Genomic DNA, 114435 nt, shown 5'->3' on the forward strand with positions numbered 1-114435 from the left:
ATGACATTTGCGTTGATCCTTCTTATCGGGTGGGCTCTCATCTTAAATTCAAGGTCTTCTAAAACTAAATGGTTCTATGTGTTCGTTTTTATAGTTATTTTGTTTATACTTGGCATCTATTCTTATAATGCTGAAGATTGGACTGGGTATTAAGACAATGACACACTATCACCATCTACGTTACCGAAATTCAAATGTTTCCGTTGACTGCGATGGCAATTTGCTCGACAATACCGAATTTTCCCAGCCCGATCGGCGCCTCGGTTCGTAGTGTAAGCTCATGAAAACAAAAAAAGAGACGGATAATCACCGCCTCTTTTCCCCAATCAATCCCAAGCAAACCTCTGCTCTTTCCAGGGATCACCATTCATATGCAAAAGTAGCCATTAATTTATGATAGACTTTTAACAATTTCTGAGATACTTCTTTTGTGTAAGTTTTCCCACGTATCTTTTTTATTCGCCCAAATACTGTTTATAAACCCTTTATCTTTTAAATCTTCAACTGTAATAATTACGTCTACACTGGATAGTGTTACATTCTCAAAACGACTAGTTATCATATCTATCCCTTTAATTAGTCCTCTATCAAAAATATCTGCCCGCATAGGAAATGTCGCAAAACACCCTTTTCTCTTGCCGAAAACCCCTAAAAGTTCCGGCAAACAAGAGTCTTTATACGAAACAAAATTACCGATATCAAATATTAATCTATCTGGCTCTAGTATTAATCCCTTTTGTATTTGCTTTAGCATTACGTCTCTGTTATTTGAATTTGCTGTGAAATTTTTGGATTCTATCCCTTTTACACTTATTCTTCTACGATCCTCAACTAAAGCAACCTCCTCATTATGACCAAAGAAGCTAGTTAATGCAGAGATAATACACTCTTTTTCTGAATGATTACCCCCTACAAACAAAACATTCTTTTTTTCTTTAATTATGGTACTCAAAAGATCATTTATTTCAATTGGTATTTGATTGCTTTCATTTAATTTATGTAAAGGTTCCGGTTCCGTTGGAATAAAGATGTTTATACTCTCTTTAGAAAATACCGGTCGTTTATTTATCAATATTTCTATATTTTTTTTCAGTGCAATTTGGCCAGCTCTGTTTTCTTCAACGATATATCTTTCAAAGTATCTAATACATTCGTCAAAATCAAACTTATTTGTATTTAACATTTTCTTTTCTCCGTTTTTTTCTTCAACAAAGAATCTGCCTTGTTCAATAAAGATATTGGAAACTAAATGATCTCCAAGGAGTGCTCCTATAACGCCCATACCATGATAGTAATAATAAATATGATTAATCATCTTCTCTGTAATATTTTGATTCAATACTGAGATAGTCTTCTCTTTTAACCATTTTGCAATCTCACTTTTATGTAGTTCCAATTCATTTTGATAGTTATTTTCATTTTTGTATTTTTTAGATATCTCAAGGAACAAGTCGTACTCGTATTCAGCTTTTTTCACAGTGCAAGTCAGTTGATTCGCTCGTGCTTTTGCATAGTTCACAATATAAAGAGCACTTTCTTTCGTTAATTCTGCCCCTTCTTTACTAAAATCAAAAGAATAACCCTCATTATTTTTTTGAGGATTGGACATTATATATTTTTGAATATCAATCCAAAACACTTTATCCTCTTCAGGATCAAAAACAAATAAAAAAACAGGTAAGTAAAAATTTAACCAGTGTTCCACGTGCTTTTTCGAAGGATCATAAACATAACATCTGTTCCCAGTCTTTTTTATAAATGACTTGCCGCCTTTAACTTGTCCAGCGAAAAATATTCCACTCTGATTTTTCTCTAATGTCACTTCGAGATAGACATCTATACCATTATCATTAGATCCTCTTGTCTCAAAAAAATTAACGCCAACTTTGGAAAAAAATTTGGCTACAGCAAAAATAGCTTCGTCAGAATAGCTCAAAGAAATTCCCCTTCTTTCTAAAAACGTTTATTTTACTAATTTCGTATACTCCAAGAAATAAACTGAGAATGTTTTGATAAAGTTTATCTAACAAGAATTTGATAAAACATAAATTATATCAAAAATAATTATTACACAAAAAAGGTATAAATCACAAAAATTCATGTTTTGGTTGAAAGAGTAAATTAGCACCTTTCCAATGATACTCCTTTAGTACATAGAAGATGGACAAAAAAAGGAGAAATTATCAGAAAAGCATTCAATACTTCTAAAACTTTTAATGCTTACTTTTGAAATAAACATAATCTCTCCGCCCCATCTTTATTAGGTGTTTCCAGATATTTCCATGATAACAAACAAGCTTTATCATACAAAAGTAAAAACGACTATCCAGATGATGGAAGAATCCAGCATCATGATAATCGTTTTTATAATTACTATTAAATTAATCAATCCCAAGCAAACCTCTGTTCTTTCCAGGGATCTCCATACATATTATATCCATTCTTCTCCCAAAACCCTTGCTTGTCTTTCTCCATAAACTCAATCCCACGCACCCACTTGGCGCTTTTCCAGAAGTAAAGATGCGGGATGACAAAGCGCAGCGGCCAGCCGTGCTCAGGGGTCAAATCCTCGCCGTTATGCTTCGTAGCGAACAGGTTGCCGTTTTTCATGAAGTCGACAAGCGGAATGTTCACAGTCCATCCGTGCTCAGCGTGCAGCATGACGTACTTTGCTTCCGGCTTCACCTTGACCAGCTTCAGAACTTCCTCCACCGGAATGCCTTCCCATTCATTGTCCAGCTTGCTCCAGCCTGTCACGCAGTGAATATCGTTGGTGGTGCCACCTTTTGGCAGGGCCATCATTTGTTCGTAGGTTAGTGTTACTTCTTCTTCGACGAGACCGAAAAGGCGAAAGCTCCACTCTGTAGAGAGATCTGTATATTCAGGAACCTCTCCGTAGTGCAGGACAGGAAAGCCTGTCGTCTGTTTTTGATTCGGTGGAATGCGATCGCGCTTGGTATCAGCCGCTGGGTTGATAAACATGTTGTTTCCACTCCCCGATTGTTCAGTCTCTTATTTTCCAACCCGCAAAAGGGCGTGGTCTACCTTGATGCACATGTCCTGCACAACCTCGATGCCTTGATCTGCAACCAGTTTCGCCGCGTCTTCGTTGGCAATGCCTTGTTGCATCCAGAACACTTTTGGCTTGTGCTGCATTTTCACTGCATCCTCCGCAACAGGCATCATGTCTTCGCTGCGGCGGAACACATCGACGATGTCGACTGGCTGATCGATCTCAGACAGGCTGGCAACCACTTTTTCACCCAAAACCGTTTCACCAGCGATGACAGGATTGACCGGGATGATCTTGTAGCCCACGTTCTGCATAGCTTGCGATACCATATAGCTGGTGCGATCCGGCTTGTTGGACAGCCCCACTACTGCGATCGTTTTTGCATCCTCCAGCAGTTGACGACGTACTTCGTTGCTTGGATTTTGTGCCATGTGAAAACACTCCTTTTTATATGGAAATGGGAAATTGAACTACCTCTTATTCACTACGGCTGGAAACAAACTCAACAATGGTGCGCGTCATCGCTCCGGTACCGCCAGCTGGTTGCATGTCGCCAGCACTTGCTGTGTACGCGGTACCCGCGATGTCCAGATGTACCCACGGTGTATCGCCTACGAATTCTTGCAGGAAAACACCGCCGATGATGCCGTGGCCATAACGTCCACCAGAGTTTTTCAAATCGGCAAAACGGCTCTTGTTCAGGCTGCGGTACTCATCGAAGGTAGGCAGCTGCCACAAGCGCTCACCCGCCACGTCTGCTGCGTTCATCAACTCATCCAACAGTGCTTTGTCGTTGGTCATAGCACCTGAGCAAAAATGACCGAGTGCGACCACGATACCACCTGTCAGGGTAGCGGCATCCACCAGGCAAGACACTCCTTGCTCTTTTGCATAGGTGATACAATCAGCCAGTACGAGACGACCTTCTGCGTCTGTCGTAATGATCTCCACCGTTTTGCCGCTCATGGTCGTGATGACATCCCCTGGACGGAATGCCGTTCCGGATGGCATGTTTTCCACGGTACCGACAACAGCCAGTACGTTTACTTTTGGTTTAATCTGTCCCAGCGCCTCCAGTGCGCCGATCATCGTAGCCGCTCCGCCCATGTCCGACTTCATGTCTTCCATGCCTGCTACTGGCTTGATGGAGATCCCACCTGTGTCAAATGTCACGCCTTTACCGATCAAGCCAATGACATCGTCCCATGTATCTCTTCCTTGATATTTGACTGCGACGACATAAGGCTCGAGCTCGCTACCTTGTGCAACAGAGAGAACTCCGCCCATTCCCATCTCTTCCAGCTTCGCTTTTTCCATGACTTCTACAGTCATGCCATAGCGCTCTGCTACCTCGACCATTGCATTCTTCAAAGCGCGTGGAGTCAAGTAGTTAGCTGGTTCATTGACGAGCGTACGCGCCAGATTCGTCCCGGATACGAGCGCCGAACCACGAGCAACACCCGCCTGTACCAATGAAGCATCGGCATCTGCTGCCAAAATCTGCACCGTCGCAATTGGGTCAAACTCACGCTTTGCCTTTTGACGATAGCCCTCGTAATTGTATTCGGCAAGTCCAAAGGCTTCCGTAACTGCCTGCGCCAGACGGTCTGCACTCATATGCTCTGTTGTTGGCAAATCAATCACGACTGTTTTCCCGTTGCCTTTTCCTACAACCGTTTTGGCTGCACGTCCCCATGCATTTCGGGCTGCGACGAAATCAAATTTCCCCGGTTCACCCATCCCGACGATCAACAGTTTTTTTGCAGCCACATTGTTCATTCCGTGAACAACCGTAATTTCTTTTGCCTCACCCGTAATTTCCTTGTCCTGCTGCAAGCCACTCAGACTGCCCCCAAAAGCTTCATCCAATTCCGGGTATACTTGCGAAAGCTCCTCACCCTTCCATAGCGGGACAATCAGTTCATCACACGCGATATTTACAAGCTGTATGCGATTTTCTACTGCTACTTTCATATACTCTTCCCTCTTTCTGTGTGGTAGGATACTATATGGGCACATTTGTTTTAACAGGATGTGTCGACATATAAGCGCAAGGGTGGAAACGTCATGGCTTTTGCCTCTGTGTAAGAAATGACATCCTTTTCCGGCAACAATTTCTCGCATTCATCTATGTAACGAAGAACTTTTGTTACGTCCAGTCCCCAATGAACTGGCTGGTAACGAGTCAAATACTTTCGTGCATTGCCTAACATCCAGCGAGCACCTTTGATATTGCCGTACTCTTGGTGGTACAGTCCGACTGACAATTGCAGCAATCCTTGCAAAAACTTGTCTGACTTGTCTTCCATCCAGATGTCTTCCAACAGATCGTGGCATTCATAGTATTCTCCATCATTGAATTTTTCAATGAACTGCAAATACTGCTCGGGATATCCCATGGATGCATGCCTCCGTTTCGAACCTTCCATCTTCATGGTAACACAGATTGGCAGTCACTTTACATCCAAACAAAAACTTCACGGATTAAGACAACGCCCTTCTGTTACAATAATCCTAGAGATAAGCGCACAGTAGAAAGGAATGGATTTTCCGTGGCGGATTTTTTTGAAAACTTCCCCTTATGGGCAGCACTGCTAGCCATAGGGATCGCCCAATTTATTAAAATTCCCCTTCATTTTTTTGCAACGAAAACGTGGCAATGGTCACTGCTCATGAGTACAGGCGGTATGCCCAGCTCTCACTCTTCTGCCGTGACGGCACTATCCACAGCCGTGGGACTGCGTGAGGGCTTTGGCAGCAACATGTTCGCTATTTCAGCGATTCTCGGTGTGATCGTGATGTTTGATGCCGCAGGTGTCCGCCGCCATGCCGGTATGCAAGCCGTTGTCTTAAATAAGCTGGTCGATGAATTTAACCACCTGCTAGAAGGAATGAAATCGTTAAAAGTACGCCCTAGCCAGGAAAAAGCGAAAAAACTGAAAGAACTACTCGGCCATCAACCGATCGAGGTATTGATCGGCGGCTGGTTAGGCGTCATGATTGCGTTATTGCTCCATCCGTTTTTTTAAAGGAGGGCTCCCATGCGCATTGTTTCCATCTGTCCCAGCAATACCGAAATCCTGTATTATTTAGGCCTGCATGAGCATGTCGTCGGTTTGGATGATCACTCTGACTGGCCGCTGGAGTGGCAGCATCTCCCTCGGGTTGGACCCGATTTGACAATCGATATGGACCGGGTCGCTGCTCTCCAACCGGATCTGGTCGTAGCGTCCCTCTCTGTTCCTGGCATGGAGAAGAATATAGAAGCTCTGGGCAACAGAGACATTCCTCATATCGTCCTGAACCCTTCCCGCATCGGGGATATCGCTCATGATATAAGACTCGTCGGTGAGGCGACAGGAACACAGAGGCAAGCCGAGCAGCTTGCGATCCAATTTGACGAAACCATTAAAAGTATCCGGCAAAAGGCAGCGACGTACGAGCAACGCCCGAAGCTATACTGGGAATGGTGGCCAAATCCCATCTACACACCGGGTCAGGAAAACTGGTTGACCGATGTAAGTGACATTGCGGGTGCCATCAATATTTTTGCAGATTATCCTGTCGCGAACGTCAAGGCTACGCGGGAAATGGTCATGGAACGTAATCCGGATCATATTTGCGTCGTCTGGTGCGGAATTGAACTGAAGCGAATCAAGCCTAATCTGATCACCAATCGCCCAGAGTGGGTGAATATGACCGCGATTCGAAACAATCAGGTTCACTTGTTAGAAGAGGGCCTCTATTGCCGCCCTTCTCCTCGCATTTTGGAAGGATTGGAGAAGCTGGTTGATTTGATTCATACAAAATGACACAAAAAACGTTCAAAGCTAGTGCCTTGAACGTTTTTTCTTTTTTCTTTCATGCCACCGATGCGGCATCCATTTGTTTTCATTCGTTGCTATTCAGTTTGTTGTTGGCCGCTGACGGGCTCCGCCATGGCCGCGATTCCTTTTTCATTCAAGCTATTCAGAAAAGCTTCCGTTACTTTGCCTTCGCCTTTTTTTACGATATACACGTCCACCGACTTTTTCCCCCATTGCGAGAATACGTCCTGCTTGGTCTCGAAATACAGGTCAATCTTATGGCCGCGAATCGCTCCACCCTTGTCAGCTACCACACCATATCCATAACCGGGAATGTACAAAATGGTCCCCAGCGGGAAAACACGCAAATCAGCTGCAATCGTGGAATAATCGTCTCTACGTACTTTTACACCTGAATAGGTAATGCCATAGGACGGGTGAGATGGATTTTTGCCCGTCGATTCGTATCCGGCATAGTAGCCTGTCGCCACTACACGTACTTTTGGATATTGATCGTGAAATACATCCGCTTTATCAATCACTTGAGTAAGAGAACTGGCAGATACCGTCCGTTTTTTGACGACACGTTGCCCCTCTTTCGTTTCCTTGATTCCAAAAGTGGACGAGACACCGTAGTCTCCCACAACATTATAGCTGTATCCATCGCTTGCGAAGGCCGTCAAGACCAGGATGAACAGCGCGACGATACTTACGAACTGCTTTCCATTCATTTCTTGGTAAACCTCCTCTCGTTTCTAGTCATGTCCCGACGAGGAGGAAAGTATACACAAATTTTGGTTGATTATAGAAATATTCAGTCTGTTGCCCATTTTGCCAATCAACTGCCAAAAGAAAAACAGGCCCGAAACGACGGCCTGCTTGTGCGTGTTTTAAAACATCCGATATCCTTTTTTGCGAAGCGTGTGAATGGTCCAGCCACTCGCCACTGTACCTGCCATGCCGCAGCCCAGAATGAGCGAGTCCCAAATTCCCGGAACGATTTGTTGATAGACAAGTGCACCTACGACTACACCAACGCCGATTACAACTGGAAACCATGTCGTTTTCAAAATCATGTTTAAAATAAACCCAATGCCAAACCCTAGCACGGAGAACAGAACAATGGATACCATAAATTGCATCAAGTTCATCGCCGAAAAAGACCTCCTGCCACCTTCTCCACCTTTTGCCACTTTTTATGCAAATACAGGAAAGGCGGGCTATTTTCGGTATTAAGTGTAGCAAAAAGGCGAGGGATCGGTCAATAAGAGAAGCCAAGCGTATGTGTTGCACGCCTGACAGAAAAAACCGCCGATGCATTCGCTTCGACGGTTTTCTATGCGAGGTTCCTTACTCATTATGGATGAGAAGAAACAGCTTCCTTCTGAGCTTCCTGTGTACCGGCTCCGTCACAGTTAGGGCAATTCTCCGAGCCCCCCAGGAGCAGTTGGAAATACCCTTGGCCATGGCAGTATGGGCACTGTTCTTGTTTTTGTCTCATGTTGAGCTCCCCTTTCGGCATACATGCGCGGGAATTAATCGCGTGTATTTTCAGATTATTTTGATGTATCTAACTATATCAGAATCTCCCCTTGGTTTACAATGCAGTTCATCGCGAAAAACCATAAAAAAACCGCAATGTAAACGGAAACATTGCAGTTTATCTAGCTTATTCGCAGGATTACTTAAAGATTTTATAGGAAGTGTATTGAAAAACGGGATCGATTGCAAACGATTGACCTGTCATTCCCTGTTCCCGTTTGATATAGTCTGGCAAAATGATTTTCAAATAAGTCGAAGACAACGGATCATGAAGCAGCTCTTGTATGGGCATAAATTTCGCCTCCGCGATCTCACCCTCCTGTGGACGGGGTTCTCCCCCTATGTAATCCATCCAAAAAACGACCATATTGTCACTAATGGACTCTCGAATGACGCCTGAACGGATTCCCGCTACTTGTCGCACGACTGCCTCGACACCCGTTTCTTCCAGCACCTCACGCACTGCTGCTTCATCTACTGTCTCACCCTCCTGCACGAATCCCGCTGGAAATGACCATTGCCCTTTTAGTCCGCTGTACGTTTTTTTGACAACCAATGCTTCTTGCCCACGAATGACAATTCCGCAGGCGCCTAGCCAAACCTTCCCTTCGCGCATCCGGCTCGCTCCTTTCATGTCCTAGCTAAACGAAACCCCCGGCTCTTCTTCGCCGGGGGTACCTATCAATCATCCTCGTCATCTAGGAGCCCATTATCGATCATGTATCGCAGATTTTCCCGATCCCTTTCGCGGCCCTTTTCCTTGAGCCGTTCGATGGCAGGCAGGATGAGAATATCTACTTCACGCTGTACATGCCATGCCAAATCGTGTCGCCCCTGCTCCTCCAGATAAAGGCCCACTTCCATCATGGCGTTGTACCGATCCATCTCTTCGCGGACCATGAGCCCCCGGACTTGAATGCTCGCGTGACGCATCGTTTTACAGCTTTACTTTCTTCAGTGCGAGACCGACGCCGCCAATTTTGTACAAGTAGCGCAGGTCGCTCGCTTTTTTCATCATGGCTGCTGTGCTGCCGAACAGCTTTTTCGAACCAACTTGCCCGATACCCTCACCTTTTCCAAGAGAAGCCAGTGTCCCTTGCAGATGCGGGATGAATTTTTGCGGAAGATCGCCACGGATCAAGGCAGCGAGATTCTCACCCAGCGTCTCGCCTTCCTGCACCGCGATTTGCGCAGTTGGCGGGTACGGACGTCCTTCTTCGTTGAAGATCAAGGCACAATCTCCTACGACAAAAACATTTTCATGACCAGGCGCACGCAAGTATTCGTCTACCTTGACGCGACCGCGCATGACTTCGAAGCCTGCTTTTTCCACGATGCTGTTGCCGCGAACACCTGCTGCCCAGATAACGGTCTTTGATTTGATTTCTTCTCCGGTATTCAACAGTACGCCATCCGGAGTGCACTGCTTGATGGGTGTTCCAATTTTGAACACGATGCCTTTTCTCTCCAATACATTTATGGCGTATTGAATCAGCTCTGGGTCAAAGCCAGGCAATGCAGTTGGCGCTGCCTCAATGCAGTAGACTTTCACCAGTTCTGGATCAACATCAAATTCTCGGCAAAGCGCTGGCAGACGATCGCCGAGCTCTCCGCAAAACTCAATACCTGTAAAGCCAGCTCCACCCACAACAAACGTGAGGTAGTCCATACGATCAGGTTCATTTTTAAATTTGGAGAACATGTATTCAATATGCTCGCGAATATTGCGGACCGCATTGATGCTGCGAATGCTAAATGCATGCTCCTTGAGTCCCTCAATTCCGAACGTTTCTGGCTCGCTACCCAATCCGATGACGAGATAGTCATATGACAGCACCTCGCCATTATCGAGCGTAACGGTCTGCTCTTCTGACTGAATGGCTTGCACCGTTCCTTTGACAAAGTTGACTTTGTCCTTGTTCAAAATGCCATCCAGACTGACGCGGGCGTGATCCGCTGGTGCAGTACCTGCAGCCGGCTCGTGCAGCCAAGTCGTGATGTAGTGATAGTTGTGCTTGTTGACCAAGGTGATTTCCGCCTCATTGTAGTTGAGCTTTTTCTGAAGCTGCAACGTTGTGAGCAAACCACCGTATCCAGCGCCAAGAATCAGGATTTTGGGTGTACCCATCAGTATCCCTTCCAATCATGTATGATGTCATTTTTCATGGTAACTTCAGGAAGATTGTGCGATTTTTCACGTGGTCTGGTACAAATTAAGATGCCCCAATTTATGATCCGTGTTGTATCGGAATTATTGCCCTCCGATGCCATCCGAACCACTCTGTGAAAAAATGCACAAAGTCACCCATAGAAAAATGTGACAATTTCTTTACAGTCATCCTCATCTTATCGACAACCAATTGGATTTGCAAGGTTTTTTTGCCTATCATCTTTCGAATTTTCTCTCCTGTTTTTACACTTAGATGGGTTATAATGGTTGAGGAGTTCGCTTACGATTAATTCGGAGGTGCTTTGGATTGAATTTTCTGCAAAAGGACGAGCAAATCTACGACATTACGATCATTGGTGGAGGCCCTGCCGGGTTATTTACCGCTTTCTATGGCGGGATGAGGCAGGCCAGTGTAAAAATCATTGAGAGCATGCCCCAGCTAGGTGGGCAATTATCCGCTCTTTATCCGGAGAAGTACATATATGATGTTGCCGGATTTCCAAAGGTTTTAGCACAGGATTTGATCAATAATCTGAAAGATCAAACTTCCCGCTTTCAGCAGACCGTTTGCCTGGAAGAAAAAGTGGAAAATGTCGTAAAAAAAGTAGACGATGTGTTTGAAATCACTACGGACAAAGGCACTCACTACTCCAAATCCGTCATCATCACTGCTGGGGTAGGAGCGTTCGAACCTCGCAGGCTGGAACACCCAGATGCCGTCAAATATGAAAAATCCAATCTGCACTATTTTGTTACCGATCTGAACTCCTTCAAGGGACAGCGTGTAGCTGTTATTGGCGGCGGTGATTCCGCTCTGGACTGGTCCCTCATGCTAGAACCCATCGCAAAAGAAGTACACCTCATCCATCGCAGAGACAAGTTCCGCGCACATGAACATAGCGTAGAAATGCTTATGTCCTCCAAAGTAAACGTCACGACACCTTACGAAATTTCAGCTTTGCACGGCGAGGAGCGCATTGAAAAACTCACGCTGGCCAATTGCACGACAAAAGAAGAAATGGATCTGGAAGTCGATGCAGTCATTGTCAACTTTGGCTTCATCTCCTCTCTCGGTCCAATCAAGAACTGGGGGCTGGAGCTCGAAAAAGGCTCCATCGTGGTCGATACACGCATGGAATCAAACATTCCTGGCATTTTCGCAGCAGGCGATATCGCTACCTATCCTGGTAAGGTCAAGCTGATCGCTGTCGGATTTGGTGAAGCACCTACCGCTGTAAACAATGCAGTTTCCTACTTTAATCCGGATGCCAAATTGCAGCCTGGTCATTCTTCAAGCATGGACAACTTCAAATTGTAAAAATGTTTCGTCCCTGTTGTTGCCTCCGATGGCTGCGACAGGGATTTTTCATTCCATTGCATAACCGCTTTTGTTGGCGTGCACAGTAGAAGCAACGAGGAGGCGATTACACTTTGAATCATCTCTGCCCAGTTTGCAATGGCTTCACACCGCTCCAACAAGCCTGTTCAGCATGCGGTCAAGCTCTGCAAGATGCAGGCCGTTTGTATGACTTTTATGGGAGCTACAGCCCATACCGGGAGATAGACGATGCCAAGATGGACAACGGTTACTTAGATCGTACGCGCCACCAATGCGTCCATACAGGCTGGTGTCCCTCCTGCCAAATTGAAGAAAAGGTCTTTCTGGATGAATGGACCCCCGTTATGCTTGTAACCGATATGGAAAAGGACGCGTACCAGTAAGTCGGTCACGTCCTTTTTTTGTTCGAATCGTTATTTTTTCTTCATGGCCAGCTTTTCCGCCATGCGAGAATTGTTTGCTTGCATTTGTTCCAGCATTTGTTGAAGCGACTCCTTAATCTTGGCAGTATCACCAGATTCAATCGCCGAGTCAAAAGCTTCGTGTGTCTTTTTCATTTGCTCGATTCGGGCTCTTCGGGCGTCACGTTCTTCTTTCGGCCCTATGTTTTTGTCTTTCCATTCCTTGAACTGCTTTTCCATCTGTTCGTTGGTGATTTCGCCCTTTTTCACTTGTTCATTCAGCTTGTTGATCAGTTGCTTGCGTTCTTCACGCTTCGCCTGCCATTTCGGGTCGTCACTCAACGCCCCAAACTCGTTCATTAAACGATCGCGTTCTTTAAACGCTGCCTGCCATTTCCCCACGCTATCTGGTGCATATTTTTCCGCCAGCAAGAGCATGTACATCTTTTGATGAACGCCTCTGTTTGAGCTATGTTGCACCTTCATGTGCTTTTCTCCATGCTCTTCATGGCTGTGAGTCGGCTTGATCACCAGTGCAACTGTTGCAGACACATCTTGGGCCAACGCGACTCCTGGCATCGCGAGACCCATTACCAGCGCTGTAGTCATCATTCCTTGCTTCCACATCTTCATGCTGTTCACTCCTTCTTCTTTTCGAAAACGTCTATGATTGATCCGTTAAAAAGGACGCAATTCTTCTCTATCCAACCCCAATAGCTTTACCAGGCCCATTTGCTCCAGATCGCTTTTCGTTTTTTCGGTGCCATACTGATAAATAAGCTGATAGATGGCCCGCAGGTTGTCATCGTATTCGTCGTTGTCCCGATCCGGCATGTCAGTCCATAGCGTATGCCCATGCATCCACATCATGAAATCGCCGTGCATACAGTTATTGAACAGATCGCGCATCATGCCAACTTCTACGTCGGTAGCTTCGATCTCAAAATCGTACGTGGCGGAGCCTTTTTCATCGCGGATTTCTGCCACGGTCGTTCCCGCTTGCAAGGTCACGTAGTAGTGTTTCTTATCCAGTGTCACTCATCTCCTTTTTGGATCGCATCACCGACTTGAAAACTTTTCCTTCTTACCATGTGCAAAAATCGCGAAAACATGTATATAACAAGCAAAAAGCCCTCCGTCAGGGGAGGACTCTTTCCTATTTCATCTTAGCCGGTATGTTACGATCGATCTTCTTTCCGCAAATTATGCCCAGTGTTTTCTCCCGTTTTCGGAGGAGTGCTGCGTGAGCCGGCGGATGCTTCCGTTGGACGTTTGTCTTTGTTGTTGTGTTTGGACATGTGGTTCCCTCCCTTACTCGATGAGTGGCTGCCCCTGTAGTATGTCCCCACTAGTGAAATGAAAAAACACCTTGACCTGCTATGCAGGCCAAAGTGCTTGTTTGTTGTTTTTATGCTATTAAAAGAATCGAATTATTTCACGACTAATTTTGCTACCATTTTTCCATGATCCGGTCCACAGATCACGTTGCAAAAGATGGTGTACTCACCAGCGGCATCGATTTTCATCGTTTTGCTGCCATCTTTTTGAAGGTCTACATCCAGCCCTTGGATACCAATACCGTGAAAGCCTTCTGTCGACTTGAAGTTGAGCGTGAACTCTTCGCCAGCTTTTACTTCATAGGTTTCTTGATTGAATTTCCAGTTACTAGCTTCGATATTCACTTGTGTGCCAGTAGTCGCTACAGCATTCGTGCTAGCAGCTTGCTCCTTGTCTCCGCCGCATGCTGTCATCAACATTGCAGACAATGCAACTGAAGAAATCAATAGACCCCACTTCTTGTTCACTTTCGACCCCTTCTTTCTTCTTTTTCTACACTTCCATATTACTCGATGAGACCAATCCAAAATCTGACATCCTGTGAACGAACAGTGACGAATTGGGGAACGATTATTGAACTTGAGCGTTCATGATGGATTGATCATGTATACCGTGATCTCCGGAAAACAGTTGAGCCGGATTGGCAGCCTGGAAGTACCTAATCCGCGACTAATGCCAAATACGCCAACGAATGGATCCTCTTTTTGCCCGATATGAAAATGCTTGTAAGCACCAACAGTACGATTGAACATGCGGACTTGTCCCCCGTGAGTATGTCCGGTCAACAGAAGGTCAGCTTTCAAACCCTCGTTGCTAATCAACGAGATAATGTTCGGAGAATGAGCTAAAAAGATCGTCAAGTTCGCCTGCCGAATCTCTTTTTTCGTATGCCGTTCATTGCCGTAAATCGAGTTATCAAAACCGTATATCCAAATGCGACTGCCGTCTTTTTCTATCACGGCACTCTCGTTTTCCAATACCGTCATCACCTGCTGCCAGGCTTCTTTTTGGGAACGGGAAACAGCAGCGGAATAGACCCTTTTCTGAAATCTTCCTGCCTCTCTCTCGTAATTGCCAGGAACAAAGAAGATTCCATCCTTTCTCTTTACTTTTGCTAGCTCATTTAACACACGCGGCAACTGCCCACTGTGCTGGGTCAAATCTCCCGTCACCATCACCAAATCCGGCTCGTGGACATTCACCAGTTTGTGTAGCTCTCCATTCCAAAAACGTATTCGTCCATGAGGATCAGAAAGATGAACCAATGTGAGTGGAGGGACAGAAGGGAGGGTCAGCTTCACTGTCGATGTTTTGACATAAGTCGTATGGTAGGCGAGAAAGATTATTCCCACCAGAATACACAAAAAAATCGTTACCATCATTTTCGGAACAATCCTCTCTTTTCTCCGTCTTATGGTTTAGAGGAGTGGATCAGTGATGATTTTCAGGAACGTTCAAGGTATTCTTATCATTTTCTCGTTCGTGCTTCTTTTCACCTTTTTCATCCAGCCTTTTCCTGCGTCGGCCTGTAGTTGTGCCAGACCTCCTGACCCTTTAACAGCAAAGGATCAGTCTGCTGCTGTATTTACAGGCAAGGTGCTCCAGGTAAATGAGCGGACAGACTGGCTTCGTTGGCTTCCCTTTTGGGATAAACCAGAGCGAGGGGGCTTTGATGTTATTTTCGAGGTGCAGTCCACGTGGAAAGGGGTAGATCAGACACAAGTTCAGATCGTCACCAGCGGTCTTGGAGGTTCATGCGGCATTCCTTTTCAACCGGGTCAAGAATATCTTGTCTATGCCTCTTATTGGGAGCTAAATGAGCTGGAAACTAACATCTGTACACGAACAGCCATCAAGTCCGATGCCGGAGGGGATCTGCAAGCGCTAGGTCCTGGTGCCATGCCGATCCGTTCTACCAATCTAGTATGGACTGATTATGTCTTTACAGGGATCGTGGTCATCATCGCTGTGGGAATCTTGTTCTATCTCTTTTGGTTCCAAACAAAACGGAGACGATAAATTCCCTCGTCTCCGCCCTCTATTTTCATGGCTATCTACTTCAAATTCTCGGCAATCATCAGTAAATCTTTTTTCGTCAAAGCAGGATTCATGGCACCCACTTCAATGAGCCTGTTTTTGTCTTCTTGATAAACTTTTACAAGTTTTTGTTCTTTTCCATCCAATAGCTTCTGTGCCACATACATTCCCTCATATTTTTGTACTTTCACTTTTTCTACAATTGCATCCTCTCCTGCTGCTTCTTCGATCCATTTCACCCCTTCAAAGTTCGTGATGGCGATGTACACGTCCCCGTCTGTCTCAGCGCCTTCACTCCCTTTGTACAACGTAAAGACTCTATTTATTGTCGGCTTAGGAGAAACTTTTCGCATGACGATTTGTTTCTTGTCCTTCTCAGCCTCCTTGTGCATTTCAGCGAATAATTCTGGTTGGCTATAATCAAATGGATACTCGACATGTCCTTTTACGAATTTGTAGCCACCCGCTATCTCTGCCGGTACCTCGTAAAAGCTGCCCACTTCTTTCTGCAACGGTGGTGTGGTCAGATGTTCAACAGGAATATATGTGAAGGAAACACGTTTTTTCGGATTGTCCGGTCCAGGTATATAAATCGCTGCACCTTCTCCTTGCTTAAGCGAGTTTCGTGCGTCTTCAAAGGTTTTTATCGTTTCTTCGCTACTTTTTTCTTGTGGTGCTGTAGTCTGCTGCACTTTCACTACTGCTTCCCCTTTTTCATTCTTCAATTCGTATACCTTTATGGCTGCATAAGCGGATGTTCCCCCAAACACAAGAATAGCCGCGACAAGTAATCCTAATCTTTTTTTCATCTGTTTTCCCTCCGATATATTTTTTCGTTCCTTGATTTTTTGAAGGACTTGATCCTTGACATCGAAATCATCGGCGGCTGCTAGTAACTGCTGTTTCCAATCATCGGGTTGCTGAGATCGAGTCATGTCTATCACCGCCTTCACTCACGAGCATGTAAGCTTTACATTTTTTCAATGCCCGCTCATACTGTTTTCGCAGCGTAGCTGGCTTTCTATCAAACAACAAGGCCAGCTCGTCGTAGCTGCGTTCTTCCACCACACGCAAGATCAGGAGATTCCGCTCCTTTACGGATAGCTTTGATATCGCTACATGAAGAGGGTTGTTCAAGTACTCCGTATCTTCAATCTTCTTTTCACCCTCATGGCGACTGACCGTCTGAATCCCCGCACGCAAAAAAGTGACCACGCGATTCAGCTTCGCCCTGTTTAACAAGTTCAAGCAATGATGATACGCGATCTTATACATCCATGCCGAGAAAGAAACGTTGTGTCGATAGCTATCCAGTTGCTCGAATGCCTTCAAGAAAACCTCCTGGACAGCATCCTCCGCTTCCTGTCGGTGTCCCAGCATATGATAGCAATACACGAACAATGGCTTTTGCATCGCATCGATGATTAAACCAAATTGGTCGATATCCCCAGCTCTGACCTCCTTTAACACTTGCTCCATTTCGTTATGATCCAAGCCCTCTCACCTCCGATTCGCCATGTATAACAAACAAAGCTGTCATTTTGTGACAGGTTGCCGCAAAAAAATCCATACCGAAGTATGGATTGCGATTCCTTGTGTTATTTCCACTGAACCTTGTAAAGCTCATTGTTCGTTTTGGCATAGAGGATGTATTGTGCGGGTACGTTTATCTCTACAATCGCATCGCTCTTCAAGTCCAGGATTTTCTCTGGTTTATCTGAAGAGATCTGTGTCCGGTATAAAGCTTTGTCGCTGTCCAGATAGAAAATGTTGTCACCTACGACATCAACGATCTTTCCCTTCAATTGCTTGCCATCTTGCAGGTACTTACCCTCTTTGGAAATCAGCACATGCCGAGAGCTGCTATCCACGTAGGCAATCGCGTCCGTATAAACTTCAAAGCTGCCGCCCTTGCTTCCATCTATTTTTGTATCATCTTTGGTAAGCTTCGTTTTTTCTGACCCATTCAGCTTCATTTTATAAAGTCCTTGATCAAGGCTTTCATGGAAGTAATACCAGCCATTCGAAACCGTTACATAATCTACATTTTCAAGAACTTCCTCTTTTTTGTCCGAATTGATTTTCGCTTTATACAGCATCGCTCGGTTGTCGTCAGTATAAGCCGTAAAGTACATATCGCTTTCATCCATGACAAAGGACGTAATCTTGTCTCCTGCAAATTTCACAGCTTCAGGTGTACTGCTACCTTGCTTTACTTTATAAAGAGAGCTTTTGTGCAGACCTTTTTCCGTTGCTGGATCGTTAGGCTGCAAGTAATAAATCTCTTGATTTCCTCGAAAGATTTTACCGGTCAACTGCTTGGCTTGACTCACTTTCATCGGACTCTCGTTGACCAATTTATCCTTGTAGATCGTACCTTTCAGCTTGCTGTCTTCATCTGCGACAAAGAAGTATTTCCATTCATCTCCTACCCGAATGATGCCAGACGCCGCACCCTGTATCTCTTGCTTTTCCTCGCCCTTCATGGTTAGTGTGAGTTTAATCTCATATTTTCCTTTTTCCGAGGGCGTAAAGGTTCCCGTTACCTCGTATTGCTCTTTTCCTTCGGTAACCTTCACATCTTCCATCACGAAATCCTCATCAGGACCTGTAAAGCGAAATTCCGCATCTCCTTTTATCTTCCCGTGCTTCGCAATCGTTGCTGTTACCGTGACTTTCTCGCCCACATTCACATCAAGTTGTGGAAACAACGTCAGATCGCCTGCCACATATCCTTTTGACTTCACCTGTGGTGCCGCATCAATCGTAGCGGGAATAGCCGTACACAAAAGGATGGCTGAAAATGCGCAAGCAGTAAGTCGTTTGAATTTCTTCATCATAATCCTGCCTCTCGTTTTTTCATTTTACTTCCAATTATTCATAACTATAATTTTAAGTCCATATTTTGTAAATTCATTTCATTTCGCACAACAAAATACCCCTTCAACTCGTGCGCAATCATTCACACAAGTCGAAGGGGGTTCCGTTTTATTTCTCTTCATTTGTCTTAGTCGTCACATTTCTCCGCTTTTCCTTCAGCCAACGCTGTTTTGAACGAAGATCCACAACCACAAGAAGCGACTGCATTCGGATTCTCGATGGAGAAGCCTCCACCCATCATCGATTCCTTAAAATCGATTTCTGTACCTTTAATGTATGGATAGCTGTCCTTATCGACAACAATTTTCACACCGTTTTGCTCGAAGGTCTCGTCGCCTTCTTTCATCTCTTCGTCCCAGCCCATCCCGTAGGTAAAGCCGCTGCAACCACCTGTTCTGACACCTACCCGCAAAAACACATCGGGTTTTCCTTCTGCTGCCAGCATTTCTTTTACTTTCAGACTGGCGCGCTCTGTCAATGTAATCATGCTTCTTTCCCTCCTTCACAGGCTAATCATTCCTGCACTTGTTACAACCAGTATATTCAGTTTACTAAGAAACGCTTCTTCCCACAAGCTTCCCCTGCACTTTACGCGCTCATTCTCTCTTTCCAAATAAAAAAGAAGGGTTTCCCCTTCCTATGCAAAGTGTGCATTGTTTTCCATTAAATAAAATCTATACGCTTTCTTCCGGTTCTCTGCCTTAGACAGACTATGATCGATCTGGATCAGTTCGTTGTGTAGTTGATCAATTTGTATACTGTATTCAAGGACATCTGGATGATCTAACCCAAACTCTAACCCCATATTTACCATACGCTGTCGAAGGAGTTCGATTTTCTCGAGCAAAACGTCCCGCATTTGAAGCTCCTCCTAATAATAGATCAGGCTTTCTTACTATATTTTACAAGAACAGCTAGAATTTCGCAAACGGAAAATTCCTACTTTCCCCATTTAATGCCGATATTTGTTAGTTTTTTACAATATTTCATACAAAGAAATAACGGCTCTTCATCGAAAATGGGGCGAAAAGGAGCCAAGTGTAGAGTTGGAGAACTTATGATATTGTTCGTACTTACCAAGAGGTTTATAATATAGGTGCTCTTGTTGCCCGAGATTTACTTTATTTCTAAGAGCTTTCCACTCCCATGGAACGAATATCGATTGGGTACGTCTGGATTAAAGCTCTTTCATCTAAGAACCATTGACTTTGAAAGGAAGTGTTTGGAATGGCGCTTGAAACGATTGCCATACAAGACAAAGCTCTCGCCGGAATCGCTGAAAAAGTTATGCATGGCGAAAGACTTACCTTGGAAGACGGTGTCACCCTTTTTAATTCCAACGATCTTTTGACGATTGGACAATTGGCTAACGTTGTTAACTATCGCAAGAATCAGGATAACGTTTACTTTTTGCAAAATCTGTACATCAACCCAACCAACGTATGTGAAGCTCATTGCAAATTCTGTGGCTTCCGCCGCGATGAAGGGGATGAGGGTGCCTACACGATGAGCATGGAAGAGTTGCTTCATTATGTAGAAACTCGCTTCCATCCAGGTATCCGTGAATTTCATATCGTTGGCGGACATAACCAGCACAAGCCATTTGAATACTACCTCGACACCCTTCGTACCTTGAGAAAAGCGTACCCGGATGTGACGATTAAATCGTATACAGGTGCAGAGATTGAGTTCTTCTCCCGCATTTCCGGTCTCTCCATCCGCGAGGTTTTGCAAGAGCTGATGAAGGCTGGTCTTCAAAGCCTTACTGGTGGTGGTGCTGAAATTTTGACTGAACGCTATCGGATGAAAATGAGCCCGGAAAAAGCAAGTACAGACATGTACCTGCAAGTACACCGCACGGCTCATGAGTTGGGCTTGAAAACACATACTACCATGCTGTATGGCTCCATCGAGACATTGGAAGAGCGCGTGATCCACATGCTCCGCCTGCGCGAGCTGCAAGATGACACAAACGGCTTCATGGTATTTATTCCATTGGCTGTTCAACCGATCAAAGCAACAGCAGGCATCAAACGCCGCAACTCTGCCATTGATGATTTGAAAACAATGGCGATCAGCCGTCTGATGCTCGATAACTTCCAGCATATCAAAGCATACTTCATCAACATCGGTACCCAACTCACACAGCTTTCTCTGCAAATGGGAATTTCCGATGCTCACGGAACCTTGATCGAGGAGCGCATCAGCCACTCAGCCGGTGCACTTACCCAGCAAGCCCTAACAGTAGATGAGTTGGTTTGGTTGATCAAAGGCGCAGGAAAGCGCGCTCTGGAACGCGATACCTTCTACAACGTGATCAAAGAACATTAATTCAAAAAAAAGCTGATGCTCCAGATCACTTGGGCATCAGCTTTACTATTTTGGTACGTGCGCGGTTGATCATGCTCCCCAATGAACATCCTAAGAGAACAATCTACAGAGGAAAATCTGCATTCAACAGCTCTTCTTCCTCCCGTAATTTATTCTTGATTTTCACCAGTAACTCATCGGCTGTTGGAGCTTGTACCAAGCTGCCATTTACAAGCGCGAATGGCTCCATGTAGCACTCACCGCAATACCCTAGACAGCCGTACTCAAGTACGTCCACATCTAGATCAGGATCATTTTCCAATGCATCCACTACGGATTGCGTATAAGAGGAAACATTGCTCGCACAAAATTCTACTAGTGGTTTCATCTATTGTCACCTACCGATTATTTCGACATCATCATGTACTTTATTGTACCGCGACTTTGATAAAAATCCAGCGGAGAAAACGGGAAAAAGATTCTGCTTGCATTTTTAGTGAAAGAGACTAAAAATAGAGTGGGTGCTGTAAAAAACGGACAGAAGAAAGGACTAGACCTTCTATGAAACGACTTGTGATCCTTGGAGGAGGATACGGGGGTCTTCGTATTATTGAGCGAGTCCTGTCCCCTGATTTACCAGATGACGTGTTTATAACCCTCGTAGACCGTATGCCTTTTCATGGCTTGAAAACAGAGTATTACGCTCTGGCGGCAGGTACTACACCGGAATCTCACCTGCGTGTTACTTTTCCAAACGATCCGCGTCTAACCGTCAAATACGGTGAAATTGCTGGCGTGGAAATGGACGAGCAGGTCGTCAATTTTGCTGACGGGGACACCCTCTCCTACGATTGGCTTGTAATCGGATTGGGTTGTGAGGATCGTTACCATGATATCCCTGGTGCTGATCAATTTACATGTTCGATTCAAACCATGGGAGCTACTCGCAACACATACATGGCAATCAATAATGTGAACCCATACGGCACGGTTAGCGTTGTGGGCGGTGGTCTTTCCGGAGTGGAAATGGCTGCTGAGCTACGCGAGAGCCGTCCCGATCTGAATGTGCGCATCATCGACCGCGGTCAAAGCATTTTGAGCCCATTCCCGAAAAAGCTTCAGGAATATGCATCTCAATGGTTCATTGAGCACGATGTACAGCTTGTTTCCATGGCGAATGTCACTGGCATCGAGCAAGGGATCGTGTACAACCACAACCAGCCTGTTGAAAGCGATGTTATCGTATGGACAGCAGGTATTCAAGCGAACAAAATCGTGCGCTCTTTGCCGATCGAAACAGACAACATCGGACGCGCCAAACTCAATCAGTATCATCAGATCCCATCCCATACGAACGTGTATGTAGTAGGTGACTGTGCAAGCACAATCATCGCGCCGAGCGCACAAACTGCTGAGATCCAAGGCGATCAAATTGCCTTGATGTTGAAAAAAGACATCAAAGGTGAGGAGTATCCAGCTTCATTGCCTGCTCTCAAGCACAAAGGCTTCCTCGGTTCCCTCGGCAAAAAGGAAGGCTTTGCCAGCATGGGGAAAATGTCTCTGGTTGGTCAGATGGCTCGTGTCATCAAGAGCGGTCAGCTATGGATGTACAAAAAGCATATGGGATAGCAAACAAGCCTGTTGACCGGATGGTCTAACAGGTTTTCTTTTTGTATAATCAAAGGATTAGGAGGGTGATTTTTCCAGATGAATGATTATATTCAAACAATGCGCCGTCTGATCGGGCAAGAACGGCTGATAACGGTAGGCTGTGGAGCGATCATCGAGGACGAGCAGGGACGTATTTTGCTGCAAAGGCGCAAAGACCAGAACAACTGGTGTCTACCTGGAGGTCTGATGGAAATCGGGGAAACCTTTGTAGAGACACTATTTCGAGAAGTAGAAGAAGAAACCAATCTGAGCATTGAGGCACCAGAGCTGTTTGGAATATACTCCGGCCCATCGGGTTGCAGAGAATACCCGAACGGCGACAAGGTGTTCAGTGTGCAAATTATCTTTCGAGTAACCTCGTTTCATGGGGAACTCAAACAAGAGGGTCCTGAGAGCTCTGAGCATACGTTCTTTACACGGGACAACCTCCCGCAAACACTTAATCCCGGTCAGGCAGCTTTTATATTGGATTGGGCGGAAGGGCTTATGGGACCAATCGTCAAATAATTGAAAAAACGTAGCGATGATAATCTCCAAGCGAAACCCACATAATATCGTAGACCAGAATAACCAGCTTGGAGGTTTTTTAGTGGAACCCAAGACATATGAGGATATGAAAGATACGCTGGCTGACAATTACATGCCGATGACTTCCTTTCGAAGTGGCGTCGAAGAGACAGTCAGACCAGATGTAGAATGCTACACCATTCAAATTGTAAACATCGCGCTGGTCGGAGATGCAAAATCTTGGGTTCTGGTAGATGCGGGGATGCCACAATCGGCGGAACAAATCATCGGGATTGCCCAGGAGCGCTTTGGTGAGGATGCCAAGCCGAGAGCCATCCTGCTCACTCACGGTCATTTCGATCATGTCGGAGCGGTCATCGAGCTCGTAAAAGCGTGGAGGGTGCCCGTCTATGCCCATTCGCTTGAAATCCCCTATTTGACAGGCCAAACATACTATCCGGAGCCAGATGGAACGGTTGAGGGCGGGCTGCTTGCGAAGATATCCCCGTTGTTTCCAAATGAACCAATCGATTTGGGTAGCCATGTTCATCCTTTGCCCGAAGACGGCAGTGTTCCCGAAATGCCTGGATGGCGCTGGATACATACACCTGGACATTCCCCCGGGCACATTTCCTTCTTTCGTGATGAAGACAGAACTCTCCTCGCAGGGGACGCTTTTGTTACGGTAAAACAGGACTCACTGTATCAAGTCGTGACTCAGCAAAAGCAACTGACTGGTCCCCCTGTTTATTTGACAACGGATTGGCAGGCAGCTCGACAATCCGTCGAAAAGCTTGCCAAGCTCGCCCCTGCGTATGCAATCACTGGTCACGGTCCACCTATGTATGGTCAGGAGTTGGCCGATGGATTGGTCCAATTGGTTGCGGAGTTTGATCGGGTAGCTGTCCCCAAGTATGGGCGATATGTGGACAAGGAGATGTAGATTGGCAAAAAAGCTGACGTCGGGATGGTTGGACGTCAGCTTTTTATGGTTGGTTAGAAGATACCTTTTCCTATTCAACCAACCCGGGCTGGAATCGCTGGGCCAATAATCGCGTTGCTTTCGCAGGATCAATCTCTAACACAAGCAACTCCTCGACCCCTGAAGCCGCCACACACAGCCGTTCCCCGGTCGGTGAGATCAAAGCCGTCGTCACCTGTTGATTCGAAATCGCGTAGTTCACGCTGGCGAAGTAGATATTGTTTTCCAAGCTTCGGCAAACCATCGCCCCGTTGTAAAAATCGGGATTGCTGACCTCCCCTGTAAACATCGGATGGAAAACAATGCTCGCTCCACGGCGTGCCGCCCACCGTACCGTCTCTGGATATCGCCATCCTTCATGGCAAATGACAATGCCAAACGCCACATCCTCTATCGTAAACATTTGCCGCCCTTCGCCCGGAATATAGTCAAACTGATCCTCATCTGGGTCGATCTGATTTTTTATTTGCAACCCAAGATCTTCTCCCTGTTTCCCCACCACAAAGGCGACTAGACGATAGCCGCGCTCATCCTTCCATTCCATCGGTAAAATGACGGCGAGCTGGCGTTCCTTCGCCAGAGCACGAATCTCTTCCAAAGCTCTCCGTTGTACCTCATGATCGTATGCTTCCACTTCATAGCCAACACCGCGCAGCCCCGGGATCATCGATTCAGGAAAGCAAATCAGATCGCAATTGTTTTGCGCAGCATTTATCATCTGCTGCTTAATGATTGCAAGCCCCTCCGCCGCTGATTGGGGGAACCTCGTCTGAGCCAGGCCTATTTTCATGGAAAATCCCTCTTTCTACAAAAAATTTCTTTTTAACCTCGTGAAAAATTCAAATCTATCAGCCTGTTCAGGCAGAGCAGACACCTGTGCATCCCCTAGCTCGAGAATGGTCCATGAGCCATTTTCCAGCTTGGCGATATCCATAGTAAAAAATCGACTCTTGATTTTTTTCGCTACCTCTAAAAATGGCTGGAGGTCTGGAGGCGTATCGTCATATTGTCCTTCCTCCCAGTAATTTGCCATGTACATGGGTTCGCCATCCAAAAAGAAAACGCGATATTCCTGGGACAATGGCATGTTGCTCTGTGAGTGATGGGTCAAAAACTGAAGCTTTACAAATTCTCGAAAGACGACTCCCTCATTCAGCTCATCCTGTTGCAACTCCAAAAATCGGCTGGTCACTTGCTGTACCTTTTCTTTATCGGAAGCATCGGGAATATAGCACGCCTCATTCCAATCGTGTTTTCGAGATTTCACATAATCTTTGATCATGATCGGAGCCTGCCCAAATCTATTTACGATCCGAAACACGTTTTCAAATGACGCGTCTATCTCTTCTTTGTGAAGCCAGACCGACAGCGGGGTAAAATCTTTGATGGTCTCATAAGATTCAGGCAGGTAATGGCAATGCACGTACTTTTCGGGTGTATTGATTAGCTCTATATTTTTGGCTAGCAGGGCGTCGTATAATTTTTGGTACAGGAACGGTTTTAGCATCCATCCCCTGTAGATAGCCAATACTTTTTCAGGAGAGGGCTGGATTTGTTTCACAGCCGCTAACGGGTTGTCCTGGTATATCAGTTGTTCCAGGCTGATCAGATGAATATCCAAGCCGAGTTGTTTTGCGCACGTATACTCATATTCATAGGTTTCATCGACTTTGTTTTCTTGAAATGGCTGACTGCAAAATAAGACTTTCATTTGCACGATCCTCCTCTCAAAAATTGGCAATACCATCCCATTATACAAGATAATTGTTTGAACGTAAAAAACCGTCAAGACTAAGCCTGACGGTTCCCTCATTTTGCTGGTTTATCGCTTTTGGACACGTAATACAGGTACTTTTTTCGGTTCAAAGGTGTCTGCCAGTATCTTCTCTTGAATGACATTCAGCTTGATCAAACTCGAAATTTTCCCGGTATCGGCCTTCGACATGAGGCGCCAAAGCGAAGGATCTGGCAAGGCGTTGTAAAGGCGATCGTCGTTGTATTCTCGCCTCTCCTGATAGGAGATCTGCAGCTTGTATTCGCCTTCCTCTGCGCTGCCGGCTTCACTGTAATCCTCAATTAGTTTACTCCGCAGCTCGTTTAATTCTTCCTCTAGCTGCTTTTGAATTTCCTTTAACTCGTAGTAGCGAGCAATTGGTTGGTCCATCCGCTCTTCCTCCTTTGGTTACCCCTGTACCCAAAATCCATATGAGAAAAAGTCGGTTGCTAGAACCATTCGCTGGCAACGAAAAACAGCCTCCTTTTTCATTTCCGTCATGAAAAGGAGGCTGCGGATCAAGCTCTACTGTTATTACTTTTCAATCATGGTGTCGATCGCTTCACCTTGGTGTTTTTTCAAAAAAGTAGAATACTCTACTTCCCATAGATTCCATTTGCCTTCCCCTTGGTAGCCCCAAACGGAGTTGATGCGGGAAACAGTATCTGCGTTGTTCATACCTACAAGTCGTTGCTCCCCTACGAGCTCAAATGTACCGTTCGCATCCATATCGACTGGCGTCAAAGAACCGAATGGATACGAGAATACAGAAACAGCATCTTCTGTTGGCTGTACTTTTCCTGCCTTGTCATACAGCTTGGCAGCTACGTATACATCTTGGTTGGCACTCACATCAAGCGTCAGCGGCTTATCCAGGTGGGAGCCTTTGCCCTCTACTTTAAAGCCATCTACGAATTTCCCCTCGTAACGGATTCCTTCGTTTTCCTTTTCACCAAAAATCACGGCTGGCTTATTATTTTCAAAGGTAGCGATTACGTGGCTGTAAACACCGCCGCTTCCGCCAGTCGCTGTTTTCACGAAGGCATCCGCAACATGGTCACCGGTAAAGTCAACGAGGGTCAGCTCGCCTTCATAGCCGCCCAGCTCTTTGATATCCGTTTGGCTATAAGCGCCGGATTTTCCATCTTTCACTACGATGTTCATATTGGAGGAATAGATGTCATCCGCTTTTTCTTTTTCGCCAATCAGGTATACGACGTCATCCTTCTTATCGCCATTCACGTCAGCCGTTTTTTGATCGATCACATAGGTGTTTTTCGCGAGCTTCAATTCAGCTGCGGCAGAGAACAGCTTTCCTTTTTCCGAATCTGCGTGAGCTACTTGTGTATTCATTGCAGAAAATCCAGCTACGCCTACAACTCCTGCAAGCAGCAAATATGTAACAGGCTTCATCCATTTTTTATTCATCGTTATGGCCTCCACTAGATGGTAAGTTATTGGTTACATTTACTACTATAGGACGAAGCCTGCTCTATTTCGTTACAGAATGTTTACGAATGATATACAAAAAGTAAACAGCACGTTACTTGACGTTATCCAGCACACTTTTGATAATAACAGCCGAGTCTTGACGGATGTTCAGATTGTAATGCTCTCTGACCGCATGATAGACGGCATCTACGTTTTTGCTGCTTTTATTTTTTCGATAGGTAGCTACTTGCTTGGCAAACTTCGGATGGTGGATGAGATCACGGCTCCAGTCCCATACGCGAGGCTTCATCGCATCCTTGCGTGCTTGGTCGAGAATCAGAGGGAATCGCGGGATCATCCATTCACGGATGCTTCTCTCTGCATTTTTGTATTCGGCTGTTCCATGAAGTGCGTAGTTTCGATAACTCAAATACGGATCTCCATTCAACTGGATGAACTGTGCCGCGTAGTCGGACAGCATGCTTTCATTCAACTCCACTTGATAATACTCCCATCCTGTGTCCGTCTTTTTCCCCGGCATAATAAGCGTGATAAAATAAAACAGGTCACCATACGTATTAGAATCCTCGTATGGTTCCGGACCAGGGTTCATACTAAGTAGTGTATGCGGATTAAGGTTCATAGTAAGTAGTGTCTGCGGATCAATATGCTTTTCTTTGTTTACTACAAAACCAGGCACCCCTACCTCAACAGCCCAGCGAATGGCAACATTCTCCGAATCCTTCAGGTCAATTCCACCATGATAGGGTCGGGTCTTCCCAAGCATCCGATAAAGTACTGTAGCGACGAATTCCTTTGTCGCTATTCCATCGTCAATCTCGTTTGGCATGACGTATCCAGCCTGAACGAGTGGCTGCAAACGAGCGTTCATTTCGATTTGCGCACGGGCTTCGCGCAATTTTACCCTCTCATCCGAAGGTTCCTTTACATTGTCGATCTGTTGGTCCATGTCTTCCATATTGACGTCTGTGGGATATGCTGGAGGGAGTACTCCGATAAAGTGATAGACATTCCATAGAAAGCCTTTTTTAGAGGTTTGAAATTCATCGCTTTTAACGTGCATGTCATTTGTATAATCATCAGAAGAATAAGGACGTAGTCCAAAAGGTATCGGTTGTGGATTCGCAATCGATACTTCCTGTCTTTTCGAAAACAAGTACTTTTCTGGATTCGGCGGAAGCTCGTATGTAATCATGTAATCAGATTCAGCTTCAGCGATATTTTGAGTGGTAGTAGGAGCCAGTATCCCCGTAAAACACAGCGTACAAATTAGCACACCACTCAGTATTGTTTTTCCACCCATACCAAAAACACCCTTCGCTATCAATCTTGTTAGTTAGACGTAAAAATGCGCTGTTCGGTTTCGCACAGATTGAAAAAAGCGACCAGGCTCATGCATCTGGTCGCTTAAAAAAATGATTGTCGTTCCCTCTATGCGTTTATTCGGCTTCTGCTGTCGAAGCAATCGGCTGCACGCCCATGCTCTCCAGCTTTTCATAGATATCCTTTAATTTCGGATTTCCCTCACCGACAATTTCCCCGGAAATTACGACAAGCGGATACCATAAATCTTCCTCGATAATGCGATTCGCCCAGCTTTTGTCATCGTCTGTCTGCGGCTGTTGAAAGTCGCTATAAACGATGCGGATGCTGTCACTCCCATACTTGCGAGAGAGTGCCGCCTCCAACCACTCGGCTGTTTCCTTTGCAGATGGCAAATTGACGCAGCTTGCGCACAATTGCTCTGTCCCAAAAACCTTGATATCGACAGTCACTATATCCGCCCTCCCCCGGGTCAGCTAGCTTAGGACAATGCTTGGTCGAGGTCCTCGATCAAGTCCTGAACATCTTCAATACCAACAGAGATGCGCACCAAGCCATCCGTAATACCCAGCTCAGCACGGCGTTCTGCCGGGATAGAAGCATGTGTCATGCGTGCAGGTACGCTGATCAAGCTCTCCACTGCACCCAGTGATTCTGCCAGCGTGTAGTATTTTACCTTTGCCAACACCTCGTCAGCACGCTCTGCGCTACCTACGTCGAAGGAAATCATGCCACCGAAGCCACGCGCTTGCTTTTGAATCAGCTCATGACCGGAATGGCTGGATAGACCAGGATAAATGACGCGTTTGATGTCGCTGCGCTCAGACAGCCATTTTGCGATCGTACGAGCATTGTTCTCATGCTCCTCCATCCGAATTCCCAGCGTCTTCATACCGCGCAGCAAGAGCCAAGAATCTTGTGGTCCAAGCACACCGCCAATTGCATTTTGCACAAAATGGAGGTCTTCGCCCACTTGCGCATCTTTTGCTACAACCAGACCAGCTACTACGTCGCTGTGTCCGCCCAAATATTTTGTTGCGCTATGGAACACGATGTCAGCACCGAGATCCAGCGGATTTTGCCAGTATGGCGTCATGAACGTGTTGTCTACCACGAGCAGCACGCCTTTTGCTTTCGCGATGCCTGCCAACGCGCTGATGTCGCTTACTTTCAGCAGCGGGTTTGTCGGTGTTTCCATAATGATTGCTTTCGTTTCCGGGCGAATTGCCGCCTCTACTGCTGCCAGATCACTCGTATCTACGTAGGTTGCTTCGAGACCCATACGGGAGAATACACGTGTAACGACGCGGTAAGTACCACCGTATACATCGTCACCTACCACGAGATGGTCACCTTTGTTGAACATGGAGAGGATGGTAGAGAGTGCCGCCATACCAGAACCAAATGCAAAGCCGCGTGCGCCGCCTTCGATTTCTGCGATGTATGTTTCCAATGCGTGACGGGTCGGGTTCCCGGTACGAGAATATTCGAATCCTTTGTGAACGCCAATGGCTTCCTGTTTATACGTACTTACCTGGTAAATTGGAACGGATACGGCTCCTGTATGTGGATCTCCATCGATTCCGCCGTGGATCAGACGAGTTTTGATGCGCATCTTAAATTCCCCCCTGGTAAATTTTCTTGCTCAGATAACGTTCACTGCCGTCGGCAAACAGTGTGACGATATTTGTCCCTGGAGCTGCTTCTCTCGCTTCGCGCAGTGCCGCTGCCATGGCTGCACCTGAAGAACTACCTACGAGCAAGCCTTCCTTGGCAGCCAGCTGCTTGACCAGATCGAAGGCTTCCACATCGAGAATCGTGTGAATGGCATTGAAGTAGCTCGTATCCATGAATGGAGGCAAAAACTCCATTCCGATCCCTTCTGTTTTATGCGGGCCGGATTCTCCCCCATTCAAGATGGAACCTTCTGGCTCGACAATGACCGTTTTTACGTTTGGGTTTTGTTCCTTTAAGTAGCGAGCAGCACCCATAAAAGTACCGCCTGAACCAGCGCCTGCCACAAATACGTTTACTTGTCCGTCCATTTGACTCCAAATTTCTGGACCTGTTGTTTTGTAGTGTGCGTCTGGATTCGCCGGGTTAGCAAATTGCTGTGGAACAAAAGCACCTGGAATGGATTCTGCGAGTTCTTTTGCCTTTGCGATTGCACCCTTAATTCCTAGCTCTGTCGGTGTGTTGACGACTTCTGCTCCTAGGGCACGCATCAGCTCTTGCTTTTCCTCGGAAAACTTCGCTGGTACGCAGAAGATGACTTTATAACCTGTTCCTACAGCGGCCAGCGCTACACCAATTCCTGTATTACCTGCTGTCGGTTCGATAATGGTACCACCTGGGGCCAATTGGCCGTTTTCCTCTGCGGCACGAATCAACTCTATGCCGAGTCTGTCTTTTACGCTGCCTCCTGGGTTAAAATACTCCAGCTTGGCGAACAAGCGGACACCCTCTGGAAGCTCAAATTGAGTAATTTCGACGATCGGCGTATTACCAATCAGTTCCTTCACATTGCGAAATACGTTCACGAAGATCTGACTCCTTATATTGAAGTACTTGCTTCTTTCTTTTTCATTATAACATGCAAAGATTACAAAAAGTCCATGCTACTAAACTTCGGTGTGCCAGCTGAACTTTAAAGTGTCAACAGGGCATGTAAGCCATGGATTTCTCACCATGGTATGATTATAATAAAGGAGAGGTTGGAAAGGAGTGAATGTAACATGGATATCATGGATCAAGTACAAGAAGTTCTCGATAAACTGCGTCCTTACCTGCAACGTGACGGCGGAGACGTACAACTCGTTGATGTAGAAGATGGCATCGTGAAGCTGCGCCTGATGGGTGCTTGCGGTAGCTGCCCTTCCTCTACCATCACCCTGAAAGCAGGAATCGAGCGTGCACTGGTGGAAGAAATCCCAGGCATCAAAGAAGTTCAACAAGTATTCTAATCCAGTCACATCGACATGAAAGCAGCTACAGCAACCGCGTAGCTGCTTTTTTCATTTTCCCTTTCCCATTCCTTTTTCCAAAAAGGCAAGGACACGATTCTCATACTCTTCAGGAACTAACGCATAGCTGCGGACGTGACCCGCTCGCGGAACGATCCAAATCGCGGAATTGTCGTCTTGGGTCAGCTCAAAAAGTCGTTCGCTGTTTACCATGGGAATCGTCGTATCGCCTGTCCCGTGTATAAAAAGAATCGGTTTTCTCGCTTGCTGGACTGCCTGATACGGATTGACGTCTCGCGGGTTGGCTCCTAGCAAAACAGGACACAAGGTAAGAATGAGCCAGTTGAATGGAAACCGGGGCAGGCCCGTCCACTGCGGCAAGTTCTCAGCCAAGTACTCACGCAAGGAATAGAACGGTGAATCTGCGACAATCGCTGTGACGCGTTCATCCACTCCGCCGACCATCAAAGAAGTTGCTGCCCCCATGGAAAATCCGACGAGACCAAGTCTGTGCTCGGGCTTCTTCGCTGCTGCAAAATCGATGGCCCCAAGGAGGTCTTGCTGTTCTCGAAGACCAATCGTAGTCAGTGCCTTGCTGGACTCCCCTGCATTGCGAAAATCGAACATCAATACATCAAAGCCCGCCTGAACCAGTCTTGCAGCCAGAGACAACGCTGGCAGATGTGGCTCTAATCTGTTTTGACTATAGCCGTGAGCAAAGACCAGCGTACTTCCATTCGAAACCTGCCCATTTTTTTCTGCCGACACGTACCAACCAGCCAACGAAATCTTTGTTTCCCTGCTCGAAAAAACAACAGGCTCCACCTGTTCGATTCCAAAATCTCGGGGTTCCATGTGAATCGGTTTTCTTACAGGATGCGTCAAGCGCCAGGTTACGTGAAACGAAACGGCTACTGCTGCAATCAAGAGCAGCACGAAGAGTCCTGTAATCAAAACAAAGAACGTGTTCATACGGCAGTCAGTGGTCCCCTTCCACTGAGTACCGCTACGATATTAGCAGCAGCCAACCTCGCCATCTCCGCCCTTGTTTGTACAGTTGCGCTACCGATATGTGGCAATGCGACTACATTCGGAAGTTGTAAGAGCGGGTTATCCATCGGGACTGGCTCGACCGCAAAAACATCCAGTCCGGCCGCCCAAATTTTTTTATCTACCAACGCCTGGTACAGTGCCGACTCATCGACTGTCCCACCACGAGAAACATTGATGAAAACAGCAGTTTCTTTCATGAGCGAAAACTGTTTTTCCCCCATTAACATACGTGTGTCCTCTGTCAATGGTGTAAGCAGTACAACGTAATCGGACTCTTGCAGAAGCTCCGCCAAATCAGCATACTTTGCTCCTGTCTCTTGCTCAGCCTGCGGTTTGCGATTCCGGTTGTGATACAGGATTCGCATGCCAAATCCTTTGGCGCGTCTTGCCACAGCTTCCCCAATTCGCCCCATCCCGATAATCCCCAGAGTCGAACCATATACATTTTGTCCAGCCATGAGGGTCGGACTCCATGATGTCCACTCCCCCTGCAATAAAAATCGGTTGGCTTCCGTCAATCGGCGTCCTGTCGCCATCAATAAAGCGAAAGCCAAATCGGCAGTAGACTCTGTCAGCACGTCGGGCGTGTTGGTTACGATGACCTCGTGTCGTCTGCACGCTTCCAAATCGATATTGTCGTAACCGACCGCCATGTTCGCCACGATACGGAGTCGTTTTGTACTCGCCAAAAATTCTTCGTCCACCCGTTCTGTCAGCATGGTCAAGACTGCATCTACATGTTTAATCTTTTCCAGCAACAATTCACGCGGGATCGGAGCATTTTTTGTCCATTGCTCGACCTCAGCTACTTTTTCAAGCATCGCGATCACTTCAGGATTGAGTTTCCTCGTAACGAAAACTTGTTGCTTGATCATCTTTTTTCCTCCACAACCAATCAATTTGTGGAATGGATACGTCATAACGCTCAGCAATGAATAGCGGGTACTTTCGAAGTCCGTCTTCCATTTTGGTTAGCTCGTCTTCCAACTGCGTTTGCCATGCTTGGAGGTTGACTTCCTGGCGCTCCTCTACCGGCAACTCCATGTAAGTCTCCACGAGCTTCAAAAACCTGCCTGGGTAGAGCATGAGTGCATAAATCACGGCATATTCAGCTGGCAGCAGAGCAGAGACGCTGTTGTAGCCGTCGAGAAAGCTGGACACAGCCTCTTCATTCCAGCCATTTCGCTTTGTCTCGGCTTTGATCCACTGCCCCACATCTCGCGTACGCATATCAAGAACCCAGTTCCATTCGCCTGCCATTAGACGTACATCCTTCTCTTTCCATAGCATATACCCTTGATCAAAATTTTGGTAGGCTACTTTCCCGAGACTAGCAGTTTCCTTCACGACTTTATCGTAGCCAGCATCCAACAAATATTGAACGGACAATTCCCCGAGCTGAGTAATGTACGTGAAGCAGGTCAACAAATATTCATCCATTGGCGCAAGCTCTATATTTTCCTCATCCATTTCATCCCGGTACTCATGAAAATTCCGCAGCTTTTTGTGCCACGTGCTCGGCCAGTTGCCAAGTGAACTGTAGGGGATAAACATCTTGTCAGATGAAAAATCACTCGTGGCCAGATGGAACTTTGCGAGCGACTGCCCACCGGCATAATAGGGATTTTCAGGAACCGCCTCTCGCACGCCTCTGTATAAATAGTAAAGCTGCTCATCATCAACGATGTGAGCCTGCCCGCTTGTTGTGTTCACCAGCTTTAACAAGCGAATGTTTTGCTGTTGACTCAAATGCTGTTTTACTTTCTCAATAAATTTGCTCTTGTATTTATATCCGGCTGGCGCCTCGAACATGTAGTAAAGGCCTCGATCCGTTTCCAGTACCTTGCTTGCCCCCGTCGTACGATATCCCTGGAGTTCAAAACCGTACTTCTCCTGAAGAAGCTCTTTTTCTTCCATACAGTTGTTCACCCTCCTTGCATACTGCTCTTCTGGCATTGTATGTCGGTAGATCGGGATAGGTGCCTATCTGTATGCAGATACTAGATACATTCATGCCGAAAAGGAGGAGCGACAAGCATGAGTGAGCATCCACTAAATAGCGAGAGTTGTCTGGACTTCGTTCTTGAGTTATTGGAAAAACGAGGAGTCAGTATGAACGACATTGCTGAAATTGTCATGTTCCTGCAGTCAAAATACATCCCGGACATCACCTTGGACATGTGTCTCGACAGTGTGTCGTCTGTCTTGAAAAAACGCGAGGTCCAAAACGCGTTGCTGACCGGGATTCAGCTCGATATCCTCGCTGAACAAAAGCAGCTGCTTCCCCCGCTCCAGGCGATTATTGAAACAGACGAGCCGCTATACGGCATAGACGAGGTACTCGCCCTTGCCATTGTCAACCTGTACGGAAGCATCGGATTCACCAACTTCGGTTATGTAGACAAGCTGAAGCACGGCAAACTCGCGGATCTCAACGACAAGCGTAATGGTGTCCATACTTTTTTGGACGATCTAGTTGGTGCGGTCGCAGCAGCCGCCTCCAGCCGCATTGCCCACCGCCAGAAGCAGCAGGAAGAATGCGCTGAATCATAGTGAGATTCGCTGCTGCCATTCCGGCAAATCTTCCGCAATATGGGTAGGAGCAGCATGATGCTGGTCTGCTTCTTCGCGCGTGGAATAGCCGGTCAAAACGAGCAAGCTGTCCAAGCCGCTGTTGGCACCTGCCTCAATGTCCGTATATAGATTGTCCCCGACGATCAGCGTGTCAGCCGCAGCAGTACCAAGCTGATCCAGTGCGTACCGGACGATAATGGACTCTGGTTTGCCAATCACGATTGGTTTGGTCGCGGAGGCAACGGAAACGGCTGCCACCAGTGAACCATTGCCAGGGAACAGACCGGCATCTGTCGGCAGGGCAGCATCTGCATTTGTAGCGAGAAAAGTTGCTCCTGCGCGGATAGCGCGTGCGGCGATCGCCAGCTTTTCATACGTAAAAGCACGATCAATCCCGACAATGACATAAGCCGGATCTTCTTCGGTAATTACATAGCCTGCATCCGTCAGCTGATCATGCAAGCCCGCCTCTCCAATCACATAGACGCGTGTACCCGCCGGTGCATGCTCTTGTAAATAGGTAGCGGTCGCCATGCTCGTGGTATACACGTCCCGAGCCTGTGCTTCTATGCCCATTGCTACCAGTCGTTCTGCGACGTGCTGTGCAGAGGCTGAAGAATTATTTGTCAGGAACAAATACGGAATTTGATGAGTTTTCAAGTGGGTGATGAATGCTGCTGCTCCCGGAATCGCTTCTTTTCCCCGATAAATCGTCCCATCCAGATCAAGCAAATAGCCTTTATATGGTTTCACGTTGTTCCATCTCCCATCTGTTGTCGTAAGCCGATTGAACAGGCTCTCCCCTCTTAGTGTAATCCTTCCTCCTTCCTATCGCAAAAAGCAGGAAACGGCCTTCCTCCGCTTCCTGCTTTTTGTTTTTGGACCCGATCGGCCCTTTTATTCACAATGTCGTTACTTCTTGAATTTGACCATGACTGGCGTGCCTGCTTCCAGGTTCATTTCCCCTTTATGACGGACATACACGTTCTGGTATCCTGGAAATGTCGGTGGATTTTCGGGATCATAATCCTGCCAGTTTTTTTGCTTGCCAACTGCGTACTCCATGTATTCCGTCGCGTTCACAAGCACATTATTCTCATCATCCGCCTGTACATCCGGCGGCAACTGCTCGATTTTTCCATAACGGATGCTGAGCTGCTTAATTACTTTGTCGTGTTGATAGTCATACGCTTGGATGACGACATCATTACCGTACACCTGCAAGCGTAGTCCTTGCTTGAAAGCTCCTCCATCCGGCGTGACTTTTTCGCCCCCGTCTGGACCAGCTGACATCCATCCCGTTTCAATGCCTGCCGTGTTTACGACGGTAAAGCCGCGTTTGTCTCCACCTTTGACTTTCTTCTTGCCTGCCCAGTCCGGCAGGTTCAGATCCCAATGGGTGTGGCTCGAAAAGAAAACAACTTGCGGATAGTCTTTCAAGATGTCGAGGAGCTTGTCCACATCCAGGTAATCGTTCGTGTATGGACTTTGCCTAGAGCCCGAGATACTGTCCGGGAGCACATGGTGGGAGAATACAAAAATGGGCTTATTCTTGTCCTTCTTGCTATAACGCTTCAGATTATCTTTCAGCCAATCCAGTTGCTCGTCGCTCATGTAAACTTCATCCCACAATTTTGGATCGTGGTATTTCATGTATTTTTCTGTGCCGAGGAAGAGGAAAGGATATCCATCGATTTCTTTTTGGTGATAGACTTTGTCTTCTCCACTGAATTGGTAAAAGTTATCGAACAGCTCTTCTTCCGTTGTGCCGTTTGGCCATGAACTTTGTGCAAGCGTTTGGGGATTCTTCCACTTCGGCACATAAAACTCATGATTGCCAATGCTGGACCACACGTTTTCGGGATGAGGATTTTTATCGAGCACATCTTGTACAGCTTGATATTCAAAATCGTAACCGCGTGGAGTAATATCACCGTTAATGATCAGCGCTTTGGATTTTGGATTTTCCTCATTGATGTCCTGCAAAACGTGCCCAAAATCTCGGAGGTCTCCCTGGATATCACTGATCACGTCAAATGTCATCGTCATCTTTTTCTCAGGAATTTTGTCTTTTGCATGAGCAGAATCAACGACTGGCAGAATTCCACCCAACAAGATGGCAGAAGCAGCTATACCTGATACCATTTTTTTCATTACGGATCTCTCCTCATCTGTTTTCGTCACGACGCCCATCCATCCGCACTACCAATATTTCCCTGATTCATCCCGCCTCCCTGTTGTTTTTCTGTGTGTTTGTTTGTTCTTTTGCACCCTAAATAGTAAATGTCCAACATAAAGAAAACGTTAAACCAACATTAAGATTGCTAGAATGGAGAAAAAAGGTACTTAATACCTGCCTGATTATAGAAAAAAGACACAGGACGTTAACCGAGTCCTGTGCCTGCATCGTTCTTATTTGGGGAATGCCTGAATAACAGTTTCTAGGTCTTTCTTGAATGAATCAGTTTTTTGCTTATCGTTACTGAAAAGCCTATTATCATTTATTTTCCCCATAAGTTCACTTAGTTTCTTTAGTTCATCTTGTTTACCTTGGATCTCCATAAGGTTATTCTCATTTGCTAAGGACTGAATCTTTTTAAGATATTCTTTTTTATTCTGGTACAACATTACGATTTCGGATTGTAATTTTTCATCGGCAATAATCTGTTTTGTTTCTCCATTGTTAAAGATAATGGCTGGGAGGAAAAGGGGGTTGGAAATCAAATAGCTATCAATCATTCCTGATAGATATGCCAACCTCTCTTTGTCTTTTACATTGGAGAGTTCTTTCGTAATAAATTCAAACTGATAGACCGAGGAGGTATGTTGGTGTTTGAATACATCAGTCAAAGTAATTTTGAATTGATTATGCGTAGGCTCCGATGATGTTGTGCTGCAAGAAGCCAAAATGAGGAATAAGCCCAATATGATGGAGAATGATCTCTTCATGAGGTGTTTTCTTCCTTTTTTAATTTTCATATTACAATAACCACCACTGTATTACACAATCGTTCCAGCATTAGGGTAATCTTGTGAACAAAAGAAAAAAATCCACCCGATTCGAGTGGACTGTCGTTTAGCTATTTTATTTCGCTTCCTTGATGTGAAACACGCATTTGTCTCCGCCTTTTGCCATGCACGTGGTTTGCTCCACATTGGCTTTCAAAACCCGACGGAACAAGGAAAGCTCACAGCTACACGCTTGGTTGAATTCACGGGCTACTTGCGAGATTGGGCAATTGAACTCCTGAATCCGATAGCCGTCTCCGTTTTCGTCCTTTTCCCATTCCACCATGTAGCCTTTATCGTTTTGCAGCTCGGCCAACTTGGCTACACGATTTTCCAGGTCGCCTTGCATGTAGGAGCGATAAGTCTCTTCCAAGCGATTCTCGCGGCGTCTAAATAGCATTTCTATTTTGGACAAACCGTCGATTTCTTTTATGTCTTGTAAAAAATCTAATGTCAAATGAGAATAATTGCGCGGGAACAGTTCGTCTGCTTCCTGCGACAATGAATAAACATTCGTTGGGCGTCCCATCGCTTGGCGAACAAGCGTAGACTTGATCAAATTATCTCTCTCCAGGGTGTTCAAATGACGGCGTACCGCCATTTCCGTAATCCCTAGCTCGACGGCCATGTCGCTGACAGGGAGTGAACCTTTGACCTTGAGCATGTGCAGGATTTGATCACGAGTGGACGTTCCTTCGTTTGTCATACGTATCACCGTCCTTTCTACCTATTGTAGTGGATGAAGACGTTTTAGTAAACAAACGAAAGTCTTTTGTATAAAATATCCGCTACATGGCGACAGACTAAAAATGACTTTTTAAAAAAGTTCTTTTTTCAAGAAGGCTCTTACCTGTGGCTCAAACTGACGAATAGTACTGGTCGCTTCTTCTACCAGACTGTACATCTCATTGATCGGCACACTTGTATAATCATTGACCAGATGCTTGCGGAAATCAGTTACACGTGTCAGGATCAAAGCCTGTTCATCCGTGATGACTTGCTCATCCCGCAAAATTTCCACGATGTCGCTATAGCTTCCTGGATCTCGCATAATGAATCCGTCGATCAGCGCGTTTCCGACATCCACTATTCCTTCGATAGACAAGTGCAGGGCTCGCTCCATCGCAGCAACAGCTACTTCATCTGCCAAAACCTCTTTGGCTCCTCGTTCACTGAGCTTGTCCAACAGATCCAGCATACGAGACATATGTTCCAATACTTGGTCGATTCGTTTTGTATTCACGTCGTACATATATTTCTCCTTATTTTCGCTTTTTTGATTTGCGTTTTGAGTAGTAAACAGTAAACACAAATGTTAGCACCAGGACGAGAAGCACCAATTCCCCTTCCTGCAAATAGGAATTGCTCACCGGTTTCACCTCTTTTCATCCCTCAGTATACCAAATTTGTACGACCTGTCACGAATCGCGTATTACTTTATGTTACAATGATGGGGTGAATTTTTGCCGGCAAGCATAAGGGGAGGAACACACTGTGGAACGCGAATTGGCACTGGAAATTGTGCGGGTAACGGAAATGGCTGCACTCGCCTCTTCTCACTGGATGGGACGCGGGAAAAAGAATGAAGCAGATGGAGCAGCGACCAGCGCCATGCGCGCCATGTTTGACACGATCAACATGAGGGGTACCGTCGTCATTGGCGAAGGTGAACTGGATGAGGCCCCCATGCTCTATATCGGTGAAAAGCTCGGTAACCAGGAAGCAGACGGGCCTGAGGTAGATGTGGCGGTTGACCCGCTTGAAGGAACAACGATTGTTGCCAAGGGTCACAACAATGCCATGTCTGTTATTGCCATCGGGGACCGTGGCACCCTGTTGCATGCACCAGACATGTACATGATGAAAATGGCCGTCGGCAAACGTGCTGCCGGACAAATCAACCTTTACGATCCCGTGGATAAAATGATAGAGGTTGTAGCAAAAGCAAACAACAAGCGCGTACAAGATGTGACGGTTATTATTCAGGAACGTGACCGCCATCAGGCGATAATTGACGCCATTCGTGAAAAGGGTGCACGCGTGAAGCTTTTCGGAGATGGCGATGTAGGTGCTGCGATTGCTGCCTGTCTGCCGCATACAGGGATTGACCTGTTCTTGGGGATCGGTGGTGCGCCAGAGGGCGTGATCAGTGCCGCAGCGATTAAGTGCCTGGGTGGCGACATGCAAGCCCAGCTCAAGCCACAAAACGATAGCGAACGCGAGCGTTGCATCAAAATGGGGCTCGACAATCCGGAGCAGCTCTTGACGCTAAACGATCTGGTCAAAGGGGACGACGCCATTTTTGCGGCAACAGGCGTTTCTGATGGAGAGCTGTTGCAAGGTGTACGCTACCTCGGTGATGATATGGTGGAAACTCATTCGATCGTCATGCGTGCCAAGACCAAAACCATTCGCTTTGTCCGCGCTGTACACAATACCGAACACAAACCAAATCTTTTATGGAAGTAGAGGGACACCTACATGGCAAATGATTTGTTCTACTTGTACGACGAAGCCGAAGATACTCGAACGCGATTTGTCAGCTTCACGGGCGAAGCTACGCGTTTTGACCTCGCGATTACAACGACCAACCGTTTTTATGGGAAGGCGATTGTCATCAACATTCAAAATGGACGCTCCGCGATTATTGGACATGATGATCTGGAAGAAGAAGGCTATCTGGAATTCGCGTTCAACTTGAACGAGAGTGAAGCCGAAGAATTGAAAGCATTTTTGGAAGCAGCCATTTAATTCACCAAAGGAGGAGCCATTGCGGGCTCTTCCTTTTTTTATTGATAACCTCCGCCCATTTCCTGCTGGACAATGCTCCTTACAGGCGTATGCCTCGTATACTGCTACTGCACAGATGCACAGACAGATAACGAGAGGAGTGCGATTCGCATCATGCAATCTTATCCATACGACCAAAGCTCTTATGACCAAAGTTCTTACGACCAAAACCAATACGATCAAGTCCAATATGATCAAAACGAATACGATCAAAACCAATTTGTTCCCGCACAATATGACCAGCCACCTTATTACTCATCAGGCCAGGATTTTCAATACATTCCAGAAGATCAGGCTCACCCAGTCTTTTTCCGTAGAAGACGCGGTCCTGAGGTCGTTGTCGTCCCACAGCCATATCCTTGGTGGGGATGCAATACTTGCTGGCCTGGTTATTGGCCCACATGGGGCTGGCCTGGTTGGGGTCCCGGTGGTTTTGGTGGGCCTGGTGGTTTCGGTGGACCTGGTGGCTTCGGTGGACCCGGCGGCTTCGGTGGACCCGGTGGTATCGGTGGACCCGGTGGTTTTGGCGGACTCGGTGGTTTTTAGATCGAAAAACGAAAAGAGCCCTGACATCCAGGGCTCTTTTTTATGCTTCGGTTATTCTGATTGATTTTTTTAGGACTCACGCTTTGGTGTATTTGGTCCTGTTGGGACTTTATCGCGTTCGCGATTGGGTTTGAATTGATTGGGACGGCGCTCTCGTGAGTTGGAATCCTTACCATTTTTATCAGGGCGATCCTTTTGGAACTTTGGCTTCTCCCCACGTTCGTTTCTCCCTGCCCCATTGCGATCAGCGCCAGCATTGTTCTGGCGATCCTGTTTATTTTGACGCGGGTGATAACGTCTACGTTCTTTACGTTCTACATAAGGCGAAGAGCCACCCTCTTCACGAGGAATGTCCTGACGAATATCAATAATGGCATCAAAACCAGCTTCGTCTTGCCCACTTTGGTCGTCACCGTTGCCAACGTTTGCTTTTACCTTGCGCAAAACGAAGTACGGACAACCAAAATTGCAGAACTCATGCAGGTACTCATCCAAAGCGGCGATTCGCTGCTCGAACGGTACTTTGCGATTAGCGTCAATATAAAACCCACGAAGACGAAGCTGACCATAGCCCCAGTCCCCTACAATATAATCGTACTTGTCGAGGATGTCGCTATAGCGCTCCTTGAACGCCTCAAGGTTCCAGCCGTCTCGATTTACTTCCATGACTTCATAAGTACCGGCTTGCGTGCGAATCAAACTCGCTTCCTCCTTACGCATGTATACTACGTCCATCTTATCATATTTCACGCAACATGAGCTAAATTTCCCACGATAACTGACCTGTGCCTTTGGACATTCTATCGTGTAGGGGGTGTTACCATTGAAAAAGACATGGTTGTATCCTGCAATTGCAGGTATTGTGCTGTTGGCTTCTGGTTGTGCAAATAATGCTGCGCCTAATTACACGCATCCGAACAAGACGATGTCGAACCAGTCTGCTCCGCACGTCCGAAATTTTGATGGATTGCACGTCCGTAACTACGATGGCATGCGCTCGACGAACATTGACGGGTATCATCATACCCGTAATTACACTGGTGCTGGCACCACTAGTCTCGACGGGCTCCACGTCCGCAACTACGACGGCACTCGTGATGGACTTCATGTCCGCAATGGCATGGGACTGACCAACAATGCTGGGAATAACTATGGTGCATATCCAAATGGTACTTACCCACATGTAAACAACTACAACGCCTACACGAGTGGAATGAGACCGTACAATGCCTTTACGGATCATAAAGCTGGTTTGGGTACAACGGGTGTTTACAATGCACCAACTGGTACAAACCATTCCATTTACCAGCAGCATGGTACAAACCGCGGTGGAGCAGGTGTCATGCAAACTGGAATGCCACACATGGGCTATGTGCAGACTGACCGTCAGCATATGAGAACTGCCAGTGTAACAAACGTCTATGTAGACCGTGAAGCATTGGCAAAAGCTGTAGGGAATGTCACTGCAAGCTGCCCTGGCGTACAGCGTTCTACCGTCTTGGTAACGGACAAAGAAGTTTTTGTAGGCTTGCATACACAAGGAGCAGATGCGCACACAGCGAAAAAACAGGCAAGAATGAACGCCGAATCGGTTTCACCACGCTATTACAAAGTGTATGTAACCGATAATCCGAATGACATCCAAGAAATCGCTCGTGTAGCAAGTCGCTCCAGCAATGTGAGTACAGCGCGTACAGAAGATGCGAAAAGCATTGACACGCTCGTCAAGCGTATGGGTGGAACATCCCATAACGCGAAGACAACAACCAGCCGCTAAAAGCCCTCTCCCCCAAGTAGTAAAAAACCCCCTCAGCGCTCTTATGGGCGGTTGAGGGGGTTACTTATTATTGCGCTTTCGGCATGGATTCTTTTGCAATCGTTTCTTTCGCGGCACTCGCCTGCTCGTGAGCGTGATACGAACTGCGCACCAATGGCCCTGACTCCACGTGGCTAAAACCACGCTTCATGCCTTCATCCTTCAAGCGAGCAAATTCATCTGGATGGTAAAACTTTTCTACTTTCAAATGCTTCTTGGTCGGTTGCAAATACTGACCAATCGTCATGATGTTGACGTCGACAGAACGCAGGTCATCCATCGTTTCGATGATTTCCTCCATCGTCTCGCCTACACCAATCATCAGACTGGACTTCGTCGGAATGCTGGGCTGGAATTCCTTCGCCTTTTTCAACAGTTCCAGCGTCCGATCGTATTTGGCTCTTGCCCGTACACGATCTGACATCCGGCGAACCGCCTCAATGTTGTGGTTGAGTACGTCAGGCTTTGCGTCCATAACCACTTTTAACGCATCCCAGTTCCCCATAAAATCGGGAATCAATACTTCTACGGAAGCAAACGGCAGTCGACGACGAATCGCACGAATCGTATCGGCAAAAATCTGTGCGCCTCCATCTGCCAAATCATCACGAGCAACGGAAGTAACAACGACATGCTTCAAACGCATTTGTTCGGCTGCTTCTGCTACACGTTCCGGTTCAGCTGTATCCAGCTCCGTCGGTAATCCCGTTTTTACTGCACAAAACCGACAGGCTCGGGTACATATATCACCCAAAATCATGAAAGTTGCTGTACCGCTTGCCCAGCATTCATGAATGTTGGGGCATTTTGCTTCTTCACAAACGGTATGTAGCGTCTTCGTGCGCATGGTTTGCTTAAGCTCTTTAAAGCTGGCTAGTTCTGATCCTGAAACAAGGTTGATCTTGAGCCACTCCGGCTTGCGTTGCGTCATAGGGCTCACTCCTCATGTGACATCATGGTACAAGACAATAACAATTTCCATTATAGAGGTTGGATTTCGGAGGGGCAACCTCTTTCCTGCCCCGGAAACAATTACCCGATTCGGTGAATAGCATGGCGCTCCTCTTGGCGAAGCAATGGCGCAAGCATGCGTAGCTCTCGCTCATGACAGGTGAAGAGAAACACTTGATGTTCTTGTGCCAGCATTGTGACATAGTCAAGCGTTCGACGAAGGCGTTCTTCATCATAATGGACAAAATGATCATCGAAAAAGAGAGGCAATGGCTCCGACTGCTTGGCATGATGCATCAAGGCTAAACGCTGGGCAAGGTAAAGCTGATCGATGGTCCCAGTGGAGCATTGGTCCTGCTCGAGCACCATTTGTCTGGTCGGCGCAAGCAAACGAACGGCAAATCCGTCACGGGGATCGAGTCTGACATCCCGATACGCTCCCCCTGTAATATGCTCGATGATCTCCGAAGCCTGCTGATTCACAGCGGGTGTGCTATCTCGCCGCCATTCCCCTACTGCCTCCTGCAGCATTTCCCGAGCCAGCTGAAGGGCATCTCGCTTATTTTGCAGCTGACGAAGTGCTGCCTGCGCTTCCTCAAGCTCATCCGTTGCACGAGATAATGACAGGCTCTCGTGAACCGCCATCTCCCCACTTCCTCTTGCCATTTGTTCCCGCAGCTCCTGCAGTCTCTCCTCAATCTCTGCCATCTCGATGCGTAATTTGCCTTGCTCGGTTTCAAGCGCGTTTTTTTCCTGATCCAGCAAGTTGCGAAGTGCCTCACCCCAGCTTGCAGACAGATCAGCTTCCTGCTTCGTTTTCGCCATTTCCGATAGAAGCTGCTCAGATTGTTGCTTGTTTGTGCTTTTCAGTAGCCCTTCCCGTCTTTCCAAAAATGTATCCCAATTATTCGCACCCCATCTCTGAACAAGTGTCGCGACCTCAGCATCGATAGAAGCGATCTCTTCTTGTACCCTTTGACTATCCTGTACCGCATCTTGATCTGCTGTCTGTTTGACTCCGCCCGTACTCCCGCCTACTCGCAGCAAGAAAACCCCAAATCCAAACAGCAACAAAGCGACAGTCGCAGAAATCCCTCCCAGAATGGGATGTCCACTCACGAAGCCGATTAACCCGAGAACAGACAATATCCCTGCGCCGCCCCACATAAGAGCAGCTCCCCGTCTCCTTTTTGCCTGATTGCCTTGTCGGGTGCTGCGTGATGCTGATCTTCGCGGACTTGTAGAAAGGGCGGACACCGCCAATGTCGCCAAACGAATATGCAGTGCTTCTCGCTGTTTGAGCAATTGTGTTCCTTTTTCATAATCGTGCTGTAAGGGGATAAGCTGGTCATCCATCTGTTGTACGGCTACCGTCGGCATGTTTACCTGAGTGAGACCGTGTTTTGCCTCTTGATGAATGGCCAACTCGCCCTCTGAATGAGCTGTTTGCTCCCACCACTCCCAGTCTTGTTGACTGATAGGAGCATGGCTTCGTTGCCAGCGTTCCTGCAACGCCTTTGCTTGTCCAATTGAACGCTCCAGATGCTGCTGCAATCGGCTTCGCCGCAGTTCCAATTGCTGGCATTCTTCTTTCGCTTCCGCTATTTGCAGCGTCAGTTGGCTGATTGTTCGCCAAGCTACCTTTGCGTTTTCTTTCTCCTGCTCTTTTTGCGCCACCTTCGTAGCGGCTTTTCCCAAAAGTGTATTTTCGGCCCGTTCTTTTTTTCCGATGAGGGCAACCTCTCGATCCAGCTCCGCCAAAATTTGTTGGACAGCCGGATTGGCTTCTTCCGCAGTCGTAAAAGTCGGAATCAAATGCTCAGCCGCTTGAAGCGGTTCCCTCCTGATCCACGTCAAATCCGTAAATAGACTGCGTGTAAGGCCCGTGTGCTTTTCGATAAAATTCCGTTCCTTGCGCCTGTCTTCCAAATAAAGATCAGTCAGCTCCGTCCATTCGGGGTCCAAAAAGAGGCGTGCCTCCTCCCTTTCCTTCGTCAATTGACGGTGCAGACGATAGGTTTTGCCCGCTAATTTATAAGTAATAATCGTTTCATATGAGCCACTCTGCCACGGACGGTACTTTTCATATTCAGGCAAGTATCGCGCCGTTTTGACGTAATCGCGTTTCATTCCATATAAGGCAGCGAAAATACCTTGTAGGATGGTTGATTTTCCTGACTCATTGGGGGCATAAAACAAATTGATGCCCGGAGCAAAACGAAAGGAAGCATCCTGCCATTTTCCGAAGCTCCCCAGCACTAACTCCTCTATTTTCATCGAATGGTCCCTCCAATCCGCGCCAAAGCCTCTTGTTTGGCTAGCCTGACGATTTCTCGCTCGTCCTCATTTTGCGCACGGGACTCCGCCTCTGCCAGTTTGGAAAGCCATCTCCCCCAGACGCCACCATCTGCGATCAGCTTGTCCTCATCCACATCAGGCCAGGTCTGGTCTGTCAGCTGCAACAAAAAAAATCGGGAAAATCGCTGTTGAAGGACGGACAAGGGAGGTTGAAAATGGGCTGCTCTCTCCCCTATCAGCGTGATGTACATCATATCGGAGTCGTTTTCCTCTATGAGTTGCTGCTCCATTCGATCAATGAGCTGCTCAGTTGTTTCGACTCCATTCGCTTTGATTTCCAGCTTTTGAATTTTGCGTGATTGTACAGGAATCGCCGTGAGCTGCAACCTACCATCATGATCCAGCTCTCCATACAAAACATGTCGTTCTCCCGCTTCTTTGCTCGTCAATCCTTCTGGAGAGCCTGGGTAAGCTGCGAACGGCTGTTTTTTGACAGGATGCATGAATGATTCCGGTTTGTGAATGTGTCCCATTGCAACATAATCCATTCCCGTCTGTACGAGCTGCTGCAAGGTGACAGGCGCGTACGGATGATGCTCTTCTTCTCCTGAATTGGATAGCACACTGGCATGCAGAACCATCAGATGATGGGTATACCCTTCCAATTTTCCTGGAAATGTATCGAGTGGCGACTCGTACACATGAGGCTGCCCGAAGCCCCAGCCGTAGATCACGCACGACTTTTCGGGAAATTCATACACCCCCCACTCGGGTGTAAACCAGTAGACGTTCCCCGACCATTCCAATGTTTGATAAAACGAATCCGCTCGCCACGGATCGTGATTGCCAGGTGCGATCACGACAGGAAGTGGCGCGATGCTGGCAAAAAGATCACGTAAAAACAAGGCAGTGGATCGTCTTCCCCCGTGGTATTCCAGCAAATCTCCAGCAATGAGCCAGAAGTCTGCTTCCTTTTCCCGAACGAGGTCACGGATTCTTTTCATCGTTTGACGAAAATCATCCTGACGCAGCTCGTAGCGCTCCCCCAACATTTGAAGCGGCGCATCCAGATGGACATCCGCTGTATGAATAAATGACAGCACGATTATTTCCACTCCTCACATGAAACAGACGAACATATTTTCCCTTTATGATACAGAGGAAAAGGCTGGATGAAAAGCATCTGTCAGAACGAAAAAACTTCCGCCAGCAATGACGGAAGTTTGGGGACTGGTTGTTTACTTGAGCAAATGGAGGAATTCACGCATGAAGCCTGGCAAGTCTGGCCAAGCATGTCCGGAAACAAGATTGCCATCGACATGGAGCGTTTCCGTTTGGTAGATCGCTCCGCACGCTTCTACATCGGGTCTGCAAGCCTGGTACGCTGTGATTTCACGACCGGCTAAATGCTCGCGAACAATCGTCAATACTTGAGAGCCATGGCAGATGGCTGCGACTGGCTTGTTCGTCTCGAAGAAGTGCGCGACAATCGGCTTCAGGTGTTCATTGAGCCTGATATGCTCTGGTGCTCGTCCACCCGGAATAATCAAAGCGTCAAACGCCTCAGGGTTAATATCTGAAAAGGCAACATGGGCGGGAAGCTGATAAGCAGGCTTTTCTGTGTATGTCTCACTGTGTGCTTCGAAATCATGGCAAACGGTGTGCAGGGTTTTCACGCTGGGCGCTGCAATGACCGTTTCATACCCTTCTTCCAAGCAGCGGTAATACGGATAGAAAACCTCCAATGCCTCTACAGCGTCGCCTGTTACAATCAACACTTTTTTGCTCATCACACAGCCTCCTCATGACGATTTTTAAGGAATACACTCCTCCAGATTTCAATTCTTTGACGATAGGGTGTGCTCCTGCCTCTACCACTGCGAATTTACAAAACTTTCCTCGGTAACAATCAAAAGCCCTTCCAAAAGTATCTTGGATAATTCACTCCAACTGGCAGAAACTACAACAAAAGACTACGAGGCAGGAGGGAGACGGCATGCGAGTTTTCCGCCTAATCATTCAGATCAGCTTGTGCGTGGTTGCAGCTATTTCTCCACTAGAATCCGTCGCCGGAATCGCTCCGTCCGCCAAAGAGCAAGACCCGGTTCTTCAAAAGCGTCTGCAAGTTTTTTTGCGCTTGGAATCGATGTACGGCATTCCGTGGAATTATTTGGCAGCCATTGATCAATACGAGCGTACCATGAAAATACGCCGAAAGAAGCAGGAGCAAGAAAACGTTTCGCGGCTAACAGCTGTGGACATCCCAAGTGATCGTTGGGCAGGAGCGTTCAATCCTGACGCGGAGGATACGAATCCGGTATCTATCCAATTTTTTCAAGGGATTGGGATGGATGGAGATGGCGATGGTGTCGCAGATCGTCACAACGATCTCGATGCACTCACTACTTTCATTCATTACCTATCCCAGTACGGCTACTCCCACGAAGATTGGCAAATCGGTCTCTGGTCTTACTATCAGCGGGATCGTTCCGTGAAGACGATCAGGCAGTTCGCGCAGGTGTATGCAAAGTATCAACACCTGGACCTAGATGAGCGGCATTTTCCTATCCCCGCGAGGTACGATTACAGCTACCGTAGTACATGGGGGGCGCCACGCGGCTGGGGTGGTCGTCGCATCCACGAGGGGACAGATATTTTTGCGAGTCACGGCACTCCTGTCCTCAGCACAGCGTACGGAGTCATCGAAGTAATCGGCTGGAACAGATTTGGCGGATGGCGAATCGGCATGCGTGACATGGGCAATGTGTACCATTACTTTGCACATCTGTCCTCATTTAAAAAGGGGCTGAAGCCAGGTGACATCGTGGAGCCTGGAGAAGTCCTCGGATATATCGGCAGCTCTGGTTATGGGAAGCCCGGCACTTCTGGCAAATTCCCTCCCCATCTGCATTACGGTATGTACCGGGAGACAGGTGGCGCAGATTGGTCATTTGATCCTTATCCGTATTTACGACGATGGGAACGGCAAAAGAAGCGGCAATGAAGCCGCTTCTTTCTTTTTATGGGTAGCTCTTTTCATTGACAGACATCATCCGTAAAAAATACAATAAAAGCAGAAAAACTGGACAGTTGTCCAAAAAAAGAGGTGTGAGAGTGACTACCCAGAAAAAAGCCGAAGCAAAACGGGCATTTTTGATTGAGCAAGCGACTGCTTGTTTGGCTGAAAAAGGGTATGCCGCTGTTTCCCTGCGCGACATTGCCAAGGAATCTGGCGTCTCACTCGGCATTCTGCATTATTACTTTGCAAGCAAAGAAGAGCTTTTGCTCGCTGTAATCTCTAGCTACAAAGGACGTTTTATAGAGGAGCTGGAACGCGAAGTACTCGCAGCTCCATCTGGAAAATGGTCAGCAGCTTTAGGCCGTGTTTTGTGCCGTAGTCTACAAGAAGATCGAAAGCTTCATCGACTCTGGTATGACTTGCAGGTACAGGCCATGTACGTTCCAGTATTTGGTGAACAGGTAAAAGTCATTCGATCTCGTCTTCATCAGCTCATCTCTCGTATGCTTGTTCGATTGCAGCTCGAAGAACAAACCTCATTGACCATCGACGAAGACTCCGCAATCTCACTCATTTACTCTGCAATCGACGGATTCCTTTTTCAATTTTTACTCGATGAGTTACAGAATCCGGAAGAAGCGATTGCCCGCTTTGAACAGACCTTTGCCCATTTGATGCATACACTCTTCTCAACTAAATCCTACTCTCCTGAATCGAGGTGAATCATGATGGCAGTCATGTCTATGCAAAATCCCGCTACTGGTGAGCAGCTTGGCTCTTTACAGGAAGCGACTCCAGTACAAGTAGAAGACGCGGTGGCACGTGCGCGCCTTGCCTTTCCAGCTTGGTCTACTACATCGTTGGCTGAGCGTCTGGACTATTTGACACGGTTGCGGCACTATTTAGTCGATCACGGCGAAGAAATCGCCCGAAAAATTAGTGAGGCTACCGGAAAGGTTACGTTAGAAGCGTACATGACCGAAATTTTCGTCACTGTCGACACGATCCGTTTTTATGAAAAACATGCTTATCAGATGCTGGCCGATCAGCCCGTACCGACCTCTATCGTGCTGTGGCCGAAGAAATCGTATATCCACTACAAGCCAATGGGTGTCGTCGCGGTCATCTCTCCGTGGAATTATCCGTTTCAGCTTGCCATCATTCCTGTATTATCTGCGCTGGTAGCAGGCAATACCGTTATTTTAAAACCTTCCGAGGTTACTGCTTCTACCGGACTGCTCATTGAAGAAGTGTTTTCCGCTGTTTCTATGCCAGATGGAGTCGTGACCGTCCTTCATGGGGGACGCGAAGCTGGACAGGCGCTAGTGGCTGCTCGCCCAGATAAAATATTTTTTACAGGCTCTGTTGCGACAGGCAAAAAAATTATGGCTGCGGCGGCGGAGCATTTGATCCCTGTTGAATTGGAGCTGGGTGGCAAAGACCCGATGATCGTGTTCGAAGACGCTCATCTGGAGCGGGCAGCAAATGGCGCGGTGTGGGGGGCTTTTACGAACTCGGGACAGGTATGTATGTCTGTGGAAAGGCTTTTTGTCCATGAAAAGGTATATCCTGATTTTCTCAAGCTGGTCACCGAAAAGACAAAAGCATTGCGCCAAAGCTATCCAGATCAGGCCGAGGTCGGTTCGATGACGTCTTCCCAACAAATCGGAATTGTCCGTGAGCATGTGAACGAAGCACTGGCCGCTGGCGCGACTGCGGTCACCGGGGGACTTCCTTCCTCTGACAGCATGTATATCGCGCCGACCATTCTCACAAGCGTGACATCTGACATGAAAATCATGCGGGAAGAGACCTTTGGTCCAGTGTTGCCCATCATGACTTTTGCCACCGAAGAGGAGGCTGTTCGTCTGGCTAACAGCTCACCGTACGGGCTGAATGCCTCCGTCTGGTCAGGCGATAAAACAAAAGCGGATCGCGTAGCTCGTCAGCTCGATAGCGGCAATGTGTGCATCAACGACGTCATTATCAGCTACGCCAATCCCCATCTTCCTTTTGGCGGGGTCAAACAGAGTGGCATCGGTCGTTATCGCGGGCCTTCAGGATTGCAAGCCTTTACGCATAGCATTTCTGTCATCCATGATCCGGGCAAACGCAAGCGTGAGTTCAATTGGTATCCGTATACGAAAGATCAGGAGCTCACCTTTATTGGTTTGACAAACCTGTTGTACGGCAAGCTCCAAAATGTAAATCGCCGGACTTTGGGTGCGATCTGGCGCGAATTCAAGCGTCTGTTCTAACCACAGCGAAAATGCTGCTGCTCCTTATTTCAGTGTGCCAAAACCGACGATGTCCACATGAACTTTGATAGTGAATTTCGCTTTTTTATATAGGGCGAGACCCGTTTCGCGTGTCCATTTGCCAACATATTTTTGGCGAATGCTCTCCTGGATCTGCGCCGGGTCAACCCCTTGCTTTTGAAAACGCACCAGCATCTCCATGCTTTCCTTACTGATCCGTTTCTCAAGCTCTTGAACCATGGTCCGAAATTGCCCCCGCTTCTCCAAATCCTTGCTGCCTGAATAGCCCACCAGCATCCCTCTTACCCGAAGCTCGATGTGGATGACAGGCTTTTTCAGGTTGCCATTGCTTCTTACTTTCGTTTTTGCCCGTACAAAATCGAAGACGACCTTTTCCGTTTGTTTTTTACCTGTCTTCGCTTCGTGCTTGAACTCGAAGCTCATACGGGGCAAGCGCTTTCTACCCAGAAACCCCTGAACCAGCTTTCCCTCTCGCTGTGAGTACATTCCAATCATCTTGTCCACTCGAAAAAGGGCCACCTTGGTGATCTGAATCTCTCCGTCACTGCGGATAAGATAAGGAAGATTGGGGTCCATCGTATTGCTAGTCATCATAAAAACAAAATCGTGAATGGTCGCAAAAGACGAAAAGGCCGTTTCCATTCGCGGATGGAGCAAGTTGTTCATATACGTGTTGATTTCCGGACTGTGGTTATAGGTTCCTTTGATGACATCTTTCGCTTTTCCTTTTACGATGGCAATGTGTACATTTTCTCCGACAATCGGATTGCGATAGAGATCAAGGATGACTTTTCCGATCCCTACTTTGCGTGCGTATTCTTCCCCGAACAAAATCACGCGCAACTGTGAGAGGGACATAGTCCTCTCCGCTTTTGTCGCGAGATTAAGCATCGCTTCACTCGTCATCGAGGCAACCGTAGCGTATACCTGCGTGGATTCTTTATTTTTGGAGGGAACCGGTACGGATACGGTGATATCTATCTTTTTACGATCCACATAATCGAAGCCCATAACCCCAATCATGGCCATGTCTTCCAGTGTCGGCCGTTCAAGTTCGCCCCCACAACCGCAAAGGCTGAGCAAGAGGATAACCGTAGCAATGAACCTGCTCGCCCTCTTCATGATACCTGCTCTCCTCTACCGAACCTCAAGGAATGAAGCAATAACAAAAAAATCGGCCATAAGATCAATCCATAGGCCATATAAACAGAAACCTTGTCATAAATATAGCGTTGTTTTTCTACAGATAATGGCCCCACAATGAATAGAAACGAAATGATTGTCGGTAAAAGCAGATGCCACAGCTTCATCTTGCCTGCTATTTCTTCCAAACCGGTACGGGCAACCCACAAGTATCCCGTACTCGTGCTAAGAATGAGGAAGACCCAGAGACCAATCCCGAGATTTTCAATCCGCTCCAAAAAAGACAGCTCTACAGCCTTAAACAAATTCAATACGGGATAAATGAGATTGTCCATTTGCCATTCGGAAAAATAAGATACGCTTGTGATCAAAATCAGGACGTATAACAAAACAACGCTCCATACCGCAATCAGCACATGCTTGTGTGCCTTGTTCTTCTCTTGGATATATGGATAGAAAAACAGGACCAATTCATATCCAAGCATGCTCGCGGAAGAATTGTGTATGGTTTCTGCTATACTGCGCCAATCGGTATTAATAAGAGGAAAAATATGCGTAATTCCTCCCTTTTGAAATCCGTACTGCAAAAGAAAAACCATCCAGCCCGTAAAAAAGAAAGTTAGCAGACAAAAACGCGCGATCAATTTGATGCCGCCATTTGTAATATAGACCATGACCAAAGTCAATCCGATCAAAGGTAATGTGACTGTCTGATTGTTCAGCATGGAGGTTTGCACCAGCCTGACATATCCTTCATTCGCGGTAGATACATTCAGAATGGCATAGACGATAATCAGGATATTAAAACAGCGTCCCAGCCATTTTCCCAACAGCTTTTCGTGAATCCGAAAAAGATTATCCTCTGGATAGCGCCGGCACAAGGCCATCATCGGAATTAACGTTAAGCTGACGATGCATCCCAACAAAATCGGAGACCACCACAGATTGTAGCCTAGTTTGCTGGCAGAATGAGCCAGTCCAAGTAAATTGACCCCCACTATCGTATTCATAATCAATCCGATTACTAGGATCGGATTCAGGCTGTCAATTCTCCCTCTATCCATCTCCCTAGTCCTCCCCAACTGGCCGGATATTCTTTTGCTTTGCCCGGGACATGCGGTTGCGATTGACGATAAACCTCAATGGTGCACGTACGAGACCATTCATCAAATCGGTCCATTGACGCGGAACTCCCGGGGCCATGTACGGCGTACCGAGAGAAGTCAAATTGAGTAAATGCGCGAATAAAAACGCCAGTGTCAGCATCTGGCCGTACATACCCAATATACCTGCCATCAAGATGAAACCATAGCGAACGAGCCGAATCGCATTACTCATCAAAAAATTGGGTGGCACAAAAGAAAGCAGTGCCGATACAGAAACAAGGACGATCAGGATATTACTCGCTAACCCCGCTTGTACAGAGGCTGTCCCGATCACGATACCGCCAACGATACCGATTGTCTGACCGATTTTAGTCGGCATGCGTATCCCCGCTTCCCGCAAGATCTCGATGACGAGCTCAATAATGAGCACCTCGATCACGGGCGGAAAAGGCACCCGACTGCGCGATTCAGACAAAATCGTCAGCAAAGCGGGAGGAAGCATTTCCGGATGGTACGTCAAGACAGAGACGTAGCTGGAGGTGAGCATAATGGTGATAAACAATCCGAAAAAGCGAATCATTCGAAGCAAGCTCGCCGTAGACCATCGATTGTAAAAGTCTTCGGGGCTGCTAAACATCTCCAGAAAGGACGTCGGACAGATCGCGGCATCCGGGCTTCCATTCAACATGATTACGATCCTGCCGTCCAACAAAGCTGCTGTTGCATTGTCAGGCCGACCCGTCAAGCCAAACTGCGGGAACGGAGAATACGGCTTGTCCTCCAGCATTTGCTTTAAGACAGGCATCCCGACAAATCCATGGTAAGTAACATTGTCGATCCTTTTTTTCACGCGCTCCACATTTTCCGCGTTCGCGATGTTGTCCAAATAAATCACGGCTACCTTGTTGTGCGCCTCAGTGCCAATCGTGTAGCTCGATACTTTCAAATGAGACGTAGCGAGTCTTCTACGGATCAAGGACAAATTGATCTCCAGCATTTCAACAAAGGAGTCTTGCGGTCCAAGGACGGTTGCCTCCGTCTCGGATTTTGTAATGGAACGATGCGCGACCTGAAATGTATTCACATGAAGAATGAGATCCCTTTCCAGAAAAAACAAGATGGTATGACCGCGTAGCAAGTTACTCATCAACGTCTCCATATCGTCAAGAAGACATTCCTGTGAGAAAGGGAGCACCTCCATCGGATCTCTACCATCGGAACGCTGCAACGGAAGAAAGACATTCTCATAAATCTGGGACACATCCACCAGCGAATCGAGAAAAAAAACGTGTACCTCCTCGTCATTCATCTTCAATGACAAGCTGCTGAGGTCATCCACGTTTTGCATACGTTGTTTTACCATATCCGGTGTAATTTGTTCGCTTCGCTGCGCATGAACCGAACGGATGCGCTGCTTTGCTTGTATGGCCTCTACTTGCGCTCTCCACCAATCAGTCGGTTTCATGCTAGATCCCCCTTTTTTTTCAGGAAAATCTTTCTTACTTTGACCTATCTGTGGTTACTTTATCCAAAAAAAATAGAAAACGGGAGCCGAGGCCCCCGTTGAACTATCTCGCTACCCATATGAAACGATTAAGCGAACTGCTTAGATAAGTTAGCCATTTCGATCGCTGCCGTTGCTGCTTCCCAGCCTTTATTGCCTGCTTTTGTTCCTGCTCGCTCGATGGCTTGCTCGATATTGTCTGTCGTCAAAACACCAAAAATAACGGGTATCCCCGTCGATAGTGATAGAGACGCAACGCCTTTTGCGGTCTCATTGCAGACATAATCAAAATGTGGAGTGGAGCCACGAATGACAGCTCCCAATGTCACAACCGCATCATAGCGACCGGATTCCGCCATTTTTTTGGCGATCAACGGAATTTCAAACGCACCCGGTACCCATGCCACATCTACCTGCTCATCCTCTACACCGTGACGCTTCAGGGCATCGAGAGCCCCTCCGACCAGCTTGCTTACGATTAATTCGTTAAAGCGTCCTGCCACAATCCCTACACGCAAACCTGTTCCAACCAAATGTCCTTCGAATGTTCTCATCGTTTATTCCCTCTCCTTATCCTTGCAGATGAAGCAGGTGACCCAGCTTCTCTTGTTTTGTTGCTAGGTACTGTTTGTTGTGCAGATGCTCCGGCATTTGAAGCGGCACCCGTTCTTCTACCGTTAATCCGTAACCGGTAAGCCCGCGAATTTTTCGTGGGTTATTAGTCAAAAGCCGCATGCGTTGCACGCCTAAATCCCGCAAAATTTGCGCACCAATACCGTAATCTCGCAGATCAGCGGCGAATCCTAGCTTTTCATTGGCCTCAACCGTATCCAAGCCTTCCTCTTGCAGCTTGTAGGCACGCAGCTTATTAATCAAGCCAATGCCTCTGCCCTCCTGGCGCATGTACAATAAAATGCCGCGTCCATTCGCCTCGATCTGTTCCAATGCTGCGTGCAGCTGTGGGCCGCAGTCGCAGCGATAAGAGCCGAAAATATCGCCTGTCAAGCACTCCGAGTGAACGCGGACGAGAATCGGCTCATCCGGACTGATCTCTCCCTTGATGAGAGCTACATGCTCTTTGCCATCCAGCTCATTCGTGTAAGCGGCAATCCGAAAATCACCGTAGGCGGTCGGAAGCTGCACTTCGATTTCCTTTTTCACCATGGATTCCGTCTGCATCCGATACGCGATCAAGTCTGCAATGGTAATCAGCTTGAGATCAAAGCGACGTGCGATCTCTACCAATTGCGGCAGACGTGCCATGGAGCCATCTTCATTCATAATTTCGCAGATCACTCCGGCTGGAATGCCCCCCGCCAAGCGAGCCAAATCAACTGCCGCCTCCGTATGTCCCGCTCTGCGCAATACACCGCCAGCCTTCGCGATTAACGGAAAAATATGTCCCGGTCTGCGGAAATCGTCTGCGACCTTCTGCTCGTCAAGCATGGCCAAGACCGTCTGAGAACGCTCATGAGCGGATATCCCTGTGTGTGTACTCCCTTCATCGATGGACACGGTAAAAGCCGTTCCTTGCTTGTCTGTATTGGCATTCACCATCGGAGCCAGCTGCAAGCGAGTTGCGTGCTCTTCTGTCACCGGTACGCAAACGAGTCCCCTGCCATGTGTGATCATGAAGTTGATCATTTCAGGCGTAGCCGCTTCGGCCATGCAGACAAAATCTCCTTCGTTTTCTCGATCCTCATCGTCTACCACGATGACCGCCTTGCCCTGACGCAAATCTTCCAATGCTTCTTCTATGCTGTGAAACATGCTTTCTCCCTCCTACTCACGCGAAGCCGTTTTCCTGTAAAAAGGCTAGACTGAGCCCACCAGATTTTTCTGTAGTGCCATGGTTTTGATAGCCTAACAAACGCTCCACATATTTGCCGATGACATCCGTTTCGAGATTCACCAAGTCCCCAGGGCGTCTGTCTGCAAGACTCGTATTCGCCAGCGTATGTGGAATGATCGAAACGGTAAAACCGCTATCGTTTACGTCCACCACAGTGAGACTGATGCCGTCTATACAAATCGATCCACGGGCAATCACGTACTTCAACAGCTGCGGTTTGGCCTCGATCCGAAACACGACAGCATTCGCATTCACCTCTCGTGAAGCAACCATTCCGGTCCCGTCTACATGTCCGGAGACGATATGCCCCCCGAATCGGTCCCCCAGCCGCATCGCTCTCTCCAAATTCACTCGCTGTCCACTGCGTAATTGGTTCAAGCTCGTCTTGTTCATCGTCTCTGGCATCACATCGACGCTAAACTGGCGATTGGTATAAGAAGTAACGGTAAGGCAAATACCATTGACCGAGATGCTGTCACCGAGCTTCACCCCTTCGAGTACCTGCTGTGCGCGGATGACCAGTCGACTCGCCTGCTCGTTCCCTTGAATCGATTCCAACACGCCCACTTCTTCGACCAGTCCTGTGAACATGCTCTCTCCTCCTCACTCGCTACGTCTGATCCTCCCATTGTGGGTACCCGCAGATCTGTACATCGCTTTTCCCGATCGGCGTGATCGTGACATTTGCCAGCTGTACTGCTTCTCCCATCGTCGCAAAGCCTTGACCTCCAAATGGCGAAGGTGCACCGCTTCCCCCGATCAGCTTTAGCGCGATATGGCTCACGACCTTTTGAATCGCTCTCGCCTGCAAAAAGGAGCCATTGACCTCCTGCCCGCCTTCCACAAGCAACGAGGTAATCCCCAACTCTCCCAACGTATCCAGCACCTTTTCCACGCGAATTGGCCCTGCCGTTGTGATGACCTTTACTCCGCTTGCCGCAAATAGCTCCTGCTTTTCCTTTGGGGCTGCATCTGTCGCAAAGATCCATGTCTTCGCATCTGCATTCTGGACCACATGGGCATCCAGCGGCGTCCGTAAATGGCTGTCCAAAATCACGCGAACTGGCTGGCTTCCAAAACGCTGCTCCTCCTGCCGCGCTGTCAACAGGGGGTCATCCGCGAGAATCGTCCCAACCCCAACGAGGATCGCATCGTGCTGCCTGCGCAATTCATGCACCTCTGCCCGAGCCTCTGCACCAGTAATCCATCGACTGTGTCCCGTGAATGAAGCGATTTTCCCATCCAATGTACTGGCTGTCTTTACCGTCACAAATGGACGTCTTGTTTGGATGTAATGGAAAAAGACTTCATTGAGCGTCTTCGCTTCCTCTTCTCTCACGCCCACCGCTACTTCCACTCCTGCTGCCCGCAGCATCTCCATTCCTCGTCCCGCCACCAATGGATTCGGATCGAGCGTCGCTACAACGACACGACGTACATCAGCTGCGATCAACGCCTCTGCACACGGCGGAGTTTTCCCGTAGTGACTGCAAGGCTCCAAGGTCACGTACGCGGTCGCACCTTGCGCTTTTTCCCCTGCCATCCGCAGTGCGTGCACCTCAGCATGGGGCTCTCCTGCCCGCAGATGCGCTCCCATTCCGACGATGGTTCCATCCTTCACAATCACAGCTCCGACCATGGGATTCGGACTGGTTTGACCTCGTGCCGATCGTGCCAGCTCCAGCGCCAGATCCATGTACTTGCTGTCCTGTTCCATACCGCACTCCTTTCTATTCCAGCATTCCAGCCAAACAACACAAAAAGCCCTTGAAACCTCAAAGCGTTTCAGGGCATAGGGAAAGAAGCCTTACCTCATCCGTTTTTCAAAAAAACAAATGAAGAAAGCACAAAATCTTCTTCCATCCGGACTGTACCGTCGGCTCTGGACTTTCACCAGATCAGTCGCTGCCAGTGTAGTCAGCGAGTCGCGGGCTCAGACGTACGTACGCCATTACCGCCGGTCAGGAATTTCACCTTGCCCTGAAGATTGTCGCTATGAAGTTTTATGAAAAATAAAAACGCCCATGAATATTATGCTCAGGGCGTTCAGAAAGAAGCCTTGCTTCTACCGTTTTTTGAAAAAAAACAGCGAAACAGGCCGTTCCAAATACCTTCTCCCATCCGGACTGTACCGTCGGCCTTGGATTTGCACCAAGTCAGTCGCTATCAACTGCTTACGATAGCGAGTCGCGGGCTCAGACGTGCGTTCGTCATTACCGCCGGTCGGGAATTGCACCCTACCCTGAAGGCTGGTATTCAGTTAGGCAAAGTATAGCATATTTTTTGCGATTGTCTGTAATCATTTATGGGAGAAGTGCACTTTTACCCTTGCTCGCACATTTCGAGGACCGTCAGTAGTTCTTTTAAATCCCTAATGTATGCCCTTGGCACAACACCATTTCGCTCCATGTCCTGCTCGTTCCCTTGATAGGCAATAAAAGCAACTTGTCCGTCGCATGCCGCCTTACCATCGATCCACGAATCCCCGATCATCGTCCAAGCCGAAACAGGCCAATCCGGCTTGCGGCTGCGAATATAGTGAATGCCCGATGGAGATGGCTTCAAGATCGTCATCTGCTCGCGGGCGACGATTTCGTCAAAATAAGAGGCGATTCCCGTCTCGTTCAAAGCCTCCTCCGCAGCGGCATAAGCGTTGTTGGTCAGGATATACAGCTGATAGCGGTTCTTCAATTCTTCTAACACTTCTACCGCGTGCTGCTCCAGCACAGCGCCATGCATCCCTTCCTTTTCGATCACGGTTACCGCATCCCACATCGCTTGCTCCAGCTCTCTCGTCATTTGCTCTGCTTTTCGCCCGATCTCAATGAGCTGTGATGCGGTACGCTCTTCCCACTCAAGTGTGGGAGAAACGATCCCATTGTCCACCCATAGCTGAAAGATGGCCCGCTTCATCTCTGCGAAGTTGATCCTGGATTGCAATAAGGTATTGTCCATATCGAAAATAATGCCTTTTTGAAAGGTTATGCTCATTTTGTGCCTCCTTTTTTGATAATACGCCATGCTTGTCCAAGAATGACGGAATAATCTGGTGGCTGCTCCTCCCATTTTATCAAAAAGAGGACGATCCCTCCGTCATTTTATAACTTTTGGGACAGTCCCCTTTCTGGAGTTCGGTATTGAGTTCCTATTGCTTCTTCTTGGCGCTGTCTACTTCATACGGCACATCCTTTGGAACGCCTCCAGCTGGCCAGTCCTGTGCCTTTTTGGCAAAGTCTGGACGCGGCTTGGACAAAATATAGGCAGCTAGGTCCGCTGCTTCTTGATCGGTTAGCGAGCCTTGCTTGATACCGCCCATTTCCCCTAGAGGCATATTGCGCTGAATGTAGCCAGCAGCTTTGGAAATACGGGCCATACCTGCACCAATATTGAAGGAGTTATCCCCCCATAGAGCTGGTCCAGAGTTTGGTCCTGTACCTGAACCATCAGCTGCGTGGCATTGTAAACACGATTTTTGAAAGAGGGCTTCTCCATTTGCCACATTCGGTTGAGGTACGCTCTTCATATCATTTTTCTCTATCCACGGGCGCTCTTTAATGCCTACTGGTACATCTGTTGAGATATACGACAGATAGGCTACCATCGCTCTCATTTCATCGCTGTTGTAAGGCAATGGCTTTCCGTTCATGCTTCGTTGAAAACAACCATTGATGCGATCTTCAATGGTAACCACTTTTCCAGACCTTGGAATGTACTGGGGATAGACTGCGGTGACACCCGTTAAAGGGGAGGTCGCATCCATTCCGGCATTACCGTGACAGCTAGAGCAAGAGAGCTTATTCCCTGTGTATTCGGGGATCACTGTGCTCGTTTCATTCATTAACTTATGTCCATACTTAATCGATTCTCCCAATGGCCCTTCTGGCACCTTGTCCATACTAGGCGGGGTGTAGGAATCTAGATTGATTGCTCCCGATGCCCCACTCGCTGTTTTATCTTTGGCCTCACTCGCTGTTGAGGTGGGTTGGGCGGTCTGCTGTGTAGCGCAGCCAGCAAAGACCAGCATCGCCACTACAGCCATGGACAGCTTCTTCCAGCCTGTCTTCTCTTTTTTGATCATAGGTCTCACTCCTCCATGTTGATCGTGTATTCACTAGGGTAAGAGTAGCAAGAGGCGTGCCAAACGATTAAAACAGGAAAACGAACGACTTAGGGCTTCCAAACAGCAAGAAAAAGAAAAGACCATGCCAAAATGTCATGGTCAATCCGCGACAAAATGTCATGGTCGCAGCTCGTACTCTTCGATTTTTCGATACAGATTACGTACGCTGATCCCCAGCTTCTCAGCTGTCTTGGTCTTGTTCCATTGGGAAACGTCCAGCACGTGCTTGATATGTTCTCGCTCTACATTTTTCAGTAAAAATGCCTCTTCCTCGCCCGTCTCTGCTGATGTAGTGAGCTTTCGATCTGACGGGTTGTGAGGTACTGGCTGTGCGTGCGGAAAGAGATCCTTGTCGTCAATCTCCTCTCCTTTTGCCAAAACGACAGCGCGTTCGATCATATGAGCCAACTCCCGAACATTCCCCGGGAATGAGTAGGCCAAAAGAGCTGCCTGCGCTTTCACAGAAAGCGGTTTGACCGGATACTTACGCTTGAGGCGATTCAAAAAGAAAACAGACAGTGGCAAAATGTCCTCTCTTCTCTGCGTGAGAGGTGGAATCGTTATATCCATGACATGCAGCCGGAAATAAAGATCGGATCGAAACGTTCCTTCTTCCACTTTCTTTTCCAGATCCGCATTGGTAGCAGCGATGATCCGAACATCCACCTTGTGCAGAATCGGGCTCCCTATTCGGCGAAATTCACCGGTTTCCAGAAAACGGAGCAGCTTGACCTGCAAAGGAAAAGGCAAATCCCCTACTTCATCTAAAAAGAGCGTTCCTTGATGGGCAATCTCTACCAGTCCCTTTTTCTGAGCAGTTGCGCCAGTAAAGGCTCCCTTTTCATGCCCGAACAGTTCACTTTCCAGCATCGTTTCTGGTATTGCTCCCAAATTGATCGGTACGAATGCCTCTGATGCCCTCTCACTACATTCATAAATGAGTCTCGCGATGACATCCTTCCCTGTCCCACTTTCCCCTTTCAAGAGAACGAGAAAATCCGTACTGGCTACTCGCTTGGCGGTAGCTAAGACCTCCTTTAGCTTCGGGCTTTCCGCAACGATTTGAAACGTCGTTTTCCCGTTTGTCGATAGAACTTCTCTCAACTGTTGGTTTTCCTCGGTCAACTGCTGTTTTTCGACGGCCTTGGAAATCAAAACCTCCAATTCATTGAGGTTGTAAGGCTTTGTCAAATAATCATAAGCGCCGCGTTTCATTGCTTCGATCGCTGTTTCAATGGTTCCGTGTCCCGTCACAACAATGATTTGAATCGCAGGAGAGGTTTCCTTGCACCATTGCAGAAAGGAGAGACCGTCCATCCCGGGCATTTTCAAATCAAGCAAAATGACATGAATCGTTTCGCTGGTTACTAGCTTTTGTGCACTAATTCCGTCAGATGCTTCCAGCGTGGTATATCCCTTTCTCTTCAATCGACTGGTTAATAGATGGCGGAAATCTGCTTCGTCATCAACAATGAGTATACGTGTGTCAGTGTGCATCTTTTGTTCATTCCCCCTTTGCCGACGGCAGGATGACCGTAACAGTCGTGCCTATGTTTGGCGTACTTTCGATCTCGATTTCTCCGCCTAAATTCGTCACAATCCCGTAGCAGACCGATAACCCGAGACCAGTCCCTTTTCCAGGAGGCTTGGTTGTGTAAAAGGGCTCCAAAACATGTGGCAAATCTGCTGCGGGTATACCGCATCCATCATCCCTGATCCTCAGACGGAGTCTATCATTCGATGGAGAATCGGTTGCTATCTCAATATTCCCTCGCTCCTGGGTCGCGTAAAGCGCATTGGTTAACAGATTGAGCAAAATCTGCTGAAGCTGCCCTGGGGTAGCAAGAAGAAACGGAGCAGAGGCCGATAGAGACTGGTTCACCGTTACTTGTTTGACACGTATTTCATGGGACAGAAGAATGAGAATGTCTGATAGTACTTGATGAATATCTACTTTTTCTACGATAACGGGTGATTTCCCCGAAAAGTGCAGCAATCGGGTCGTGATTTCCTTGCAGCGGTTAATTTGTTTGTCCATCGTGTCCAAGTATTGGGTAAGCTCTCCTGTGTCCTGTAACTCTCGAATATCCTCTTCCACCAGACGGTCTCGCAAGTCTTGTCCATACAACGACAGAATGCCTAATGGATTATTGATTTCATGGGCGATTCCCGACGCCAAGAGTCCAATAGCAGCGAGCTTGTCTGCTTGTGCGATTGCGGCTTCCAGCTCTCGTTTCTCCGTGATGTCCTCGATAACCTCCAGAAAAGCAGACGACTCTTTCTCCGGATGCAGAGGAAAAACCTGATGGCGATAAGAACGGACACGTCCATCCTGATCGACTCTGGTGGAAATAAGGTCAGTCTGCTTTTCGTTTACCATTTGTCGTGTTCGGAGCATGCAACTACTGCATGAACTGAATTGCTGACCAATCGTCAGATGGCAGTCTTTCCCTAGAAGATTCGCCGCATCCTGGAACCACGCCGACGCTGTTTGGTTAATCCAGCGAATGCGAAAAGATTCATCTACGAGAATTAGCCCCATCCCCATGCCACTGACGACGAGATCAAGCCGTTTCTTTTCATCCAGAAGCTGATTGGTCTTCGTCTCCAGACTCTGTGCCATTTCATTGCAGGACGAGGCTAGTCTGCCAATTTCATCTGAGGTCGTCACTGGTATTCGCACGGATAAGTCGCCACCTGCGATTTTTTGCACAGCGGATTCAATCTTTTCCATTAATCGGCTAAACGAGACAGAAAACACAATGCTAATCCCCAACACGATAAGTGCGATGAATAAGGTCGTAAAGAGCAGGGACTGTTCCAATTTTGAAAAGGCTGCAAACGCCGTTTGGCTCGACTGCTCCAGCATAATGACCCAATGTGTGACAGAAGAGCGCTTGGCATAGTTGACCATGACATCTCCATTGGAGGCTTGATACGTACGGATAACAGGCTTGTCTGTTCGATCTGGTAGTGTCCATGAGGGAGGAACCGCTTGTTCATAATAGGTCAAAGAGCCATCAGAAGGCTTGCCCAGCATAAACGGATCTGCAAACCTATCGCTGTTCCCATCTGTGACAAACAAGTAGGCCTCGTTTTCATATCGAGCTCGCAGCGTGACTTGTTCGAGCAGCTGCTTTACATTGAGGTTTGCGTACATGCCGCCTTTTACACCATCGGCAGATACATGAGGAATCGCGATCGTTACCAGCAGCTTCCCTTCCGCTGATCGGACAATGCTTCCGATGTATGGCTTTCCCGACTGGATGGTGGGAAGAAGTTGGTTGTCTTGCTCCCTGATTGTGTTCAGTCTCTGGTGCTTCCAGCGATTCAGCAAAAACTGCGGCTCTCCATCCTGATGAAAAATCGCGACCTCCTCCATATAAGGGGAGGTTTTCAATAACGTATTCAATAAAAAATATGCATCATCATTGCTAGGGCGTTCATTGAGAAACCGCTGCTGAACCACCTCCATGGATTGGGAGGTATGTAAAAAAAGCATATCCAACTGCGCCAACGTATTTTCCACGTAAATCTGATTGGCTCTGTCTACCTCTTCTCGAACCTTTTCTTTACTGGTATCCAGATTGATAGAACCAAGAAACAGAAAAGGGATGATGGACATGCATAGTCCAAACAGGAGCATCTTTGTCTTCAGTCGATTGATGCGCGGTAGTCTGCTCCTCCTCATTTGTTCTTCACCCCATACCATTCCTGTGCCAGTGACCACTGTTGATCGGTTACGGTAATCGGAAGCTTGGACAAGGAAGTAGCATTGACAACCAATCGCACGTCATCCGGCCATTCGATTGACAGCGCGGTAGGCGGCACACCATCCAACACCCGCGCTACCATATGAGCAGCCTGCATGCCTTGTGCATGAAAAGAAACGCCGTAAGCGGCATACAAACCAGCCTTCACCTGCTCGGGATAAGAGCCCATGACAAACAATTGCTTCTCGATCAAAAGAGGCAAGCAATCGGTAATCGCGTCTTCCAGAACATAGCTAGGTAAAGGAAGCATGGCGTCGTATTCACCTGGAGAGAGCCTACTGAGCAATAGCTCTAAATCTTTTGGAGAAGCAACCTGCTCCACCTGCAAGCTAACACCGAGCAAGGAAGCAGCTGACCCTGCTTCTACGATGGCTTGCTCTGTCGTAGGAGCATGAGAATCGGCAATGATCAGAATGCGCTTGGCATCAGGCAACAAACGAGTGGTCAGCTCCAACCTTTTCCCAATCACATTCATTTGGCCATTGCTGATTCCACACGTAACCGTCCCCTCTGTCTCAACAAGTGGTAGCTCGACCAATGAGGCGACACCAATAAAAACGATAGGAACCGTCGTTGTCTCCTGTTGAATCAAAAAAGTCTCGTGCGCCCCTGTCGTGACGACGACATCAGGCTTTTTAGAAATCAGGTCCTGAACAAGAGCGCGCTCCTCTTCAAGAGTTCGAGCCGTGTTCAAATAAACAGGCGCATACTGAACACGCACTTCTTCACTGAGACCCAGCGATTGTAATCCCGCCTTTAATCCCGCTACTTTATCTTTTCGATCCTCATTGGCAATCACAATTCCTATCGTGTACAGATCGACGTCCTGTTTTTGCTGACTACTAGACCAATCGAGCAGAGTTCCTGTCACTAACAAGATGAGAAAGAGGATTTTCCTTTGTTTCTTCATCGGTATCACATCCATCTCTCATCATAGCGGCAAATGATTGCAGAAAATGTGAATAATTAACAAACCTTGGTCTAGAATACGGATTAGTCTAAATAATATGTTTTCCGTATTAATCATGATGATTTTATATATTTACTTTCACTTGTGTCATGGTACAATCCACCACCTATGAGTTTTTAGTCTTCACGACACGCGCAAAGTTTCTCTCAGCCGATTGCTTATACAATCGGCTTTTTGTATACAGTAACGCAGCCAGTGAGTGGCAACCCCATCTCTATCTGTCACAACTTTATGCAATTTCTGGTGTATTCTATGACACTGGGTACTTAACGGTTGTGTTGCATTGTGAAATGCCATCTTGAGGCTAAATTGTGTTGCGTGAAGCTCTAAAAAGAGTAAGATTCGCCGTCGTGGATACAACACAATTGGTCTTGTGCTGCAGTCTTAGCGTGGTTAAAATCGGCGTTTTTAGCTGTCCACATCCTTTAACGGTGTTTATCCGCGTTTTGCTGGTGCTACCCCGTCAAGTCCAATAAAAAAGAGCAGCTTTCGCCGCCCCTCGTGGTTACTACTTTTCCCACTTGCCGTTTTCCAACACGAACTCTACAGCCATGTTCGTCCCATCTGCGTAATGTCTCAGTACGTACAGACTTTCGCCTGACTCATGTAGATGGATTTGGGGCATTGAGTCCCCTACTTGTCTCCCCTGATTCGATCTTGGAAAGTGCTGTCTTGCTCATATCTGTACGTTCTGCAAGCTTATTCAACGATATATTTTCCCGTTGTCGGTAGGCGTGGAGTATATTTCCGATTTGCGTAGACATACGATGCCCCCTAAAAAAATTTATCGTTTATAATAATGATTTGGTAATATTTTACTATTCAAAATTTATTAAATCTTGCAATCGTGCATAATTAATAAAGAGGTCTACCGTTTTTCAAACAAACCCTACTTTTTCAGCCTCTTGGGCAAAGGTCAGCCAGGAGCCTCATGTTATGAGACGGGAAAATATACGTAAACCTTTCACAAGATTTCATAGTTGGAAATAGTTTGAAATTATTACGTTTTTATAGGAATATAGTCTTGATTGAACTTTGTGGAATCGAGTATAAGTATATTTCGGGAAGGGTGCCTCAATTTTGAATAAAAAGAGAATAATTTTGACTGTAGTTTTAATTATTGTGATTGCTGGTCTTTTTTATGCATTTGATAGGATGAAATATACATCTCTTAATGAAAAAGCATTAAATCAGATCACGAAAAATGATGAAGTTCGTATTGACATTCGTAGAGAATCTGATAGTGCAAGAGTTTCCGTTACAAATAAGGAAATGGTAGATAAAATTTTGAATGAATTATCAGTTGTGGAACTTAAAAAAGAGAATTTTACAGAGATAGATGGTGACTATAGAGTACGAATATATATTAATGGAGTAGAAAAGTTGAGCATGGCAGTATTCGTTGAAAAAATTTATGTGATGATTAGTAAAGAGGGTGATTATAAGATCGTGAATCAAAATAATTTCAAAAAAATGTTTGAAGATCCAAGCTTAAAGTGGGTTGTTTCAAAGGATAATTCAGATTAGAAATTAAGGGTCTGTCAAGATTTTTGTGTAAACTCAATCAACCGATAATGAAAAGGTTTCATCCCTAATTAGGACATCTTTCACGGAACCAACAGGGTCAAGGGCGTAAGGCGAAGTGAACCCTTGACGCGTTGGTGTAGAGAGACAATCCCTTCGGGGATGAAGCCTTTTTTTGTTAACGGATGTGTGGACGTACGCGATCCTCAAAGAAAACAGATAGCTGCAGTATTTGTTGGTAAACAAGTGGGAAGTGATATGGATGGACGATTCTGCCACGCGAAGGAAGCCAACATCAATTTTCCCATCCTCTAAAGCTTTCCGTTGCTCGGTAGATGTCATTTCTATATAGAGACAGCTCCACCTCGGGAAAACGCTCTCGAAATCCCTTTATGGTGTTAACCAGCATCGTGCCTGCTACCGTAAAACGAACCTGTCTCTTGTTCCTCTCCAACAGCTTCACGACAAAAAGCAACAGCAGTGCGCTGTCGCTTTTTCGGCGGCTCTTAGCGTTCGCTGCCCATTTCCAGCTATGATCAATCCGTTAATGAGCGCAAATATATTCCCTCCGTAGAACAAATCCTTTGGAGTAGCTCCGTGTATTTATCATCACCCGAATATAAAGGTAACGAAAAATCAAAATTTGACCATACACAAATCTTCATATCTTCAAATACAAACACGGTAGAGACTTTCTCACGAAGCCCTAACTCAAGGAATAATTCAAAATCATGTAGGTGTTTTATTTTCATGCTCTTACTACCAGATGCTTTCAATTGTGTATGAATTTCTTTAACCCTTATTTTTTTATTCTCACTATCTAGAGCATCTGCTGCCATTTCGACGTTTACTTTAGGTAATGTTGTTTCTATCCAAACTGAATTGTACGCCCAAAGTTTACGGAATACCTGTTTAAATTTCTCTTCTTCTCTTAGATAGGAAATTAGGGTAGGATTATCATCCGTCCTATCAAAAAAGATATTAACCTGTTCAAACACAGTTTGATTTTTTATTTGCAAGGGGAATCTATCCAGATTAAAACTTTTTTGTGGGAAACGTTCCGCCACAAGGTGACTATGATCTAAGAGAGCCGTATCACACTCTATATCTTTTTCCTTATCCTCTGATGGAGACCATTTCTTTCCCCATATACCCTCAACTATCTTAGTGAAATTCATCCAATTTCCTCCTCAAGCTTATTCTCGAAGGATTTTACCTGTATCATACAAGTCTAGATTTGCGCTGACAATCCCTGTTGGGTGAACACAAAAAAGCGACAGCTATGAGCTGCCGCTTTCTCCTATTCAGCGATTACGGAGTGCTGTTCGGTGTATCACCAGGGATCCGCGGTACATCCGGCTTGCCTTCCGAGTTGTTATACAAATACGTCGGCACATCGCCAATGATCAAGGAGTGCGTGATCGGGATTTTCGTCGTGACCGTCTGCTCCTCAGTCGCAAAAGGGATGACGATGCGCAAATCGACCTCCACGAAAATATAAACCGTCGCCAGCACCATGTTGATGCCTGCTTCCTTCAGCTCTGTCTCCAGCTTGGTCTTGACCGAGCCAATGGGCACGAAAGTCACTGGCAAATTCGGCCCCATCGATGCCAAAAAGGAGTTTCCTGTAGCCAAACCAAGCGGGATCGTGCGGTCTACTTTTTCCTGTTCGAACTCTTGGAGCTTATTCTGGACTCTCGCTGTTGTTTCGCCCACGATTCTTGCATATTCCTTGAAGTTGAACTGATACGCCTGAATCTGCCCCTTGTTGTTCTTCTCGATTTTGACAATCTGATTGAAGTCGACACCTTGCTGGGAAATCCGCTTGGTTACAGCATCTGTGATCGCTTCTTTCGCCAATTGCTCGGCTTTTTGCGTCGCCAGGATCATAAGAGTAGGCTCCAATCGATTTTGCAAAAACACAAGGGTCTGTATCGTCAAAACAAAAAAGATAACCAACGCGATCAAAAACGCTCTCGTACGTGAAAGCGGGTTTCTCCAACGCCGACGGGGTCGAAATACGGCCAATCCCGACACCTCCCAACTGGTACATCCTATGGTTGGAAGGTGGAAAAAAGACTACGTGTACAAAGAGTCTGAATTTCTATTTTTTGGAAAAATTAAGATACAAGCCAAATCCGATCAGCCCTGCGACAAACATCAACTGGGCAAAGACCAGCATCCCAAATAAAGTGAAGGCACCCGCCAAGAATGGAGCCATGAGAAAACCAGCGAAGAACCCGCTTCGACTCAAGAGCCCCTGCACCCCCATCACCTTGCCGCGCAGCTCGTTTTGGGCTTGCTGCAAAAGTGTGCTCTCATAAACCTGTGCTGCCCCGGAAAAAAGACCCGCGAAAACCAACAGCAGAAGCACAAACACAGCATGGTTTGCCGCGAATGCCCCTACAATCCCCGCGGAACAAACAGCATAAGCGACGAGCATCCCATTCACCAGCTTTACCCGCAAACGAGCTGCCACATAGGAGCCAAGCAAGCCTCCGACACTCATCGCCGTCCACATCAATCCGTGCAGAGTAGCATCACTACCACGCAATTGATCCGCCAAAAAAGGCAACCCGTAATTATACGCAGACGTACTGAGCGATACGAGAAAAGCTAACAGACTAATTGTCAGAAGTACGGGTGTTTCCCGCAAGTAGCGAAGGGTGACACGAAAGCCGCTCGATACTTTTTTCGCAGCTCGCGCATTGTCCCCCTTCTCCTCCCACCGAAGTCTCGTTAGAATCCATGCAGAGAAAAGAAAGCTGGCGGCATCCAAAACGATCACAATCGTATAGCCATAATGATCTGTCAGCCATCCTCCCAGCATGAAGCCTATAATGCCTACCGATGATTCCAGCCGAACCTTCCATCCATTGACCTGAACCAGTTGCTCACTCCCAAAAATTTGCGGCATGGATGCCTGAAAGCTAATATGAAACAGCGTATACAGCATGCCATTGAGAAAAGCCGCTGCAATTAATACATACGGTGTCGGATAAAAAGCGATGGCCACAATAGCAAGACCTGCCCCCATGTCGCTTGCGATCATGGTACGCCTTCTGTCCATTCGATCGGCCAATATGCCTGCCAAGGGACTAAACAGCATCCCTCCTAGTTGTCTTGCCACAAAAAAAGCGGTCATCCAATAAGCACTATGTTCAAATGTAAAAATCAACGCGCTACACGCAATCAAATTCATCCGTGATCCCAAGGACGACAACGCATTGACATACAAATACCATTTGTGATTCATCTGCATCCAAACCTCCCGATCATGACAGGTGGTTTGGATCAACGCCCCCCCTCTAGTGGGTGCGTACACTGATTATGGCAGTTGACATGCACATGCCTCCTCTTGAATGAAAATCGGAAAGCTTAGGTTCTCGAAACATTTTGATGGGGGACGTCTCCCCAAATCGCCCTGTACGGCATTTGTTGCCGTACCTTCATAATAGGTGGTGAGTGAGCTGATTGTCGATAGCACAAAAAAGACGCTTTTTCTCTAAAAGCGCCTTAAACTCAAGTAATCCTGTTGATTTACAATGCAATAATAATGGTAATTCATTTCCTCTTGGGCAAGCTCAGGCTATCACTTCTCTTGAAATTTAATCATATGGTGTAGGGAGTATGACTTTCGTTTGGGAGGTTATTTATGAATCTGGAACGTCTGGAACAAGCATTTGGCTCCCTCGTTTCGCCTACTCCTGCCCAGCTTAGACACGCTCTCGTATCCCTGTCTCCTTGCATGGAACAACTCGGTCCATACATCCCGGAGCCGCTAAACCTCCCTTATGGGCGCAAAGTATTATTCTCCACGCCACATGTAGAAGTGGTCTTGATCCATCTGCCGACAGAACAAGAATCCATTCCGCATAATCACGGTGATTCTTTTGGATGGGAATTGGTAATCTCAGGCACGTTAACGAATATGATTTATGTCCAAACGAATAATGAAAATGAAGTTCTACGAGCACAAACAACTCATGTCAGCACGGGTGAATACTATTTTGTTGAGCCTGGGGAGATTCATGCCATTCGCAACAATGGACAAAGTCCGGTTGTTTCCATAAACGTTTACAGTCCTCCATTGCGTAATTGCCGCCAATATTGCCCCTTTGAACCGACAACGTAATACTGATTTTCGTTTTTCTACAGGTTTTCTGTTATTTCCGATAGCTCATCCGCAGAGCTGGCTACCTGTGCCACTGCTTGGTTCATATCTTCCATGACTTTGAAAAAGTTTTCCAGCTCCCGCTGAATTCGTGAGCTCTGTTCTTTACTGTCTGAGACAGCGCTCATGATTCCTTCAAAAAAGGCATTCGTCTCGTTTGCTACCGCAGTGCTCGATTGGACTAGCGATTGAATTTCTACCACGACAGACGAGAGAACCACTGTCTGTTGGTTCGTCTTTTCGATCAGCTCACGCACACCGAACACTGACTTTTTTGTCTGTTCTGCCAACTTGCGTACCTCATCGGCTACGACAGCAAATCCGCGTCCTTGTTCGCCAGCCCGTGCTGCTTCAATCGCAGCATTTAAAGCCAAGAGATTCGTCTGCTCAGCAATTGCCGTCACGACCTCGACAATCCCTTGGATTTTTTCGGCGTTTTTCTCCATCGCGTTCATTTCTTCCGAGATTTGCTTGACGCTGCTCTGAATCAAGCACATTTGTTCCTGCTGTTTTTCCAGCTTTTCTTTACCTTCACGGGACAGCTCTTGTGCTTTCGTGGAAAAGCCCGTGCCATTTTCGGCAAAACGAAGCACTTCTCTCGACTGTTCTGTCAATTGCACCACAGACGCGCTGTTTTCTTCTGATACCGCTGCCAGCTCATGTGCGGAATTGGTCAGGAGGATTCGCAGCTCGTCCTTTTTGTCTTGATCCGCTCGCCGCGCCTTTTCATGCTCGTTTTCATATTCCTCCAGCACAATTTGCTGTTCGATGCTGAGAATCTTCGTGACGGCCCTGAAGGCTTGTACGAACTCGTCTTTGTCCGCGATGTTTTTTTGCAAGAGATCAATCAAGGAGACCAGCATGTTTTGGAATGCACTCAAGTACCATTTTGGTTCCAAGCCAATTCGCATATGAATAACCGCAATTCTACTGCGCTGTTCAATGTAAGCGCTGTCGATGCGTCCGCTAAACATTTCGCAGATATGGCGCTTCAACGTTAGTTTCAACCGTTCAATCGTGCTGTTTTGGTTTACAATTTTCATTAAAAGCGGTTCATTTTCAATACTGGCATAAAAGTAATCAATAATAGCCTCAATATTTTGAATGATAAGTGGTTGAAGTGCTTTCACAATGCTCAGTTCTTCTTCGGTCAGGTTGATCATTGCTAGTTGCTTCGCGAGTGTGCTTTTCCCTTCAATCTGCACTTCCCCCTTTTCCTTCACCCCCTGAAAAAAAGATTCACTTTTTCCTTTCCCTTTTAATCCAAAAAAGGTGGAAAACGGACATGTGCTCATAGCCTGAACTCCTTTTATCTGAGTACATATATCTCTGCAATATCCTTTCAATTATATACCTCTTTACAAACGGGTGTAAACCGCCCACCTTGACAATGGGCGGTTGAATGAGCCTTGCTAACGCCTACATTTCCGCTTTCCTCACGACTGCCCGTTGCAGCTTCCAGCTTGTCTTGTCCCATTTCCAGTACGACTCCACATACGCAATCGTATCGGCGTTGGCTACACCGCTGACTCTCTGCTCCCCTTTTAATTCACAGATGCCATCGCGGTTTTCATCGATAGGCTTGAGTACGCTGAAGGTGTTAGGCAAGACCTCTACTGGAGAAACCAGCTTCCCGTTCTTGTAGACACCATTTTCTTCATAGATTTTTTTGCGATCAGACAAATCGAGAACGACAGTCTCCCCCGTCTCCTTGATCGTCAACGACACTTTGTAATGATCCTGATAGGAGCCCGAAATCGTCAAGGGTTGCGGAACAGGCAGAATCACGGGCTTATTGTTCTTGTCTGCGAACAAATAAAACTCAGACGTCCCTGCACTGCCCCCAGTCGGCGCCTGAAGCAAAATTTGTTGCACACCCCCTCCGGTAAAATCACAAAAGAACATCTCCGGCTGATAGGCGCCATACGGTGTTGTAAAAAAAGTTGTTTTTTTCGCAACGGGGTCTTGCACCATGATTTTTAAGTGTTCGAAGTAAGGGCTGTCTGCTGCAAATCTCTTACCTAGCAACGTTATAAGATCTGGCTTACCATCGCCTGTCACATCCTGCCGTTTAATCTGGATTTCCTCAAACACAGTCGGAGGAGGCTGTACGTCTCTCGCCTCCAAGGCAAGAGCAGCTTGTCCCCACCCGGCTCCTGTCAACATCCACACGATACAACCAATCATACCTGCCCTCTTGCTTGTCCACATGTCGATACATCCACCTTTTCATCTGCTCAGCTTATCTGTAGTATGCAAAAAATGGCTTTGGTCATACCGTCCTACACGGTAAAATAAGTGAGAGGGAATGTAGAAAGTAAGGAACACTATGGCAATAAAACGTGCGGAGGTTCGCATGAGTACGAATCAAAAGGAATTACCATCACTAGCCGTAGCGGGAAAACGGACGAGTTGACGTTCATACATATAGGATGAAGGCTTTATCGAGGAGGCGAACTTGCATGACGACTCCCAAGCAAGAGCGCATATCAAAGGCTCCGCCTAGCCGCCGAGCACTTCGCTCTGCTTATGAACTGATTCTCACACAAATCTGGCCCCGTCTACCCGCCGCAACCGAATCCACTTGCAGGAGAATCGAACATGAAGATCAGACTCGTACAAAACGGAATCATCACTGAGGTAGAAGACATCGAAGAGGCTGCTACTCCACCTGTGAACGGGTTTTACTGGATTCATGCCACGCCATTTGATTTGGATATTTTACAGCCGCTGTTTGGACTGCATCATCTGGCTGTGGAGGACTGTATCGACGAGGAAGAACAGCGGCCCAAGCTGCAAAACTACGAGGATCATTACTTTATGGTCATCAATGGCATTACCTTCCACAATCATGATATCTTCTTGCGTGAAATCAATATTTTTCTCGGTAGCAGCACCATCATTACCGTAACGAAGCAGGAGGCCCCTGAATTTACTACCATGCTTTCGATCATCCGGGAAAAGGAAGTCAATCACCCCGATGCATTTCTATACTATCTGGTCGATCAAATTGTCGATCTTTATTTTGATGTGACCGAAAAAATTGAAGACCTGCTTGAAGATCTGGAAGAACAAATTTTGATGCACACGAAAAAATCCCATCTGGATCAAATTATCGGGCTGCGCAGTGAAATCCTGTACGCCCGTAAAATGCTCGTTCCCCAGCGGGATTTGATTGACGCCCTACATAAAAAAGAACTCCCGCTCATTCAACCTTATCTGCGGAAGTACTTTGGCGATATTGTAGACGATGCCAGCAAAATTGTAGAGAGCTTTGAAGCTTTTCGCGAGCTCATCGGGAACTTGCGCGAAGCGTATCAAGCGGCGCTTGCTGGCAGAGCCAACGATATTATGCGTGTTTTTACCGCCTTGACGACGATTTTTATGCCGTTGACGATTGTGACCGGTATATACGGGATGAACTTTGATGTGATGCCTGAGCTTCGTTCACCCTACGGCTACTACATCGTGCTGGGATGTATGGCGGTAATCGGCACGACGATGTTTATCATTTTTAAAAAGAAAGACTGGCTCTGATTAAACCAAATCGCCACAAGCGATGATCATGAGCGTCAGCATTTTGGACAAGTCATACTCATAGGGATGCTCGATATCCCGACCGTTCTCATCCACCAGAATTCTGACGATCGGACGGCTCGGCATTCCTTTGTTCGAATCGACAACGACACCAGACAGACCATTGTTCAGGGTGACGGTCAGACCAACCGGGTAGAGTGCAATCGTATTTCGTAAAGCCTCTACATAGACTTGGTCAAACAGTTTGCCTGAACCGGAGTAGAGCACCTCCATCGCTTCGTGAGGAAGCATTCCGCGACGGTATACCCGATGCGACGTCAGGGCATCGAATACATCAGCCACAGCCATCAAGCGACCAAACGGATGAATCTCTTCTTTTTTCAGGTGCCGTGGATAACCCGTGCCATCCCAGCGCTCGTGATGCTGAAAAGCACAGTGGGCTGCAAGCAACGGGATGTCGTCTTGCCGACGAAGCATTTCAAAACCGATCTCTGTATGTCTTTTCATAATCTCAAATTCTTCTTGCGTCAGGCGGCCCGGCTTTTTCAAGATGTTGTCTGGGATATGCACTTTTCCGATGTCGTGGAGCATACCGCCGATACTAATCTCCAACACATCTTTTTCCGAACAGCCGGTATTGATGGCAAGAGCTGTGCTATACAAGGCAACGTTAAATGAGTGTGTGAATATGTAATTGTCGAAGGCGCAAGCATCCGCCAATAAATTCATGGCTGAATCACTGTTGTTCAATTCATCCGCAACGATTTGCATGACATCACGCAGCTTACGTCCCAAACCCTTCTCCGAAAAAAGCTGCTGCCATTTGTCCGGGACTTGATGAACAGTTCGGAATGTATCGTGAATCATGGACATTGCTTGTCTGCGAGTATTTTCGGAAATGACTGTCTCCACGATGATATCATCGGTGCGCTTATCTTGGATGTAGAGACTGTTCACGTTTTTGGTTTTGAGTCGAGCTATCATTCGTTGGGTCAGTTCTACTCCGGCCCCAACGAGAATCGTTCCATTCTCTGTATAGATGGAACGAGCCAGTTTATCACCCGGCTGGCATTTTTGAATGGATTTCAGTCGCATTTCCTTTCCTTCGCCTTTCCTCAGGGTATCCCTATTATAGCGTGATTCGACTTGATTCTACATGAAATTTTTTCTAGATTTTCATTTCATGTCTATCGAGGAAAGACACTTGGTGAAAGAATCCTTGTTTGTCAAGGGAGATGATCATATGCCGCTTATCGAAAAAGAATTAACGCAACCTCTTTCATTATGTGACCAGAATGGCAGCTTGCTTCCCGAAGCGGTTGGCTGGTCCCGTTATCCGTTACATGACTGCCAATTTAGTGGGCATTGGCTTCGCCGGAAAAAATGGAATTTTTGGTTTATCACCGCGCCTGAATGTGCGATGTCGATTGCGATGGTCCATTTGGATTACGCTGGCATTGTCTTTGTCCATTTTATTGATCTAACGACAGGGGAGACCGCGGACAGTGCCGTTACGGTTCCTTTTGGTGCAGGGATTCGGCTTGGTGCCACTGTAGATGAGCCTTGCCATTTTGCGAGTCGCAAGCTCTCCGTCTCCTTTCACCCAGAAGCCAGCGGAACGAGCGTACAAGCGACTACCATCTGTCCCGGTGATAAGCTTCTCTCGCTCGACATCGTGATTGATCCGCCAGCCGAGTCCTTAAATGTGGTGATTCCGTGGAGTGCGGAGCGCTTTCAGTTCACATCGAAGCAAATGGCCCGGCCTGTGCACGGCACCATTTCCTATAACAGGAAAACCTATTTGCTTGATCAACAAAATACTTTTGCCAGTTTGGATTTTGGACGTGGCGTTTGGCCGTATCACACTCGCTGGAACTGGACGACCTGCTCTTTCCGTCACGCGGAAGGTGTTGCAGGCTTTAACTTTGGCAAAGGCTGGACGGACGGAACGGGTATGACGGAAAATGGCTTGATGATCGACGGTGTCCTCTACAAGCTGAGTGAACAAATGCGTTTTTCCTACGATCCTGAAAACCGGATGCTCCCTTGGACGCTTGCGAGCGAAGAATCGTCTGCTGTACGCCTTACCTTTACACCACTCTTTGCTCGAACCGAGCACAAAAATTTTGCGTTGGTGCGGACCACTCTGCATCAAGTAATCGGCCGATATGACGGGACACTCTCAACACCTGATGGAAAAACGATTATGGTACAAAACAAGATCGGAATCTGTGAAGAACAAAATGCCCGTTGGTAAAACAGGAGCGAGAAAAACTAAAAAACCTTTGTCATCGGACAAAGGTTTTTCTATAGGCAAACCATTTGTTGTTTTACAACATTTTCACGACAGCATCCCGCCCAATCATCCCAGCAGTAATCCCCTTCTCCTCCGCTGTCGTCGTCACGGACTCCAGCGGTGCATCCAGCAATTCCTGTATGGTCTTGACCCCCACCGCACGACCGGCAAGAATTTCTCTTGCTGCTAGCCTTTCGTTTAATAGCCCTACATCCAGCGCCCCACACATGATGTAGCCATGATCGGTCGTTACAGCCAATAGCGTCGTCTTGGGCAAACGAACGGTGACAGCAATAGCCGTCCCCTCTGGAAAGTGGATTGGCACTACCTCGACCATCAAGATTCCTCCCTTTTCTCTCCTGTCTGTTAGCGTTACCATCCTATGACATTAAGCAGAGAAAGGTGAGATTTGAATGAGGGAGCTCCCTGATCGAGTTTTAATGCACGATGCTTGTCGGAAAGTGCTCATCCTCCATCGCTACTTTCCGTTTCATGACTTCAATCATATACGTTGCGAGCATGTGAAACAGCTCTTCTTCGTCCATTTCCTCGACCAAGTCCAACAAATCATCCCGAGACTGCTCAGCGAGAATGCCGACGATAACCGCTGTAATATCCTCTTCATCGCCATTAAAATGTCCTCTGTACAGCTCGTATACCTCATCAATGAAGCGCATCGCTCGTCTCCTCCCGTTTTTCGATAGCATTCCCGAAAAAACGGTCTCTACGATTGGTTTTTTGACGCGGACGATATCTTTTCCCAACGAGGAAGAAACGCATTTTGCAGCATCTGCTGGTCCTTTATCGTGGTGGCGAGCACTTCACGTAGCATCTCGGGTAAGAAAAACGTAAGCTCCCTGCCGAGCAGCAAATCGGGAAACATACGATTGTACATAAACATATCGATCGTCCCGACTCGATACAGACGCTCGCGATCAAGCGGTTTCCCGTTGACTTCAATCTGGATAATTTGCGGCTCGTCATCCTCACTGTAGCGAATCTGCAATCCGTCCACGCACATCCATCCTTCTATTTTGCCGCGAAAACCGTAGCCTCGTAGCTCCCGCTGAACCATTTCCGGTTGAATCGCTTGCTCCAGAACAGTGGTGAGCTGTGCGCCTGTAATCGTGACCGCACAGGGATTGATCGGGTGGGGCATACTGTGCAGCAAATCGGCAAAAGACAAACTGCCCCGTGGCAAATCTGCAAGCAACAGCCCTCCATTTGCCATACCGATCTCAGCACCCGTCCATTTGCGAATACTCGCTGCGATGAAGGAACCATAGGGGGTCTCCTCCGTCCAGCCTATATGCAGGTCTTGCTCCAGTTGCGCAATCGGCTGAAACAAACGATTTTCTGCCCATACTTTTTCACTCTCAATGAACTGGCTCAATGATTCGTCTACCTGATACTGTTCTGTTTGAAAAAGCTCTGCACGCACGTCTTTGATGCCATTTTGAGTCCTGTCCCAGACGAGCTCCACATGACCGACATACTCGCCAAATTTCCCGGCTTGTGTGATCAAGGTCCCTCCTATGCGTTCTCCATGAGGCAGCGCCCGGTGAGAGTGTCCACCCAAAATGATATCCAGGCCATCGACTTCACTAGCCAGCACACAATCTGTCTGATAGCCGAGATGCGAAAGCAAAATGACAACATCCACTGCCGAGCGCAGCGCCGCAATCTGCTCACGCAAAATCGGGATCGGTTCCTTGATCTCCCATCCCATGCTTTGATAAGAGGGACCAAAAGGAATCGTCATTCCCAAGATCGCCAGCCGCAGCTCGCCTACGGTATGAATAGCGTATGGTACAGCCCAAGACGGAACAGAATTGGTTGTCGGTTCAAACAGATTGCCTGTAATGATCGTGAAGCGTGCATCTGTGTACAGTTCATCCAGCTTGTCTTTTGGGAGTGTGATGCCTTCGTTGTTTCCAATCGTCGCGTATTGAATCTCGCTTCGGTTCATAATCTCGACATTTGTTTTCCCAAAGCTCGCTTCCGATCGGATATCCATTCGATCCATATGGTCTCCAATATCGACCGTTAGCACATGCTCTCCCCTGCCCTCCCACTCTTCTCGGTGTATGCTCAGGCAGGTTGCAATTCGCGGCATCGTATCAAAATGGCTGTGCAAGTCATTTGTGTGCAAAATGTGTAAGGTACAGGTGTCAGCCACGACTTTCCCCTCCCTCTCGTCTCTTTATCCAAAAATCGCTTCTCCGATCATTTGTATGGCAATTCCCAATATCAAAACACGCAAAAACAGCACGATGGTGCGACCCTTCATTTTACTGGCAATAATCGCTCCGAGCTTTCCGCCCGCCCATGCTCCTGGTGCGAGCATCGCTGCATACAGCCAGTGTACGTTGTCGTGGAAGATATTCGTGATTGACCCAACCACCGCTGATAAAAAGATGACCAGCATGGACGTAGCCGTAGCAATGTGTGGCGGGAAGCGAAACAAAATCATCATGGCTGGAACCATCAGGATACCGCCACCCACGCCAAATAGCGAAGAGGTAATCCCGACAAAGAAGGCAATCGTAATCACGGACCATTTGCTATACCCGTACACGTATTCATTTCCTTCGTTGTCAACGAAGTGGCGTTGGACTTCCCACTTAATGCTGCGTGGCTTGATTTTGTCTTTGACCATCAATACGACAAACATGCAGAGCTGAAACAAGCCAAACAGCAGCGAAAAGCCCTCCACTGCTAGTAATGTATTAAGATACACGCCCACAATAGCACCTGGGGCACTCCCGATAAAAAAGAGCAGAGCACTCTGCTTATCTACTTTTTTTTGCTTGAGATAAGAAAGAGAAGAAGAAAGGGCGGTTACCGCAATCACGATTAGCGAAGTCGCCGCTGCTACTTGCGGGTTCATCGATCCAGGCATGTACCAGTTCGCAAAATAAAGCAGAGCAGGTACGAAAAAAATCCCTCCACCCAGACCCGCGATACTGCCAATGACACCAGCCACGACTCCAATGATGACAAACAAGATGGCAATTACTGCAAGCATGAAACTCCCCTTCTTTCTAGCTATGTGGAGAACAGGTCCATCTGACGAGGATTCAGACCAGTAGGTGCAAGGCCAAGCATCTCCGAAAACTGCTTCGCATTCGCTGCTGCATCTCCTCCAGAGTTATTGTTGAACAAAATGCAGACTTCATCCGCTTCCTGTTCGAGCAGTCTGATGTGTTCAACCCACTCTGCAAGCTCTGTCTCACTGTATCGATATAAATAACGGACATCTCGCCAATTTTGTCCCTCTCCGGGATCTCGCCAGCCCGCTTTGTTGCGCCCATGAAAGCGGACCAACGCCAAGGATGTCTTCGTCACGGCAGGAACAATCGGGACTGAGCCTTTCCCGACTTGCGGTTCGTCACATACGACATGTGTCGCTTCGATCTCGCGCAAGAAATCAAGCGTTCGCTCTGAATAGCGTGATTCAAACCAGCTTTGATGGCGAAACTCCACTGCAAACGGATACGCCTGCATGGCTTGGCGGCAAGCAGTCACATACTGGACATGCTCCCGGGTACAATCGAACCACGGCGGAAACTGAAACAGCAATGCTTTGAGCTTGCCAGCCTCTACGACGGGCTGAATGCTCTCCTCAAACTGGCGAAACAATTCCCGTCTGCTTCCCGAAGCGGTGTCCCCTCGTTGATGTCCCGTCATCCCTTGATGAGGCTTGACGATAAAGCCAAATCGTTCAGGTGTATCCTTCACCCACGATTCGTAATTTCGCTGTGGTAAAATAGCGTAAAAAGAACTATCCACCTCTACAATTGGAAAGTGGCTGGCATATACAGACAGCTTGTCTCGATTGCGCACACCTTGTACGTACAATTCGTGCTGATCTCCCCAGCCGCAAACTCCCACTTGTATCATAGTCATCGAATGCTAACCTCCAAATCATAGCCGAATAGAGAAGAAGGACGAAAGCCGAATGAAAAATCCCGCTTGGTTGGGCGACCCCTTTGCGATTAAGAATAACAAAATATTCCTGACGAAAAAAGTAGCGAAACGCCTCCTGGCCGAAGCACAAGAGGCGTTTCCTTATGAGTATTCTGCTTTACTCGCAGGTCATGGAGCAACGATTACTGCCTGTGTACCGATGCCAAACTCACCTGACAAGCATGTGTTCGCTTGGGATGGGACAACGTTTCTTCAAGCCTTGCAACACATCCGCAAGAACGATCTTCAATGGTTAGGTGTCTTGCATACACACCCCCATACACCGCCAATCCCTTCTGCACGCGACATTGCTGGCTGGCATTATCCCACGCTAAGCTATTGGATTGTGGGACTCGCATCCGCCCAGCCAGCATGGCGTGTCTATCAATGGGTTCAGGATGGAAATAGCGGGTCATTTGAAGCACGTGACTACACACTGACAGAAGCGGCTTGTGACGATGAGGAAACCACTGGTTCTTCTCCCCCAAAAAACTCTTGATACAAAGCAATCACAGCACGGTCTGCCTCTTTTGCCTTCACCCCAAACATCATGCTTACTTCCGATGAACCCTGATTGATCATTTCCAAATTGATTTTCGCAGTAGCCAACGCCGTTGTGGCTCTCGCCGTTGTCCCCACCGATTGACGCATACCCTCCCCGACGATCATGACGAGCGCAAGACTATGCTGAACAGCGACATCATCAGCGAACAGCTCCCGGCGAATGCGCTCTACAATCCGCTGTTCCTTCTCTTCCGTAAGATCGCGCTCACGCAGAATGACGGAAATGTTATCAATCCCAGATGGCGTATGCTCATACGAAAGCTCTTCCTCCTCCAAAATTTGCAGCAGCTTGCGACCAAAGCCAATTTCGCGGTTCATCAGATACTTACTGACGTAAATGCTGCAAAAGCCGCCGTCACTTGCAATCCCCGACACTCTGTTTGTAGCAGCTCCTCGCTCGGCCACAATCATCGTACCAGGTGCAGACGGATTGTTCGTATTCTTGATGCATACGGGTATATTTGCTTGATACGCGGGAATCAATGCTTCCTCGTGGAATACACTAAAACCGGAATAGGACAGCTCCCTCATCTCGCGGTACGTAATCTCTGTCACTTTTTTCGGATTGGCAATCAGGTTTGGATTGACCACATAAACAGAGTCCACATCGGTAAAATTCTCGTAGACCTCTGCCTGAACTGCCGCAGCCAGAATCGAGCCCGTAATATCCGAGCCACCTCGTGAAAAAGTAACCAGATCACCGGCGCGCGAATAACCGAAGAAGCCAGGGAAAATGACGATTCCCTCGCGCTCTCGCAATGTCGCCAATTTGGCATACGCTTCAGGGAGGATATGCGCATTGCTTGCTTCATCCGTAACCAGCATTCCTGCATCCTTTGGATTGATGTACGTCGCTACCTCCCCCAAGCTCTGCAAATAACGAGCAACAACCTTGGCGCATGTATCCTCTCCAGCAGCTTTGACTGCATCCATGAATCTTTCCGCGGACAAGCCCGCCTTGTTTGCGAGAACTTCTTCGAGCTCCGCTTCGATTGCTTGACCGATCTCGGCAGAAAGCCCGAGATCTGCCACAATCTCCCGATAGCGCAAGAAAATGGCTTGTTTCGCTTCCTCTGTCGGCTCCCCAGCCAAAGATCGCTCCGCATAGGCAATTAACAAATCAGTAACCTTCGTGTCTTCCTTGTTCCGTTTCCCCGGTGCCGATACAACAATAAATCGTCTGTCCCGATCCGCCATAACAATTTGACATACTTTTTTTATTTGCTCAGCATTCGCCAGAGAAGTTCCCCCAAATTTTGCTACCTTCATGATTGATTCCTCCACCCAACTCTCACGTCTTATGTTCTTACTAGCTTAATTTATCCACACAAAAAGAACAAGTGTCTTTTCCGCGTAGACACACAGGAATATTCATCAAGATTTGTCGCATAGTAACGATGAGTACATCATCACGTACAGCCACCTAGCACGAAAGTCTCTGCAACGAGGTGAACGAATGAAAAAGCATATCCTCTTTTTCCCCCTTTTGCTAGCTGTCATTCTGGCTCCTTCCTTCAACGAGACAGCCAATGCCATTCGGGGAAAAAATCGCGAGTATTACGAAACAAGAGGAGATATCGTTTGGGAAGTACCGACAGAGAGCAAGGTGATTGCCCTTACCTTTGACGATGGTCCAGATCAGGTATACACTCCTCAGATCGCGGCGCTTTTGAAGCAGTATCAAGCGAAATCCACCTTTTTTGTCGTAGGCAATCGTGTGAGCGAGTACCCGGAAATCGTCAAATCTCTCGCGAATGATCAACATGAGATTGCCAATCACACTTACAGTCATCCAGATATTCGAAAGCTGTCAGCGAAACGACTGTTAGAAGAGGTGCAAAAAACGCAGGAGACGATTTATTCGGCAACAGGGGTTCGTCCCACCCTCTTTCGTCCACCGGGGGGATATTATGACGAAACCGTCGTCGATACAGCCAAGCAAGCTGGTTTTCTCGTGATCATGTGGTCCTGGCATCAAGATACACGTGATTGGAGTGACCCCGGTGTTAAAAAAATCGTCAACAAGGTTTTGAACAACGCTCGGAATGGAGACATCGTGCTATTTCATGATTACGGAGGCAATCGAAGACAGACCGTACAAGCCCTCGAGCAAATATTGCCTGAACTGAAAAATAGAGGATATAAATTCGTCACGGTCAGCGATTTGTTGAGAGGATACGGACGTGCGAAGCAGGTAGACTATCCTTAATGTTTTCCAATGAAAAAGTGCCCCTCGCAATAAGGGGCACTTCTTCTCTGATCGATTTGATTATTTCGTTTCGTTCTCCGAAGTAGAATCCGTCTCTACCTGAACTTTTACAGGTACAGGCTGTTGCTTCGTAGGCACGGTATCATCCTTTTTCATAAAATCTGCGATCATTTTGTTCATATCCAATCCGGATACGTCTTTCAGCATCTCAGGAAGTTGGGCCATCAGCTTCGTAACATTCCCGCTCAGACGATTGACGCCATCTCCCTGACCGCCTCCCGCATCCACGATCGTTACTTTATCGATCGCCTTCATAGGCTCGGCAATTTTCTCAGCCAGCTCAGGGAGCATTTTCGCAATAATATCGAGGACAGCCGCATGGCCGAATTTTTCAAATGCTTCAGCCAGCTTCTCTTTCCCTTCTGCTTCGGCTTCGAGCTTGAGTCGCGTGACTTCTGCCTCAGCGGTACCGCGGGCTTTTTCAGCCTCGGCAATCGCCAACCCCTCCAGACGCTTCTGCTCGGCATTTGCTTTTGCCTCAGCTTCGATGCGGTACTTGATCGCGTCTGCTTCTCTCAGCTTCTTCGCTTTTTCCGCTTCTGCCGCCTGTTCCACTGAGTAGCGGTCGGCGTCCGCCTTTTTCTTCACTTCCGCATCATATTGCTTTTCGCGACGAAGAATTTCTTTTTCCTCCAGCTCGATTTCCTTCTGCTTGCGGACGAGATCAATCTTCATCTCTTCTTCTGTAACCTGCTGCTTGGCGACAGCTTCTTGCAGCTTGTAGGCTTGGTCTGCGCTCGCCTTCGCTTTGTCCTGCTCTTGCTTAAACGCCGCTACCTTCAGCTCTTTTTCCTTTTCAGCTTCGGCAATGTTCGTTTCCTTCAGAAGCTCTGCCTTGCGTGCCTCTTCCTCTGCCTGTGCCTGCTTGATCCGCGCTTCTTTGTCCGCATCAGCCTGTGAGATGGTCGCATCGCGCTTCACCGCAGCGATTTGCGGTATTCCAAGCGCAGCTAAATAGCCGTTTTTGTCCCGGACATCCTTGATCGTGAAGCTGACAACGGACAGCCCCATTTTTTTCAAATCCTTTGTTGCTACTGATTGCACCTCTTGTGCAAATCGCTCACGGTTTTTGTAAATTTCCTCTACCGTCATACTGCCGAGGATTGCCCGCAAATAGCCTTCGAGTACCTCCTGTGCTTCTGTGCGCAGCGCCTCGTCACTCTTGCCCATAAATTGCTCGGATGCGGTCGCGATATCTTCAATCGAGCCGCCTACCTTGATGATCGCTACGCCATCTGCCATGACAGGAACGCCCTGTTCCGTATACACCTCAGGAGTCGATACGTCCAGCTTATGAGACAGAAGACTCAGAAAGTTTGCTTGTTGAAAAATAGGGAGGATAAATGCGCCGCCTCCGCGGACGATCTTCATCTTGCGCCCGGATTCGTCACTGAGTACGTTTTTCGAGCCAAGATAGCTACCCGTCACGATCATGGCTTCATCTGCACCCACTGTTTTGTAACGGGCCCAAAAGGCAATACCTAAAACGAGAAAGACTCCGACGACAACACCTACTATCGTCAAAATGCCAGGATCTAACATCATTTCTCATCTCCTTCGCCAGATTCAGTGTAAAAGGGGGTCACATACAAGACATGGTCACGGACCTCGACTACGACGACACGGGCTCCTTGCGGGATAATTTGGCCCTCAAGACTCGCTGCCATATGGTAAGTGGTTCCACTAATCATCGGCAGCAGTACCTCTCCCAGGCCTTCTGCAGGGATCGTCGTCCCGACTTCCCCCAGCTTCCCTCCTAATTGACTCATGGAATAGCTCGTGGAATTTTCCGCATGGCTCATCGGCTTTACCCACAGGAAGTAAGAAACAAGAGCCAAAGCGATACCAATGACAGCTGCCAGCATCAACACGACAAACGTACCGAGAGAAGTGTACCGAGATAACAGATACCCCGCTCCGCCAAAAGCAGTCATGCCGCTGACCAACAAAATGGGCTGTGCAAAAGGCAGATGCAGATGTCCCAGCCAATCCGAGAGCGCATCGCCAAACAACAGTGAGATGAGCGTGTAGAGTAGACCAAGTACAAGGCAGACTATGTAGACGGTTTCAAGTACGCCCACGACTGTCCCCCCTTTCTAAAATTGCCTCTATAGTGCATACGAGTGAGGTGGAAAATAGTTTCATAAATAAGGAATTAATCCCTTTTCTTATCACTTTTTCTGCTGAAGGACTCTTTGGATGCGTCGAACTCCTTCCTCGATGTTCGCCAGGCATTCCCACGAATAGGTCAGGCGCAGCCACCCCGCTTCCGCTCCATAGACACTGCCGGGTGTAAAGACAACACCCTCTCTGATCGCATCATCCAGCAATTCTTTTTCGTCCCTGGGAACGAGCAACCGACACCAAATATGATAGCTGCCACCCGGCTCATTCCATACCGCATAATCGGAGAGATGATTGTGCATAGCGCGTACCATCGTTTGTTGTTGCTCCAACAAGTAACGAGACATCCGCTCCTGCTGACTGTTCCAGCTCTTTCGCTCAACAAATGGCCGGGCGAATTGCTGGGAGACGCTGCTCGTGCCAAAGTCCATTTGCTGCTTGGCATCGGCTAGTCTTTCTACGACAGATCTTGGTCCCACCAGCCAGCCAATTCGCAAGCCTGGCGCAATCGTTTTCGAAAGACTCCCGACGTACAGAACAGCCCCCGTCTTATCGATGGCTTTGATCGGCTTGGGCGGTTTAGGGCTTCCTGCCAGTGTAAGTGCGCCGTAAGCGTCGTCCTCCACGAGTGGCAGGCGCAGCTCCTGACAAATATCGAGCAACTCGGATCGCCGTGCCTTGCTTAAAATCGTCCCGGTTGGATTATGATAGGTCGGGTTCGCGAAAACCATGCGAATACGATGCTCCCGATGCAATTCGTAGACAGCCTCGGGTACAATTCCGTTCTCATCCATCGGCAAGCGAAATAAACGCAGGCCAGCTGAACTGAATAAGGGCAAGGAATACGAATAAGAGGGTCCCTCCATTGCGATTGCATCTCCGGGATTCAAGAGACACAGTGTAATGAGATGCAATGCCTGCTGCGCCCCTGACGTCACTAAAATTTCATCGGGGGAAGCGTGAATGCCGTAGTTTTCTTGCAGATGTACAGCCAGTGCCTCACGCAGACGTGGCTCCCCCTTTGGATGCGCGTAGCCCAGCTCAAGCCTGATCTCGTTTTCTTCCCCCGGCGTCGTTGGTATCAAAGACGGGATCATCGTCGTTGCCAATTCTGCCTTTGCCAGATTGATGATCGAGGTATCGAAGCACGCATCCTGAATGCGTTTCGCGAGTGGATAGGCTGGCAAGAATGCCCCGCCATTCGTGTAGGTGTACCAGTTTGGCATTTGTTTGACGCCCCACAGATCACGACTGACCCAAGTCCCGCTCCCTTGCCACGATTGTAAAATACCTTTTGCCCGCAATTCTTCGTACGCTGCCGATACCGTCCCGCGATTGACGCCAAAGCGTCGTGCCAACACTCTTTCCGGCGGCAGAGATGTACCCGGGGACAGCACTCCTAGCACAATCTGTCGTTCCAGCTCTTTGGCGATTTGTATATAGATCGGAACTCCCGCATCTTTGTCCGGCTTCCATTCCATCCTGATCCGTCCTCCACACTTCCTGTTTTCATTTTCCTCCCTTTCGACAAATTGGCTTACTGCTCCTGCTGCCAATTGGCTCTACCGTTTATACTCGGTCGCCTCTAAGATGAAACAACACAAACTTTTAATCGATAAAGGATGGGATTCGGATGAGCACACAGCTTCCTATCGAGAAGCAAGTCCTACAAAAAGAGCAGCCAATCACTCCTGACCAGCTGCATATAGAGAAAATGGGCTTGCTGTATGGCTTCATCGGGGTGCTCAGCTTCAGCTTGACCTTGCCTGTAACGAAGATGGTTGTTACCGTACTCTCTCCTCTCTCGGCAGGGCTGGGACGAGCGTTGATCGCTGCTGTACTGGCTGCTTTGGTGCTCCTACTAAAACGAGTACCGTTTCCTACCTGGCAAGAGACCAAGAAGCTGTTTCTCGTATCCGCCGGAGTAGTAGCAGGCTTCCCGTTTTTCTCGTCGTGGGCGATGGAGAGAGTGCCCGCTACGCATGGTGCAGTCATCATCGCATTATTGCCATTGGCCACAGCAGGCGCAGCAATATTTTTTTCAGGAGAACGCCCCACCCGGAAGTATTGGACTTCGAGTGTGATCGCCTGTGTGACGATTATCGCCTACGCGATCAGTTCTGGATTGGGTGCTCTCCAATGGGCGGATCTCGCCTTGCTCGGGGCTGTCATCAGTGCGGCTATCGGATACGCTGTCGGCGGTGAGCTCTCCAAGACAATGGGTGGTTGGCAGGTCATCAGTTGGTCGTTGATCTTTGCCTTTCCGTTTCTCGTCGTTCCGCTCACAGGTCCTCTGCTCACTGACTTAAAACAAGCCACTTGGCCTGTCTGGCTCGGTTTTGGCTATATTAGCGTGATCAGTATGTTTCTCGGCTTTTTCGCCTGGTATCACGGCCTGGCAATCGGCGGCGTCTCCAAGGTCAGTCAAATTCAATACCTTCAACCCTTTTTATCGATCATCGCAGCCTGGCTCCTCCTGTCAGAGCCATTGACACTCGGCGCTGTTCTCTCCGCTGTCATCGTCGTGTTTGCTGTCGCAAAAGGAAGAAAAGCTTCCGTACAGCAAAAAGCGTAAGAAAAGAAACACCGCTCCTCTTCACTAGGAAAAGGGCGGTGTCTCTTGTTTTTATTCTGCTCTGCTCAACATATTTCCCAAGTACATCGGTTGATAAGTGGGATCAGACAAGACTTGCTTGACTTGATCCGGACGTGTTTTGTGGTCGTTCGGCAGTTGTTTCCATTCGTCTAGCGTGACCCAGCCAGCCCATTCGATTTCTTCATCGACGATACCACCCGGCGTTGGGTTTGTCTCTTCACCGACGAGCTTCGCCAGAACTCCTACTCCGACTGTATGCTTTCCGTTCCCTTCCTGATCGATCCGATCGTCTATCCAGATCAATCGCTCCATTTCCACGAGGAGTCCGGTCTCTTCCATCACTTCTCTTTTCGCCGCGTCTGGAATCGCCTCTAAATATTCTACGATTCCACCTGGCAGGTTGTAAAAGATGCCTCGTTGTGTCTGCTCACGGATGAGGAGGACTTTCCCTTCGTGTTCAACTACTACGGTGACTCTCAAGCGAATCGCTGACATTTCGCTCGCTCCCTTCTCAGATGGCAGGCGTACGCGTAACATTCAGGGAATCGACACCGGAGTGCGCTAACCATTCCTGCAATGCCATAAGTCCATATTGTTCCAAAAACTTTGCTTCAGAATCCGCGATGGCATGAAGCATCATGAACCTGATTACGTCCTTGCCGTTTGTATAATATTCAAGTCCAGCCTCTTCATAATAGGCAGGGGTCAGTACCATATGATTCAAAACCGATTTTTCCACGATTGTATCCCCGAGCGAAAAGACGCTCCCAGACTCCAAACGGGTAGATTGACTCTCCCACTGACGAATTACCTGGGCTGCTATTTTTGCCAAATGCGTGATCATTCTCTGTTCAAACTGATAGGAATAGGCGAGGTACTCTGTAGCCCCCATCTCGTGCAGCTCAAGCGTGGCGTACGTCCACCATCCTCGCTTGCGCGTAGCCGGATAGACAGCAATCAGGATATCCGCATCCTCGGATTGATACAGATCACCTTGACTCCCAAAAAAGCGGTGGCAATGATCCATTAATTGCTTTACCACTATCATATGTGCAACCCCGCTCCAGTAAGTATGAAAACCTTTACAGCTACCTATTCAAAGAAGACAACAGCGCATTTGAAAAAGGTTGGTACTCGCCCGAAAAAAGCATGCCTGGATATGTAGGCATACTTCGTTGATGGGTAGGCAGCGTTATCTTTGTATATACGAACATTTTATCATTGTGCGGGGTGAATGTACATGTTTGAACACGCACAAAAAAGCCCCCGGTTATCCCGAGGGCCTAGTTCTTGTTTATTTCGTTACTTTCACCAAAACTGTCATGCTTTTTCCTTGGTACTTCACCTTGAGCTTCGTTGCCATCGGCGTAAAACTCATACAGCTTAAAGTAGAATGTCTATTCATTCGTCGTCTAACTAAAGTTAATGGCAAGTAACCAATATTCCCCATTTACGTAATAAAACGTGAAGGAGTGAATTCCGCATGTCCGACTTCGTATCAATCCTACTGATAGCACTGCCCCTACTTAGTTGGGGGTTTATCGTAAATTCCCAGTCCCTTCGTAAAAGATGGCTGTATGTATTGTTCACATTCATCATTTTTTGGGGGATTGTCGGATTAGATTATTACTTTGACCCTCCACCTCCTCACGATGAGTAATTATGAACTACGGTGATAATTCTCTTATATATCAACTTGAATACAGGGAGTCATTTATCTATGAAATTATTTTTGAAGCTCACAATGGGCATTTTAGCAACTGGCTGGTTCTTTCTTCTTTGGTGTAAGCAAATGCTTCTTGCAAGTGACATTCCAGTAACAATTTCATTCGATGAAATGCAAGATTTCCTTCAGATACATTGATAAGCTGTGTAAGTCTTATTGGATGTTTGCTTATCTTTTTATACTCAATAGTAAGACAGCGTCATAAGTGAAACCGACTCGATCATTACAACTTTGACATGGTATGATTTAGGAAACGCTTTTGAAGGTGTTCCCGTGTTTAAAAAGCTTCAGGAATACACTTACATCGCAGTTATGTCCATTGCGTTTGTCATCGATTGGATAGCTTCATAGAAGGATTTCTTTTGCCCGATCTCATGGTCGGGTTTTCATTTTTTCCTCGCTGTGCTTGATCCACTATATTAATAAAAAATACGTATCTGAACGAATCAGACACGTATTTACACGTTACAAAACAATTATCCGATAGAATCTTCTACCTCGAACTTTCATGCTTCGATCAAATGTTTTCATTCTTCAACGAGGTAACGATACTGTATTCTTTGTATTTTCTATTTGCATAAAAGATCGTCGTCCCCACAATAAAAAACACACCTACTCCTGCAATGATAAGATCAGCCCAAGGCACCGTAAAAGCGAATGCAAAATTACGGCTAAGGCTCTTGTAGATGAAAAACATTACGCATAAACTAATTGGCAAACCGTAAATAAGCGACTTCATTCCATAAAAGAATCCTTCGAAGCGTAGCATTTTCTTCATGCCCTTTGGCGTCATACCAATGGAAGCCAACATCGCAAATTCACGTTTTCTCAAGGCCATCCCTGTCGAAATCGTGTTGATAATATTTGCCATACAAATGAGCCCGATGAGAACCACAAACCCATAAAGGAATACGGATGTGACTGTGGCGCGATTCATTGCATCCTGACGCTCCTCAATCAGATTGTTCGTATAGACATGTACATCTGGATATTTGTTAATAATCGGGTTTATTTCATTTTCCAATGCCGCAGACTGCTCTGTTGTAAATTGAACCTCGCTGGTAACTTGCTCAGACAGCATAGCGTTACCTCGTTCTCGGAACTTGTCAAAGCCTCGTTCAGAAACAACAAATGTAACCGTAAAAGCATATTCCTGGTATCGTAGCATAAAAGGTGGACGTTTATCCGTGATAGAAGCAATTCGGACTTTAGCTCCTTCATTCAAAGTGAGAGGTAGTTCTGATCCCTCTTGGACTGTTAGTTGAGAGATATCTGTAAAATTATGTTCTTCCTTCAAGGTGAACCGATTGACAAGTATGGCAGAAATCTCGTCACCTTCCAATTTCTTTGCATCAATCCCCGCGGATTGCAGGTACGCTGCAAAAGAGGCCTCATCAAGAGAAACAATGTCTGCAGACATGAAGTATTTCCCATCAGGATTAAGAGTATGGCGACTGGAGATGTCTGTGGTAACCTCGTTTTCGTTGAGGATTAGATCCGCACCGATAAGTTGGGTCTTCACTTTTGTTGTTGCGTTCTTGACTGACATCAATTCATTTGTTAATGACCTTACCCTTTCGAGATCGGCTCCCCTTGCGTTTACTGACAAATCATAGGGTAGCGGTGCTTGTGCCATATTATAGGACTTATCCATATACAACGAAAAAGAAGAAGCTGCTAGGTACAGGATGACACTGATCGCAAGAGAAAAGACAGTTGAGCGATAGTGATGTTTATTCCTTTTCAGATTTTTTAATCCTAGTTCCGCTTCAAATCCAAACAACCTCCTGGTCATTTTGGATGTACGAACATCTTTTCCTTTTATCTCGATATCCTTTGTCTGGCGGATCGCAGTTATCGGTGTAATTTTCGATGCCCTCACTGCTGGTAACCATGCAGAAATGAGCAATGTCAAAATGGAAAACAAAACGACCGCAATCATACTGTACGGCTCTATTACCAATCGTATCGGCTCACTAACGAAAAGCATTTTTTGAATGAATGGACTGAGCAAATGGAAAGTAACACCAATGCCAATGGACCCAAAAAACAACCCAGCTGGAATCGCTATGACCCCGATCACAGCAGCTTCAAAAAATACGGAAGCCCTTTTTTGTTGTTTGGTTGCCCCTACGCTAGATAACATCCCTAAAGTGCGACTACGCTCTGAAAGCGAGATCGCAAACGCGTTGTAGATGAGTGAGACAGATCCAATCAGAATGATAATTCCAACGGAAAGAACTGCCAGGTACATCGTGTTAAGAAAGTGGGAATCGTTCGAAATCCCGGAATAAAGCAACAGGTCCCGATTATACTTGATTTTTACTCCATTCGATTTAACTTGATCGTTTACTCCGCTTACCTTACTAGCAATCGCGTCACTCGTTTCGTAAATGTTATTCCCTAAACCTTTAAAATCCTTATATTCAACACTTACCGTGTAGGGAGAACCCTTCTCTAAATCCCCCTCGGAAAGACCACTAAATGCACGGTATGCAGCCATTACTTCCTGCTCTTTATCTGGTGCTTGAACAATCCCGGTAATCGTGTATGTTTTCGTCTTTGTAGGCGTAAAGACTTCCTTTGATTGGTAAACATCATTGTTGCCCAACGTCTCGATCTGCCCATCTACATTCAAGCTACGATCACCAAAATTTAAAGTGATTACATCTCCAACCTTCAGGCTTACACCGGCGGTTCGAAGATACTCCGATGAAAGTGCCAGTTCGTTTTCATTCTGAGGCAACCGCCCCTCAATTAGGCTCACCCCTACTACATCGTGATTACTGTGTCCCGTAATATACAAATAGGGCTTGACGCTGTTTGGAGAGTTAGAAAGTCGTGCAAATCCGAGTCTCTGGTCAATATCGTATCTTTCAATGGCTTCCGTATTTGTAATAACCGCAACATCTTCTCCTGTAACATTGAGAAAAGCTGCCTGCCATTTACCAGAGTAGGTAATCGCGTTTCTTTGCATCATATCCATGAAAGAACTACTAATCGAAAATACTGCTGTAAGCATTGCGACAGAAATGACAACCCCAATGATTGTCACAAGGGTACGGCTCCTATTCTTCTTCATATAACGTAAGGTGAGCTGATTTACGATATTCATCGCCGGATCACCTCATCTCTAGAAATCCTGCCATCTGAAATGCCAATAATACGGTCCGCTTGCAAGGCAATGTTTTCGTCATGTGTAATAACAATCAAAGTTTGATGGCGTTCTTTGTGTAATTTTTTCAAGAGCTTCACAATCTCAGCACTGTTTTTGCTGTCCAGATTCCCCGTAGGCTCGTCAGCCAATACAATGGCGGGACTGCTAATCAAGGCACGGCCAATAGACGCACGCTGCTGCTGTCCTCCAGAAAGCTGGTTTGGCAGATGCTTTAATCGCTGTTGAAGGCCTAGAGTCTCTACAATACTGGAAAAGATATCTTGATTTACTTCTCTACCGTCCAACAGCAATGGTAGGGTAATATTTTCTTCCACAGTAAGGACAGGGATCAAATTGTAGAATTGATAGATAAGCCCAATCTGTCTGCGTCTGAAGATGGCCAGTGCCGTTTCATCCATCGCGTACATATCCGTTTGGTCAACGATCACTTTACCGGATGTGGGCGTATCAACGCCCCCCAGAATATGCAAAAGGGTAGACTTACCTGAACCAGAAGGTCCAATGATCGCCACAAACTCCCCCTTTTGTACGGAAAATGAGATATCGTTCAGTGCAGTAACAGCTGTTTCGCCATCACCGTACGTTTTTGACAGGTTCTCTACTCGCAAAATCTCCATCATGATCCTCCCAGATAAATTATTACGTTTAGAATAGCTGCCAAACATGTCTCGTCGGTGACATTCATTCTTACAATTTTGTCATCTAAATGATTTGCTTGTAAAATTTGATTTTGAATGTTGTGCCTACACCCATCTGGCTTTCCATAAACACATCGGCGTTTTGACTTTGCAAGATTGTTTTAGACATGGCTAGCCCTATTCCAATACTATCCGCTCCCGCATTCTTCCCTTTATAAAATCGTTCAAAAATGTGTGGAGCATCTTCCGGGCTAATCCCCTCACCACTGTCGGAAATGACAATTTGGGTAAACAAGGGCGTTTCCTCGCACAAAATGGCAATACGTCCCCCAACTGGCGTATGCTCAATCCCGTTTTTCATTACGTTCAAAATGGCTTCTACCGTCCAGTTTTCATCTCCATACACGAAAAGGTCTTCTTTACAGGAAAAAGAGAGCTCCTGATTTTTTAATTCCATCGGGACAAGGAGCGGTTCTAATGCCTTGTTTATCATTTTTTTGACAGATACGAGTTCCTTCTTGAAAATAACGCTCTGCACTTCGATTTTGGACAGCTTGAGCAATGAAGTCACGAGCCATTCAATACGCTTCAACTGATTGATAATCTTGCCCAAAAACTCCTCCCTCTTGTCTTTTGGCAGACTCGGGTTGTTTAACAAATCAGCCATGACAAACATGGAGGTAAGTGGCGTTTTTAATTGATGGGAGATGTTCGAAAGAGTATCTGCCAAGTACTGTTTTTCCTTTTTCAGATGAGTAGACTGCTCGGACAATGTTAATGTGACTTTATAAATATCATTTTTCAGAATGCTCAATTCACCCTCAACGTTATCCCTAATATCCATCGTGGGTTGGCCTGAATAGACAGAAGCCAAATAATAAGCGAGCTTACTGATGTCCTGATAACGTTTGCGGGTAAACACGAAAAAAGTGGAAAGGAGCAGAAATACCATAGCAACTCCCACAATCCCCGCTTTCCAATCGATCATCCAAAGAATCGTGATCCCCATGATGGAAATAACCAGGCTATACATACATAGCTTCTGTATTTCTTTATTTTTAAACATGACTTCCACTCATTCGATAGCCAAGACCGCGAACGGTTTCTATCACTTTGGGATTCTGGCTATCATCCTCCAACTTTTCTCGAAGCCGCTTAATGTAAACCGATAGGGTATTGTCATTGATAAAGTTACCATCTAGATCCCATATACCCTCTAACAACTGATTTCTGGACAGAACTTGCCCTCTATTATTTATGAATGCCAACAGTAAACGGTATTCTAAAGCAGTCAGCATCACTTCCTCGGTTCCTTTGTACACTTTAGCCAGCTTTGTATGTACGACTACATTTCCAATCCTCACTTTGTCAGACAGGTTGGGCTCTTTTTGGTAATGTCGAAGGGATGATTTCATTCGGCTAATGAGCTCCCGGATACGAAACGGCTTTGTGATATAGTCGTCTGCCCCCATATCTAACCCCCGAACCACATTGATTTCATCATCACACGCCGTCAAGAAGATGACAGGGGCATCCTGATTTTCTTTTACATATTCGCAAATCTCATAGCCATTACCATCTGGCAAAGTCAGATCGAGTAAATATAGATCAAAACGTTGCTGTTTAATTGCTTCGAGTGCAGTTTGTTTCCCTTCGCAAAGAACTACTTCATAGCCCTCGCTGGAAAGCGAATAGTGCAAACCCTCTGCAATAGTCTTGTCATCTTCCACTACTAAAACCTTCATGGTTCATCCTCCCTCTATCAGCTATAACTATTGCGATCAGCAACACTCGTATTTCCTCGGTCATTATTATCGGTGTTTATTACGAATATGATTGGTATTAGCTTAATTTACTTAATTGGTAAGGTACTTTGCAAGGTGTACGAACGGAATAACATGAAAATGATAACAAGCAAAAAACCCGCCTTCTAATGGGAGGACGGGTGACCTTGATATCTAACCAATTGTTATTGTTACTTTTTCTATCTCCTCTCGTCTTGTTTATTAGTAATTCCACTTTTTAGGAGGAACCAGGCACTTATGAAAAACAAGACAGCTTGTCTCGTCCTTTCTATTAGCCAAAGCATCTATGCCATTTTCTTATTGGCTTGGGCAATTTCCGTTTTTTTTACCATTGTGCTTTTACCTGAAGATGAATATGATACGGGAGCGCCAGGGGTGTTCTATACGATCCTATCGTATCCGCTTGTACTACTTGCCTCAGCGTTGGGCAGCTGGTACTGCTATCACAAGTTGAAATTCAAAACGAGTTACGCGCTCAATGCCATTCCTTTACTTTGGGTCATTCCGATGGCGTTATTTATGATCTTATTATGGAAATTCGGTTTGTCCTCGTAGAAATAGTCCTCTGGCGGATTACCGTCAGCGGGCTTATGCGTTTTCCCTCATAAAGCAAGGGCACAAAAAAACGTGTCTGAACGAATCAGACACGTTTTTACACGTTACATAAACGCTTATCCGATGGAGCCTTCCATCTCGAATTTGAATACAGATTAATTTCATAGCGTTGTATCGAATAAGGAAAACATTGATTTGCGCTATCTCAGAGATGTTGACTCGTCAAACACAATTTATTACTTTTCATCTGGAGTCGGCACAAAATCTGTACGTTAGAGAGTCCAGAAATTATGTTCTAGGACTTTTCTTTTTTACTCCACCTTCACAAATTTTTCAATGTATTTTGCGAGTTCGTCCTTGGTGAAAAACTTGTCGACTACGTAAAAAATTATATACAAGCTGATATATGGATATTTACATAAATTGGTAATATTGGTATATTTTATATTATGCTGTTTCTATTATATTAAAAAGGAGAGTTATCATGAAATTGTTTAAGAAATCAATCTTGTTAACATCGTGTTTAGGAGCTTTTTTTGCTTTGGGTTATGGTTTCGCAAAAGCAAGTAATGCTGATGTTGCATTTGCTAAGTGGGACCCTAATAAGGATTATGAATACACATTAGATAAATCAATCACTAAAAGTGAGAGAACTGCGATTATAACAGCTGATAACCAATGGAACAATGTTGATGATCCCGTATATTATCTAAAGGAAAGCCCTGCAAGAACAGACATTGCTTCTTCTAAAAATGATGAGATAAACATAATCTATACAGCCTCTCTTGGGACTACTAGTGGTAAACTTGCCGAAACAAGAGCTTATATCAATGGTTTTGACTATGTTATCGAAGCAGATATAGTAGTCAACGAATCTTTTGCCTATTCAACCGGATCTAAACCTGATTCAAATACATACCACCTACGAACCATCATGACTCACGAAATGGGACATGCCCTTGGGATTGGTCATTTAGCAGATAAGCCGGCTGTTATGTATGCAACTTTAAATAAGGATCAAGTAAAAATTCCACTCTCTAAATATGATAAAGATGCTTATGTGATTAACCACTCTAAATAGCATCTAGGATTAAAAATAACATGGAGGTAAAAATAATGAAAATGAACATGAAAAGCGGAATAATTGCTTCTTCTATGATTTTAGCTTTTGGGCTTGGTTATGTGGTTTACGACACATATAATGCAACCAAGTCAACAATTCGTATTGAAGGTACGTTAATCGAATTATCACCTGAGGAAATGGCTGCAGCAAGTTCCTTAATCATTGAGGGTAATATTAATGACATTACACAGCCAAAATGGAATACAGAGGATGGAAATGAGCCAGAAGTGATTGAGGATGCGGATGCAATTTATCGAGATATCACAATAAAAGTAAACAAAACGCATAAAGGTGAAGAATTAGACAAAGTCGTAGTTCGCGTTTACGGTGGAGAAACGGAAAAAATAATTATGGATATGGAAAACGCACCAGAATTCACTGATAACGAGAAAGTCCTCCTATTTCTAAATGTTGATGATTCACCAGCTAACAAAACAAAGTCTACTGATCACTATGCAGTAGTGGGTTCCTACCAAGGAAAATTTAAAGTTAAAAACGATAAGGTTGACAATAAAAGGGAAAAAATCCAATTAAATAAGATGGTCGACATAATAGAAACTCATAAAGACGACGAAAACCCACTACAACAATAATAACTTTTAAATAGGAGTAACTCTCTAGTCGGGAAAACTAACTAGAGAGTTACTCTTTTTACAAAAGTACTATCAACTAATACTAAAAACTGACACCTAGTGAATTTAGGCGTCAGTTTGCTGCCTGACTGGCGGCCGGGGTCTTTCTAACTGTCTACGAGGTCTTGACCATACCGTCAGATTATTCGTTTTCCCTCATAAAGCAAGGGCACAAAAAAACGTGTCTGAACGAATCAGACACGTTTTTACACGATATCGAGACAATTATCCGATACTGCCTTCCATCTCGAACTTAATGAGACGGTTCATCTCTACCGCGTACTCCATCGGCAATTCTTTTGTGAATGGCTCGATGAAGCCCATTACGATCATCTCAGTTGCTTCTGCTTCTGACAAACCGCGGCTCATCAGGTAGAAGAGTTGATCCTCGGAAACCTTGGATACAGTCGCCTCGTGCTCAAGCGTGATGCTGTCGTTCATGATCTCGTTGTACGGGATCGTGTCGGACGTGGACAGTTTATCCAGAATCAGCGTATCGCACTTGATGTTGGACTTGGAGCCTTCCGACTTGCGTCCAAACTGCGACAGACCACGGTAGGTTACTTTTCCGCCATCACGGGAAATCGACTTGGAAATGATCGTCGACGTGCAATCTGGCGCCAGGTGAATCATTTTCGCACCTGCGTCTTGGTGTTGTCCTTTTCCTGCTACTGCAATGGAAAGAACGGTACCTTTCGCGCGAGGTCCTTTCATGATAACAGCTGGGTATTTCATCGTCAGCTTGGAACCGATGTTACCATCGATCCATTCCATGTTCGCATCAGCGTAAGCAACCGCACGTTTCGTAACGAGGTTGTATACGTTGTTGGACCAGTTTTGGATTGTGGTGTAACGGCAGCGAGCGCGTTCTTTTACGATGATTTCTACAACAGCGGAGTGCAAGGAATCCGTGCTATAGATTGGAGCTGTACAGCCCTCTACATAGTGAACAAAGGAATCTTCATCGGCGATGATCAACGTACGCTCGAATTGCCCCATGTTCTCGGAGTTGATGCGGAAGTATGCTTGCAGTGGAGTTTCTACTTTTACGCCTTTTGGAACGTAAATGAAGGAACCACCGGACCATACTGCCGAGTTCAGTGCAGAAAACTTGTTGTCTGCTGGAGGAATCACTGTCGCGAAGTATTCTTTCACGATTTCTGGGTGAAGCTTCACCGCAGAATCCATGTCGCAGAAGAGAACGCCCAGTTTTTCCAGGTCTTCCTGCATGTTGTGGTAAACTACCTCAGATTCATACTGAGCAGATACACCTGCGAGGAACTTTTGCTCTGCTTCTGGAATACCCAGCTTGTCAAAGGTTGCCTTGATTTCTTCCGGCACCTCATCCCAGCTACGGCCTTGCTTTTCAGAAGGCTTTACGTAGTAGGTGATGCTGTCAAAATCGAGGTCGTCCAGATCGCCGCCCCATTTTGGCATCGGCATGCTGTTGAAGATGTCCAATGCTTTTAGACGGAATTCCAGCATCCATGCTGGCTCATCCTTGATCTTCGAAATTTCTTCGACGATCTCGCGAGTCAAACCCTTTTTGGTACGGAATACAGAAACGTCCTTATCGTGAAAGCCGTACTGATACTCCTGTATTTCTGGGCCTTTAACAGCCATCGTTGCTCACTCCTTCTTGTTCATGTCCCTTACCTATCACTATTCCTGCTCGGCCTGTTTGACACCTTGCTCCAATGCTTTCCAAGCCAATGTCGCACACTTGATTCGCGCTGGGAACTTGGCTACGCCAGACAAAGCTTCGATATCACCAAGATCAATCGAGTCATCGATTTCTTTGCCTTGCATCATATCGGAGAATTTTTGCGACAGCTCCAGTGCTTCTGCTACTGGCTTGCCTTTGACAGCATCCGTCATCATGGAAGCAGATGACATACTGATTGAGCAGCCTTCACCGAGAAACTTCGCGTCCACCACTTTGCCGTCCTCCACTTTCAAGGAGAGCGAGATGCTGTCGCCACAGGTCGGGTTATTCAAATTCACAATGAGTCCGTCGGATTCTTCCAGCTTGCCGCGGTTGCGCGGTTTCTGGTAGTGATCCATAATGACGCGGCGGTATAAATCATCAAGAGAAGACATTGCCGAAATACTCCTTCGTCTTCTTCAAGCCCGCGATCAGCACATCTACTTCTTCTTCTGTGTTGTACAGGTAGAAGCTTGCCCGAGCGGTAGCCGTCACATTCAGCCAACGCATCAGCGGTTGTGCGCAGTGATGACCGGCACGAACTGCGATTCCGTAACTGTCCAGCACCGTCGCCAGGTCATGCGGATGTACTGTATCCAGGTTGAATGTAATTAAACAGCTGCGGTCCTGCTGTGGGCCGTAAATCTTCAATCCTTCTATCTCGCGCATTTGTTCCATCGCGTACTTGACGAGATGTTTTTCATGACGCTCAATATTGTCCATACCGATCTCTTCCAAAAAGTCGATCGCTGCTCCCAATCCGATAGCTCCTGCGATGATCGGAGTTCCTCCTTCAAATTTCCAAGGAAGCTCCTTCCACGTGGAATCGTACATATCCACGTAGTCAATCATTTCTCCGCCGAACTCCATCGGCTCCACACGCTCTAGCACCTCACGCTTGCCGTACAGGACACCTACGCCTGTCGGACCTGCCATCTTGTGGGCTGAAAACGTATAAAAATCGCAATCCAAATCCTGGACGTCGATTTTCTTGTGTGGAGCACCCTGCGCTCCATCAACAAACAAAAGTGCGCCATGCTGATGAGCGATTTGGGCAATTTCCTTGATTGGAGTAGTATCCCCCAATACATTGGAAACATGGTGAATCGCAACGAGTTTGGTATTGTCCGTAATCGTTTCCTTAACCGCTTCCAGAGTAACGGTTCCGTCCTCTGCCAGCGGAATGAACTTAAAGGTCGCTCCGGTCGCCTTGGCTGCCTGCTGCCATGGAATGAAATTGGCGTGATGCTCCACCAATGTGGTCACGATTTCATCTCCCGGCCCCAGGTACTTGCGAGCATAGCCGTACGCTACCGTATTACAAGCAGAGGTCGTACCACGCGTAAAGACGATTTCTGCGGCTTCACGGGCGTTGATGAAGGCGCGTACTTTTTCACGCGCGCCTTCGTACCCGTCTGTCGCTATGTTACCCAAGGTGTGCACGCCACGGTGCACATTGGAGTTATACTCCCTGTAGTATTTATCCATCGCCTCAATAACCTGAATCGGTTTTTGAGAGGTTGCACCATTATCCAAATAAACGAGCGGATGTCCGTTTACTTCTTGGTGTAGGATGGGAAAATATTTCCGAAGCTCCTTGGCGTTCATTAGCCTAACTTCCTTTCAAGCGCCTGACGGAGTCTGTTTTTCACTTCTTCTACTGGAATCTCAGCAACAACTGGCTCCAGGAAGCCGAGAATAATCAGACGTTCTGCGCCTTGACGGGAAATACCACGAGACATCAAGTAGAAGATAGACTCTTCACTAAAACGTCCTACCGAAGCTGCGTGACCCGCTTTAACGTCATCCTCGTCGATCAACAGGATCGGGTTGGCATCACCGCGAGATTTATCGCTCAGCATCAGGATGTTTTCCGCCTGTACGCCGTTTGCCTTTTCAGCGCCTTTTTCGATTTTCGTGATACCGTTTAGGATACTCACTGCTTCATCCGTCATAACAGCCTTGCTCACCATGTCAGACTCTGTGTGCGTGCCGATATGCTGAACTTGGGAAGTGAGGTTTTGGCGTTGGGAACCAGTACCTACAGAAATGGATTTGGTCTCTGCAATCGAAGCAGTTCCCTTGAGGATAGTGGTGTTGTTAGCAACGGTGTTGCCATCGTTCATCTCACCCAAAATCCATTCCATTTTTCCATCGCGCTCAACAGTTGCACGACGGAAGCTGTAGTCGTGAACGTCTACAGACAGTGAACGTACAGAAGCTACTTGCACAGATGCGCCCGCGCCTACATATACTTCAACTAGGCTGTTCGCAACCATGCTTTTGCCTTCGCCAGATACATAAGTATCCACGTAGGTTACTTTGCTGTTCGCTTCTGCCACGATCAAAACATGTGGAGCCAACAGAGCGTTGTCGCCTGCGATTTCATACACAGCTTGCAGGGGAACATCTACTTCTACGTTTTTCGGAACGTAGAGGAAAACGCCACCATTCACTACTGCCGTATGCAGCGCAGTCAGCTTGTGCTCATCAAGTGCGATCACGTTCAGTAAATACTTTTGCACGAGATCACCATGTGTTTGCAGAGCATCAGCAAAGGTCGTGAAGATCACGCCTTGCGCCTTCAACTCATCGGATACTGCTTGAAAAACGGTAGAAGCATTTTTTTGTACCAACAGGTTTTTCACGCTGTCGACATCGATTTGTGCTTTTACCAAATCGCTGAGTTCATTCGCCGCTGCCACCTTTGTAGTGGTTTGGAACGGATCGAAATCAACGGTATTCCATTTATCAATCTTCGTTTTCTCCAAGGCAGGGAGCGCCAGCTCTCCCGCCGCCTTCAGTCCAGCGAGGCGCTTTTCCAGGAACCAGGCAGGCTCCTGATTAGCTTTGGAGTACTGGGTGATCGCCTCGGAATCGAAGCGTAGCTGTACATCCACACTCATTTCACTGCTGCCTCCTTCATCCTACACGTTGGCGTTTACGGTTTCGTCCTCAATGCCGAGCTCTTCCTTGATCCAATCGTAGCCTTCTGCCTCCAGGCGTTCAGCCAGCTCAGGACCACCGGACTTCACGATACGACCCTGCATCATGACGTGTACGAAGTCAGGCTTTACATAGTTCAGCAAACGCTGGTAGTGCGTAATAATCAAGAATCCGCGGTCTGCGGAGCGCATTTCGTTTACACCGTTCGCTACGATTTTCAATGCATCGATGTCCAAACCGGAGTCGATCTCATCCAAAATACAGATAGCTGGCTCCAAGAGCATCATTTGCAGAATCTCGTTACGCTTTTTCTCACCACCGGAGAAACCTTCGTTCAGGTAACGGTGGGAGAAAGACTCATCCATTTCCAGCGTGTTCATCTTTTTGTCCATCTCACGGATGAATTTCATCAGGGAGATTTCGTTTCCTTCGCCACGGCGCGCGTTGATTGCGGAACGCAGGAAGTCAGAGTTGGTTACACCGCTAATTTCGGACGGGTATTGCATCGCCAGGAACAGACCTGCACGTGCGCGCTCGTCTACTGCCATTTCCAACAAGTCTTCGTCATTGATTAACACTTCGCCATCGGTTACCTCATATTTTGGGTGACCCATCAGCGTGGATGCCAATGTCGATTTACCGGTACCATTTGGTCCCATGATCGCGTGCACTTCGCCGCCCTTGATCTCCAAATTCAGGCCTTTGAGGATCTCTTTGTCCTCGATCTTGGCGCGAAGGTTTTTTATTTGCAAATGCGGTACTGCTGTCATCTGAATTCCCTCCATACACGTCAAAAGTGAGTTGGTAAATTCTCAATCCATTCTCAATAACTATCTTATAATAAGAATAATTATAAATCAAGGAATGAAACATATCTGTATTTTTTATATCATTATATTTAGAAAGTCTGTTTTTGCGCATGAATCCTTCCTAAATATTCTTGCCTCCGCTGCATTTTTCCCTTTGTTACTTTTGGACATACATTTACGCCTAAAGACTAAGTGCATTTTGTAAAAAACACCATATGTATACCTGGAATGGGACAATAAAACTCCTGCAGTCATGTTTTTCAGGCGCTGGTGGAACATATATCGCCATCACTCTGCGGAAGGGGTCCCTTCGGAAGCTTACCTGACTCTATTCCGACAGTCAAATGGAAAAGTTGCCAATCCATACTTCGAAAGTATTCGATGGCAACAAGTAACGGATAAGCTCAAAACCGTCGGTCATACGCTGACAGTTTTTGCTGTTTTCACGAAGAAAAAACGGATAGACCTTATCGTCTACCCGTTTCTTTCCTGTTCGATTACTTTACTTTTGGACCCGCATTTGCAATATCTGCTGCATTCGGGAATTTCTTCTCGAAGTTTTCGATGAAGCGTCCAGCCAGATCAGCTGCTTGCTTGTCATAATCTTCCTTGTTTGCCCATGTATTACGCGGTTGCAGAACATCAGCAGGAACGTTCGGGCAAGCAGTCGGCACTTGTACCCCGAAAATCTCATCAGCTACATAGTCTACCTTTTCCAGCTCACCGTTCAATGCTGCTGTTACCATCGCACGCGTGTAGGACAGCTTCATACGTTGTCCAACACCTACCGGGCCACCAGTCCAACCAGTGTTCACCAGGTATACTTGAACCTTGCGCTCGTCAATCTTCTTACCGAGCATTTCTGCATATACGACAGGATGCAGTGGCAAGAATGGAGAACCGAAGCAAGTAGAAAACTCTGTTTGCGGAGCAGTTACGCCACGCTCTGTACCTGCCATTTTGCTGGTGTAGCCAGACAGGAAGTGGTACATAGCTTGCTCTTTATTCAGCTTGGAGATTGGAGGCAATACACCGAACGAATCGGCTGTCAAAAAGACGATGACATTTGGTTGCCCGCCCACGCCTGGAATTACAGCACCCGGAATTGCTTCCACTGGGTACGCAGCGCGTGTATTCTCTGTATATTTGGTGCTATCGTAGTCTGCTACACGAGTCGCTTCGTTTACGTCTACATTTTCAAGTACGGTACCGAACTGGATTGCTTTCCAGATTTGCGGCTCGCCTTCTTCAGACAGCTTGACACATTTTGCATAACATCCGCCTTCGATATTGAACACGCCATTGTCAGACCAGCCATGCTCATCGTCACCGATCAAGAAACGGTCCGGGTCAGCAGACAGCGTTGTTTTTCCTGTACCAGACAATCCGAAGAACAGGGCAACGTCTCCGTCTTTGCCTACGTTTGCAGAGCAGTGCATCGGGAGTACGTTGCGCTCTGGAAGCAGCATGTTCATTACGCTGAAGATCGACTTTTTCATTTCGCCAGCATACTCAGTGCCACCAATCAACACTGTCTTTTGCTCAAAGCTCAATACGATGAATGTCTCGGAGTTCGTTCCGTGTACCGCAGGATTTGCCTTAAAATTAGGTGCATAGATAACCGTGAATTCTGATTCGTGCGCAGCCAGTTCTTCTTCAGACGGACGGATGAACAGCTGACGTGCAAACAGGTTATGCCATGCGAATTCGTTCACTACGCGGATTGGCAAGCGATAGGTCGTATCTGCCCCCGCAAAGCCATCGAAGACAAACAGTTCATCTTTGGATTGTAAGTATTGGAGCACGTCTTGTTGAAGTGCTTGGAATTTTTCAGTACTGATCGGTTGGTTAACCGGACCCCAGTTGATTTTATCGTGTACGGAAGCTTCGTCCACCACAAATTTGTCCTTTGGCGAACGGCCGGTAAACTTCCCTGTTAGCGCATTGAGCGCCCCCTTGTCGGTCAAAATCCCTTCGCCACGCTTTACTGCCATCTCAACAAGATTAGCTACAGGCAAGTTATGATACACTTTCGTAGCTCCAAGAATGTCAGTAAGCTTTTGAACCGTATTGGTTTCCATGTGTGAACGATCTCCTTCCCAAAATGTGTATCATTTATTGTGACTTTCTAATTGTCGCTCGATTTGTAATTAGTATATCACATTTAGCTAAATAAGCTACATAATTTTATAATCTCTCATGGAGAATGTGTGAATAACCCTCCTCATGCGTATTATTCCCCAACAGCAGTATTTTGTCCACAAACCAACCAGTCTATCGACTATTCGTGAGGTACGCAGAGACATTTGCCCACAAAAAGAGCAACACCAAGAGTTTACTCTCTTAGTGTTGCTCTCACAAGGCATCAAGATTTACGTATTTTCAAACGTTTTCACAACTGTCTGACACAAAATCGCCACACCCTTTTCCAATGCAGAGCGCTCAAAATGCATCAGCGGATGATGCAGCCCTGGTACCAAATCACATCCGAGAGCCAGCATCGTCGCCTTGATATGAGGACGCTCCACCGTATAGTAGTGGAAATCCTCCGCTCCTGGACTGACAGGCGCCGCTCGCAAATTTTCTTGACCGAGGACATCTATAATCGCCTGCTCCATAAATGCCTTCGCTTGCTCATCGACCTCTGCCGCTACCATGCGCGACCCGGTCTCTACCTCTATACTTGCCTGAAAAGACATCGCGACTCCGTCGATCATTTGACGAACTCGATTCACCAGGTCATCCATCGCTTGATTTGTCTGCGCTCGCAGATCGAGGGCAAAACGGGCTTTGTCCGGAATAATGTTGTAGCTCTCCCCTCCGGCTTGCAGCATCGTCATTTTGACGGTGGCAGGCACCATCGGATTGATATGTACTTGACCGAGACCTGAAATAATCGCTCCCGCTACTTCAATTGCATTGATCCCGAGATGTGGTCTCGCTCCGTGCGCAGCGACTCCTGTGATTTCCCCGTAGAGAAACATGGCTGCACCGTTATAGATGGCGGGTCCCGCCGTTCCATTTGCCATCTCCTGAATTGGTCTTAAGTGAACACCGTACAAATAATCGATGTCATCGACGACACCCTTCTCCACCAGCTTCAATGCTCCCGTTCCTTTTTCTTCTGCTGGTTGGAACAAAATTTTTAACGTTCCCGGCGGTTGATATCCAGCGGCAACTAATGCTTCTACCGTTTCCACGATCAACGTCATATGGGCGTCATGGCCGCAGGAATGATTCGCACGCCACTCACCGTTCACTTCCTGCCACAGAGCATCGATATCTGTGCGCAAACCAACAACTGGCTTCCCTTCGCCCCATTCAGCCACTAAACCTGTACAATCGTCAAAAGTCGTAACACGCAGTCCCAAGGCACGCATGCGCTCCGCCAAATAACGAGTCGTTTCTACTTCCTTCCAGCTAATCTCCGGATTTTCATGCAGATGACGGAATGTTTCGGCAATAGCATCTTTACGTGCGGCAACCGTCTGTTGCAACGACATAACAGTAGACATCAAAGCGCCTCCTCGAAAACCGTTTCTTCCTATTATATCACAATGCCCATTGGACAGTTCACCGACAGGTCAGTCGCAAAATGGCATCGAGTTTCAACTGGTCGCGCAATGGCCCTGCTATGTGCACCTTTTCTTTGGCTAGAACATAGACGAGCTCATCACCGCCAAACAGCATGTGCATTTGTTTCTCCGCTCCCCTGATAATCAGATCGGCAGGCTGCTCTTCTGTCCATACATCCCAGGATGCGACGCCTTTTGCTATCGTCAATTGCCACTGTGATGGTGAATCATCCACTACAATTCTGATCCTGCGCTCCCATCCTGCTGTAATGAATTGCAGGTGTGCTTTTCCTTGTAATCGCTCTCCCAGTTCAAAAAGCAGTCTGCCCATTCCGATCATCTGCACGCCACCCCTCTCTTCTCAATTGGGTTCGTGGCCTGTTTGGTCGAATCCTTTGGCGAGGCATGATAGTCACTGTCGGCTGTTGTCAGGGGAGCCATGTTTTTCTCGACATTTAGAAAGGTCGTTTGAGTCAACATAGTGGAGGAGAAGAAAAAGCACAGTTTTCTTCGACTCTGACACGCTCGGAAGGGGGATTCACTGGCCGTCTCCACTTAAAAAAGGGGACCGTCGAGCCAAAGCCACCCTACGGGCGGGCGTTTCTCAAAGAAGAAGTGTTCGACAACCGGGTCCCCTTTTTTAAGTTCCGACTGGGGAGGCTTTGTCAAGGTCTGCGAGCTCTGTGCTTTTTCTTCTCACCAGCTTTGTTGGTTCATCGGTACCTTTTAAAACGTAAAGAAGATTAATCATCCACAACAAAAAAGCATCCGCTTTACGCAGATGCTTTTCGGAAACACTACTCATCAAACTCGTCTTTATCGAGTCGCACCTCAAGGTGGTGACCATCGGGTGTCTCAAAATACAAATTATAGCTAGTAGGCTGTGTAATGGGGCCACGATAGCAAATATTCTCTGCCTCCAGCTTATCAACCAGATAGTCCAGCTCAGCACGGCTTTGCACAGAGAAGGCGAGATGATCGACTTGCCCTACGCCGCCTTTCCCAGCTTCCCCGCCATGAGGATGAAGACCGATCCGTGTGTATGTGCCAATTTGAAAGTAGACAGGTGCTCCTTCCGTCATATTCTCTTCCGGGATAGGGACTTCCAAAATGTCCTTAAAAAAACGAGCTACCTTCACAACATCACTACAATTCAATGCGATGTGGTGAACGGCTTTCAAATGAAACATTCACACTGCCTCCCACGTCAACTCAGGTCATGCGCTCTTGTGCGACATTAGCTTTTCTTTTATTGTACTGCTTCAATCGCTCGCTTAACCGTCTTAAACGAATCATCAATGCTTCCCGCCAATCGTCATCCTGCAACTCCTTGGCGATCCCGAGCAGATCCAGTGAAATATCGATCTGCTGCTTTAACACTTCGGCGAAGCTAGCTGCTTCATCCGTCATGGTACAATTCTCAAACAACTCGGATGTATTGTCAACACTCACAAAATCAGCAAAATCCACTTCTGGAGCCTGATCTCCCTGAGCATATTCTACTAAAATTTCGTATTCTCCCTCAATACCGGGATGAACCTCAATTCTGTCACATACAGGACAAAACATGATCGGGACATTGTGTACAAGCGTTTTATAATGACGGACTGAGCCTACGGAACCTACCATTCCAGCACCACAACAAAAACTCATATAGTCTCCCTCCCTATTCACCAAATGAAACGTCCACGTCCGTTTTTTGGTCGAAACTTTTGTCTGTATCCGCATTGTAGCTTATATGCCCACTAACACTCCACCCGCAAATGCTACCAATAAAAAAATCGAAGTAAGATTTGGTTTATCCATTTTACTCGATTTGCTTAGATTCATGCAACATTTTCTGATTAGTATGAATATTTTCCCTCGTTTGCCTAAATCCATCATAAAAGCTAGTCTTAATCTATCCGATAATAAGGAATAATAATCATTTTAGCAAAAATTCAAAGGAGAGCGGTTTCATGCTTCGTTTCAAAAGTCTTCGTGCTCGAACCCTGACCATTACCCTGCCTGTCATTATCCTGACACTTTTGCTTGTCGTGGGCATCGGTTTCTGGTTCTCTGTCGACCAACTGAATCGGGAAATTGAAGACAAACTCAATACTCAGCTAGATATGGTCGGAAGTAATGTGGAAAAGCAATTGGAAGCCCACAGCAAGGTAACGTTGAGTATGGCTCGCTTTATTGAAATGGGTCCTATTACAAATTCGCTGGAGCAGTTAGATTCCCTGCTGTCCAAGACTGTTCTCATTAATGATACGACGGTTGGAATGGGAATTTTCATGGAACCTTACGCTTTTGACCCGAACAAGAAACTCGTTGCTACTTACGGGGCTAAGACAGACGGCAAGGTTAACATTACAGGTGAGTACAGCAGTGATTCCTATAACTATCCAAATCAGGACTGGTACAAGGTCGGTATTTCAACCAAGAAGGAAACCGATTATTCCGAGCCTTATTTTGACGCGGTTTCCAAGGTCTCCATGGTGACGGTAGTCGCTCCTTTTTACACGCCGGATAAAAAGCTTCTGGGTGTGGCCACAGACGATATTACACTCAGTGACGTGGAAAAGCTCGTCTCCAGTACAAAAGTAGGCGAAACAGGCTGGGCTTTTTTGGTGGATCAAAAAGGAAGATACCTCGCCCATCCTCAAGCAGACAAGTTAATGAATCATTCCGTTCAATCTGACGAGAATGCCTCCTTGGCAGCAATAGGTCCTTCTCTGCTAGAAGAGAAGTCAGGAATGAAGACGTTTACCGACGAAAACGGCACTAATCGTGTTTATTTTCAAGAGCTCGGAGATACAAACTGGACAATCGCTCTCGTGATGCCAGAAAAAGAAATTGCCGATCCACTCAATGACCTGTTCTTTAAGCTTTGTACGGTGAGCCTGATCGGTCTGTTGATCATGATTGCTGTCATTTATTACTTCAGCAAATACTTGACCAAACAAATCGATCGCGCCAACCAGCTCGCGCATGCCCTATCCAATGGGGATTTTACCGCTTCCATGGATATTCAGACAGCTGATGAGATGGGAGTTATGGCAAATCGCTTCAACTCCATGACGGCAACCTTGTGCGAAACACTGGGGCAAGTAAGCTTCAACGCCCAACAGGTTGCTGCTACGTCTGAACAATTGATGGCAAGTGCGGAACAGACGAGCAAAGCAACAGAGCAGATCGCTCAATCCGTACAGGAAATTGCCTACGGTACGGAGCAGCAAGTGGACGCGACCGTTCAAGGCTATGAGGTTATCAACGAGATTGCCGTCCACATCGAAACGATGGAAAAAGGCATTGAGGATGTAAATCTCTCTACACAAGAAGCGAACCGACAAGCCACAGATGGCAATCAGATGGCAACCAAAACGGTCGAGCACATGGATGTGATCCATAGCCAGATGGCCAAGACCTCCACCATTGTCAATGCGCTAGGCCAACGCTCCCAAGAGATTGGAGAAATGATCTCACTCATCACGACGATCGCCAATCAAACCAATCTGCTCGCTCTGAACGCCGCTATCGAAGCAGCGCGTGCCGGAGAACAAGGACGAGGCTTTGCGGTTGTAGCCGACGAGGTGCGCAAGCTAGCGGAGCAGTCGAGCTCAGCCGCCGAGCAGGTCAGTCACATCGTCACGGTGATCCAGCAGGACACAGGCTCAGCAATTGCGGCAATGAATCATGGCGCTGCTATTTTGGGAGAAGGCATGACTCTCGTTCGCTCAACAGGAAATGCATTTGAGCAAATTACGGGCTCCACGTCGGAGTTGCTTGTCCGCATGAATGAAGTGACAACGGAAATGAGCAAAATCAGTCAGCAAATGCAATCGATTGTATCCGCCATTACACATATTACACAAATCGCAGAACAATCAGCCGGCAACTCTCAAACGGTCGCAGCAGCCGCGGAAGAGCAAACCGCTTCCATGGAGGAAATCTCTTCGGCTGCCACGATGCTCGCGAAAATGGCAGAAGAGCTTAATGATGCAATACGAACATTCAAGTTGGAGTAGTTCGTCCATACACAAAGAAAAGCCGGAGCACAAAAGCCCCGGCTTTTTTGTTTCCTATTCTTTTACCATCGCTTCGTATTTGTCTGCATCCATCAGCTTGTCCAACTCAGCTGTATCAGACAATTCGACGACGATCATCCATGCTTGCTCGTATGGCGAAGAGTTAACCAGTTCAGGTGCATCTTCCAGCTCGCCATTTACTTCTACTACTTTACCAGTTACAGGAGCGTACAGTTCAGAAACGGTTTTTACCGATTCCACGCTGCCAAACGGCTCATCCTGTTGGATTGTCGCGCCTACCTCAGGCAACTCGACAAACACGATGTCACCCAGCTCTGCTTGAGCAAAAGAAGTGATTCCGATGTACGCCTTGTTTCCTTCTACTCGCACCCACTCATGCTCTTCACTGTAACGTAGATTTTTCGGGAATTCCATCGTTTACATATCCTCCTATCGGGTACAATCCATTACACATACATAATTAGACGAACATTCTAGGATTCCTCTTTGATCCCCAAAATTCTGAACAAGCGTTTTTTTACCAGTTGGAGACCCTTCTCTCCTGCCTGAAAATGACGTAACTGAAGAGCCTCGTCAAACAAATAAAAAGCGGGGACGTATTCATTCTGGAATGCATCGGCTATCTTTCTATCATTATCGATTGCAATAGGGTGTGTCAAATGTTGTTCTGCAATCGCCTTCTTGATCATCTCGATATCTGTATCTTTTTCCGAATGAGGCGTATGAATTCCAATGACCTTCAAACCGTTAGCAGCGTATTGGTCACGCCATTCATTTATGCTTGGCATCGATTCCTTGCACATGTAACAACTGACAGACCAGATGTGCACCAAAACAGGATTTCCAGCCAAATCAGCTTTGGTTGCTTGCCCGTTGATCCACTCCGTAATCCCAGAAAAGTCAGGCATTTCTTCGCGCAAACGCATGAAAGCTCATCCCCTCTTTTTTGACTTCAACCGTTACACACTTGTTTTCATGCGAAGAATCCCGGATTGATCAATGGCAGCCACCGCCGCTAACAGGATCTCAGGAGGTTGGACGAGAGCAATTCGTACATACCCTTCTCCTTCTTCACCGAAGGCACTTCCCGGAACGACCACGACTCCGGCTTGCTCCAGTAAAGCGAAGGCAAACTCTCGAGACGTCCAGCCGTTCGGTACAGCTGCCCAGACGAACATGGTCGCCTTGGGAGATGGAATACTCCATCCTGCCTTTGCCAATGCCCCCAGCAGCACATTACGCCGTTCCTGGTAAACGGGCGCGACTGTGTTTTCTCCACCCGATTCCCGATCCTTTCGCAAAGCCTCAATGGCCATTTGCTGTACAGGCAAAAAGACGCCGTAATCGATATTCGATTTTACAATCGCAAGCGGCTTGATAATGTCTGCATTCCCTACAACGTAAGCAATCCGGCAGCCTGCCATGTTGAAGCTCTTGGAAAACGAATTAAATTCAATTCCCACTTCCTTCGCTCCCGGTACTTGCAGAAAGCTCGGCGCTTGGTAGCCGTCAAACACCATCTCTGAATAGGCCAAATCATGAACCACGATAATGTCAAAACGCTTGGCAAAAGCCACGACCTCTTCAAAAAAGGCAAGGGTAGCGACCGCGGAAACTGGATTATTCGGATAGTTCAGAATCATAAACGTTGCACGAGCCGCAATCTCCTCTGGAATGTCTGTCAGCTTTGGCAAAAATTCATTTTCTGCCCGCAGAGGCATCCGGTAAGGTACCGCTCCCGCCAAATGAAGACTGCCTTCGTAGATCGGATACCCAGGATCAGGTACGAGAACGATATCTCCGGGGTCGGTCCATGCCAAAGCAAAGTGAGCCAAACCATCCTGTGAACCCATCAAGGAATGAACCTCGCCATCCGGCGCCAGCTCCACCCCAAAACGATATTGATACCAGTGGGCGACCTCTTCTCGGAAGGTCGCCGTCCCCTCGCTCAACGGATAGCGAAAAGAGTTTGGTTGCTGGATGGCATGGATTAGCGTTTGCAGAAGCTTCTCGTCAGGTTGTTGATCAGGACTGCCAATGCTCAAGTCGTATACCGTTCTTGTTTTGGCAACTTCCCTTTTGCGAGCATCCATTTCTGAAAAAATATCGGCGGAAAGATGGTTCAGTCTTTTGGAAGGTTGGCGCATCATGCCTTCCCTCCCCAAGCCTTCTCCAGATCTTCTTCTTTGAACCCAAGGGTTACGGTACGATCACTTGCGATGAGAGGCCGTTTGATCAGCTTGCCATTGGAAGCCAACAGCTCAAGCATTTCATCCTCTGACATCGTAGGAAGCTTGTCCTTCAAGCCCAGCTCGCGGTATTGGACACCACTCACATTGAAAAAC

Annotated in this window: 120 protein-coding genes and 2 riboswitches (1 of these 122 running past the window's edge); of the genes, 29 read left to right on the forward strand and 91 right to left on the reverse strand. The window is 47.0% G+C overall.

From position 1 onward, the window contains the following. Window positions 1-190: 190 nt before the first annotated feature. The 6 genes from HPY31_RS13690 to HPY31_RS13715 form a co-directional block, all read right to left on the reverse strand. Window positions 191-340 carry a hypothetical protein gene (locus HPY31_RS13690; protein ID WP_172141175.1) on the reverse strand — a complete coding sequence of 50 codons (150 nt, stop codon included), beginning with the start codon at window positions 338-340 and terminating at the stop codon, window positions 191-193. Window positions 341-391: 51 nt separating this feature from the next. Next, on the reverse strand, window positions 392-1936 hold the full coding sequence (locus tag HPY31_RS13695) for a DUF4365 domain-containing protein (protein ID WP_172141176.1): 1545 nt from the start codon (window positions 1934-1936) through the stop codon (window positions 392-394). A 449-nt stretch (window positions 1937-2385) separates the two neighbouring features. Continuing rightward, window positions 2386-2982: a sulfite oxidase-like oxidoreductase gene (locus HPY31_RS13700; RefSeq protein ID WP_172141177.1), complete on the reverse strand. Its 597-nt coding sequence runs from the start codon at window positions 2980-2982 to the stop codon at window positions 2386-2388. A 30-nt stretch (window positions 2983-3012) separates the two neighbouring features. Next, window positions 3013-3444: a CoA-binding protein gene (locus HPY31_RS13705; protein WP_172141178.1), complete on the reverse strand. Its 432-nt coding sequence runs from the start codon at window positions 3442-3444 to the stop codon at window positions 3013-3015. 46 nt (window positions 3445-3490) lie between these two features. Beyond that, entirely contained in the window at window positions 3491-4987 is a 1497-nt protein-coding gene (locus HPY31_RS13710) for a leucyl aminopeptidase (protein WP_172141179.1), read from the reverse strand. A 50-nt stretch (window positions 4988-5037) separates the two neighbouring features. After that, window positions 5038-5412 (reverse strand): DUF309 domain-containing protein, encoded by a 375-nt coding sequence (locus HPY31_RS13715; RefSeq protein WP_016742253.1) that lies wholly within the window; start codon window positions 5410-5412, stop codon window positions 5038-5040. A 153-nt stretch (window positions 5413-5565) separates the two neighbouring features. Here HPY31_RS13715 and HPY31_RS13720 point away from each other — a divergent pair, with 153 nt between their 5' ends. Both HPY31_RS13720 and HPY31_RS13725 read left to right on the forward strand, forming a co-directional pair. Beyond that, a complete protein-coding gene (locus tag HPY31_RS13720) occupies window positions 5566-6042 on the forward strand; it encodes a divergent PAP2 family protein (protein ID WP_015892987.1) in 477 nt (158 codons plus the stop codon). Between the two features lie 12 nt (window positions 6043-6054). Beyond that, window positions 6055-6825, forward strand: coding sequence for a cobalamin-binding protein (locus HPY31_RS13725; RefSeq protein ID WP_172141180.1), 771 nt, complete (start codon window positions 6055-6057; stop codon window positions 6823-6825). 89 nt (window positions 6826-6914) lie between these two features. Here the strand turns inward: HPY31_RS13725 and HPY31_RS13730 are convergent, their stop codons facing one another. The 6 genes from HPY31_RS13730 to HPY31_RS13755 form a co-directional block, all read right to left on the reverse strand. Next, the gene (locus tag HPY31_RS13730) at window positions 6915-7550 is read right to left on the reverse strand and encodes a 3D domain-containing protein (protein ID WP_015892989.1); all 636 of its coding nucleotides are present in this window, start codon (window positions 7548-7550) and stop codon (window positions 6915-6917) included. A gap of 159 nt (window positions 7551-7709) precedes the next feature. Next, the gene (locus tag HPY31_RS13735) at window positions 7710-7970 is read right to left on the reverse strand and encodes a YuiB family protein (protein ID WP_015892990.1); all 261 of its coding nucleotides are present in this window, start codon (window positions 7968-7970) and stop codon (window positions 7710-7712) included. Window positions 7971-8176: 206 nt separating this feature from the next. After that, the gene (locus HPY31_RS13740) at window positions 8177-8341 is read right to left on the reverse strand and encodes a YuiA family protein (protein ID WP_015892991.1); all 165 of its coding nucleotides are present in this window, start codon (window positions 8339-8341) and stop codon (window positions 8177-8179) included. A gap of 159 nt (window positions 8342-8500) precedes the next feature. Beyond that, a complete protein-coding gene (locus HPY31_RS13745) occupies window positions 8501-8977 on the reverse strand; it encodes an NUDIX domain-containing protein (protein ID WP_172141181.1) in 477 nt (158 codons plus the stop codon). Between the two features lie 65 nt (window positions 8978-9042). Continuing rightward, a complete protein-coding gene (locus HPY31_RS13750) occupies window positions 9043-9294 on the reverse strand; it encodes a hypothetical protein (protein ID WP_007716742.1) in 252 nt (83 codons plus the stop codon). Window positions 9295-9298: 4 nt separating this feature from the next. Continuing rightward, window positions 9299-10489, reverse strand: a complete 1191-nt coding sequence (locus HPY31_RS13755; RefSeq protein ID WP_172141182.1) for an NAD(P)/FAD-dependent oxidoreductase — start codon at window positions 10487-10489, stop codon at window positions 9299-9301. A 349-nt stretch (window positions 10490-10838) separates the two neighbouring features. Between HPY31_RS13755 and HPY31_RS13760 the strand changes: the two genes are divergently transcribed. After that, window positions 10839-11849 carry an NAD(P)/FAD-dependent oxidoreductase gene (locus HPY31_RS13760; protein WP_172141183.1) on the forward strand — a complete coding sequence of 337 codons (1011 nt, stop codon included), beginning with the start codon at window positions 10839-10841 and terminating at the stop codon, window positions 11847-11849. 113 nt (window positions 11850-11962) lie between these two features. Continuing rightward, window positions 11963-12253 carry a hypothetical protein gene (locus tag HPY31_RS13765; RefSeq protein ID WP_172141184.1) on the forward strand — a complete coding sequence of 97 codons (291 nt, stop codon included), beginning with the start codon at window positions 11963-11965 and terminating at the stop codon, window positions 12251-12253. Between the two features lie 30 nt (window positions 12254-12283). On the opposite strand, the gene HPY31_RS13770 is transcribed toward HPY31_RS13765, so the two are convergent. The 4 genes from HPY31_RS13770 to HPY31_RS13785 all read right to left on the reverse strand — a co-directional run bounded on the left by HPY31_RS13770 (window position 12284) and on the right by HPY31_RS13785 (window position 14991). After that, window positions 12284-12904, reverse strand: a complete 621-nt coding sequence (locus HPY31_RS13770; RefSeq protein WP_172141185.1) for a hypothetical protein — start codon at window positions 12902-12904, stop codon at window positions 12284-12286. A gap of 45 nt (window positions 12905-12949) precedes the next feature. Then, window positions 12950-13309: a hypothetical protein gene (locus tag HPY31_RS13775; RefSeq protein ID WP_172141186.1), complete on the reverse strand. Its 360-nt coding sequence runs from the start codon at window positions 13307-13309 to the stop codon at window positions 12950-12952. A 392-nt stretch (window positions 13310-13701) separates the two neighbouring features. Beyond that, window positions 13702-14076 carry a cupredoxin domain-containing protein gene (locus tag HPY31_RS13780; protein ID WP_172141187.1) on the reverse strand — a complete coding sequence of 125 codons (375 nt, stop codon included), beginning with the start codon at window positions 14074-14076 and terminating at the stop codon, window positions 13702-13704. 120 nt (window positions 14077-14196) lie between these two features. Beyond that, window positions 14197-14991 carry a metallophosphoesterase gene (locus HPY31_RS13785; RefSeq protein WP_172141188.1) on the reverse strand — a complete coding sequence of 265 codons (795 nt, stop codon included), beginning with the start codon at window positions 14989-14991 and terminating at the stop codon, window positions 14197-14199. 55 nt (window positions 14992-15046) lie between these two features. On the opposite strand from HPY31_RS13785, the gene HPY31_RS13790 reads away from it, so the two are divergent. After that, window positions 15047-15628 carry a hypothetical protein gene (locus tag HPY31_RS13790; protein WP_216675622.1) on the forward strand — a complete coding sequence of 194 codons (582 nt, stop codon included), beginning with the start codon at window positions 15047-15049 and terminating at the stop codon, window positions 15626-15628. A 35-nt stretch (window positions 15629-15663) separates the two neighbouring features. Here HPY31_RS13790 and HPY31_RS13795 read toward each other — a convergent pair whose 3' ends face one another. The 5 genes from HPY31_RS13795 to HPY31_RS13815 all read right to left on the reverse strand — a co-directional run bounded on the left by HPY31_RS13795 (window position 15664) and on the right by HPY31_RS13815 (window position 19385). Then, on the reverse strand, window positions 15664-16581 hold the full coding sequence (locus HPY31_RS13795) for a hypothetical protein (RefSeq protein WP_172141190.1): 918 nt from the start codon (window positions 16579-16581) through the stop codon (window positions 15664-15666). Continuing rightward, a complete protein-coding gene (locus tag HPY31_RS13800) occupies window positions 16556-17140 on the reverse strand; it encodes an RNA polymerase sigma factor (RefSeq protein WP_172141191.1) in 585 nt (194 codons plus the stop codon). Before HPY31_RS13800 ends, HPY31_RS13795 begins: the two co-directional genes overlap by 26 nt. Window positions 17141-17244: 104 nt before the next feature. Next, window positions 17245-18486 carry a DUF5050 domain-containing protein gene (locus tag HPY31_RS13805; RefSeq protein WP_172141192.1) on the reverse strand — a complete coding sequence of 414 codons (1242 nt, stop codon included), beginning with the start codon at window positions 18484-18486 and terminating at the stop codon, window positions 17245-17247. Between the two features lie 167 nt (window positions 18487-18653). Continuing rightward, window positions 18654-19013 (reverse strand): iron-sulfur cluster insertion protein ErpA, encoded by a 360-nt coding sequence (gene erpA, locus HPY31_RS13810; protein ID WP_007716763.1) that lies wholly within the window; start codon window positions 19011-19013, stop codon window positions 18654-18656. Window positions 19014-19163: 150 nt separating this feature from the next. Further along, the gene (locus HPY31_RS13815) at window positions 19164-19385 is read right to left on the reverse strand and encodes an aspartyl-phosphate phosphatase Spo0E family protein (protein ID WP_016742266.1); all 222 of its coding nucleotides are present in this window, start codon (window positions 19383-19385) and stop codon (window positions 19164-19166) included. A 368-nt stretch (window positions 19386-19753) separates the two neighbouring features. On the opposite strand from HPY31_RS13815, the gene mqnE reads away from it, so the two are divergent. Then, window positions 19754-20857: an aminofutalosine synthase MqnE gene (gene mqnE / locus HPY31_RS13820; RefSeq protein WP_015893009.1), complete on the forward strand. Its 1104-nt coding sequence runs from the start codon at window positions 19754-19756 to the stop codon at window positions 20855-20857. 103 nt (window positions 20858-20960) lie between these two features. On the opposite strand, the gene HPY31_RS13825 is transcribed toward mqnE, so the two are convergent. Next, on the reverse strand, window positions 20961-21224 hold the full coding sequence (locus tag HPY31_RS13825) for a DUF1450 domain-containing protein (RefSeq protein ID WP_172141193.1): 264 nt from the start codon (window positions 21222-21224) through the stop codon (window positions 20961-20963). Between the two features lie 173 nt (window positions 21225-21397). Here HPY31_RS13825 and HPY31_RS13830 point away from each other — a divergent pair, with 173 nt between their 5' ends. From HPY31_RS13830 to HPY31_RS13840, 3 genes are all read left to right on the forward strand, one after another. After that, on the forward strand, window positions 21398-22465 hold the full coding sequence (locus tag HPY31_RS13830) for an NAD(P)/FAD-dependent oxidoreductase (RefSeq protein WP_016742268.1): 1068 nt from the start codon (window positions 21398-21400) through the stop codon (window positions 22463-22465). A 78-nt stretch (window positions 22466-22543) separates the two neighbouring features. Then, window positions 22544-23014 carry an NUDIX hydrolase gene (locus tag HPY31_RS13835; RefSeq protein ID WP_172141194.1) on the forward strand — a complete coding sequence of 157 codons (471 nt, stop codon included), beginning with the start codon at window positions 22544-22546 and terminating at the stop codon, window positions 23012-23014. 82 nt (window positions 23015-23096) lie between these two features. Continuing rightward, window positions 23097-23957 carry an MBL fold metallo-hydrolase gene (locus HPY31_RS13840; protein ID WP_172141195.1) on the forward strand — a complete coding sequence of 287 codons (861 nt, stop codon included), beginning with the start codon at window positions 23097-23099 and terminating at the stop codon, window positions 23955-23957. Between the two features lie 70 nt (window positions 23958-24027). On the opposite strand, the gene HPY31_RS13845 is transcribed toward HPY31_RS13840, so the two are convergent. From HPY31_RS13845 to HPY31_RS13880, 8 genes are all read right to left on the reverse strand, one after another. Beyond that, the gene (locus HPY31_RS13845; protein ID WP_172141196.1) at window positions 24028-24786 is read right to left on the reverse strand and encodes a carbon-nitrogen hydrolase family protein; all 759 of its coding nucleotides are present in this window, start codon (window positions 24784-24786) and stop codon (window positions 24028-24030) included. Window positions 24787-24801: 15 nt separating this feature from the next. Continuing rightward, a complete protein-coding gene (locus HPY31_RS13850; RefSeq protein WP_172141197.1) occupies window positions 24802-25707 on the reverse strand; it encodes an ATP-grasp domain-containing protein in 906 nt (301 codons plus the stop codon). A gap of 111 nt (window positions 25708-25818) precedes the next feature. Then, complete coding sequence (locus HPY31_RS13855) at window positions 25819-26160, reverse strand: hypothetical protein (RefSeq protein ID WP_172141198.1); 342 nt, start codon at window positions 26158-26160, stop codon at window positions 25819-25821. Between the two features lie 144 nt (window positions 26161-26304). Further along, complete coding sequence (locus HPY31_RS13860) at window positions 26305-27198, reverse strand: hypothetical protein (RefSeq protein ID WP_172141199.1); 894 nt, start codon at window positions 27196-27198, stop codon at window positions 26305-26307. A gap of 115 nt (window positions 27199-27313) precedes the next feature. Further along, the gene (locus tag HPY31_RS13865) at window positions 27314-28525 is read right to left on the reverse strand and encodes a hypothetical protein (protein WP_172141200.1); all 1212 of its coding nucleotides are present in this window, start codon (window positions 28523-28525) and stop codon (window positions 27314-27316) included. 136 nt (window positions 28526-28661) lie between these two features. Further along, window positions 28662-28997, reverse strand: coding sequence for a YuzD family protein (locus HPY31_RS13870; protein ID WP_015893021.1), 336 nt, complete (start codon window positions 28995-28997; stop codon window positions 28662-28664). Window positions 28998-29026: 29 nt separating this feature from the next. After that, a complete protein-coding gene (locus HPY31_RS13875) occupies window positions 29027-30160 on the reverse strand; it encodes a bifunctional cystathionine gamma-lyase/homocysteine desulfhydrase (RefSeq protein WP_172141201.1) in 1134 nt (377 codons plus the stop codon). 1 nt (window position 30161) lies between these two features. Continuing rightward, complete coding sequence (locus HPY31_RS13880; RefSeq protein ID WP_015893023.1) at window positions 30162-31085, reverse strand: PLP-dependent cysteine synthase family protein; 924 nt, start codon at window positions 31083-31085, stop codon at window positions 30162-30164. A 195-nt stretch (window positions 31086-31280) separates the two neighbouring features. Between HPY31_RS13880 and HPY31_RS13885 the strand changes: the two genes are divergently transcribed. Continuing rightward, window positions 31281-31508 carry a NifU family protein gene (locus HPY31_RS13885; protein WP_007715787.1) on the forward strand — a complete coding sequence of 76 codons (228 nt, stop codon included), beginning with the start codon at window positions 31281-31283 and terminating at the stop codon, window positions 31506-31508. 51 nt (window positions 31509-31559) lie between these two features. Here HPY31_RS13885 and HPY31_RS13890 read toward each other — a convergent pair whose 3' ends face one another. The 3 genes from HPY31_RS13890 to HPY31_RS13900 are packed head-to-tail and all read right to left on the reverse strand — an operon-like array spanning window position 31560 to window position 34478. Beyond that, on the reverse strand, window positions 31560-32480 hold the full coding sequence (locus HPY31_RS13890; protein ID WP_172141202.1) for an alpha/beta hydrolase: 921 nt from the start codon (window positions 32478-32480) through the stop codon (window positions 31560-31562). Next, window positions 32477-33436, reverse strand: coding sequence for a 2-hydroxyacid dehydrogenase (locus tag HPY31_RS13895; protein ID WP_172141203.1), 960 nt, complete (start codon window positions 33434-33436; stop codon window positions 32477-32479). The genes HPY31_RS13890 and HPY31_RS13895 overlap by 4 nt, the downstream gene beginning before the upstream one ends. Continuing rightward, window positions 33393-34478, reverse strand: coding sequence for a protein kinase family protein (locus HPY31_RS13900; protein ID WP_172141204.1), 1086 nt, complete (start codon window positions 34476-34478; stop codon window positions 33393-33395). Before HPY31_RS13900 ends, HPY31_RS13895 begins: the two co-directional genes overlap by 44 nt. Window positions 34479-34598: 120 nt before the next feature. On the opposite strand from HPY31_RS13900, the gene HPY31_RS13905 reads away from it, so the two are divergent. Then, window positions 34599-35114, forward strand: coding sequence for a phosphatidylglycerophosphatase A family protein (locus HPY31_RS13905; protein WP_064201376.1), 516 nt, complete (start codon window positions 34599-34601; stop codon window positions 35112-35114). Here HPY31_RS13905 and HPY31_RS13910 read toward each other — a convergent pair. The 5 genes from HPY31_RS13910 to hepT form a co-directional block, all read right to left on the reverse strand. After that, a complete protein-coding gene (locus HPY31_RS13910) occupies window positions 35109-35888 on the reverse strand; it encodes a TIGR01457 family HAD-type hydrolase (RefSeq protein ID WP_172141205.1) in 780 nt (259 codons plus the stop codon). The genes HPY31_RS13905 and HPY31_RS13910 overlap by 6 nt on opposite strands. A 159-nt stretch (window positions 35889-36047) precedes the next feature. Further along, window positions 36048-37289 (reverse strand): DUF4073 domain-containing protein, encoded by a 1242-nt coding sequence (locus tag HPY31_RS13915; RefSeq protein WP_172141206.1) that lies wholly within the window; start codon window positions 37287-37289, stop codon window positions 36048-36050. A gap of 258 nt (window positions 37290-37547) precedes the next feature. Further along, entirely contained in the window at window positions 37548-38114 is a 567-nt protein-coding gene (locus HPY31_RS13920; RefSeq protein WP_253901799.1) for a hypothetical protein, read from the reverse strand. 106 nt (window positions 38115-38220) lie between these two features. Then, complete coding sequence (locus HPY31_RS13925) at window positions 38221-38850, reverse strand: helix-turn-helix transcriptional regulator (protein ID WP_064201373.1); 630 nt, start codon at window positions 38848-38850, stop codon at window positions 38221-38223. A gap of 111 nt (window positions 38851-38961) precedes the next feature. Continuing rightward, the gene (hepT, locus tag HPY31_RS13930; RefSeq protein WP_064201372.1) at window positions 38962-39396 is read right to left on the reverse strand and encodes a type VII toxin-antitoxin system HepT family RNase toxin; all 435 of its coding nucleotides are present in this window, start codon (window positions 39394-39396) and stop codon (window positions 38962-38964) included. A 242-nt stretch (window positions 39397-39638) separates the two neighbouring features. Here hepT and glpX point away from each other — a divergent pair, with 242 nt between their 5' ends. From glpX to HPY31_RS13945, 3 genes are all read left to right on the forward strand, one after another. Beyond that, entirely contained in the window at window positions 39639-40613 is a 975-nt protein-coding gene (gene glpX, locus HPY31_RS13935) for a class II fructose-bisphosphatase (protein WP_064201371.1), read from the forward strand. Between the two features lie 12 nt (window positions 40614-40625). Then, complete coding sequence (locus tag HPY31_RS13940) at window positions 40626-40895, forward strand: DUF3055 domain-containing protein (RefSeq protein WP_015893034.1); 270 nt, start codon at window positions 40626-40628, stop codon at window positions 40893-40895. Between the two features lie 153 nt (window positions 40896-41048). After that, on the forward strand, window positions 41049-41480 hold the full coding sequence (locus tag HPY31_RS13945; protein ID WP_172141207.1) for a hypothetical protein: 432 nt from the start codon (window positions 41049-41051) through the stop codon (window positions 41478-41480). A 69-nt stretch (window positions 41481-41549) separates the two neighbouring features. Here HPY31_RS13945 and HPY31_RS13950 read toward each other — a convergent pair whose 3' ends face one another. Then, window positions 41550-42215: a YutD family protein gene (locus tag HPY31_RS13950; RefSeq protein ID WP_172141208.1), complete on the reverse strand. Its 666-nt coding sequence runs from the start codon at window positions 42213-42215 to the stop codon at window positions 41550-41552. A gap of 79 nt (window positions 42216-42294) precedes the next feature. Here HPY31_RS13950 and HPY31_RS13955 point away from each other — a divergent pair, with 79 nt between their 5' ends. After that, the gene (locus HPY31_RS13955) at window positions 42295-43257 is read left to right on the forward strand and encodes a YhcN/YlaJ family sporulation lipoprotein (RefSeq protein WP_172141209.1); all 963 of its coding nucleotides are present in this window, start codon (window positions 42295-42297) and stop codon (window positions 43255-43257) included. 67 nt (window positions 43258-43324) lie between these two features. On the opposite strand, the gene lipA is transcribed toward HPY31_RS13955, so the two are convergent. From lipA to HPY31_RS13975, 4 genes are all read right to left on the reverse strand, one after another. Next, window positions 43325-44227, reverse strand: coding sequence for a lipoyl synthase (gene lipA, locus HPY31_RS13960; protein ID WP_047073014.1), 903 nt, complete (start codon window positions 44225-44227; stop codon window positions 43325-43327). Between the two features lie 101 nt (window positions 44228-44328). Next, window positions 44329-46524 carry an ATP-binding protein gene (locus HPY31_RS13965; protein WP_172141210.1) on the reverse strand — a complete coding sequence of 732 codons (2196 nt, stop codon included), beginning with the start codon at window positions 46522-46524 and terminating at the stop codon, window positions 44329-44331. Next, window positions 46521-47648, reverse strand: coding sequence for a metallophosphoesterase family protein (locus HPY31_RS13970; protein WP_172141211.1), 1128 nt, complete (start codon window positions 47646-47648; stop codon window positions 46521-46523). Before HPY31_RS13970 ends, HPY31_RS13965 begins: the two co-directional genes overlap by 4 nt. Window positions 47649-47783: 135 nt before the next feature. Further along, entirely contained in the window at window positions 47784-48335 is a 552-nt protein-coding gene (locus tag HPY31_RS13975) for a DJ-1/PfpI family protein (protein WP_015893041.1), read from the reverse strand. A 206-nt stretch (window positions 48336-48541) separates the two neighbouring features. On the opposite strand from HPY31_RS13975, the gene HPY31_RS13980 reads away from it, so the two are divergent. The 3 genes from HPY31_RS13980 (at window position 48542) to HPY31_RS13990 (ending at window position 51822) form a co-directional block, all read left to right on the forward strand. After that, the gene (locus HPY31_RS13980) at window positions 48542-49549 is read left to right on the forward strand and encodes a M23 family metallopeptidase (RefSeq protein ID WP_172141212.1); all 1008 of its coding nucleotides are present in this window, start codon (window positions 48542-48544) and stop codon (window positions 49547-49549) included. Between the two features lie 110 nt (window positions 49550-49659). Next, window positions 49660-50286 (forward strand): TetR/AcrR family transcriptional regulator, encoded by a 627-nt coding sequence (locus tag HPY31_RS13985; protein WP_172141213.1) that lies wholly within the window; start codon window positions 49660-49662, stop codon window positions 50284-50286. Between the two features lie 3 nt (window positions 50287-50289). Then, window positions 50290-51822 carry an aldehyde dehydrogenase family protein gene (locus tag HPY31_RS13990; RefSeq protein WP_172141214.1) on the forward strand — a complete coding sequence of 511 codons (1533 nt, stop codon included), beginning with the start codon at window positions 50290-50292 and terminating at the stop codon, window positions 51820-51822. A 24-nt stretch (window positions 51823-51846) separates the two neighbouring features. On the opposite strand, the gene HPY31_RS13995 is transcribed toward HPY31_RS13990, so the two are convergent. From HPY31_RS13995 to HPY31_RS14055, 13 genes are all read right to left on the reverse strand, one after another. Continuing rightward, complete coding sequence (locus HPY31_RS13995) at window positions 51847-52965, reverse strand: Ger(x)C family spore germination protein (RefSeq protein WP_172141215.1); 1119 nt, start codon at window positions 52963-52965, stop codon at window positions 51847-51849. Continuing rightward, window positions 52962-54050 carry a GerAB/ArcD/ProY family transporter gene (locus HPY31_RS14000; protein ID WP_172141216.1) on the reverse strand — a complete coding sequence of 363 codons (1089 nt, stop codon included), beginning with the start codon at window positions 54048-54050 and terminating at the stop codon, window positions 52962-52964. Before HPY31_RS14000 ends, HPY31_RS13995 begins: the two co-directional genes overlap by 4 nt. A 4-nt stretch (window positions 54051-54054) precedes the next feature. Further along, a complete protein-coding gene (locus tag HPY31_RS14005) occupies window positions 54055-55557 on the reverse strand; it encodes a spore germination protein (protein ID WP_172141217.1) in 1503 nt (500 codons plus the stop codon). 128 nt (window positions 55558-55685) lie between these two features. Continuing rightward, window positions 55686-56150 (reverse strand): 6,7-dimethyl-8-ribityllumazine synthase, encoded by a 465-nt coding sequence (gene ribH, locus HPY31_RS14010; protein WP_015893048.1) that lies wholly within the window; start codon window positions 56148-56150, stop codon window positions 55686-55688. Window positions 56151-56166: 16 nt separating this feature from the next. Beyond that, entirely contained in the window at window positions 56167-57366 is a 1200-nt protein-coding gene (locus HPY31_RS14015; protein WP_172141218.1) for a bifunctional 3,4-dihydroxy-2-butanone-4-phosphate synthase/GTP cyclohydrolase II, read from the reverse strand. 16 nt (window positions 57367-57382) lie between these two features. After that, window positions 57383-58039 carry a riboflavin synthase gene (locus HPY31_RS14020; protein ID WP_172141219.1) on the reverse strand — a complete coding sequence of 219 codons (657 nt, stop codon included), beginning with the start codon at window positions 58037-58039 and terminating at the stop codon, window positions 57383-57385. 19 nt (window positions 58040-58058) lie between these two features. Next, on the reverse strand, window positions 58059-59165 hold the full coding sequence (ribD, locus tag HPY31_RS14025; protein ID WP_172141220.1) for a bifunctional diaminohydroxyphosphoribosylaminopyrimidine deaminase/5-amino-6-(5-phosphoribosylamino)uracil reductase RibD: 1107 nt from the start codon (window positions 59163-59165) through the stop codon (window positions 58059-58061). Between the two features lie 130 nt (window positions 59166-59295). Continuing rightward, a riboswitch (FMN riboswitch) is annotated at window positions 59296-59440 on the reverse strand. A 113-nt stretch (window positions 59441-59553) separates the two neighbouring features. Continuing rightward, a riboswitch (FMN riboswitch) is annotated at window positions 59554-59702 on the reverse strand. Between the two features lie 68 nt (window positions 59703-59770). Then, window positions 59771-60439, reverse strand: coding sequence for an HAD family hydrolase (locus tag HPY31_RS14030; protein WP_172141221.1), 669 nt, complete (start codon window positions 60437-60439; stop codon window positions 59771-59773). A 154-nt stretch (window positions 60440-60593) separates the two neighbouring features. Continuing rightward, entirely contained in the window at window positions 60594-61526 is a 933-nt protein-coding gene (locus HPY31_RS14035) for a c-type cytochrome (protein WP_172141222.1), read from the reverse strand. Window positions 61527-61685: 159 nt separating this feature from the next. Continuing rightward, window positions 61686-63065, reverse strand: coding sequence for a sigma-54-dependent transcriptional regulator (locus HPY31_RS14040; RefSeq protein WP_172141223.1), 1380 nt, complete (start codon window positions 63063-63065; stop codon window positions 61686-61688). 7 nt (window positions 63066-63072) lie between these two features. Beyond that, window positions 63073-65259, reverse strand: a complete 2187-nt coding sequence (locus tag HPY31_RS14045; protein ID WP_172141224.1) for an ATP-binding protein — start codon at window positions 65257-65259, stop codon at window positions 63073-63075. Further along, entirely contained in the window at window positions 65256-66251 is a 996-nt protein-coding gene (locus HPY31_RS14050) for an ABC transporter substrate-binding protein (protein WP_172141225.1), read from the reverse strand. Before HPY31_RS14050 ends, HPY31_RS14045 begins: the two co-directional genes overlap by 4 nt. 662 nt (window positions 66252-66913) lie before the next feature. Further along, on the reverse strand, window positions 66914-67075 hold the full coding sequence (locus HPY31_RS14055) for a helix-turn-helix domain-containing protein (protein WP_172141226.1): 162 nt from the start codon (window positions 67073-67075) through the stop codon (window positions 66914-66916). A 316-nt stretch (window positions 67076-67391) separates the two neighbouring features. Between HPY31_RS14055 and HPY31_RS14060 the strand changes: the two genes are divergently transcribed. Continuing rightward, window positions 67392-67838 (forward strand): hypothetical protein, encoded by a 447-nt coding sequence (locus HPY31_RS14060; RefSeq protein WP_172141227.1) that lies wholly within the window; start codon window positions 67392-67394, stop codon window positions 67836-67838. 533 nt (window positions 67839-68371) lie between these two features. On the opposite strand, the gene HPY31_RS14065 is transcribed toward HPY31_RS14060, so the two are convergent. The 3 genes from HPY31_RS14065 to HPY31_RS14075 all read right to left on the reverse strand — a co-directional run bounded on the left by HPY31_RS14065 (window position 68372) and on the right by HPY31_RS14075 (window position 71091). Then, window positions 68372-69013: a hypothetical protein gene (locus HPY31_RS14065; protein WP_172141228.1), complete on the reverse strand. Its 642-nt coding sequence runs from the start codon at window positions 69011-69013 to the stop codon at window positions 68372-68374. A gap of 133 nt (window positions 69014-69146) precedes the next feature. After that, window positions 69147-69872: a sporulation protein YunB gene (gene yunB / locus HPY31_RS14070; RefSeq protein WP_172141229.1), complete on the reverse strand. Its 726-nt coding sequence runs from the start codon at window positions 69870-69872 to the stop codon at window positions 69147-69149. A gap of 67 nt (window positions 69873-69939) precedes the next feature. Beyond that, on the reverse strand, window positions 69940-71091 hold the full coding sequence (locus HPY31_RS14075) for an MFS transporter (protein WP_172141230.1): 1152 nt from the start codon (window positions 71089-71091) through the stop codon (window positions 69940-69942). Window positions 71092-71490: 399 nt separating this feature from the next. On the opposite strand from HPY31_RS14075, the gene HPY31_RS14080 reads away from it, so the two are divergent. Further along, window positions 71491-71970 carry a cysteine dioxygenase gene (locus HPY31_RS14080; RefSeq protein WP_172141231.1) on the forward strand — a complete coding sequence of 160 codons (480 nt, stop codon included), beginning with the start codon at window positions 71491-71493 and terminating at the stop codon, window positions 71968-71970. A 17-nt stretch (window positions 71971-71987) separates the two neighbouring features. Here the strand turns inward: HPY31_RS14080 and HPY31_RS14085 are convergent, their stop codons facing one another. Together HPY31_RS14085 and HPY31_RS14090 are read right to left on the reverse strand one after the other, a co-directional pair. Beyond that, window positions 71988-73304, reverse strand: coding sequence for a globin-coupled sensor protein (locus HPY31_RS14085; RefSeq protein WP_172141232.1), 1317 nt, complete (start codon window positions 73302-73304; stop codon window positions 71988-71990). 124 nt (window positions 73305-73428) lie between these two features. Then, the gene (locus tag HPY31_RS14090) at window positions 73429-74220 is read right to left on the reverse strand and encodes a hypothetical protein (RefSeq protein ID WP_172141233.1); all 792 of its coding nucleotides are present in this window, start codon (window positions 74218-74220) and stop codon (window positions 73429-73431) included. A gap of 390 nt (window positions 74221-74610) precedes the next feature. Here HPY31_RS14090 and corA point away from each other — a divergent pair, with 390 nt between their 5' ends. Continuing rightward, the gene (corA, locus tag HPY31_RS14095) at window positions 74611-75546 is read left to right on the forward strand and encodes a magnesium/cobalt transporter CorA (RefSeq protein WP_172141234.1); all 936 of its coding nucleotides are present in this window, start codon (window positions 74611-74613) and stop codon (window positions 75544-75546) included. Here the strand turns inward: corA and HPY31_RS14100 are convergent, their stop codons facing one another. Next, a complete protein-coding gene (locus HPY31_RS14100) occupies window positions 75547-76641 on the reverse strand; it encodes an HD-GYP domain-containing protein (RefSeq protein WP_172141235.1) in 1095 nt (364 codons plus the stop codon). Between the two features lie 112 nt (window positions 76642-76753). Here HPY31_RS14100 and HPY31_RS14105 point away from each other — a divergent pair, with 112 nt between their 5' ends. Further along, entirely contained in the window at window positions 76754-77803 is a 1050-nt protein-coding gene (locus HPY31_RS14105) for a DUF2804 domain-containing protein (protein WP_371811709.1), read from the forward strand. Between the two features lie 73 nt (window positions 77804-77876). Here the strand turns inward: HPY31_RS14105 and HPY31_RS14110 are convergent, their stop codons facing one another. The 5 genes from HPY31_RS14110 to HPY31_RS14130 all read right to left on the reverse strand — a co-directional run bounded on the left by HPY31_RS14110 (window position 77877) and on the right by HPY31_RS14130 (window position 81751). Further along, complete coding sequence (locus HPY31_RS14110; RefSeq protein WP_007715663.1) at window positions 77877-78179, reverse strand: YunC family protein; 303 nt, start codon at window positions 78177-78179, stop codon at window positions 77877-77879. 100 nt (window positions 78180-78279) lie between these two features. Then, window positions 78280-78519 carry a DUF6154 family protein gene (locus HPY31_RS14115; RefSeq protein ID WP_172141236.1) on the reverse strand — a complete coding sequence of 80 codons (240 nt, stop codon included), beginning with the start codon at window positions 78517-78519 and terminating at the stop codon, window positions 78280-78282. A gap of 47 nt (window positions 78520-78566) precedes the next feature. Further along, window positions 78567-80021 (reverse strand): bifunctional metallophosphatase/5'-nucleotidase, encoded by a 1455-nt coding sequence (locus HPY31_RS14120; RefSeq protein WP_172141237.1) that lies wholly within the window; start codon window positions 80019-80021, stop codon window positions 78567-78569. Between the two features lie 24 nt (window positions 80022-80045). Next, a complete protein-coding gene (locus HPY31_RS14125) occupies window positions 80046-80870 on the reverse strand; it encodes a sulfite exporter TauE/SafE family protein (protein WP_142497057.1) in 825 nt (274 codons plus the stop codon). A 20-nt stretch (window positions 80871-80890) separates the two neighbouring features. Beyond that, window positions 80891-81751: a DUF72 domain-containing protein gene (locus HPY31_RS14130; protein WP_172141238.1), complete on the reverse strand. Its 861-nt coding sequence runs from the start codon at window positions 81749-81751 to the stop codon at window positions 80891-80893. A 52-nt stretch (window positions 81752-81803) separates the two neighbouring features. On the opposite strand from HPY31_RS14130, the gene HPY31_RS14135 reads away from it, so the two are divergent. Then, complete coding sequence (locus HPY31_RS14135) at window positions 81804-82310, forward strand: M67 family metallopeptidase (protein WP_172141239.1); 507 nt, start codon at window positions 81804-81806, stop codon at window positions 82308-82310. On the opposite strand, the gene HPY31_RS14140 is transcribed toward HPY31_RS14135, so the two are convergent. Then, window positions 82241-83644 carry an aspartate kinase gene (locus HPY31_RS14140; protein ID WP_172141240.1) on the reverse strand — a complete coding sequence of 468 codons (1404 nt, stop codon included), beginning with the start codon at window positions 83642-83644 and terminating at the stop codon, window positions 82241-82243. The genes HPY31_RS14135 and HPY31_RS14140 overlap by 70 nt on opposite strands. A gap of 187 nt (window positions 83645-83831) precedes the next feature. Between HPY31_RS14140 and HPY31_RS14145 the strand changes: the two genes are divergently transcribed. Then, a complete protein-coding gene (locus tag HPY31_RS14145) occupies window positions 83832-84584 on the forward strand; it encodes a polysaccharide deacetylase family protein (protein ID WP_172141241.1) in 753 nt (250 codons plus the stop codon). A 60-nt stretch (window positions 84585-84644) separates the two neighbouring features. Here the strand turns inward: HPY31_RS14145 and HPY31_RS14150 are convergent, their stop codons facing one another. The 3 genes from HPY31_RS14150 to HPY31_RS14160 form a co-directional block, all read right to left on the reverse strand. Continuing rightward, window positions 84645-86186 carry a flotillin lipid rafts scaffold protein FloT gene (locus tag HPY31_RS14150; RefSeq protein ID WP_172141396.1) on the reverse strand — a complete coding sequence of 514 codons (1542 nt, stop codon included), beginning with the start codon at window positions 86184-86186 and terminating at the stop codon, window positions 84645-84647. After that, on the reverse strand, window positions 86186-86725 hold the full coding sequence (locus tag HPY31_RS14155) for an NfeD family membrane protein (protein WP_172141242.1): 540 nt from the start codon (window positions 86723-86725) through the stop codon (window positions 86186-86188). The genes HPY31_RS14150 and HPY31_RS14155 overlap by 1 nt, the downstream gene beginning before the upstream one ends. A gap of 90 nt (window positions 86726-86815) precedes the next feature. Beyond that, window positions 86816-88249 (reverse strand): aminotransferase-like domain-containing protein, encoded by a 1434-nt coding sequence (locus HPY31_RS14160; RefSeq protein ID WP_172141243.1) that lies wholly within the window; start codon window positions 88247-88249, stop codon window positions 86816-86818. A 152-nt stretch (window positions 88250-88401) separates the two neighbouring features. Here HPY31_RS14160 and HPY31_RS14165 point away from each other — a divergent pair, with 152 nt between their 5' ends. Continuing rightward, window positions 88402-89343: a DMT family transporter gene (locus HPY31_RS14165; RefSeq protein ID WP_172141244.1), complete on the forward strand. Its 942-nt coding sequence runs from the start codon at window positions 88402-88404 to the stop codon at window positions 89341-89343. A 51-nt stretch (window positions 89344-89394) separates the two neighbouring features. On the opposite strand, the gene HPY31_RS14170 is transcribed toward HPY31_RS14165, so the two are convergent. The 6 genes from HPY31_RS14170 to HPY31_RS14195 form a co-directional block, all read right to left on the reverse strand. Further along, window positions 89395-89901: an NUDIX domain-containing protein gene (locus HPY31_RS14170; RefSeq protein WP_015893083.1), complete on the reverse strand. Its 507-nt coding sequence runs from the start codon at window positions 89899-89901 to the stop codon at window positions 89395-89397. Then, complete coding sequence (locus HPY31_RS14175; protein ID WP_172141245.1) at window positions 89876-90412, reverse strand: suppressor of fused domain protein; 537 nt, start codon at window positions 90410-90412, stop codon at window positions 89876-89878. Before HPY31_RS14175 ends, HPY31_RS14170 begins: the two co-directional genes overlap by 26 nt. Before the next feature lie 1195 nt (window positions 90413-91607). Beyond that, complete coding sequence (locus HPY31_RS14180) at window positions 91608-94205, reverse strand: ABC transporter permease (protein ID WP_172141246.1); 2598 nt, start codon at window positions 94203-94205, stop codon at window positions 91608-91610. Then, complete coding sequence (locus HPY31_RS14185) at window positions 94202-94885, reverse strand: ABC transporter ATP-binding protein (RefSeq protein ID WP_172141397.1); 684 nt, start codon at window positions 94883-94885, stop codon at window positions 94202-94204. Before HPY31_RS14185 ends, HPY31_RS14180 begins: the two co-directional genes overlap by 4 nt. Window positions 94886-94970: 85 nt before the next feature. Next, entirely contained in the window at window positions 94971-95972 is a 1002-nt protein-coding gene (locus HPY31_RS14190; RefSeq protein ID WP_172141247.1) for a sensor histidine kinase, read from the reverse strand. Then, on the reverse strand, window positions 95965-96651 hold the full coding sequence (locus HPY31_RS14195) for a response regulator transcription factor (RefSeq protein WP_172141248.1): 687 nt from the start codon (window positions 96649-96651) through the stop codon (window positions 95965-95967). Before HPY31_RS14195 ends, HPY31_RS14190 begins: the two co-directional genes overlap by 8 nt. A 297-nt stretch (window positions 96652-96948) precedes the next feature. On the opposite strand from HPY31_RS14195, the gene HPY31_RS14200 reads away from it, so the two are divergent. The 3 genes from HPY31_RS14200 to HPY31_RS14210 all read left to right on the forward strand — a co-directional run bounded on the left by HPY31_RS14200 (window position 96949) and on the right by HPY31_RS14210 (window position 98982). Beyond that, window positions 96949-97266 (forward strand): hypothetical protein, encoded by a 318-nt coding sequence (locus tag HPY31_RS14200; protein WP_172141249.1) that lies wholly within the window; start codon window positions 96949-96951, stop codon window positions 97264-97266. Between the two features lie 484 nt (window positions 97267-97750). After that, window positions 97751-98347, forward strand: a complete 597-nt coding sequence (locus tag HPY31_RS14205) for a matrixin family metalloprotease (protein ID WP_172141250.1) — start codon at window positions 97751-97753, stop codon at window positions 98345-98347. 35 nt (window positions 98348-98382) lie between these two features. Beyond that, on the forward strand, window positions 98383-98982 hold the full coding sequence (locus tag HPY31_RS14210) for a hypothetical protein (protein ID WP_172141251.1): 600 nt from the start codon (window positions 98383-98385) through the stop codon (window positions 98980-98982). 264 nt (window positions 98983-99246) lie between these two features. On the opposite strand, the gene sufB is transcribed toward HPY31_RS14210, so the two are convergent. The 10 genes from sufB to HPY31_RS14260 form a co-directional block, all read right to left on the reverse strand. Next, complete coding sequence (sufB, locus tag HPY31_RS14215) at window positions 99247-100644, reverse strand: Fe-S cluster assembly protein SufB (RefSeq protein WP_015893091.1); 1398 nt, start codon at window positions 100642-100644, stop codon at window positions 99247-99249. Window positions 100645-100683: 39 nt separating this feature from the next. Next, entirely contained in the window at window positions 100684-101121 is a 438-nt protein-coding gene (sufU, locus tag HPY31_RS14220) for a Fe-S cluster assembly sulfur transfer protein SufU (protein ID WP_007726380.1), read from the reverse strand. Further along, a complete protein-coding gene (locus HPY31_RS14225) occupies window positions 101108-102334 on the reverse strand; it encodes a cysteine desulfurase (RefSeq protein ID WP_007726378.1) in 1227 nt (408 codons plus the stop codon). Before HPY31_RS14225 ends, sufU begins: the two co-directional genes overlap by 14 nt. Next, window positions 102334-103632, reverse strand: a complete 1299-nt coding sequence (gene sufD / locus HPY31_RS14230; RefSeq protein ID WP_015893094.1) for a Fe-S cluster assembly protein SufD — start codon at window positions 103630-103632, stop codon at window positions 102334-102336. Before sufD ends, HPY31_RS14225 begins: the two co-directional genes overlap by 1 nt. 21 nt (window positions 103633-103653) lie before the next feature. Then, window positions 103654-104442 carry a Fe-S cluster assembly ATPase SufC gene (gene sufC / locus HPY31_RS14235; RefSeq protein ID WP_015893095.1) on the reverse strand — a complete coding sequence of 263 codons (789 nt, stop codon included), beginning with the start codon at window positions 104440-104442 and terminating at the stop codon, window positions 103654-103656. A 536-nt stretch (window positions 104443-104978) separates the two neighbouring features. Beyond that, on the reverse strand, window positions 104979-106562 hold the full coding sequence (pckA, locus tag HPY31_RS14240) for a phosphoenolpyruvate carboxykinase (ATP) (RefSeq protein ID WP_172141252.1): 1584 nt from the start codon (window positions 106560-106562) through the stop codon (window positions 104979-104981). Window positions 106563-106853: 291 nt separating this feature from the next. Next, window positions 106854-107996 carry a M20 peptidase aminoacylase family protein gene (locus HPY31_RS14245; RefSeq protein WP_172141253.1) on the reverse strand — a complete coding sequence of 381 codons (1143 nt, stop codon included), beginning with the start codon at window positions 107994-107996 and terminating at the stop codon, window positions 106854-106856. 58 nt (window positions 107997-108054) lie between these two features. Then, entirely contained in the window at window positions 108055-108396 is a 342-nt protein-coding gene (locus tag HPY31_RS14250; protein WP_172141398.1) for an SCP2 sterol-binding domain-containing protein, read from the reverse strand. A 457-nt stretch (window positions 108397-108853) separates the two neighbouring features. Then, window positions 108854-109246, reverse strand: a complete 393-nt coding sequence (locus HPY31_RS14255) for a VOC family protein (RefSeq protein WP_007726371.1) — start codon at window positions 109244-109246, stop codon at window positions 108854-108856. A gap of 22 nt (window positions 109247-109268) precedes the next feature. Next, window positions 109269-109709 carry a hypothetical protein gene (locus tag HPY31_RS14260; protein ID WP_007726368.1) on the reverse strand — a complete coding sequence of 147 codons (441 nt, stop codon included), beginning with the start codon at window positions 109707-109709 and terminating at the stop codon, window positions 109269-109271. A gap of 305 nt (window positions 109710-110014) precedes the next feature. Between HPY31_RS14260 and HPY31_RS14265 the strand changes: the two genes are divergently transcribed. Then, window positions 110015-112069, forward strand: a complete 2055-nt coding sequence (locus tag HPY31_RS14265) for a methyl-accepting chemotaxis protein (protein WP_172141254.1) — start codon at window positions 110015-110017, stop codon at window positions 112067-112069. 54 nt (window positions 112070-112123) lie between these two features. Here HPY31_RS14265 and gcvH read toward each other — a convergent pair whose 3' ends face one another. The 4 genes in view from gcvH to HPY31_RS14285 are tightly spaced (at most 59 nt apart) and all read right to left on the reverse strand, a layout consistent with a single transcriptional unit that may run on beyond the window. After that, window positions 112124-112504 (reverse strand): glycine cleavage system protein GcvH, encoded by a 381-nt coding sequence (gene gcvH, locus HPY31_RS14270; protein WP_007726364.1) that lies wholly within the window; start codon window positions 112502-112504, stop codon window positions 112124-112126. Between the two features lie 59 nt (window positions 112505-112563). Continuing rightward, window positions 112564-113016 carry a redoxin domain-containing protein gene (locus HPY31_RS14275; protein ID WP_172141255.1) on the reverse strand — a complete coding sequence of 151 codons (453 nt, stop codon included), beginning with the start codon at window positions 113014-113016 and terminating at the stop codon, window positions 112564-112566. 33 nt (window positions 113017-113049) lie between these two features. Continuing rightward, window positions 113050-114240, reverse strand: coding sequence for an aminotransferase class I/II-fold pyridoxal phosphate-dependent enzyme (locus tag HPY31_RS14280; protein ID WP_172141256.1), 1191 nt, complete (start codon window positions 114238-114240; stop codon window positions 113050-113052). Continuing rightward, window positions 114237-114435 carry the 3' portion of an arsenate reductase family protein gene (locus HPY31_RS14285; RefSeq protein ID WP_371811710.1) on the reverse strand. Its footprint extends 173 nt past the window's final position, so only the last 199 of its 372 coding nucleotides appear in the window; the start codon falls outside the window, past its right edge; its stop codon occupies window positions 114237-114239. Before HPY31_RS14285 ends, HPY31_RS14280 begins: the two co-directional genes overlap by 4 nt.

Origin of the sequence: Brevibacillus sp. HB1.3 (assembly GCF_013186635.1) — a bacterium.
Lineage (GTDB): Bacteria > Bacillota > Bacilli > Brevibacillales > Brevibacillaceae > Brevibacillus > Brevibacillus brevis_D.

Excerpts from the sequence above, each read along its gene's own strand:
- HPY31_RS13825 (WP_172141193.1), bottom strand. The coding sequence starts at position 21,224 with ATGAAACCACTAGTAGAATTTTGTGCGAGCAATGTTTCCTCTTATACG.
- sufU (WP_007726380.1), bottom strand. The coding sequence starts at position 101,121 with ATGTCTTCTCTTGATGATTTATACCGCCGCGTCATTATGGATCACTAC.
- HPY31_RS13895 (WP_172141203.1), bottom strand. The coding sequence starts at position 33,436 with ATGATCAAGCAACAAGTTTTCGTTACGAGGAAACTCAATCCTGAAGTG.
- HPY31_RS13725 (WP_172141180.1), top strand. The coding sequence starts at position 6,055 with ATGCGCATTGTTTCCATCTGTCCCAGCAATACCGAAATCCTGTATTAT.
- HPY31_RS14260 (WP_007726368.1), bottom strand. The coding sequence starts at position 109,709 with ATGAGTTTTTGTTGTGGTGCTGGAATGGTAGGTTCCGTAGGCTCAGTC.
- HPY31_RS14275 (WP_172141255.1), bottom strand. The coding sequence starts at position 113,016 with ATGCGTTTGCGCGAAGAAATGCCTGACTTTTCTGGGATTACGGAGTGG.
- HPY31_RS13915 (WP_172141206.1), bottom strand. The coding sequence starts at position 37,289 with ATGAAAAAAATGGTATCAGGTATAGCTGCTTCTGCCATCTTGTTGGGT.
- sufB (WP_015893091.1), bottom strand. The coding sequence starts at position 100,644 with ATGGCTGTTAAAGGCCCAGAAATACAGGAGTATCAGTACGGCTTTCAC.
- HPY31_RS13865 (WP_172141200.1), bottom strand. The coding sequence starts at position 28,525 with ATGGGTGGAAAAACAATACTGAGTGGTGTGCTAATTTGTACGCTGTGT.
- HPY31_RS13945 (WP_172141207.1), top strand. The coding sequence starts at position 41,049 with ATGCAATCTTATCCATACGACCAAAGCTCTTATGACCAAAGTTCTTAC.
- HPY31_RS13850 (WP_172141197.1), bottom strand. The coding sequence starts at position 25,707 with ATGAAAGTCTTATTTTGCAGTCAGCCATTTCAAGAAAACAAAGTCGAT.
- ribH (WP_015893048.1), bottom strand. The coding sequence starts at position 56,150 with ATGAGAACATTCGAAGGACATTTGGTTGGAACAGGTTTGCGTGTAGGG.
- HPY31_RS13750 (WP_007716742.1), bottom strand. The coding sequence starts at position 9,294 with ATGCGTCACGCGAGCATTCAAGTCCGGGGGCTCATGGTCCGCGAAGAG.
- HPY31_RS13710 (WP_172141179.1), bottom strand. The coding sequence starts at position 4,987 with ATGAAAGTAGCAGTAGAAAATCGCATACAGCTTGTAAATATCGCGTGT.
- HPY31_RS14175 (WP_172141245.1), bottom strand. The coding sequence starts at position 90,412 with ATGATAGTGGTAAAGCAATTAATGGATCATTGCCACCGCTTTTTTGGG.
- HPY31_RS14140 (WP_172141240.1), bottom strand. The coding sequence starts at position 83,644 with ATGAAGGTAGCAAAATTTGGGGGAACTTCTCTGGCGAATGCTGAGCAA.
- HPY31_RS14180 (WP_172141246.1), bottom strand. The coding sequence starts at position 94,205 with ATGAATATCGTAAATCAGCTCACCTTACGTTATATGAAGAAGAATAGG.
- HPY31_RS13835 (WP_172141194.1), top strand. The coding sequence starts at position 22,544 with ATGAATGATTATATTCAAACAATGCGCCGTCTGATCGGGCAAGAACGG.
- sufC (WP_015893095.1), bottom strand. The coding sequence starts at position 104,442 with ATGACAGCAGTACCGCATTTGCAAATAAAAAACCTTCGCGCCAAGATC.
- HPY31_RS14150 (WP_172141396.1), bottom strand. The coding sequence starts at position 86,186 with ATGTTAGATCCTGGCATTTTGACGATAGTAGGTGTTGTCGTCGGAGTC.
- HPY31_RS14080 (WP_172141231.1), top strand. The coding sequence starts at position 71,491 with ATGAATCTGGAACGTCTGGAACAAGCATTTGGCTCCCTCGTTTCGCCT.
- HPY31_RS14135 (WP_172141239.1), top strand. The coding sequence starts at position 81,804 with ATGAAAAATCCCGCTTGGTTGGGCGACCCCTTTGCGATTAAGAATAAC.
- HPY31_RS13755 (WP_172141182.1), bottom strand. The coding sequence starts at position 10,489 with ATGGGTACACCCAAAATCCTGATTCTTGGCGCTGGATACGGTGGTTTG.
- HPY31_RS14130 (WP_172141238.1), bottom strand. The coding sequence starts at position 81,751 with ATGACTATGATACAAGTGGGAGTTTGCGGCTGGGGAGATCAGCACGAA.
- HPY31_RS14265 (WP_172141254.1), top strand. The coding sequence starts at position 110,015 with ATGCTTCGTTTCAAAAGTCTTCGTGCTCGAACCCTGACCATTACCCTG.
- HPY31_RS13730 (WP_015892989.1), bottom strand. The coding sequence starts at position 7,550 with ATGAATGGAAAGCAGTTCGTAAGTATCGTCGCGCTGTTCATCCTGGTC.
- HPY31_RS14125 (WP_142497057.1), bottom strand. The coding sequence starts at position 80,870 with ATGCTTGCAGTAATTGCCATCTTGTTTGTCATCATTGGAGTCGTGGCT.
- HPY31_RS13990 (WP_172141214.1), top strand. The coding sequence starts at position 50,290 with ATGATGGCAGTCATGTCTATGCAAAATCCCGCTACTGGTGAGCAGCTT.
- HPY31_RS13855 (WP_172141198.1), bottom strand. The coding sequence starts at position 26,160 with ATGGACCAACCAATTGCTCGCTACTACGAGTTAAAGGAAATTCAAAAG.
- HPY31_RS13900 (WP_172141204.1), bottom strand. The coding sequence starts at position 34,478 with ATGGAAGAAAAAGAGCTTCTTCAGGAGAAGTACGGTTTTGAACTCCAG.
- erpA (WP_007716763.1), bottom strand. The coding sequence starts at position 19,013 with ATGATTACATTGACAGAGCGCGCCAGTCTGAAAGTAAAAGAAATGCTG.
- HPY31_RS14005 (WP_172141217.1), bottom strand. The coding sequence starts at position 55,557 with ATGAAACCGACTGATTGGTGGAGAGCGCAAGTAGAGGCCATACAAGCA.
- HPY31_RS14210 (WP_172141251.1), top strand. The coding sequence starts at position 98,383 with ATGAAAATGAACATGAAAAGCGGAATAATTGCTTCTTCTATGATTTTA.
- HPY31_RS14090 (WP_172141233.1), bottom strand. The coding sequence starts at position 74,220 with ATGTGGACAAGCAAGAGGGCAGGTATGATTGGTTGTATCGTGTGGATG.
- HPY31_RS14115 (WP_172141236.1), bottom strand. The coding sequence starts at position 78,519 with ATGCGCTTCATTGATGAGGTATACGAGCTGTACAGAGGACATTTTAAT.
- HPY31_RS14170 (WP_015893083.1), bottom strand. The coding sequence starts at position 89,901 with ATGTTACGCGTACGCCTGCCATCTGAGAAGGGAGCGAGCGAAATGTCA.
- HPY31_RS14185 (WP_172141397.1), bottom strand. The coding sequence starts at position 94,885 with ATGGAGATTTTGCGAGTAGAGAACCTGTCAAAAACGTACGGTGATGGC.
- hepT (WP_064201372.1), bottom strand. The coding sequence starts at position 39,396 with ATGTACGACGTGAATACAAAACGAATCGACCAAGTATTGGAACATATG.
- HPY31_RS13700 (WP_172141177.1), bottom strand. The coding sequence starts at position 2,982 with ATGTTTATCAACCCAGCGGCTGATACCAAGCGCGATCGCATTCCACCG.
- HPY31_RS14245 (WP_172141253.1), bottom strand. The coding sequence starts at position 107,996 with ATGTCTACTGTTATGTCGTTGCAACAGACGGTTGCCGCACGTAAAGAT.
- HPY31_RS13785 (WP_172141188.1), bottom strand. The coding sequence starts at position 14,991 with ATGATGGTAACGATTTTTTTGTGTATTCTGGTGGGAATAATCTTTCTC.
- HPY31_RS13905 (WP_064201376.1), top strand. The coding sequence starts at position 34,599 with ATGAGTGAGCATCCACTAAATAGCGAGAGTTGTCTGGACTTCGTTCTT.
- HPY31_RS14040 (WP_172141223.1), bottom strand. The coding sequence starts at position 63,065 with ATGCACACTGACACACGTATACTCATTGTTGATGACGAAGCAGATTTC.
- mqnE (WP_015893009.1), top strand. The coding sequence starts at position 19,754 with ATGGCGCTTGAAACGATTGCCATACAAGACAAAGCTCTCGCCGGAATC.
- HPY31_RS13715 (WP_016742253.1), bottom strand. The coding sequence starts at position 5,412 with ATGGGATATCCCGAGCAGTATTTGCAGTTCATTGAAAAATTCAATGAT.
- HPY31_RS14110 (WP_007715663.1), bottom strand. The coding sequence starts at position 78,179 with ATGGTCGAGGTAGTGCCAATCCACTTTCCAGAGGGGACGGCTATTGCT.
- HPY31_RS14200 (WP_172141249.1), top strand. The coding sequence starts at position 96,949 with ATGAAAAACAAGACAGCTTGTCTCGTCCTTTCTATTAGCCAAAGCATC.
- HPY31_RS14205 (WP_172141250.1), top strand. The coding sequence starts at position 97,751 with ATGAAATTGTTTAAGAAATCAATCTTGTTAACATCGTGTTTAGGAGCT.
- sufD (WP_015893094.1), bottom strand. The coding sequence starts at position 103,632 with ATGAGTGTGGATGTACAGCTACGCTTCGATTCCGAGGCGATCACCCAG.
- HPY31_RS14055 (WP_172141226.1), bottom strand. The coding sequence starts at position 67,075 with ATGTCTACGCAAATCGGAAATATACTCCACGCCTACCGACAACGGGAA.
- HPY31_RS14160 (WP_172141243.1), bottom strand. The coding sequence starts at position 88,249 with ATGGAATGGAAGCCGGACAAAGATGCGGGAGTTCCGATCTATATACAA.
- HPY31_RS13815 (WP_016742266.1), bottom strand. The coding sequence starts at position 19,385 with ATGCGGGACGTTTTGCTCGAGAAAATCGAACTCCTTCGACAGCGTATG.
- HPY31_RS13845 (WP_172141196.1), bottom strand. The coding sequence starts at position 24,786 with ATGAAAATAGGCCTGGCTCAGACGAGGTTCCCCCAATCAGCGGCGGAG.
- HPY31_RS13940 (WP_015893034.1), top strand. The coding sequence starts at position 40,626 with ATGGCAAATGATTTGTTCTACTTGTACGACGAAGCCGAAGATACTCGA.
- HPY31_RS13885 (WP_007715787.1), top strand. The coding sequence starts at position 31,281 with ATGGATATCATGGATCAAGTACAAGAAGTTCTCGATAAACTGCGTCCT.
- HPY31_RS14280 (WP_172141256.1), bottom strand. The coding sequence starts at position 114,240 with ATGATGCGCCAACCTTCCAAAAGACTGAACCATCTTTCCGCCGATATT.
- HPY31_RS13735 (WP_015892990.1), bottom strand. The coding sequence starts at position 7,970 with ATGAACTTGATGCAATTTATGGTATCCATTGTTCTGTTCTCCGTGCTA.
- HPY31_RS13705 (WP_172141178.1), bottom strand. The coding sequence starts at position 3,444 with ATGGCACAAAATCCAAGCAACGAAGTACGTCGTCAACTGCTGGAGGAT.
- HPY31_RS13790 (WP_216675622.1), top strand. The coding sequence starts at position 15,047 with ATGATTTTCAGGAACGTTCAAGGTATTCTTATCATTTTCTCGTTCGTG.
- ribD (WP_172141220.1), bottom strand. The coding sequence starts at position 59,165 with ATGGAACAGGACAGCAAGTACATGGATCTGGCGCTGGAGCTGGCACGA.
- HPY31_RS14255 (WP_007726371.1), bottom strand. The coding sequence starts at position 109,246 with ATGTTTCATTTGAAAGCCGTTCACCACATCGCATTGAATTGTAGTGAT.
- HPY31_RS14190 (WP_172141247.1), bottom strand. The coding sequence starts at position 95,972 with ATGTTTAAAAATAAAGAAATACAGAAGCTATGTATGTATAGCCTGGTT.
- HPY31_RS13950 (WP_172141208.1), bottom strand. The coding sequence starts at position 42,215 with ATGGACGTAGTATACATGCGTAAGGAGGAAGCGAGTTTGATTCGCACG.
- lipA (WP_047073014.1), bottom strand. The coding sequence starts at position 44,227 with ATGACGCAACGCAAGCCGGAGTGGCTCAAGATCAACCTTGTTTCAGGA.
- HPY31_RS13795 (WP_172141190.1), bottom strand. The coding sequence starts at position 16,581 with ATGACTCGATCTCAGCAACCCGATGATTGGAAACAGCAGTTACTAGCA.
- HPY31_RS13740 (WP_015892991.1), bottom strand. The coding sequence starts at position 8,341 with ATGCCGAAAGGGGAGCTCAACATGAGACAAAAACAAGAACAGTGCCCA.
- HPY31_RS13965 (WP_172141210.1), bottom strand. The coding sequence starts at position 46,524 with ATGAAAATAGAGGAGTTAGTGCTGGGGAGCTTCGGAAAATGGCAGGAT.
- HPY31_RS14085 (WP_172141232.1), bottom strand. The coding sequence starts at position 73,304 with ATGAGCACATGTCCGTTTTCCACCTTTTTTGGATTAAAAGGGAAAGGA.
- HPY31_RS14035 (WP_172141222.1), bottom strand. The coding sequence starts at position 61,526 with ATGATCAAAAAAGAGAAGACAGGCTGGAAGAAGCTGTCCATGGCTGTA.
- pckA (WP_172141252.1), bottom strand. The coding sequence starts at position 106,562 with ATGGAAACCAATACGGTTCAAAAGCTTACTGACATTCTTGGAGCTACG.
- HPY31_RS13875 (WP_172141201.1), bottom strand. The coding sequence starts at position 30,160 with ATGCGCATCAAAACTCGTCTGATCCACGGCGGAATCGATGGAGATCCA.
- HPY31_RS14000 (WP_172141216.1), bottom strand. The coding sequence starts at position 54,050 with ATGGATAGAGGGAGAATTGACAGCCTGAATCCGATCCTAGTAATCGGA.
- HPY31_RS14030 (WP_172141221.1), bottom strand. The coding sequence starts at position 60,439 with ATGAGCATAACCTTTCAAAAAGGCATTATTTTCGATATGGACAATACC.
- gcvH (WP_007726364.1), bottom strand. The coding sequence starts at position 112,504 with ATGGAATTCCCGAAAAATCTACGTTACAGTGAAGAGCATGAGTGGGTG.
- HPY31_RS14165 (WP_172141244.1), top strand. The coding sequence starts at position 88,402 with ATGAGCACACAGCTTCCTATCGAGAAGCAAGTCCTACAAAAAGAGCAG.
- HPY31_RS13860 (WP_172141199.1), bottom strand. The coding sequence starts at position 27,198 with ATGAATAAAAAATGGATGAAGCCTGTTACATATTTGCTGCTTGCAGGA.
- HPY31_RS14100 (WP_172141235.1), bottom strand. The coding sequence starts at position 76,641 with ATGCGACTGAAATCCATTCAAAAATGCCAGCCGGGTGATAAACTGGCT.
- HPY31_RS14015 (WP_172141218.1), bottom strand. The coding sequence starts at position 57,366 with ATGTTTCACAGCATAGAAGAAGCATTGGAAGATTTGCGTCAGGGCAAG.
- HPY31_RS14050 (WP_172141225.1), bottom strand. The coding sequence starts at position 66,251 with ATGAAGAAACAAAGGAAAATCCTCTTTCTCATCTTGTTAGTGACAGGA.
- HPY31_RS14045 (WP_172141224.1), bottom strand. The coding sequence starts at position 65,259 with ATGAGGAGGAGCAGACTACCGCGCATCAATCGACTGAAGACAAAGATG.
- HPY31_RS13995 (WP_172141215.1), bottom strand. The coding sequence starts at position 52,965 with ATGAAGAGGGCGAGCAGGTTCATTGCTACGGTTATCCTCTTGCTCAGC.
- corA (WP_172141234.1), top strand. The coding sequence starts at position 74,611 with ATGAAGATCAGACTCGTACAAAACGGAATCATCACTGAGGTAGAAGAC.
- HPY31_RS14250 (WP_172141398.1), bottom strand. The coding sequence starts at position 108,396 with ATGATCGGAATGGGCAGACTGCTTTTTGAACTGGGAGAGCGATTACAA.
- HPY31_RS14065 (WP_172141228.1), bottom strand. The coding sequence starts at position 69,013 with ATGAATTTCACTAAGATAGTTGAGGGTATATGGGGAAAGAAATGGTCT.
- HPY31_RS13920 (WP_253901799.1), bottom strand. The coding sequence starts at position 38,114 with ATGAAAATTAAAAAAGGAAGAAAACACCTCATGAAGAGATCATTCTCC.
- HPY31_RS13805 (WP_172141192.1), bottom strand. The coding sequence starts at position 18,486 with ATGATGAAGAAATTCAAACGACTTACTGCTTGCGCATTTTCAGCCATC.
- HPY31_RS14195 (WP_172141248.1), bottom strand. The coding sequence starts at position 96,651 with ATGAAGGTTTTAGTAGTGGAAGATGACAAGACTATTGCAGAGGGTTTG.
- HPY31_RS13890 (WP_172141202.1), bottom strand. The coding sequence starts at position 32,480 with ATGAACACGTTCTTTGTTTTGATTACAGGACTCTTCGTGCTGCTCTTG.
- HPY31_RS13980 (WP_172141212.1), top strand. The coding sequence starts at position 48,542 with ATGCGAGTTTTCCGCCTAATCATTCAGATCAGCTTGTGCGTGGTTGCA.
- HPY31_RS13925 (WP_064201373.1), bottom strand. The coding sequence starts at position 38,850 with ATGACAAACGAAGGAACGTCCACTCGTGATCAAATCCTGCACATGCTC.
- HPY31_RS13745 (WP_172141181.1), bottom strand. The coding sequence starts at position 8,977 with ATGCGCGAAGGGAAGGTTTGGCTAGGCGCCTGCGGAATTGTCATTCGT.
- HPY31_RS14075 (WP_172141230.1), bottom strand. The coding sequence starts at position 71,091 with ATGAATCACAAATGGTATTTGTATGTCAATGCGTTGTCGTCCTTGGGA.
- HPY31_RS14020 (WP_172141219.1), bottom strand. The coding sequence starts at position 58,039 with ATGTTCACAGGACTGGTCGAAGAAGTGGGCGTGTTGGAATCGATTCAA.
- HPY31_RS13770 (WP_172141185.1), bottom strand. The coding sequence starts at position 12,904 with ATGAAGATGTGGAAGCAAGGAATGATGACTACAGCGCTGGTAATGGGT.
- HPY31_RS13975 (WP_015893041.1), bottom strand. The coding sequence starts at position 48,335 with ATGAGCAAAAAAGTGTTGATTGTAACAGGCGACGCTGTAGAGGCATTG.
- HPY31_RS14145 (WP_172141241.1), top strand. The coding sequence starts at position 83,832 with ATGAAAAAGCATATCCTCTTTTTCCCCCTTTTGCTAGCTGTCATTCTG.
- HPY31_RS14225 (WP_007726378.1), bottom strand. The coding sequence starts at position 102,334 with ATGAACGCCAAGGAGCTTCGGAAATATTTTCCCATCCTACACCAAGAA.
- HPY31_RS13830 (WP_016742268.1), top strand. The coding sequence starts at position 21,398 with ATGAAACGACTTGTGATCCTTGGAGGAGGATACGGGGGTCTTCGTATT.